Source organism: Streptomyces sp. NPDC001443, assembly GCF_053597355.1.
This window is the reverse complement of record NZ_JBSFIA010000030.1, coordinates 1-112,907: the sequence shown is the minus strand read 5'-3', so window position 1 is coordinate 112,907 and position 112,907 is coordinate 1. Positions and strand designations below refer to the sequence as shown.

General features: G+C 70.5%; 106 protein-coding genes and 3 pseudogenes (1 of these 109 running past the window's edge). 46 read left to right on the top strand and 63 right to left on the bottom strand.

Going from position 1 to position 112,907, the window contains the following annotated elements:
* On the bottom strand, positions 1-305 hold the start of the coding sequence (locus ACWC24_RS27920; RefSeq protein ID WP_450665638.1) for a GNAT family N-acetyltransferase. Its footprint begins 307 nt before the window's first position; the window shows 305 of its 612 coding nt (coding positions 1-305); its start codon is at positions 303-305; its stop codon lies beyond the left edge, outside the window.
* 306 nt (positions 306-611) lie between these two features.
* On the opposite strand from ACWC24_RS27920, the gene ACWC24_RS27915 reads away from it, so the two are divergent.
* The 6 genes from ACWC24_RS27915 to ACWC24_RS27890 all read left to right on the top strand — a co-directional run bounded on the left by ACWC24_RS27915 (position 612) and on the right by ACWC24_RS27890 (position 5,196).
* Complete coding sequence (locus tag ACWC24_RS27915) at positions 612-1,214, top strand: hypothetical protein (protein ID WP_450665637.1); 603 nt, start codon at positions 612-614, stop codon at positions 1,212-1,214.
* A 185-nt stretch (positions 1,215-1,399) separates the two neighbouring features.
* Positions 1,400-2,161: an Lsr2 family DNA-binding protein gene (locus tag ACWC24_RS27910; protein WP_450665636.1), complete on the top strand. Its 762-nt coding sequence runs from the start codon at positions 1,400-1,402 to the stop codon at positions 2,159-2,161.
* 83 nt (positions 2,162-2,244) lie between these two features.
* A complete protein-coding gene (locus ACWC24_RS27905) occupies positions 2,245-2,460 on the top strand; it encodes a hypothetical protein (RefSeq protein WP_450665635.1) in 216 nt (71 codons plus the stop codon).
* A 127-nt stretch (positions 2,461-2,587) separates the two neighbouring features.
* Positions 2,588-2,989 carry a YciI family protein gene (locus ACWC24_RS27900; RefSeq protein WP_450665634.1) on the top strand — a complete coding sequence of 134 codons (402 nt, stop codon included), beginning with the start codon at positions 2,588-2,590 and terminating at the stop codon, positions 2,987-2,989.
* Complete coding sequence (locus tag ACWC24_RS27895) at positions 2,986-4,236, top strand: RNA polymerase sigma factor (protein WP_450665633.1); 1,251 nt, start codon at positions 2,986-2,988, stop codon at positions 4,234-4,236. Before ACWC24_RS27900 ends, ACWC24_RS27895 begins: the two co-directional genes overlap by 4 nt.
* A 384-nt stretch (positions 4,237-4,620) precedes the next feature.
* Entirely contained in the window at positions 4,621-5,196 is a 576-nt protein-coding gene (locus ACWC24_RS27890) for a lamin tail domain-containing protein (protein WP_450665632.1), read from the top strand.
* 120 nt (positions 5,197-5,316) lie between these two features.
* Here ACWC24_RS27890 and ACWC24_RS27885 read toward each other — a convergent pair whose 3' ends face one another.
* From ACWC24_RS27885 to ACWC24_RS27875, 3 genes are all read right to left on the bottom strand, one after another.
* Positions 5,317-6,627 (bottom strand): MFS transporter, encoded by a 1,311-nt coding sequence (locus ACWC24_RS27885; RefSeq protein WP_450665631.1) that lies wholly within the window; start codon positions 6,625-6,627, stop codon positions 5,317-5,319.
* Between the two features lie 148 nt (positions 6,628-6,775).
* Positions 6,776-7,759 (bottom strand): GlxA family transcriptional regulator, encoded by a 984-nt coding sequence (locus tag ACWC24_RS27880; protein ID WP_450665630.1) that lies wholly within the window; start codon positions 7,757-7,759, stop codon positions 6,776-6,778.
* Positions 7,760-7,884: 125 nt separating this feature from the next.
* Entirely contained in the window at positions 7,885-8,139 is a 255-nt protein-coding gene (locus ACWC24_RS27875; protein ID WP_450665629.1) for a hypothetical protein, read from the bottom strand.
* 563 nt (positions 8,140-8,702) lie between these two features.
* On the opposite strand from ACWC24_RS27875, the gene ACWC24_RS27870 reads away from it, so the two are divergent.
* Positions 8,703-9,524, top strand: a complete 822-nt coding sequence (locus ACWC24_RS27870; RefSeq protein ID WP_450665628.1) for a phosphatase PAP2 family protein — start codon at positions 8,703-8,705, stop codon at positions 9,522-9,524.
* Between the two features lie 12 nt (positions 9,525-9,536).
* On the opposite strand, the gene ACWC24_RS27865 is transcribed toward ACWC24_RS27870, so the two are convergent.
* From ACWC24_RS27865 to ACWC24_RS27765, 21 genes are all read right to left on the bottom strand, one after another.
* Entirely contained in the window at positions 9,537-10,862 is a 1,326-nt protein-coding gene (locus tag ACWC24_RS27865) for a glutamate-1-semialdehyde 2,1-aminomutase (protein WP_450665627.1), read from the bottom strand.
* Between the two features lie 7 nt (positions 10,863-10,869).
* On the bottom strand, positions 10,870-11,421 hold the full coding sequence (rfbC, locus tag ACWC24_RS27860; RefSeq protein ID WP_450665626.1) for a dTDP-4-dehydrorhamnose 3,5-epimerase: 552 nt from the start codon (positions 11,419-11,421) through the stop codon (positions 10,870-10,872).
* Positions 11,418-12,650: a polysaccharide pyruvyl transferase family protein gene (locus tag ACWC24_RS27855; protein ID WP_450665625.1), complete on the bottom strand. Its 1,233-nt coding sequence runs from the start codon at positions 12,648-12,650 to the stop codon at positions 11,418-11,420. The genes rfbC and ACWC24_RS27855 overlap by 4 nt, the downstream gene beginning before the upstream one ends.
* On the bottom strand, positions 12,647-13,594 hold the full coding sequence (locus tag ACWC24_RS27850; RefSeq protein WP_450665624.1) for a glycosyltransferase family 2 protein: 948 nt from the start codon (positions 13,592-13,594) through the stop codon (positions 12,647-12,649). Before ACWC24_RS27850 ends, ACWC24_RS27855 begins: the two co-directional genes overlap by 4 nt.
* Complete coding sequence (locus ACWC24_RS27845) at positions 13,591-14,880, bottom strand: hypothetical protein (RefSeq protein WP_450665623.1); 1,290 nt, start codon at positions 14,878-14,880, stop codon at positions 13,591-13,593. The genes ACWC24_RS27850 and ACWC24_RS27845 overlap by 4 nt, the downstream gene beginning before the upstream one ends.
* Before the next feature lie 5 nt (positions 14,881-14,885).
* Positions 14,886-16,139: a DUF4910 domain-containing protein gene (locus ACWC24_RS27840; protein WP_450665655.1), complete on the bottom strand. Its 1,254-nt coding sequence runs from the start codon at positions 16,137-16,139 to the stop codon at positions 14,886-14,888.
* A 32-nt stretch (positions 16,140-16,171) separates the two neighbouring features.
* On the bottom strand, positions 16,172-17,197 hold the full coding sequence (locus ACWC24_RS27835; protein ID WP_450665622.1) for an NAD-dependent epimerase/dehydratase family protein: 1,026 nt from the start codon (positions 17,195-17,197) through the stop codon (positions 16,172-16,174).
* 3 nt (positions 17,198-17,200) lie between these two features.
* Complete coding sequence (locus tag ACWC24_RS27830) at positions 17,201-17,848, bottom strand: PIG-L deacetylase family protein (protein ID WP_450665621.1); 648 nt, start codon at positions 17,846-17,848, stop codon at positions 17,201-17,203.
* Positions 17,845-18,675, bottom strand: coding sequence for a glucose-1-phosphate cytidylyltransferase (locus tag ACWC24_RS27825; RefSeq protein WP_450665620.1), 831 nt, complete (start codon positions 18,673-18,675; stop codon positions 17,845-17,847). The genes ACWC24_RS27830 and ACWC24_RS27825 overlap by 4 nt, the downstream gene beginning before the upstream one ends.
* On the bottom strand, positions 18,672-19,907 hold the full coding sequence (locus tag ACWC24_RS27820) for a class I SAM-dependent methyltransferase (RefSeq protein WP_450665619.1): 1,236 nt from the start codon (positions 19,905-19,907) through the stop codon (positions 18,672-18,674). The genes ACWC24_RS27825 and ACWC24_RS27820 overlap by 4 nt, the downstream gene beginning before the upstream one ends.
* Entirely contained in the window at positions 19,907-21,175 is a 1,269-nt protein-coding gene (locus ACWC24_RS27815; RefSeq protein ID WP_450665618.1) for a glycosyltransferase, read from the bottom strand. The genes ACWC24_RS27820 and ACWC24_RS27815 overlap by 1 nt, the downstream gene beginning before the upstream one ends.
* Before the next feature lie 2 nt (positions 21,176-21,177).
* Positions 21,178-22,452 (bottom strand): O-antigen ligase domain-containing protein, encoded by a 1,275-nt coding sequence (locus tag ACWC24_RS27810; RefSeq protein WP_450665617.1) that lies wholly within the window; start codon positions 22,450-22,452, stop codon positions 21,178-21,180.
* A gap of 1 nt (position 22,453) precedes the next feature.
* A complete protein-coding gene (locus ACWC24_RS27805; protein WP_450665616.1) occupies positions 22,454-23,974 on the bottom strand; it encodes a right-handed parallel beta-helix repeat-containing protein in 1,521 nt (506 codons plus the stop codon).
* Between the two features lie 13 nt (positions 23,975-23,987).
* Entirely contained in the window at positions 23,988-25,967 is a 1,980-nt protein-coding gene (locus tag ACWC24_RS27800; RefSeq protein ID WP_450665615.1) for an alginate lyase family protein, read from the bottom strand.
* On the bottom strand, positions 25,964-28,162 hold the full coding sequence (locus ACWC24_RS27795) for a bi-domain-containing oxidoreductase (RefSeq protein WP_450665614.1): 2,199 nt from the start codon (positions 28,160-28,162) through the stop codon (positions 25,964-25,966). Before ACWC24_RS27795 ends, ACWC24_RS27800 begins: the two co-directional genes overlap by 4 nt.
* 25 nt (positions 28,163-28,187) lie before the next feature.
* Positions 28,188-30,122 (bottom strand): asparagine synthase (glutamine-hydrolyzing), encoded by a 1,935-nt coding sequence (gene asnB / locus ACWC24_RS27790; protein WP_450665613.1) that lies wholly within the window; start codon positions 30,120-30,122, stop codon positions 28,188-28,190.
* A gap of 3 nt (positions 30,123-30,125) precedes the next feature.
* Complete coding sequence (locus tag ACWC24_RS27785) at positions 30,126-31,679, bottom strand: Wzz/FepE/Etk N-terminal domain-containing protein (RefSeq protein ID WP_450665612.1); 1,554 nt, start codon at positions 31,677-31,679, stop codon at positions 30,126-30,128.
* Entirely contained in the window at positions 31,676-33,043 is a 1,368-nt protein-coding gene (locus ACWC24_RS27780) for a Wzz/FepE/Etk N-terminal domain-containing protein (protein WP_450665611.1), read from the bottom strand. Before ACWC24_RS27780 ends, ACWC24_RS27785 begins: the two co-directional genes overlap by 4 nt.
* Positions 33,033-34,301: a glycosyltransferase family 4 protein gene (locus ACWC24_RS27775; RefSeq protein WP_450665610.1), complete on the bottom strand. Its 1,269-nt coding sequence runs from the start codon at positions 34,299-34,301 to the stop codon at positions 33,033-33,035. Before ACWC24_RS27775 ends, ACWC24_RS27780 begins: the two co-directional genes overlap by 11 nt.
* Positions 34,291-35,610, bottom strand: a complete 1,320-nt coding sequence (locus ACWC24_RS27770; RefSeq protein WP_450665609.1) for a nucleotide sugar dehydrogenase — start codon at positions 35,608-35,610, stop codon at positions 34,291-34,293. Before ACWC24_RS27770 ends, ACWC24_RS27775 begins: the two co-directional genes overlap by 11 nt.
* A gap of 73 nt (positions 35,611-35,683) precedes the next feature.
* Positions 35,684-37,162 carry a sugar transferase gene (locus ACWC24_RS27765; RefSeq protein ID WP_450665608.1) on the bottom strand — a complete coding sequence of 493 codons (1,479 nt, stop codon included), beginning with the start codon at positions 37,160-37,162 and terminating at the stop codon, positions 35,684-35,686.
* A 1,530-nt stretch (positions 37,163-38,692) separates the two neighbouring features.
* Between ACWC24_RS27765 and ACWC24_RS27760 the strand changes: the two genes are divergently transcribed.
* On the top strand, positions 38,693-39,085 hold the full coding sequence (locus tag ACWC24_RS27760) for a helix-turn-helix domain-containing protein (RefSeq protein WP_450665607.1): 393 nt from the start codon (positions 38,693-38,695) through the stop codon (positions 39,083-39,085).
* Between the two features lie 142 nt (positions 39,086-39,227).
* On the opposite strand, the gene ACWC24_RS27755 is transcribed toward ACWC24_RS27760, so the two are convergent.
* The 9 genes from ACWC24_RS27755 to ACWC24_RS27715 form a co-directional block, all read right to left on the bottom strand.
* Complete coding sequence (locus ACWC24_RS27755) at positions 39,228-39,416, bottom strand: hypothetical protein (RefSeq protein WP_450665606.1); 189 nt, start codon at positions 39,414-39,416, stop codon at positions 39,228-39,230.
* A gap of 65 nt (positions 39,417-39,481) precedes the next feature.
* The gene (locus ACWC24_RS27750) at positions 39,482-40,327 is read right to left on the bottom strand and encodes an IS3 family transposase (RefSeq protein WP_450665605.1); all 846 of its coding nucleotides are present in this window, start codon (positions 40,325-40,327) and stop codon (positions 39,482-39,484) included.
* Complete coding sequence (locus tag ACWC24_RS27745; protein ID WP_450665604.1) at positions 40,327-40,626, bottom strand: helix-turn-helix domain-containing protein; 300 nt, start codon at positions 40,624-40,626, stop codon at positions 40,327-40,329. Before ACWC24_RS27745 ends, ACWC24_RS27750 begins: the two co-directional genes overlap by 1 nt.
* 137 nt (positions 40,627-40,763) lie before the next feature.
* Positions 40,764-41,450: a hypothetical protein gene (locus tag ACWC24_RS27740; protein ID WP_450665603.1), complete on the bottom strand. Its 687-nt coding sequence runs from the start codon at positions 41,448-41,450 to the stop codon at positions 40,764-40,766.
* Between the two features lie 52 nt (positions 41,451-41,502).
* Positions 41,503-43,167, bottom strand: a complete 1,665-nt coding sequence (locus ACWC24_RS27735; protein WP_450665602.1) for a hypothetical protein — start codon at positions 43,165-43,167, stop codon at positions 41,503-41,505.
* A gap of 654 nt (positions 43,168-43,821) precedes the next feature.
* A complete protein-coding gene (locus ACWC24_RS27730) occupies positions 43,822-44,034 on the bottom strand; it encodes a hypothetical protein (protein ID WP_450665601.1) in 213 nt (70 codons plus the stop codon).
* A gap of 353 nt (positions 44,035-44,387) precedes the next feature.
* A complete protein-coding gene (locus ACWC24_RS27725; protein WP_450665600.1) occupies positions 44,388-44,822 on the bottom strand; it encodes a hypothetical protein in 435 nt (144 codons plus the stop codon).
* A gap of 3,847 nt (positions 44,823-48,669) precedes the next feature.
* The gene (locus ACWC24_RS27720) at positions 48,670-49,602 is read right to left on the bottom strand and encodes a PhzF family phenazine biosynthesis protein (RefSeq protein WP_450665599.1); all 933 of its coding nucleotides are present in this window, start codon (positions 49,600-49,602) and stop codon (positions 48,670-48,672) included.
* Positions 49,603-49,678: 76 nt separating this feature from the next.
* A complete protein-coding gene (locus ACWC24_RS27715; RefSeq protein ID WP_450665598.1) occupies positions 49,679-50,344 on the bottom strand; it encodes a cutinase family protein in 666 nt (221 codons plus the stop codon).
* 231 nt (positions 50,345-50,575) lie between these two features.
* Here ACWC24_RS27715 and ACWC24_RS27710 point away from each other — a divergent pair, with 231 nt between their 5' ends.
* The gene (locus ACWC24_RS27710) at positions 50,576-52,165 is read left to right on the top strand and encodes a helix-turn-helix transcriptional regulator (protein WP_450665597.1); all 1,590 of its coding nucleotides are present in this window, start codon (positions 50,576-50,578) and stop codon (positions 52,163-52,165) included.
* 36 nt (positions 52,166-52,201) lie between these two features.
* Complete coding sequence (locus ACWC24_RS27705) at positions 52,202-52,663, top strand: GNAT family N-acetyltransferase (protein WP_450665596.1); 462 nt, start codon at positions 52,202-52,204, stop codon at positions 52,661-52,663.
* On the opposite strand, the gene ACWC24_RS27700 is transcribed toward ACWC24_RS27705, so the two are convergent.
* The 7 genes from ACWC24_RS27700 to ACWC24_RS27670 all read right to left on the bottom strand — a co-directional run bounded on the left by ACWC24_RS27700 (position 52,648) and on the right by ACWC24_RS27670 (position 59,764).
* Positions 52,648-53,673 (bottom strand): phosphotransferase, encoded by a 1,026-nt coding sequence (locus ACWC24_RS27700; protein WP_450665595.1) that lies wholly within the window; start codon positions 53,671-53,673, stop codon positions 52,648-52,650. The two genes, ACWC24_RS27705 and ACWC24_RS27700, sit on opposite strands and share 16 nt — an antisense overlap.
* 131 nt (positions 53,674-53,804) lie before the next feature.
* The gene (locus ACWC24_RS27695; RefSeq protein ID WP_450665594.1) at positions 53,805-55,394 is read right to left on the bottom strand and encodes a tannase/feruloyl esterase family alpha/beta hydrolase; all 1,590 of its coding nucleotides are present in this window, start codon (positions 55,392-55,394) and stop codon (positions 53,805-53,807) included.
* Between the two features lie 599 nt (positions 55,395-55,993).
* Positions 55,994-57,253 carry an esterase/lipase family protein gene (locus tag ACWC24_RS27690; protein WP_450665593.1) on the bottom strand — a complete coding sequence of 420 codons (1,260 nt, stop codon included), beginning with the start codon at positions 57,251-57,253 and terminating at the stop codon, positions 55,994-55,996.
* 203 nt (positions 57,254-57,456) lie between these two features.
* Positions 57,457-57,783, bottom strand: coding sequence for a DUF1048 domain-containing protein (locus tag ACWC24_RS27685; protein WP_450665592.1), 327 nt, complete (start codon positions 57,781-57,783; stop codon positions 57,457-57,459).
* 1 nt (position 57,784) lies between these two features.
* Complete coding sequence (locus ACWC24_RS27680; RefSeq protein WP_450665591.1) at positions 57,785-58,141, bottom strand: DUF1048 domain-containing protein; 357 nt, start codon at positions 58,139-58,141, stop codon at positions 57,785-57,787.
* The gene (locus ACWC24_RS27675) at positions 58,138-58,464 is read right to left on the bottom strand and encodes a PadR family transcriptional regulator (protein WP_450665590.1); all 327 of its coding nucleotides are present in this window, start codon (positions 58,462-58,464) and stop codon (positions 58,138-58,140) included. Before ACWC24_RS27675 ends, ACWC24_RS27680 begins: the two co-directional genes overlap by 4 nt.
* Before the next feature lie 295 nt (positions 58,465-58,759).
* A complete protein-coding gene (locus ACWC24_RS27670) occupies positions 58,760-59,764 on the bottom strand; it encodes a hypothetical protein (RefSeq protein WP_450665589.1) in 1,005 nt (334 codons plus the stop codon).
* A 31-nt stretch (positions 59,765-59,795) separates the two neighbouring features.
* On the opposite strand from ACWC24_RS27670, the gene ACWC24_RS27665 reads away from it, so the two are divergent.
* Positions 59,796-59,930: a hypothetical protein gene (locus ACWC24_RS27665; protein WP_450665588.1), complete on the top strand. Its 135-nt coding sequence runs from the start codon at positions 59,796-59,798 to the stop codon at positions 59,928-59,930.
* A 52-nt stretch (positions 59,931-59,982) separates the two neighbouring features.
* Here ACWC24_RS27665 and ACWC24_RS27660 read toward each other — a convergent pair whose 3' ends face one another.
* Together ACWC24_RS27660 and ACWC24_RS27655 are read right to left on the bottom strand one after the other, a co-directional pair.
* Positions 59,983-61,512, bottom strand: a complete 1,530-nt coding sequence (locus ACWC24_RS27660; RefSeq protein ID WP_450665587.1) for a methyltransferase domain-containing protein — start codon at positions 61,510-61,512, stop codon at positions 59,983-59,985.
* A 162-nt stretch (positions 61,513-61,674) separates the two neighbouring features.
* The gene (locus tag ACWC24_RS27655; RefSeq protein WP_450665586.1) at positions 61,675-61,995 is read right to left on the bottom strand and encodes a hypothetical protein; all 321 of its coding nucleotides are present in this window, start codon (positions 61,993-61,995) and stop codon (positions 61,675-61,677) included.
* A gap of 498 nt (positions 61,996-62,493) precedes the next feature.
* On the opposite strand from ACWC24_RS27655, the gene ACWC24_RS27650 reads away from it, so the two are divergent.
* The 3 genes from ACWC24_RS27650 (at position 62,494) to ACWC24_RS27640 (ending at position 65,805) form a co-directional block, all read left to right on the top strand.
* The gene (locus tag ACWC24_RS27650) at positions 62,494-63,717 is read left to right on the top strand and encodes an RNA-guided endonuclease InsQ/TnpB family protein (protein WP_450665585.1); all 1,224 of its coding nucleotides are present in this window, start codon (positions 62,494-62,496) and stop codon (positions 63,715-63,717) included.
* 139 nt (positions 63,718-63,856) lie between these two features.
* On the top strand, positions 63,857-65,221 hold the full coding sequence (locus tag ACWC24_RS27645; protein ID WP_450665584.1) for a tetratricopeptide repeat protein: 1,365 nt from the start codon (positions 63,857-63,859) through the stop codon (positions 65,219-65,221).
* A 41-nt stretch (positions 65,222-65,262) separates the two neighbouring features.
* Complete coding sequence (locus ACWC24_RS27640; RefSeq protein ID WP_450665583.1) at positions 65,263-65,805, top strand: hypothetical protein; 543 nt, start codon at positions 65,263-65,265, stop codon at positions 65,803-65,805.
* Here ACWC24_RS27640 and ACWC24_RS27635 read toward each other — a convergent pair.
* Positions 65,802-67,400 (bottom strand): TROVE domain-containing protein, encoded by a 1,599-nt coding sequence (locus ACWC24_RS27635; RefSeq protein ID WP_450665582.1) that lies wholly within the window; start codon positions 67,398-67,400, stop codon positions 65,802-65,804. The genes ACWC24_RS27640 and ACWC24_RS27635 overlap by 4 nt on opposite strands.
* A gap of 367 nt (positions 67,401-67,767) precedes the next feature.
* Between ACWC24_RS27635 and ACWC24_RS27630 the strand changes: the two genes are divergently transcribed.
* Positions 67,768-68,331: a dihydrofolate reductase family protein gene (locus ACWC24_RS27630; RefSeq protein ID WP_450665581.1), complete on the top strand. Its 564-nt coding sequence runs from the start codon at positions 67,768-67,770 to the stop codon at positions 68,329-68,331.
* Between the two features lie 224 nt (positions 68,332-68,555).
* Positions 68,556-69,779, top strand: coding sequence for an oxygenase MpaB family protein (locus ACWC24_RS27625; protein WP_450665580.1), 1,224 nt, complete (start codon positions 68,556-68,558; stop codon positions 69,777-69,779).
* 117 nt (positions 69,780-69,896) lie between these two features.
* Here ACWC24_RS27625 and ACWC24_RS27620 read toward each other — a convergent pair whose 3' ends face one another.
* On the bottom strand, positions 69,897-70,109 hold the full coding sequence (locus ACWC24_RS27620) for a hypothetical protein (RefSeq protein ID WP_450665656.1): 213 nt from the start codon (positions 70,107-70,109) through the stop codon (positions 69,897-69,899).
* A 184-nt stretch (positions 70,110-70,293) separates the two neighbouring features.
* Here ACWC24_RS27620 and ACWC24_RS27615 point away from each other — a divergent pair.
* Both ACWC24_RS27615 and ACWC24_RS27610 read left to right on the top strand, forming a co-directional pair.
* Positions 70,294-70,404, top strand: a pseudogene (locus ACWC24_RS27615) (histidine kinase); the annotation flags it as partial.
* 56 nt (positions 70,405-70,460) lie between these two features.
* Positions 70,461-70,550: pseudogene (locus tag ACWC24_RS27610) on the top strand (DNA-binding response regulator); the annotation flags it as partial.
* Positions 70,551-70,591: 41 nt separating this feature from the next.
* Here ACWC24_RS27610 and ACWC24_RS27605 read toward each other — a convergent pair.
* Entirely contained in the window at positions 70,592-71,632 is a 1,041-nt protein-coding gene (locus tag ACWC24_RS27605) for a porin PorA family protein (RefSeq protein ID WP_450665579.1), read from the bottom strand.
* Positions 71,633-71,968: 336 nt separating this feature from the next.
* Between ACWC24_RS27605 and ACWC24_RS27600 the strand changes: the two genes are divergently transcribed.
* The 4 genes from ACWC24_RS27600 (at position 71,969) to ACWC24_RS27585 (ending at position 75,529) form a co-directional block, all read left to right on the top strand.
* Positions 71,969-72,316 (top strand): DUF1330 domain-containing protein, encoded by a 348-nt coding sequence (locus ACWC24_RS27600; protein WP_450665578.1) that lies wholly within the window; start codon positions 71,969-71,971, stop codon positions 72,314-72,316.
* A 492-nt stretch (positions 72,317-72,808) separates the two neighbouring features.
* Positions 72,809-73,876: a DUF3500 domain-containing protein gene (locus tag ACWC24_RS27595; RefSeq protein ID WP_450665577.1), complete on the top strand. Its 1,068-nt coding sequence runs from the start codon at positions 72,809-72,811 to the stop codon at positions 73,874-73,876.
* 192 nt (positions 73,877-74,068) lie between these two features.
* A complete protein-coding gene (locus tag ACWC24_RS27590; protein ID WP_450665576.1) occupies positions 74,069-74,611 on the top strand; it encodes an SMI1/KNR4 family protein in 543 nt (180 codons plus the stop codon).
* A 222-nt stretch (positions 74,612-74,833) separates the two neighbouring features.
* Positions 74,834-75,529 (top strand): calcium-binding protein, encoded by a 696-nt coding sequence (locus tag ACWC24_RS27585; RefSeq protein WP_450665575.1) that lies wholly within the window; start codon positions 74,834-74,836, stop codon positions 75,527-75,529.
* A gap of 44 nt (positions 75,530-75,573) precedes the next feature.
* On the opposite strand, the gene ACWC24_RS27580 is transcribed toward ACWC24_RS27585, so the two are convergent.
* From ACWC24_RS27580 to ACWC24_RS27565, 4 genes are read right to left on the bottom strand one after another with little or no spacing between them, the layout of a single operon-like run.
* On the bottom strand, positions 75,574-76,047 hold the full coding sequence (locus ACWC24_RS27580; RefSeq protein WP_450665654.1) for an N-acetyltransferase family protein: 474 nt from the start codon (positions 76,045-76,047) through the stop codon (positions 75,574-75,576).
* Positions 76,048-76,076: 29 nt separating this feature from the next.
* The gene (locus ACWC24_RS27575; protein ID WP_450665574.1) at positions 76,077-76,499 is read right to left on the bottom strand and encodes an arsenate reductase ArsC; all 423 of its coding nucleotides are present in this window, start codon (positions 76,497-76,499) and stop codon (positions 76,077-76,079) included.
* Positions 76,500-76,528: 29 nt separating this feature from the next.
* Complete coding sequence (locus ACWC24_RS27570) at positions 76,529-77,314, bottom strand: aquaporin (protein ID WP_450665573.1); 786 nt, start codon at positions 77,312-77,314, stop codon at positions 76,529-76,531.
* On the bottom strand, positions 77,311-77,691 hold the full coding sequence (locus tag ACWC24_RS27565; RefSeq protein WP_450665572.1) for an ArsR/SmtB family transcription factor: 381 nt from the start codon (positions 77,689-77,691) through the stop codon (positions 77,311-77,313). The genes ACWC24_RS27570 and ACWC24_RS27565 overlap by 4 nt, the downstream gene beginning before the upstream one ends.
* 79 nt (positions 77,692-77,770) lie before the next feature.
* Between ACWC24_RS27565 and ACWC24_RS27560 the strand changes: the two genes are divergently transcribed.
* Entirely contained in the window at positions 77,771-78,196 is a 426-nt protein-coding gene (locus ACWC24_RS27560; protein WP_450665571.1) for an ArsI/CadI family heavy metal resistance metalloenzyme, read from the top strand.
* Here the strand turns inward: ACWC24_RS27560 and ACWC24_RS27555 are convergent.
* The 5 genes from ACWC24_RS27555 to ACWC24_RS27535 form a co-directional block, all read right to left on the bottom strand.
* On the bottom strand, positions 78,193-79,761 hold the full coding sequence (locus ACWC24_RS27555) for an FAD-binding oxidoreductase (RefSeq protein WP_450665570.1): 1,569 nt from the start codon (positions 79,759-79,761) through the stop codon (positions 78,193-78,195). The genes ACWC24_RS27560 and ACWC24_RS27555 overlap by 4 nt on opposite strands.
* Positions 79,762-79,806: 45 nt before the next feature.
* Complete coding sequence (locus ACWC24_RS27550; protein WP_450665569.1) at positions 79,807-80,040, bottom strand: hypothetical protein; 234 nt, start codon at positions 80,038-80,040, stop codon at positions 79,807-79,809.
* Complete coding sequence (amcB, locus tag ACWC24_RS27545) at positions 80,024-81,118, bottom strand: cyclophane-forming radical SAM peptide maturase AmcB (RefSeq protein WP_450665568.1); 1,095 nt, start codon at positions 81,116-81,118, stop codon at positions 80,024-80,026. The genes ACWC24_RS27550 and amcB overlap by 17 nt, the downstream gene beginning before the upstream one ends.
* Positions 81,111-83,555 (bottom strand): tetratricopeptide repeat protein, encoded by a 2,445-nt coding sequence (locus tag ACWC24_RS27540; protein WP_450665567.1) that lies wholly within the window; start codon positions 83,553-83,555, stop codon positions 81,111-81,113. The genes amcB and ACWC24_RS27540 overlap by 8 nt, the downstream gene beginning before the upstream one ends.
* Before the next feature lie 92 nt (positions 83,556-83,647).
* Positions 83,648-84,043, bottom strand: a complete 396-nt coding sequence (locus ACWC24_RS27535; RefSeq protein ID WP_450665566.1) for an NADPH-dependent FMN reductase — start codon at positions 84,041-84,043, stop codon at positions 83,648-83,650.
* Between ACWC24_RS27535 and ACWC24_RS27530 the strand changes: the two genes are divergently transcribed.
* On the top strand, positions 84,042-84,410 hold the full coding sequence (locus tag ACWC24_RS27530) for an MmyB family transcriptional regulator (protein ID WP_450665565.1): 369 nt from the start codon (positions 84,042-84,044) through the stop codon (positions 84,408-84,410). The genes ACWC24_RS27535 and ACWC24_RS27530 overlap by 2 nt on opposite strands.
* Before the next feature lie 79 nt (positions 84,411-84,489).
* Here the strand turns inward: ACWC24_RS27530 and ACWC24_RS27525 are convergent, their stop codons facing one another.
* The 4 genes from ACWC24_RS27525 to ACWC24_RS27510 form a co-directional block, all read right to left on the bottom strand.
* The gene (locus tag ACWC24_RS27525; protein ID WP_450665564.1) at positions 84,490-85,722 is read right to left on the bottom strand and encodes a S8 family peptidase; all 1,233 of its coding nucleotides are present in this window, start codon (positions 85,720-85,722) and stop codon (positions 84,490-84,492) included.
* Positions 85,723-86,034: 312 nt separating this feature from the next.
* Complete coding sequence (locus tag ACWC24_RS27520; protein ID WP_450665563.1) at positions 86,035-86,616, bottom strand: sugar O-acetyltransferase; 582 nt, start codon at positions 86,614-86,616, stop codon at positions 86,035-86,037.
* A 72-nt stretch (positions 86,617-86,688) separates the two neighbouring features.
* Positions 86,689-87,378, bottom strand: a complete 690-nt coding sequence (locus ACWC24_RS27515) for a hypothetical protein (protein WP_450665562.1) — start codon at positions 87,376-87,378, stop codon at positions 86,689-86,691.
* Positions 87,379-87,489: 111 nt separating this feature from the next.
* Entirely contained in the window at positions 87,490-88,404 is a 915-nt protein-coding gene (locus ACWC24_RS27510) for a LysR family transcriptional regulator (protein WP_450665653.1), read from the bottom strand.
* Positions 88,405-88,541: 137 nt separating this feature from the next.
* Between ACWC24_RS27510 and ACWC24_RS27505 the strand changes: the two genes are divergently transcribed.
* From ACWC24_RS27505 to ACWC24_RS27435, 15 genes are all read left to right on the top strand, one after another.
* Entirely contained in the window at positions 88,542-88,625 is an 84-nt protein-coding gene (locus ACWC24_RS27505) for a putative leader peptide (RefSeq protein ID WP_350760414.1), read from the top strand.
* Between the two features lie 152 nt (positions 88,626-88,777).
* Positions 88,778-89,893, top strand: a complete 1,116-nt coding sequence (gene sfnG, locus ACWC24_RS27500; protein WP_450665561.1) for a dimethylsulfone monooxygenase SfnG — start codon at positions 88,778-88,780, stop codon at positions 89,891-89,893.
* An 85-nt stretch (positions 89,894-89,978) separates the two neighbouring features.
* Entirely contained in the window at positions 89,979-90,533 is a 555-nt protein-coding gene (gene ssuE / locus ACWC24_RS27495; protein ID WP_450665560.1) for an NADPH-dependent FMN reductase, read from the top strand.
* 5 nt (positions 90,534-90,538) lie between these two features.
* A complete protein-coding gene (locus ACWC24_RS27490; RefSeq protein WP_450665559.1) occupies positions 90,539-91,723 on the top strand; it encodes an SfnB family sulfur acquisition oxidoreductase in 1,185 nt (394 codons plus the stop codon).
* Between the two features lie 27 nt (positions 91,724-91,750).
* The gene (locus ACWC24_RS27485; protein WP_450665558.1) at positions 91,751-92,890 is read left to right on the top strand and encodes an LLM class flavin-dependent oxidoreductase; all 1,140 of its coding nucleotides are present in this window, start codon (positions 91,751-91,753) and stop codon (positions 92,888-92,890) included.
* Between the two features lie 99 nt (positions 92,891-92,989).
* Positions 92,990-93,994: an amino acid ABC transporter permease gene (locus ACWC24_RS27480; protein ID WP_450665557.1), complete on the top strand. Its 1,005-nt coding sequence runs from the start codon at positions 92,990-92,992 to the stop codon at positions 93,992-93,994.
* Positions 93,991-94,806 (top strand): amino acid ABC transporter ATP-binding protein, encoded by an 816-nt coding sequence (locus ACWC24_RS27475; protein ID WP_450665556.1) that lies wholly within the window; start codon positions 93,991-93,993, stop codon positions 94,804-94,806. Before ACWC24_RS27480 ends, ACWC24_RS27475 begins: the two co-directional genes overlap by 4 nt.
* Positions 94,807-94,924: 118 nt before the next feature.
* Positions 94,925-95,731: a GNAT family N-acetyltransferase gene (locus tag ACWC24_RS27470; protein WP_450665555.1), complete on the top strand. Its 807-nt coding sequence runs from the start codon at positions 94,925-94,927 to the stop codon at positions 95,729-95,731.
* On the top strand, positions 95,728-95,817 hold the full coding sequence (locus tag ACWC24_RS27465; RefSeq protein WP_450665554.1) for a putative leader peptide: 90 nt from the start codon (positions 95,728-95,730) through the stop codon (positions 95,815-95,817). Before ACWC24_RS27470 ends, ACWC24_RS27465 begins: the two co-directional genes overlap by 4 nt.
* A 73-nt stretch (positions 95,818-95,890) precedes the next feature.
* Positions 95,891-97,102, top strand: coding sequence for an LLM class flavin-dependent oxidoreductase (locus tag ACWC24_RS27460; RefSeq protein WP_450665553.1), 1,212 nt, complete (start codon positions 95,891-95,893; stop codon positions 97,100-97,102).
* A gap of 19 nt (positions 97,103-97,121) precedes the next feature.
* Positions 97,122-98,495, top strand: coding sequence for an NtaA/DmoA family FMN-dependent monooxygenase (locus tag ACWC24_RS27455; protein ID WP_450665552.1), 1,374 nt, complete (start codon positions 97,122-97,124; stop codon positions 98,493-98,495).
* Positions 98,492-99,583, top strand: a complete 1,092-nt coding sequence (locus ACWC24_RS27450) for an LLM class flavin-dependent oxidoreductase (protein WP_450665551.1) — start codon at positions 98,492-98,494, stop codon at positions 99,581-99,583. The genes ACWC24_RS27455 and ACWC24_RS27450 overlap by 4 nt, the downstream gene beginning before the upstream one ends.
* 14 nt (positions 99,584-99,597) lie before the next feature.
* Positions 99,598-100,725 (top strand): LLM class flavin-dependent oxidoreductase, encoded by a 1,128-nt coding sequence (locus ACWC24_RS27445; protein WP_450665550.1) that lies wholly within the window; start codon positions 99,598-99,600, stop codon positions 100,723-100,725.
* 170 nt (positions 100,726-100,895) lie between these two features.
* The gene (locus ACWC24_RS27440; protein ID WP_450665549.1) at positions 100,896-102,080 is read left to right on the top strand and encodes an acyl-CoA dehydrogenase family protein; all 1,185 of its coding nucleotides are present in this window, start codon (positions 100,896-100,898) and stop codon (positions 102,078-102,080) included.
* A gap of 49 nt (positions 102,081-102,129) precedes the next feature.
* Positions 102,130-102,648, top strand: coding sequence for a GNAT family N-acetyltransferase (locus ACWC24_RS27435; protein WP_450665548.1), 519 nt, complete (start codon positions 102,130-102,132; stop codon positions 102,646-102,648).
* Between the two features lie 31 nt (positions 102,649-102,679).
* Here the strand turns inward: ACWC24_RS27435 and ACWC24_RS27430 are convergent, their stop codons facing one another.
* Positions 102,680-103,024, bottom strand: coding sequence for an NIPSNAP family protein (locus tag ACWC24_RS27430; protein WP_450665547.1), 345 nt, complete (start codon positions 103,022-103,024; stop codon positions 102,680-102,682).
* Positions 103,025-103,085: 61 nt separating this feature from the next.
* Entirely contained in the window at positions 103,086-104,000 is a 915-nt protein-coding gene (locus ACWC24_RS27425) for a LysR family transcriptional regulator (RefSeq protein WP_450665546.1), read from the bottom strand.
* 106 nt (positions 104,001-104,106) lie between these two features.
* Here ACWC24_RS27425 and ACWC24_RS27420 point away from each other — a divergent pair, with 106 nt between their 5' ends.
* Entirely contained in the window at positions 104,107-104,952 is an 846-nt protein-coding gene (locus tag ACWC24_RS27420) for an oxidoreductase (RefSeq protein WP_450665545.1), read from the top strand.
* 70 nt (positions 104,953-105,022) lie between these two features.
* Here ACWC24_RS27420 and ACWC24_RS27415 read toward each other — a convergent pair whose 3' ends face one another.
* Positions 105,023-105,961, bottom strand: coding sequence for an ADP-ribosylglycohydrolase family protein (locus ACWC24_RS27415; RefSeq protein WP_450665544.1), 939 nt, complete (start codon positions 105,959-105,961; stop codon positions 105,023-105,025).
* Positions 105,962-106,095: 134 nt separating this feature from the next.
* Between ACWC24_RS27415 and ACWC24_RS27410 the strand changes: the two genes are divergently transcribed.
* Both ACWC24_RS27410 and ACWC24_RS27405 read left to right on the top strand, forming a co-directional pair.
* Positions 106,096-107,226 carry an SGNH/GDSL hydrolase family protein gene (locus ACWC24_RS27410; protein ID WP_450665543.1) on the top strand — a complete coding sequence of 377 codons (1,131 nt, stop codon included), beginning with the start codon at positions 106,096-106,098 and terminating at the stop codon, positions 107,224-107,226.
* Between the two features lie 57 nt (positions 107,227-107,283).
* Positions 107,284-108,687 carry a hypothetical protein gene (locus tag ACWC24_RS27405; protein WP_450665542.1) on the top strand — a complete coding sequence of 468 codons (1,404 nt, stop codon included), beginning with the start codon at positions 107,284-107,286 and terminating at the stop codon, positions 108,685-108,687.
* Here ACWC24_RS27405 and ACWC24_RS27400 read toward each other — a convergent pair.
* Positions 108,684-109,112, bottom strand: a complete 429-nt coding sequence (locus ACWC24_RS27400; protein ID WP_450665541.1) for a VOC family protein — start codon at positions 109,110-109,112, stop codon at positions 108,684-108,686. The two genes, ACWC24_RS27405 and ACWC24_RS27400, sit on opposite strands and share 4 nt — an antisense overlap.
* Before the next feature lie 246 nt (positions 109,113-109,358).
* On the opposite strand from ACWC24_RS27400, the gene ACWC24_RS27395 reads away from it, so the two are divergent.
* The 4 genes and pseudogenes from ACWC24_RS27395 to ACWC24_RS27380 all read left to right on the top strand — a co-directional run.
* A complete protein-coding gene (locus tag ACWC24_RS27395) occupies positions 109,359-110,213 on the top strand; it encodes a carbon-nitrogen hydrolase family protein (RefSeq protein WP_450665540.1) in 855 nt (284 codons plus the stop codon).
* A gap of 118 nt (positions 110,214-110,331) precedes the next feature.
* Positions 110,332-110,991, top strand: coding sequence for an MSMEG_1061 family FMN-dependent PPOX-type flavoprotein (locus ACWC24_RS27390; RefSeq protein WP_450665539.1), 660 nt, complete (start codon positions 110,332-110,334; stop codon positions 110,989-110,991).
* A 252-nt stretch (positions 110,992-111,243) separates the two neighbouring features.
* Entirely contained in the window at positions 111,244-112,791 is a 1,548-nt protein-coding gene (locus ACWC24_RS27385; RefSeq protein ID WP_450665538.1) for a carboxylesterase/lipase family protein, read from the top strand.
* A 37-nt stretch (positions 112,792-112,828) separates the two neighbouring features.
* Positions 112,829-112,907 (top strand): annotated as a pseudogene (locus tag ACWC24_RS27380) (adenylosuccinate synthetase); the annotation flags it as partial.

The following is a 112,907-nucleotide window of genomic DNA, read 5'->3' as shown; positions in this document are numbered from 1 at the left end:
CCGATCTCCAGCCGTTCGTCGGCCACGTCGATGTCCATGTACGTGGTCCAGCCGACGGCCCGGCCGGTGGCGCGGTGGACGACCGCGAAGGGAACGTACGCGCCCTGTCCGGCGGCCTCGAGCAGCGTGGCGAGCTTCGCGCCCAGTTCCGCCTGCGTCCGGGGCGCGGGCCCACCCTGCCACCGCCACACCTCCTCGTCACCGCCGCCCGCTTCGAAGAGATCGCCGAGATGGTCCGTCGTGAGAGGTTCCAGGCGTACTCGGGGGCCGGTGAGGGTGCGGGGCAGCGGAGTCCGGGCAGGCATGGACCGGACGGTATCGGGGTGTCCCGCCCCGGACAACTCGGTCCTGGTTCTGTGCAATTGCGTCTGCACCGGGGCGATGCCGAACGGGCTGCCCGCGTCGAGCGGGAGTCCACGTGCGGAACTGGCCGGCAGCCACGCGCAAGCGCCCCACGATCACCGCCAACTGAACTGGCTCCCGGCTAAGTTGGCGACCCGTCCCCAGAATTCGCCGTTAAGCTCCGGTACCCACGACGGGGCAGGCGCGCCCGGCTGTTCGGCGTGCCCCACCGATTGCGAAGCCGAAATCCGAAATCCGGGAGGACATTCATGGCAGAGCAGGATCCGAGAGACCAAGCGGGACAGGCCGCGACATCTCACGCGCCGCAGTGGGCCGAGAGCGGTCCGACGACCTGGCAGCCGGCGCTCGAGACCGACCGCGTCCGCTCGGCCGCCGCAGGCCTCGGTGCGCTACGGCTGGCCCGGCGGGAGCCCGGCAGGGCGGGCGAGTCACTGCGGGGCTTCGGGCTCGCCGCCGGTTCGGCGGCCGGCCTGGTGGTGATGGGTCTGGTCCTGTCCCGGTTCGAGGACTCGGGCTGGACGGGGGCCTTCCGCGGGCTGGCCATCGCGCTGCTCGGAGGCGTGATCGTCGGCCTGATCCGGGGGGTGCGGGGGCTGCTGCGGGCCCGGATGGCGATCTACGTGTACGACCACGGTCTGGTCGGCACGGCCCGGAGCCGTACCAGGGCGATCCGTTGGGAGCAGGTGACCCAGGTCGTCGTCTTCTCCAGCGAGGGCGTGCACATAGCCGCGGGTGACTGGCCGATGATCATTCCGGCCGATGTGGTCGGCGGGGCAGCGGACCGGGCCGAGTTCCTGGACGCCGTCGTATCACCGCTGGAGCAGCGGGGCGTCGAGGTCCGACGCTTCTGACCGGCCCGTGGGCGCCGACGTCCCCACGGCGCCCACGGACCACGCCGCGGGCGAGAGGCCGGGCCTTGGCGGACGCGCGCCCGACGCTCGGGCATCGCGGTGGCCCCGGTGTCAGTGGTCGCCAGTACGGTCTGGCCGAGGGCCGGCAGTGGCCACCCACCGGACCATCGGGCTGGAGATCACGTATGAGCGAAGCGACCGCGCACGAGACGGATGCCGTACGTCAGGCCTGGGAGCGGATCACCGGATGGCTCGAACACCACGCACCCGAGGTGTTCGCCGCTCTGGGCGGTCCGGGGAGCCCGGCGGCCATCGGCGACGCCGAGGAACGCATGGGTCTGCAATTGCCCCGGGAGTTGCGGCAATTGCTCTTGATGAACGACGTCACTGCCGGTCGGCGGCCCCCCGCCGGGGCGACGCTGGTGACCCTGGGGTGCGAGGTGGACCTCCCCGGCGGCGGTCTCCTGCTGGGGCTCGTCGACATCGAGCGGGTCTACTTCGCGATGATGGACACGCAGATGGGCGTGTCCGGCCATCCGGACTGCCTTGTCTGGCGCCGGGAATGGGTGCCGATCACCGCGGAGACCGATGGTTTCCACGGGAATTACCTGGACACGGGGACCGGCTGCGTCGGGTCGTGGTGTGAGGGAGAGATCCCGACGGAGGAGGACTACCCCTCACTGGCCGCGTTTCTCCAAGTCGCCGCCGACGGACTGGAGGGCGTCACCTCGAGTGACTCCGGCAAGGTGCGCGGTCGTCGTGCGAGCGTGCCCGCTGCCACGGCTGCGAGTGAACCCACTCCCGACGACGAGGCGATACGGCTCTGGGCGCGGGCGAACGGCATGCGCGTCAACGACGGCGGGCGCATCCCGACCTCCATCCGTGAGGCGTACGAAAAGGCCACGGAAGGTGTCGTCGGCGCCGGGCCGACGCCCGGGAACGGCTGACCGAGAAGCCCTTTTGCGGCGCCCCTTCACGTTCTTGGCGAGGCGGTTACGATCTTCCGACATCGACAGGGAGGAAGATCGTCATGAGTATGGGGCTCGCAGGGCTGCCCGGCAGAGAGTGGATGGTCAAGGACGCGAAGGGCCGTAAGCACAGCTACGACTCCGCGGAAGAAGCGTTCGAGGAACTGCACGAGTACGGGGAGGGCGCCACGGTGTGGACCCGCGAGGTGTACCGGGCCATGTTCATCACCAAGTCGATCGAGGGCTGGAAGCAGGTCCCGCACCCCGGCGGCGACTGAACTCCATCGGGCGGGCGATGCGGCGCCAGGATTCCCTGGCGATGTAGAGAACCCGTCGACGGCTCCGTCAACAGGGTGACGGCGCCGGACCGGGCCGCATTGACGAGCAAGGATTCAAGGAGTTGACGTGCCGAAGTTCCTGCTGATGGTCGACCACGACGGTGGAGTGTTCGAGCAGCCGATGGACGAGTGGGATCCCGACGACATCGCGGCACACTTCGACTACTACGCGGCGCTGACCGAGGAGTTGGTCGAGAGCGGCGAGATGGTGCACTTCACCGGACTGGCCGACCCGCGGCTGGCCCGGATCGTGCGCTCGGACGGTGCTTCGGCCCCGGTGGTGACGGACGGCCCGTTCCCGGAGTCCAAGGAGGTCCTGGCCGGGTTCAACGTGGTCGACGTGGAGTCCGAGGCGCGTGCCGTGGAGATCGCCGCGAGGATCTCGGCGGTGCCCGGCCCGGGCGGGGTGCCGACGCGGCAGCCGGTCGAGGTGCGTCAGGTGTTGAACGACACCGCGTTCGATCTGTGACCGAACGGCCCTGCGTCGAGGACCTGTTGCGCTCGCTGGCACCACAGGTCCTCGCCCTGCTCGTGCGACGGCTGGGCGACTTCGACGCCTGCGAGGACGCGGTCCAGGAGGCCCTGATCGCCGCCGCCCGGCACTGGCCCGAGCACGGAGTGCCGGAAGGCCCACGCGGCTGGCTGCTGCGGACCGCCACGCACCGCTACACCGACCAGCTGCGCAGCGAGGCGGCACGCCGGCGGCGCGAGGAGCGTGTGGCCAGGGAACCGGCACCGGCCGGGATCTCGGCAGCCGACGACTGCCTGGCGCTGCTGTTCATGTGCTGCCATCCCGCGCTCACCCCCGCCTCGGCCATCGCCCTGACGCTCAGGGCCGTCGGCGGCCTGACGACCGCCCAGATCGCAGCCGCCTACCTGGTGCCCGAGGCGACGATGGCGCAGCGCATCAGCCGGGCCAAGCAGCGCCTGAAGGCGTCGTCGGCGCGGTTCGACGTGCCCGTGCCGGGTGCGCCGGACTGGCCGGGGCGGCTGGGGTCGGTGCTGCGCGTGCTGTATCTGCTGTTCAACGAGGGCTATACCGCCTCCGCGGGTGCGACGCTGCACCGGGCTGATCTCGCCGGTGAGGCCATCCGGCTGACCCGGCAGGTGCGCCGGCTCCTGCCGGCCGAGGGCGAGGTGGCCGGGCTGCTGGCCCTGATGCTGCTGACCGAGGCCCGCCGCCCGGCGCGTACCGGCCCGCACGGGGAACTGGTGCCGCTGGCCGAGCAGGACCGCACGCTGTGGGACCGGCGCCTGGTCCGGGAGGGCACCGCGCTGCTGATCGGCACGTTCGGCCACGGGCAACGGCCCGGCGAATACCGGTTGCAGGCCGCCGTCGCGGCCGTCCACGACCGTGCCGCCCACGCCCGGGACACCGACTGGCCGCAGATCCTCGGCCTGTACGAGGTGCTGGAGCGGATGACGGGCGGTCCGCTGGTCACGCTCAACCGTGCGGTCGCCCTCGCGATGGTCGACACACCGGCCGCCGCCCTGGCACTGCTGGACCGGCTCGACAGCGACGGCCGCGGCCCGCTGACCGGTCATCACCGCGTGCACGCGGTGCGGGCCCATCTGCTGGAGATGGCCGGAGAGCCGGAGACGGCCGTGCACCACTACCGCCTCGCGGCGTCCCTTACCGTCAGCACGCCCGAACAGCGCTACCTCACGGCCAGGGCCGCCGCGTTGCACCGGCGCGCACGGCCGACGGCCGACTGAACCGACCGGGCGCTGCGGTACCGGATCGGCGTGAACGGGCGATCGCGGAGCGGAGGGCCGTTACCCACTTTCGGGTGACGGCCTGCTGGGTCCCGGCCTGGCGCGGAGCGGCGATCGGTGGTGTTCCCCAACGCCCGCACGGGGTGGCGGCCTGTCGGGGCGTCGAACACGGATGCAGTCGACATGCATGGGCGATACATTTAAGAGTCACGGAAATATGGGCAACTTGTAACAGCAGCCGGTTTACAGCTCAAAGTCTCCGCATTGCGGACAGAGTGTGTGTGCGGCCGCAAAAGGGGGCCGTGACCTCGTACATCCGCGTAGGTGCCGCGGCGGCTCGCAAGGCCGCTTCCGTACCGACGCCCGCACCATCAGGGGGACTTCATGTCCGCTTCTGTCCTTGCCACCGCCCGCTCTCTCTCCGCTCGCCGTCTGGCCGCCGCCGCGCTGGCGGCCGGCGCCGTGGTGGGCGTGGCGGCGCTGCCGGCGTCCGCGGCGGGGGTGGCCCGGCCGCACCAGCCGCAGGTGAAGATCACGGCCGTGCAGGCCGATCCCCCCGGACGTGACGAGCGTTCCGACCGTTCGCTGAACAAGGAATGGGTCGAGCTGAGCAACACCACGCGCCAGGCCGTCAACCTCGACGGCTGGACCCTGCGCGACAACGTCGGCCGTACCTACACCTTCCACCACTACCGGCTGGGCGGCCGCGACACGGTCCGCATCCACACCGGTCAGGGCCGGGACACCCGCACCGACCTGTACCAGGACCGCCGCAACCACGTCTGGGACAACGACCGCGGCACCATCACCCTGCGCGACAACCGCGGCCGCTTCGTCGACGACGAGTCCTGGGGCCGCAACCGCGGTCACGGTGACGACCGCGGTCACGGTGACAACCGCGGTCACGGTGACAACCGCGGACACGGTGACGACCACCGTCCGGGCGGCAACCGTCACTGACCTCGCACACCGTCCCCGGGAGGCTGAACACGCCACCCGGACACGGTGACGACACGGCGGCGTGCCGGCCCCGCAAGGGTCCGGCACGCCGCCGCCGGTTTCACGGACCCGACGACCGCGTCACTCGATCGGGACTCCCGACGCGGGGCCGGATACGGCTTCGCGGAGGGGGGCGGCGGTGTCCCGCTCGCCGGCGATGCCGACCGTGCCGTCGGGGAAGCGCTGGACCGAACGCACGCCGGGCAGCAGGTTCAGCAGCAGGCACGGTGTGCCGATGAGGGCCGCGGCCGCCAGCAGGGTCGTACGCGTCCCGAGGAACTGGGCGACCGGGGCGGCGGCGGCGTAGCCGGCGGGCATGGCGATCAACGAGATCGTCCAGTCCAGCGAGCTGACCCGGGCCAGGATCTCCTCGGGGAAGAGCTGCTGCTGCGTGGTCGCCAGAACCTCGCCGACGAGCGAGGTCATCGCGAAGGCCACGGCCACGCCGAGGGCGACGACGAAGAGCGGGGCCGGGGGCGCGAGCAACGCCAACGGGAGGACGCCGAGGACCGCGGCCGCGTTCGAGGTGACCAGAGGGCGGCGCGGCCGGTAGCGCAGCGCGGCCAGTCCGCCGACGATGGAACCCACCGAACCGGTGAGCATGATGACGCTCCAGGCGGTGGCCCCGCCGTGGCCGTGCTCCATCACGACCGGGCCGAGGACGAAGAAGAACGCCACCGCGAAGTTCCACACGCCCCAGCAGAGCAGGTTGGCCAGGTACCAGCGACGCCGGGCCACCGCCAGCCAGCCGTCGCGCAGGTCCGCGAAGAAGTGCTGCTTCTCCGACCGCCGCGTCTGCCTGCGCAGGTGCATCCGGGAGACCAGTACGAAGCTCAGCAGGAAACTGACGGCATTGACGAGGATCGCGGTACCCGGACCGGAGACCGCCAGCAGCAGCCCGGCGAGGGCCGGGCCGAGCACCTTGGTGGTGCTGTCGGTCAGGCCGAGCAGGGCGTTCGCGGGTTGCAGCTGCTCGGGGTCGACGATCTCGGCCAGGACGGCCCTCGATGCCGGGGTGAAGAAGGCGAAGGCCAGGCCGGCGATCGTGTACGTGACGGCGAACTGCCACACCGTCGCCTGGTGCAGGAAGATCATCACGGCCAGCAGGCCGTAGCAGAGCGCCTGGACGGCGTCGGTCGCCAGCAGCACCAGCTTGCGCGGCAGCCGGTCCGCCCAGACACCGCCCACCGGCAGCATCACCACCTGACCGACCGCATGGCAGGTCAGCACCGTGCCGACGTCCAGGGCGCTGCCACCCGAGCGCAGAACGGCGAAGACCACGGTCACGGGTATCAGGGCATTGCCCATCGCGGAGACGCTGCGCGCGGTCCACAGGACTCGGTAGGGGCGCTCCCGCAGCGGGCGCAACGACTTGGGCATGGGTATGGGCATGGGCAGCCTTGCTTTCCGGGTGATGGGGTGTACGGAACGGCCACGGGCTCGCGGTCCTCGAGCCGGCTCCGGCCAGGCAAGGACGCCCTACGGCCCGCAAGGACTTCCTTACGGCCGCAGCCTTCGGGAACCGCTCGAGCGAAAGGCGTCAGGCGGTGGTGCGGAACCGCCGCCGGTAGGCCGCGGGCGTGGTGCCGGTCCGCTTGCGCAGCGCGCGGTGGAGCGTCTCCACCGATCCGAGCCCGCATGCGGCGGCGACCCGGTCCAGCGGCTGGTCGGTGCCTTCCAGGAGCCGACGGGCCGCCTCCACCCGTACGGCCTCGACGTAGGCGCCCGGTGTGGTCCCGGTCTCCTGGCGGAAGACCCGCGCGAAGTGACGCTCGCTCAGGCACATCCGGGCCGCGAGGGCGGCGGCGGACAGGTCGCCGTCCAGGTGGTCGACGATGAACATCCGCAGATCGTCGATGGCACGGCGGGTCGCGGGCGGCCGGCTCAGCGGGACCGAGAACTGGCTCTGACCGCCCTGGCGCTTGAGGTACATGACCAGTTGCCGCGCCACCGCCAGAGCGACCTCCTCGCCCAGGTCCTCGGCGACCAGCGCCAGGGCCAGGTCCATGCAGGAGCTGATACCGGCGCCGGTCCACACGCTGCCGCAGCGCACGAAGATCGGGTCGGGGTCGACGGCGACCTCGGGATGGTCCGCCGCCAACTGCGCCGCGGCCGACCAGTGGGTCGTCGCCGTCCTGCCGTCGAGCAGTCCGGCGGCGGCCAGCAGGTGCGCGCCCACGCACACCGACACCACCCGTCGGGCCAGCGGCGCGACCCGGGCGATCCACGCCACGACGTCGCCGTCCACGCGGGCGACCTGGCCGTCGGGGCCCGCATCGACCGCCCCGGGGACCAGCAGCGTGTCCAGTACGCCGTCCACCTCGTCGAAGGCCAGGTCCGCTACCAGCCGCAGTCCCGCCGACGTGACCACCTCGCCGCGGTCTCGCCCCGCGAGCTCGACCCGGTAGCCCGCGGCGCCCCCGGTCTCCCGGTTGGCCACGGCGAAGACCTCGGCCGGGCCGGTGACGTCGAGAAGGTCGACGCCGGGGAAGACCGCGACGACGACGCGGCGGGTGGTGGACATGGCTCCATCCTGACCCGCGTGACTCGGCGGCGGCAATGACGCTCTGCTGCCAGATACGGACATGACGGTCCGGCGGGGTACGGGCGTCTCCGTCGGACCGGGGCGAGGGGGCGGAGCCTCTGCGGTCACGTTCCGTCCAGTGGAAACGTTGCGGCCATCAAGGCAACTCCGGTTATTTGCCGAGCTTTCAGGGCCGGTTTACCTGAGATCCAATTCTTCGGGAACTGATTGACGGGGCGGTCGTGATCCATATACGTGTGCGACATGAACATGGCATATGCGAGGATCGGCTTTAAGGTGATCGCCTGTACCGCTGCTGCCGCCTGCATGGTGGTGATCGGCACATCGGCTCCCGCTCGGGCCGCGACCAGCATCAACATCTGTACCAGCCAAGTAATAACGGACGACTGTCTTGCCGGTAGGTCGGGAGACGACGTCACCATGGTGTATGAGTGCTGGGAAGACAATGCGAAATGGCATTGGGGTTCGGAGTCGAACACCTGGTCCGGACATACGATGCGCCGGTTGGTGAACAACGCCAGTGGTGACTGTCTGACCACAGACGCCCTGAACGTCCGGAACGCTGTCCTGGGACGGCAAGAGGGTCTGGTACTGGAACGAGACGTAGGTGAAAGCCTCGTGTTCGGGCCGCGTAGCTGTCCTCGGTCCGATCGAGGCGGGGTGAAGCAACCGGCTCCCGTACGGAGACTTGACTCGTGAGCTTCCCAACGGCGACACGTCGAAGCCGAGTTGTTGGTTAAGGTGGTCTATGGAGACCGTTTTGGTACCAGTTGACGGCCGAAGCGGGGTCGGCTCCTCTTCGAAGAGGGTCTGGAGCGGGGGAGACGGGCAGCCGTCGGCACAGGGCTGTCCGTCGGTCGGATGAAGGGTCGCGCCCAGTGAGGATCCGGAACGCCGTTCGCCGAACACGGCACAGGACCGCATGACGGCCGGACGCGCTGCGCGGGTGAGAGACCGGTCGGCGCCCGTGACGTCCCCGGCGCCGCGCGGGTGGCTCGGGCTCACCGCGGTCCTCGCCGCGCTCGGGGTCGTCGTGCTCGGGGTCCGGTACGCCGGCGAGAGCGAGCCCGGCGCGCTGGACGCGCGGATCGGGTCGGCGTTGTACGGGGTCGGCCCGCGGTGGCGGCACGTCGCGCTGGCCCTGGACTTTCTGGGCGAGCCCGGGGGATCGGTGATGCTGGTCGGGTCCCTCGTGACGGGCTGCCTGCTGCTTCGGCGTCCTCGCGCGGCGGTGCTCGTCGTCGCCGGAGCCGGGGTGTCCGTGGTGACGGCCACGCTGCTCAAGTCCGTGGTGGGACGCACCATCCACGGGGAGCACCTGTCCTTCCCGAGCGGCCACACCGCCTTCGCCACCGCGCTCGCGCTCGTCGTGGCGCTGACCGCGACCGGCCGACCCGGCCTCGGCAGGACGGCCGGCATGTCACTCGTGCTCGCCTCGGCGCTGGTCGCCGGCGCGGCCATGGGCTGGGCGCAGGTCACCCTGGGCGCGCACTATCCGACCGACGTCCTCGGCGGCTGGTGCACCGCGCTGGCGATGGTCCCGGCGACCGCGTGGCTCGTCGACCTGACGGCCGACCGGATGCCAGGCCGGATGCCAGGCCGGATGCCCGGCCGGATGTCCGGTCGCGGCGTGGACCGGCCGGCGGACCGGCCGTCCGATCGGACATCCGGTCAGTCAGCCGGTCAGTCGGTCGGTCGGTCGGTCGATCGGACGGCCGATGCCGGTCGCCGGGAACACCGTTGACGTCAATTCACGTCACGCGATGCGGCGGAACACGGGCTTCACCGGTCGCCCGGCCACCCAGGGGGTGGGGTCGGCGGCGTCCAGTGCCTTGCGGTAGACCGCGCAGGCCTGGGCCACCACCTCGACCGTGCGGTCGATGTCGGCGTCGTCCAGCGCGCTGCTCACCACGAACGACGGGGCCAGCACCCCGCCCGCGAGGAGCCGCCGCAGGAAAAGAGTGCGGTACTCCTGCGACGGCAGGCCGTTCTCGTCGAGGGTGGCGAAGACCAGGTTGCTGGCCCGCCCCCGCACGACGACGTGGTCGCCGACGCCCGCGTCGGCCGCCGCCGCGCGGACACCGGCGGCCAACCGCTCGCCGAGGGCGTGCAACCGCGCGGTGATGCCCTCCTCGGTGTAGGTGGCCAGCACGGCCATCGCGGCCACCAGGGAGTGGGTCTCCGCGCCGTGCGTGGTGGACAGCAGGAACACCCGCTCGCCGGAGTGACGCAGCCCGCCCCGCTCCATCAGCTCGCGGCGCCCGGCCAGCGCGGAGACGGCGAATCCGTTGCCCAGCGCCTTGCCGAACGTGGAGAGGTCGGGGACGACTCCGTACAGGCCCTGGGCGCCCGCCTCGGACCAGCGCAGACCGGTGATCATCTCGTCGAAGACCAGCACACAGCCGTGTCGGTCGGCCAGCGCGCGCAGGCCGGCGAGGTAGCCGGGCGGCGGCTCGCACTGGGCGGCCGGTTCGAGGATCAGACAGGCGACCTCGCCCTGGTACCGGGTGAGCAGCTCCTCCGTGGCGGTCAGGTCCCCGTAAGGGAACGTCACGGTCAGCTCGTTGGTCGCCGACGGAATGCCGGCGGACATCGGCGTGGTGCCGATGAACCAGTCGTCGACGGAGAAGAACGGATGGTCGGCGCAGATCGCCACCCGTGCACGCCCGGTGGCGGCGCGGGCGAGGCGCACCGCCGCGGTGGTGGCGTCGGAGCCGTTCTTGGCGAACTTCACCATCTCGGCGGTCGGCACCGTGGCCAGGAAACGTTCCGCGGCCTCGACCTCCACGATGGACGGCCGTACGAAGTTGCTGCCGCGGTCGAGTTCGCGCCGTACCGCCTCGTTCACGCGCGGATGGGCGTGGCCGAGGCTGACCGACCGCAGGCCGGAGCCGTACTCGATGTAGCGGTTGCCGTCGACGTCCCACACGTGGGCACCGCTGCCGTGGCTGATGACCGGCGCCAGATGCTCGGGGTACTGGTCGTCGCCCTTGGCGTAGGTGTGTGCGCCCCCGGGGATCAGGGCGTGCAGCCGCTCGTTGGCGGTCCGCGACAGGGGCAGATGGATCTCTTCGGTGTCCACGGGTACCTCAACTTTCTGTGTGCTTCAGGACCTCGGCGAGGCTCGGCGCCTCCCGGTCCCGTCGGGACATCGAGGTGGCCGGCAGCGGCCAGGCGATGGCGAGCTCCGGGTCGTCGAAGGCGATCGTCACGTCCTCGGCCGGATCGTGCGCGCGGTCGATCCGGTACGAGGTGTCGGCGGTGTCGGTCAGCGCCTGGAAGCCGTGCGCGCACCCCGCCGGGATGTACAGGGTCGTCTGCGTCTCGCCGGACAGCTCGAAGGTGGCCACGTCGCGGTACGTCGGCGAGTCCGGCCGCAGGTCCACGACGACGTCGAAGATCCTCCCGTACGAGCAACGCACCAACTTGGCCTCGCCCGCGCCGGAGCGCAGATGCAGCCCGCGCAGCACGCCCCGGACCGAACGGGACACGCTGTCCTGGACGAAGGCGTCGGGGTCGAGGCCCACCGAGCGGACCACGTCGGCGTCGAAGGTGCGGCAGAAGAAGCCGCGTTCGTCGGCGTACGGTGTCGGCTCGAAGAGGAACGCACCATTGATCGCCGGGACTTCGGTCGCTCTCATGAGGTCTCCCGCGGGGCGTGGGTGTCGTCGGCCGCAGGGAACAGGGCCGTGGTCAGGGCGGTGAACTGGCGGTCGAGGTGCCGGACGGCGTCCTCGTTGCGCTCGGCGAGGACCCGCCGTGTGTCCGCCGCGTTCTTCTCCAGCTCCCGGAACTGTTCGAGCAGCCGGTCGGCGTCGACCTCGCGGGCCGGGTGGCAGTAAGTGCCCAGCCCCATTTGGGCCATGAGCGCGTCGCTCTTCGCCGCGTAGCTGAGCGCGAGCGTCGGCGTTCCGGCCTTCAGCGCGCAGATCAGGTTGTGGTAACGCGTCGCCACCACAGCCTCGGCGCCGGCCATCTCCTTCATCACGTCGGCCAGCGAGGCCGGTTCGGCGACGGTGACCAGCGGCGAGTCCACCGCGTCGAGGATCGCGGCGACCACCGTCGCGTCGACGTCGTCGCCGGTGATCAGCCGGACCGGCCTGCCCTCCTCGACCAGGGTCCGGACGAACCGGGTGGTGCCGTCGAGATAGCGCCGGTGGATCTCCTCGGCCCGGGCGCGGTCGTCGTCGCTGCCGTGGAAGGCCATGACACCGACGCAGACCGGGCCCGGCGGGTCCGAGGGCGCGCCCGAGGGCGGCGCCGGCAGGGAGAACGCGAGGTCCGGGTGGACCTCGTCGCGCGCGGTGTCCACGCCCATCGCCCGCATCGCGTCACGGGACGGGGCGTCCCGGTACGACCGGTACGCCGCCAGCCGCGCCGACCAGCGCACCAGGGTCCGGGTCGCCCGGTTGCCGATCGGGGCGGCGCCGACGCCGACCAGCGCCACCCTGGTGCCGGACAGCCGGCCGGACGCGCAGAGCAGGAACAGCGCGTACGGGAAACCCCACGGCCGCAGCGGCAGCGTGGCCTCCAGGACCCCCATGCCCGGGACGATCACCACGTCGTGCCCGCGCACCCAGGCGGCGGTGCGGAACACGTCGACGAGCTTGCCGAGACCCTTGCCCGCGACCGCGCCGACCCGGGACGCGGTCCGGTACTCCCCGCGGTACCAGTGCAGCCGCGTCGCGGGGATCCCGTACCGGGCCGTGACGGCCTCGGGTCCGCCGCACAGCGCGTCCACGGCCGCCCCCGGGTGCCTGTCCCCGAGGTACCCGAGCACGGCTTCGAGGGACCCGTCGTTGCCGAGGTTGCCGGAGCCGAGCAGGCCGAACACCCCGACCCGCACCGGTCTTTCGTCCGCGGGCGTCATGACTGCCTTCCCTCCCGGCCGGCGACCAGGGCGTCGACGGAGACGGCGAGCCGTTCCGGGGCGACCGGGGCGCGGTCCTCGACCCGCTCGCCGGCACCCGGCCGGACCCGGCTGGTCATCCACGCGGCCAGGTGGCGGAAGCACGCGCGCCGGTCGGCCGCGGACAGCGGCGCCCGCCGGATCGCCGAGGCGAAGCCCCAGACGTACTCGGCGAGCAGCCGGGGCGTCGGGTGCAGCGCGCCCGCCCGGCGCGGGTCCAGGTTGACGCACCGCGAGCGCTTGCTGGGGTTGGCCCGCTCGGCGCGGGTGGGGTGGTCGCGGCGGAAGTACAGCACCTCCGGCACCTGGTGGAAGGGTCCGTGCAGAGTGATCTCGGCGACGTAGGTGCGGTCCGCGTGGTGGTAGCTGTCCATCGGTTTCACGCGACGCAGCATGTCGGTCCGCATCACCCCGTAGAAGTCGTCGCCGCCGGGTTCGAACAGCAGACTGCGGAAGCGCTCCGGGGCGTGCGGCGAGTCGGTGGCGAGACCGTACTCGTAGGGGACCTTCACGCGGGCGTCGCCGTCGATGACCGCCTGGCCGGTGTGCGCGAGGATCATCTCCGGCCGCTCGTCCAGTGCCTCCACGCAGACGCGCAGCAGGTCCCGGCCGTACAGGTCGTCGTGCGAGGCCCACTTGAACAGCTCGCCCCGGGACTCGGCGAGCACGAGGTTGTGGTTCGGCGTCGCGCCGATGTTGCGGGGCAGCCGCAGGTACCGGATGCGGGAGTCCTTCGCCGCGTACCGGCGGCAGATGTCCTCGGTCCCGTCGGTCGAGGCGTTGTCGGAGACGACCAGCTCGAAGTCCTCGTAGGTCTGGCCGAGCAGGGCGTCGAACGACTCGGCCAGGTACTCCTCGCCGTTGTACACGGGCAGGCCGATGCTCAGCCTGGGTTGCGCTGTCATGACGTCCTCACTTCGCGGATCGGTTCTTGAGCGTGCTCGCGCAGGGCGGAGCGCAGTTGCAGCCACCACACGGCCGAGCCGCTGACGGTCGCGGCGGCGGCGCCCCAGGCCGAGCCGACCGCGCCGGCGGCGGCCGCGCCGCCGAGCCCGCCGCCGACGTAGCAGACGGAGGCGAACAACTGGCAGCGCAGGCTGCGCCGGGCCGCGCCGAGCGCGCGCAGCCCGGCCGCCGCGCCGGTGCCCAGGCCCGCGCCGGCGACGCCGAGGCTGATCGGCACGATGAGCTGGGAGGCGGAGTGCCAGACGTCTCCGAGTGCCAGCTCGCCGAGCCGTCCGGGTACCAGCAGCAGCGCCGCGCCCCAGAGCAACGAGCCGGCGGCCTGCCCCCCGCCGAGGAGCAGGCAGAACCTGGCCAGCCGATGCGGGGCCTTGCGCAGTACCCGTGCCGCCTCCGGGACGGTGACCAGCGAAAGCCCCATCAGTACGGCGAGGAACGGGCCCATGAGGAGCTCGGCGCCCCGCACGGCCCCCACCGCGCTCACCCCGACGATCACGCCGACCCCGTACGCACGCAACTGGCTCGCGCCACTGAGACTCACGTTCTCGACCAGGTACCGGTAGCCGAGGTCACGCTGCTCGCGCAGCCATCCGCGTGCCTCCGCCACCCGGGGCCGGATGCCGGACTGGACGCAGCCGTAGCCCGCCGCCACCGTGGCGGACGCGCCCCAGGCGAGCACGAAGGCGGCCACACTGCCCACACGGGCAGCCACCACCATGGCCGGGATCAGGGCGACACCCCACACGACGTCGTTGAGGAACGCCTTGCGTCCGCTGCCCGCGGCGAAGAACGAGTACCTCCAGGCGTCCTGGAGCAGCAGTCCCGGCAGCATGACACCGAGGGCGGCGAACGCGGGCCCCACGCGGCCGCCGAGGCCGAGCCCGGCGGCCAGGGACACCGCGCCGAGGACGGCGCCGACGCCGAGCGCGGTACCCGTCGAGCGGCCCACGGCCCCGCGCCAGGCCGTGCCGGGCGGGCCGCTGAAGCGCACCGTCAGAGGATCGGTGGCCAGCCCGCGAGAGACGTTGAGCACCACGCCGTACGTCACCCAGGCGAGGCTGAACACGCCGAACGCGGTCACCCCGAGCGAGCGGGCCACGTAGAGGCCCACCGCGAAGTTGCTCACGCTGGAGGCCGCCTGGTCGGCCAGTCCCCAGGACAGCCGGCCGACGAGGGCACGCCTGGCGGACCCGGCTGGTGCCCTCGTCATCTCCCCCTCCGTGGTCATCGGTCTCACGCCTTGATCAGTTCGGCGCCGTGCAGCGCGTCGGCCGCCGCGGCGACGGTGTCGAACGGCAGCCCCGCGCGCTCGGCGACGTCCAGCAGCGTGTGCTCGCCGTCGGCGAGGCTGAGCACCCACAGCATCGCCAGCTGCGCCTGCTTCGCGTCGCTGCGACCGCCCAGCGAGTCGTACAGCCCGCGGCGCCCCAACTGCGGTTCGCCGTACGGGCTGAGGTTGACGTAGCGCCGGTTGCGGTCCAGGACGGCGAACGCCTCGCGGCAGACGGCGAGGGTGTCCGCCATCGCCTCCGGGCAGACGAAGTCCGGGTCGTCCGCCGAGGTGTGGTACTCGGGGTACCCGGCGTACGGAGTCCGGCTGAGCGAGCCCACACCGAGATCGAACCCGGGGGAGCAGTACTGCCGCTCGTCATAGCCGTACGGGGTGAACTCCCTTGTTTCGTGCGGGCGTCCGGAGTCGGTCAGCACGTGCCGCAGCACCCGGTCGATCTCCGCGTCGCCGCGCCTGCTCTGCTTGTACGTCAGGTCGCCCCGGTCCCCGGCGCAGGCCAGCACCAGCCCGTGCTTGACCCGGTCGATCCGCTCCACGTTGCGGGCCAGCCAGGTGATCGCCCCGACGGTGCCGGGCGCGAAGATGAACCGGTAGGTGTAGTAAGGCGATTGCTCCGCCAGCGCCCGCGCGAGATACGTCGCCACCGCGATGCCGGCCAGGTTGTCGTTGGCCAGCGACGGGTGGCAGACATGGCAGGAGACGATCACCTCGTCCGCCACCTGACCGGGGACCACATGCTCGGCGTAGGTGAGGTGGCCGTCGGCGAGCGTGGAGTCGATACGCACCTCGTACTCGCCGTCCGGCAGCGCGTCCAGGGTCTCCTGGGCCAGGCAGAACCCCCACTGCGGCTGGTAGTAACTCGTGCGGTACGGCACCCAGGACGGGTGCTCCGGCAGGGTGTGCAGGTGTGCGCGCAGCTCGGCCAGGGGCATGGTCGCCGACACCGGCACGCTGTAGCCGAGCACGTGCAGGCTGGACGCGGCGAAGTCGACGACCCGCTTACCGGTGCCGTCGGCGATGTACGCGTCCCGGATGTTCCACTCCTGGGGCACCGTCCAGTCGAGCACCTGCGTACCCGTGGGCACCTCGTGCACCGTGAGCGGGACGTACTCGCCGACGATGTCCAGGGTGGCGCGCACCCCGTCGCCGGTGATGCTCCGGCACAGCGGATACATCCGCCGCACCAGTTCGTGCATCTCCTCGCCGGCACCTCTTTTCACACGCGTGGTCACCGGCGCCACCGCAGGGTGTCGTCGACGGTGCCGGCGTCGGAGGCGGCGCGCAGCACGGCGAGCCGGGTGAAGCGCCGCTCGAAGGCCTCCCCGGTCAGCCCGTGCTCGCGGTAGGCGTCGGCGAGTTCGAGCGCGCCGCGCTTGACCGTCCACTCGCAGTCGAAGCCGGGGATCGCCGCGCGGAACCGGGAGAAGTCCACCCGGTAGGACCGCGGGTCGGCCCCGTTCTCCCCGGTGATCACCACCTTCGCGCCGGACACCGCCTCGGCGACCTGCTCGGCGATCTCGGCGACCGTGACGTTGTTGACCTCGCTGCCGATGTTGAACGCCCGGTCGTGCACCGCCTCGCGCGGCGCGGTCAGCGCGGCCGTGAAGGCCCGCGCGATGTCGGCGGCGTGCACCAGCGGGCGCCAGGGCGTGCCGTCGGACAGCACGAGCACCTCGCCGGACAACAGCGCGTGCCCCACCAGGTTGTTCAGCACGATGTCGGCGCGCAGCCGGGGCGAGAAGCCGAAGGCGGTGGCGTTGCGCATGTACACCGGGGTGAAGTCGTCGTCGGCCAGCTCGTGCAGGTCGTCCTCCACCCGAACCTTGGACTCCGCGTACGGCGTCACCGGCCGCAACGGAGCGTCCTCGGCGACCAGTTCGCCGCCGCCCGCGGCTCCGTAGACCGAGCAGGTCGACGCGTACAGGAAGCGCCGCACCCCGGCCTCGCGGGCCAGCCGGGCCAGCTTCACGGACGCGTGGTGGTTGATGTCGTAGGTGAGGTCGGGCGCCAGCGAGCCCAGCGGGTCGTTGGACAGCGCCGCCAGGTGGATCACGGCGTCCACCCCGGCCACGTGCTCGGCGGTGACATCGCGCAGGTCGACGCGGGTCCCCGGCGGATCGGCGGGCGTCGGGCCGAGCACGCAGTCGGCGAACAGGCCGGAGTCCAGTCCGACGACCTCGTGCCCGGCGGCCGTGAGGACCGGGGCCATGACGGTGCCCAGATAGCCCTGGTGCCCGGTCAGCAGTACGCGCAAGGTTCATTCCCCCAGGTCGAGAGTGAGTTTGGTGACCGCGAACGCCTCGGCGTAGCGCGCGTTGCATTCGATACCGCGGATCCGGGCCAGCCCCAGGAAGGCCTCCCGGTCGTACCAGGGCCGGTGCTGCTGCGAGGGATAGTGCTCCTGGAGCAGCCGCACCTTCTGTTCGGCGATCTCCGCCGACAGCGGCTGGTAAACCACCGGACGGCCGAGATCGCCGTCCCACTTGACGATCTCGTAGCCGAGCACGAGATGGTCGCGGAACGCCGTGGTCATGAGCTTGGCCAGGCCGCGGTGGTCCTGGTGCGCGTCCTCGGTGCGCGGGGCGAGCACCAGATCCGGCTCGGTCTGCCCGCGCAGTTCCTCCACCGCGCCCTTGGCCTCGTCCCAGTGCGCGGGCAGCCGCCCGTCCGGCAGCTTGTCCACGGTCAGCCGCAGATCGGCGCCCGGGCAGAAGGCGGCGAGCGCGGCCCGCTCCTCCTGCTCCCGCTCGCCGCCACCGCCGGACAGCACCAGCGCGTCGACGCGGATGCCCGGCCGCGCCAGGCACAGCGCCAGCAGCGTGCCGCCCGCGCCGATGGCGATGTCGTCGCAGTGCGCGCCCACCGCGACGACGCTGCCGAGGCGCTCGGCCCCGAGCCGGATCACGCGGTCCCCGCCTTGACTCCGGCCCGGCTCCCCGGCACGAACGCCTCCGCGCCGCCGTGTTCCCACACGGCCCACGGACGGTCGCCGCGGGCGTAGGCCTCGTCGAGCGCCGCCCGCTCCTTCACGGTGTCGGTCGGCTTCCAGAAGCCGCGGTGCTGGTGTGCCACCAGCCGCCCCTGCTTGGCGAGTTGGGCGCAGCCGTCGGCGACCAGGTCCCCGTTCTCCGGGATGTGGTCGAAGACCTCCTGGCGGAGCACGAAGTAACCGCCGTTCTCCCACAGCGGCATGTCGCTGACCGCGGTGATGCCCCCCACCAGACCGTCCTCGCCCAGGTCCACGCAGTGGAACGAGGACTGCGGCGGCACCACCATCATCGACGCCCCGGCGTCGCGCCGCGCGAAGTTGTCGATCATCTGCGGCAGCGGGGCGTCGGTGAGCACGTCGGCGTAGTTGGCGAGGAACATCTCGTCGCCGTCCAGGTGGTGGCGCACCCGGCGCAGCCGCTCGCCGATCGGCGACTCGATGCCGGTCTGCGCGAAGGTGATCGTCCAGTCGGCGATGTCGGTGGACAGCAGCTCGGTCCGCCCGCCGCGCAGCACGAAGTCGTTGGACGTCGTCTCCTCGTAGTTGAGGAAGAAGTCCTTGATGTGGTGGGCCCCGTAGCCGAGGCAGAGGATGAACTCCGTGTGCCCGAAGTGCGCGTAGTAGCGCATGACGTGCCAGATCAGCGGACGCGGCCCGACCATCGCCATCGGCTTGGGCACGTCGTCGGAGGTGCCGTTGCGCATCCGCATCCCGTAGCCGCCGCAGAACAGTACGACCTTCATGCCTCGACCTCGACAATGCTCAGTTCCGGTATGGGGAAGACCAGTCGGCCGCCCCACTCGTGCACGAAGGACAACTGCTCGGTCAGCTCGGCCCGCAGGTTCCACGGCAGGACGAGGACGTAGTCCGGCCGGTCGGCGGCGATCCGCTCGGGCGCCAGGATCGGGATGCGGGTGCCCGGGGTGAACCTGCCGTGCTTGTAGGGGTTGCGGTCGACCGTGTACGCGAGCAGGTCGGGCCGGACGCCGCAGTGGTTGAGCAGGGTGTTGCCCTTGCCGGGGGCGCCGTAGCCGACGACCGTCTCGCCGCGCTCGGCCGCGTCGATGAGGAACCGCAGCAGGTCCCGGCGCACCTTGGCCACCCGGGCGGAGAACTCGGTGTACCCGGACAGGTCCTGGAGCCCGGCGGCCTTCTCCCGGTCCAGGACCTCGGCCACCCGCGCGGACGGCTCGCCGGCCACCTCGGCCGGGCGGGCCCACAGCCGGATGGAGCCGCCGTGCGTGGGCAGCAACTCGACGTCCACGAGGGCGAGTCCGCCGCTCGCCAGGGCCCGGATCGCGGAGGCGACCGTGTAGTACTGGAAGTGCTCGTGGTAGATCGTGTCGTACTGGTTCTCCTCGATCAGGGTCAGCAGGTGCTGCACCTCGATCGAGACCCAGCCGTCGTCGGCGACCAGGGCGCGCAGCCCCTGGGTGAAGCCGACCACGTCGGGGATGTGCGCGTACACGTTGTTGGCCACGACCAGGTCCGCCGGGCCGTGCTCGGCGCGGACGGCCGAGCCGGTGTCGGGGGACAGGAACTCCGTGAGCGTGGGCACGCCCGCGTCCCGCGCGGCCGCGCCGACGTTCACCGAGGGCTCGACGCCCAGGCAGCGGATCCCGCGGTCCACCACGTGCTTCAGCAGATACCCGTCGTTGCTGGCGACCTCGACCACGAAGGCGTCGGTGTCCAGCCCCAGCCGCTCGACGGCGCCGTCGACGAACGTCCGCGCGTGCTCCACCCAGGAGGTCGAGAAGGAGGAGAAGTACGCGTACTCGCTGAAGGTGTCCTCCGGCGTGATCAGCGGCGGGATCTGCGCGAGCCAGCAGTCGGTGCACACGCGCAGGTGCAGCGGGTACGCCGGCTCCGGCCGGTCCAGTTGGTCCGCGGCGAGAAAGCTCTCGCACGGCGGGGTCGCCCCCAGATCGACGACGCTCGCGAGTGACCCCGCGCCGCAGAGTCGGCAACGTGACATCAACTTCCCCCATCCCGCTCGCCCGGGTGCACCCGCGGCGAGCCCGTTCTTTCCCCTACCGGCTGCGGGCCGTCCCCGCCGCCGGACCGTCCCGCGATCGCGGAGCGGTACCCCTCCAGCAGTCGCTCCAGCCCGACGGCCGGGCTGAAGTCCTTCTCGTAACGGCGCCGGGCCGCCTGCCCCATCTCCCGGTTGCGCTCCGGATCGGTCGTGATCCGGCGCAGACAGGACGCGAGCGAACCGGGATCGCCCGGCAGATGCCGCAGTCCCGTCACCCCGTCCTCGACGAGTTCCACGAAGGCGCCGTGCCCGGCGGCGACGGCCGGGACCCCCGCCGCCATCGCCTCCACGACCACCAGGCCGAACGCCTCCAGCCAGGTGGAGGGGGCCACCACGGCGACCGACCGCGCGATCGCCTGCCGGCACTGCTCCTGGTCGTACAGGCCGACGTAGCGCACGTCGTCCCGGCCCGCCACCCAGGCGCTCACCTCCCGCTCCAGCGGCCCCGTACCGGCGACCACCAGCGGCACGCCGACTCCGCCGGCGGCGGCGATCTCGTCCCAGGCGGCCATGAGCAGCCGTACGCCCTTGGCCTCCGCGAGCCGCCCGAGATACAGCACATGCTCACCGGCGCCGCCGCGCACGATGCCCGGTTCGGGCACGAAGTTGTGCTTCACCGCCAGGCGTTCGGCCGGCATCCCGGCTCCCGCCAGGACCTCGCGCTGCGCCTCGGAGATGCAGAAGAACCGCTCCACGCCGGTCCACCACCGCCGCCGGTTGACCGACAGGCTGACCGCGAGCGGCACGGTCGCCAGCCGGGAGTCCCGGTAGCAGCCGTGCCTGACCGCGGGCAGCGGCGTGGCTCCGACGCACTCGGTGCACGGCCGGCCGTCCCGCTGGAGTGTGCCCGGCGGGCAGACCTGGGTGTAGTTGTGCAGCGTGGCCACGGCGGGCACGCCCGCGTCGGCGCAGGCGGCCAGCACCGCAGGCGACAGCAGCGGGAAGACGTTGTGGACGTGCACCACGTCCGGACGCTCGGCGCGCAGCTTCGCGGCGAGCTCCCTGCGGACCGCCGGGTTCCATGGCACCAGCAGCGGCACTGCGGCCTTGGACGGCAGGGACCGGGCGGCGATGGTGTCGCTGCGCCGCTCGAACAGCTCGACCCGGTGGCCGCCTTCGCGCAGCAGCGCCACCTCCTGGTCGACGACCTTGTTCTCGCCGCTCGGCTGCGCCGAGGCGTAGCGGTTGTGCACCACGAGGACGTGCATGCTCAGCTCGCCTCCGATCTCTGGGCCCAGCGCGGGATGCGCCGGCGGGGGACTGCGGGCGTCGGGCGGGGATCGGCCGCGGCGGGCGTCGCCAGCAGCGAGGCGGCCACGGCCAGGTGCAGCAGATACGGCGAGGCGTCGCCCAGCCCGGCCTCGGTGTACGACGCGATCGCGCAGTAGCTGATCAGGAAGATCGCGCAGGCCCTGGCCAGCGACGGCGGCCGCAGCAGCGCGACGCCGCCCAGCACCAGCAGGACCGCCGCCACCAGGACGACGCCGATCAGTCCCTGCTCGTTGTAGACGGCCAGCCAGCTGTTGTCGATCGGCAGCCCGTCGAACGACTTGTCGCCCAGACCCGCGCCGAACAGGAACCGGGTGGTCGTGCGGGGCTCGATCAGCAGGGCGTGCCAGACCTTGGCCCGGCCGGTCAGGCTGGAGAAGTTCTCCTGGCTCTGTCCGCGCAGGAACCACGTCTGGAGCGCGGAGGCGAACCCCACCGCGGCGACCGTGCCGATCAGCACCGCCCGGGTGAAGAAGCGGCGGGCGGCGCCGCTGGTCAGGATGAGCGAGCCGATCGCCAGGGCGAGCCCGACGAGCAGGCCGAGCGTGGCCGTGCGGGTGTGCGTCAGGGCGAGCAGGACGAGCGACGGCACGATGACCACGGCCGCGCTGGTCCGGTCGGTCTGCCGGCCCAGCAGGAGCAGCACGGTGAGCCCGATGATCACCGCCGCGTACTGTCCGATCTGCGGCGGGGTGAGCGGCCACAGGGCGCCGACCAGCCGTCCGCCGTAGAGGTCGGGCAGGGCCGCGCCGGGCGACGCGACCAGGCCGGCGGCCACCGTCCCGAGCACCGCCAGATACATCCGGATGTGGTGCCGGACGAACGTCGTGCCGCCGTCCCACCAGCGGGTGAGCAGCCACAGCGTGCCGACGAAGAGAGTCAGCCGGAAGCAGCGGAACAGGGCGCCGAACCCCGACTCCAGGTTCGCGCTGGAGATCACGCTCAGCAGCAGCAACAGGGTGAGCAGGAACACGAAGGCGCTGGGCCGGATGCGCACCCGGGGGTTGATCACGAGGGCCAGCGCGAACGCGGTGACCAGCGCGCCCATGGTGACCATCTGGATGAGAGAGCGAGGCAGCGGGACGATGGTCTTCGCCCCGGCGGAGCCGAGCGTGTTGAGGATCAGCAGTCCCCAGACGGTTCCGACGATCTTCGGCGTGCGGCCCCCGGCCTTCGGCGGTTGGTCCGCGCTGTTCGGTATGTGCTCCGCACGCATCTCAACCACCGTCCTGGGCACGGAAGGTGCTGCCCGCGTCCTGCCGGTAGGGCGCGGCCTGCCACTGCCGGGAGTCGAGGATCCGGCTCGGGTCGTGGGCGATGAAACTCCACGGCCCGACGTAGACGTTGTCGTGCCAGCGGTTGTGCTGCGTGCGGGTGATCGCCTCGGCCACCCGCTCGCCCTGGTACGGCGACCAGTCCGGATACGTGCCGTAGTTGGCCAGCACCGCCATGCGGTCGCACTTGACCGTGCAGTCGACGACGGACTTGTCCAGCACGAAGCGGTTGTCGTGGATGTCCACCCGCTGGGTCTTCCACCGGCAGTCGGCGTACAGCGGCGCGGTGTCGATCGCCGGCTGTGCGCAGCGCTTCATGTCGTTCACCAGCAACGTGCAGTCGCCGGAGGAGGTGTTGGCCGGGCTGTTGCAGAACCGGTCGGCGTTCTCCCACAGGGTGATACCGGACCAGTTGTTCTCCAGCACGTTGCGATAGACGTCGATCTTGTCCGTACGGGCGTGGACGCGTGGTTCGCCGCCTGACTCGGACAGATAGACGGTCGCGAACGGGAAGGTGTCGCCGCGGTCGGCGTACTTGCGGCCCTCGACCCAGTTGTTGCGCCGGATCGTGTTCCCCCGGACGACCGCGTTGTAGCTGGTCTCGTAGATCAGCGCGGCACCGTCGTTGGCTTCGAGCACGTTGTCCTCGATGAGGAAGTCGTTGTTGTTGGTGTCCGCCCACAACCCGGTTCCGCGGTTGTCGTGCACCCAGTTGCCGCGTACGTCGGCGCCGTCGACGGCCCAGAACTTCACGCCCCCGGTGCAGCCGCAGCCCTCCTGCTTCCGCTCCCAGTCGTCGGTGTTGTTGCCCGTGATCTCGTTGCCCTCCAGCACCAGGCCGGTGATCCGGCCGCTGCCCTTGTACGCGTTCATGCCGTACTGGCCGTTGGCGCGCAGACAACTGGCGCGCACCTGCTGGCGGGCACCGGCCATCAGCCCGGCGCCGGAGTTGTGCTGGATCGTCGCGTGCTCGATCACCCATCCGTCGGCCGAGTCGTGGTTGACCACGCCCTCGTTCTGCGGGGCGACGAAACCCTGCACGGTCAGGTAGCGGATGGTGACGTCCGGGGCGGTGCCGGCGAACGCGTACTGATTGGTCCCGCGGCCGTCGAGGACCGCGCCCGGCGCACCGAGGTAGACGTCCCCCTTCTTGGGGACGACCTGGGCGAAGCGGTCCCGGTCGAGCCGGTGCCTGCCGGGCCGGAGCCAGAACGTGGTGTTCGGGGGGCTGCTCCTGGTCTTCGCGGCCAGGTCACCGGTCACCGAGGGGTCGACCGTCACCGCGCCCGCCGGCGCCGTCGCCGGTCCGGCCGCGGGCTTGGCGCACACCCGGGCCACGGGCGTGGCCGGCGCGGTGGTCGGCTTCGGCAGCGCGTCCGGCGTGCCCTTGCAGCCGGTCACCGTCGAAAGGGACAGCGCCAGCAGTGCGGCCGGCAGCGCACGGCGCCGCCAGTTGATCCCCAAGCGTCCTTCCCCCCTAGCCGTGGAACCTGAGTACGGTGGTGAACTCCCGCGTGCCGTCGGCGAAACCGGTGCCGAGCAGCGTGACGGAGGGCTCCTTGCGCCCGAAACCGGGGGAGTACCAGCCCAGCGGCGGTTCGCTCGCGCCGCGGTGCGCCTGCCAGCTCAGCTCCCCGGGCAGGTCGAGCTCAGCGGAGCGGTCCTCGCCGTCCCGGGTCCAGGTGAGCCGGGCCCGGTTTCCCACCAGGTCCGCGGCGATCGCGGGGCCGAGGTGGAACGCCAGGCGCACGGCGGACCGGCGATCGCCGCGCACCTCGTCGACCACCCTCAACTCCCGGCTCAAGGCCGTCAGTTCCACCTGTCGGCGATGCACTGAGTGCTGGTAGCCGTCGTGTTCGGCGCACCAGCGGGCCGTCCCTCCGTCGGCGGCACCGGACGGGTCCGCGGCCAGGACGCGGCTGCGGGCGTGCCGGGTCCACAGGAACGGGCCGCCGGAGACCGACTGGTCGGCGCCGTCCAGCTCCAGGGTGTTGTGGCCGAGGGTGGAGCGGAAGTACCGCCGCCACTCGGGCTGCCCGTGGTAGCAGTACGTCCCCGGGTCGGCGAGCACGTCGACCCCGTCGTGCCGGACCTCCACGGACAGCGCGTCCGCGTGCGCGTGCGCGGCGATCGACAGGAACCCGTGCGGGCCGCCGTCGCAGCGCGCCCAGATGTGCTCAGGACCGCGCAGGATGGTCATGCCCGCGTCGGAGAAATGAGCCGGCCGGCTCGTCGGACGGGTGACCGCCGGTGCGTCTGCGTCCTTCGCGTACGACCGTACGAGCGCCGCCAGCAGCGGGGTGCGCACATCGGTGCCGGTCACCTCCGGCCACCAGTCGAGCCGGCCGAACACGGCGTCCCCGGTGGCCAGCAGCGAGCCCCAGCGGTCGGTGCCCGCGCCGTCCACGACCAGCCCGTACCCGTCGTCCGCGTCGCCCTGGCGCGGCGGCCGCAGCCGGTTGTCCACGACGGCCGCGAGCGCGTCCGTCATCCGCAGCAGCACCAGCCGGACCGTCGCCGGGACCGGCACCCCCGCGGTGTCCGCCTCGGCCAGCGCGGCCAGCCCGAGCTCCAGCACCAGTCCGTGGTACTCGGTGGCCAGCTCCCGGTTGAGGCCGGAGCCGAAGGTGTTGGCGCGCAACTGCCGATCCAGGGACCGCAGCGCGTCGGCCCGCCAGCGCGCCGATTCGGGGAACCAGTCGAACGCGCAGGCCGCGGCGAACTGCCCGGCGGTCTCGGCGACGACGTGGTTGTTCGCAGACGATCCCCGGCTGGGGAAGGCGGCCAGCCAGCGCTGGTGGTGCCAGATCTGGCGCAGCGCCACCGGGTTGTCCTCGAACAGCGCGGCCACGCCCGGCCAGCCGTCGAGCAGCCGGCGGATCCACACCCAGGACAGCAGCCGGATGCCCAGCTCGATGCCGCTGGTCCAGTGCACCCCGCGCAGCGGCGCGTTGGCCGCCCACCACGACCGCAGATGCGCGGCCACCCGCTCGGCGTACCGCTCGTCCTCGGTGAGCGCGTAGGCGGCGGCGAGCACGGTGAGGTACTGGTGCCGGGACAGTTCCCAGATCTGCTTGATGTCGCCGACCGCGTCCTCGTCGCGGTACGGCACGTCGAAGGCGTAGCCCCATGGAGCCCGGCGCCCGGTCTTGGGGTCGTACCACCAGTTCGGGTCGGCGAGGTCGTCGCGGGCCACGCCGAAGTACTCGACGTGCCCGTCCAGCAGCCGGTCCGCCTCGGCGACCAGCCGCTTCGCGGCGTCCGGCGGCACCGCGGCGAGCGTCCCGGCGGGCAGCACCGCGGTGAACCGGGCGCCGGTCACGCTCGGGGCGACCGGCCGCGCCGACCGCCAGCGCCGTCTTCGCACCGTGTCGGCGGCCCGGCCGCCGACCTCCCGCGGTCCCATCCGGGACAGCCGCCGCAGGTACCAGCCCGCACTCCCCGAGTTCACAGTCATCGGGCACTCGCCAACGTCACCGCCGCGCCGCCGGCCAGACCGGCCTGCACGGCGAGGGTGGCCGCGGTGGTGGCGACCAGCGACTCCAGCGGCACCGGCATCGGGCCGCCGGTCCGCACGGCCCTGACGAACGCGGCGAGTTCGGCGGACTGGCCCTTGTCCCGGGCCTTCGGCAGCCGCGAACTGACCCACTTCTTACGGCCGGCCTTGCCGTCGAAGAACAGCGAGGCACGGACGAAGTCGTCGAGCCGCAGCACCTTGCCGTCCGCGACCAGGTCCAGCGTCTCCTTGGGGAAGCCGGGGGCGCCGGTGGTGACGTAGCCGATGGTGGCGGTGGAGCCGTCCGGGTAGCGCAGTACGACCTGGAGGTCGTCGTTGCCCGGTGCGGCGACCGTGTACACCGAGACCGGATCGGCGTCGAGCAGCCAGCTCGCCGTGTCGATGAAGTGTCCGCCCTCGCCGACGAACCGCGAGCCCTCGGTGCCCTGTTGGAGGTACCAGCTGCCGTGGTCCAGGCGGCCCGCGTTGACCAGGTAGCGCAGGTTCGCCGGACCGGTCCGGGCGCCGAACCGCTGCTTGGCCTCCTGGAGCAGCGGCGCGAACCGGCGGTTGAAGCCCACCTGGATGCGGTCGTTGCCGGACTCCTCCACCGCGGCGAGCACGCCCGCCAGTTCGTCCTCGGTGAGCGCCAACGGCTTCTCCACGAACACCGTCTTGCCGGCCAGCAGCGCCTTGCGGGTCAGGTCGGCGTGCGAGCTGTGCCGGGTGACCACGAACACCGCGTCGACGGACTTGTCGCCGAGCACGGCGTCGAGATCGGTGGTCGCCCCGGCGAAGCCGAACTTGCGCTGCGCGTTGGCCGCGGACAGCGCCGTCGTGGTGACGACCGTGGACAGCTCGACGCCGTCGCGCTGGGCCAGGTGCGGCAGCAGCATCGACGTGGCGTAGTTGCCGGCGCCGACGAACGCGAGGCGCACCGGCGACTTCACGGCCCGGGCCGCAGTGGGCACTTGGGTGCCGGTCCGCCTGACCTCGGGCACGGTCACCGCCGGGGCCTCGGCCTCCACCGCCTGCTCGGGGTAGCGGAACAGCACGGCCACGGCCTTGAGTTCGCCCTCCTTCAGACTCCGGTACGTCTCGACGGCGTCGTCGAACTCGGCGACGTGGGAGACCAGGGGCTCCACGGCCACCTTGCCGCGGGCGACGAGGTCGAGGAAGCACGCCAGGTTGCGGCGCTCGGTCCAGCGCACATAGCCGATCGGGTAGTCCCGGCCCTCCAGCTCGTACGCCGGGTCGTAGCGCCCGGGACCGTAGCTGCGGGAGAACCGTACGTCGAGCTCCTTCTCGTAGTACGCGTTCCACGGCAGATCCAGGCGGCACTTGCCGATGTCGACGACCCGGCCGCGGTCCCGGCAGAGCCGCGCCGCCAGCTCGACGGGCTGGTTGCTGCCGCCGCCGGCGGCCAGGTACACCTGGTCCACGCCATGACCGTCGGTGAGTTCGGCGACGGCCGCCTCGACGGCCGCGGAGGCGGGGTCTCCGCAGGCCGCCGCGCCCAGCCGTTCGGCGAGTTCGCAGCGCGCCGGGTCCGGGTCGACGCCCACGACGCGCACCCCCGAGGCGGTCAGCAGCTGCACCACCAACTGCCCGATCAGCCCGAGGCCGATGACCAGCGCCACCTCGCCGAGCCGCGACTCGCCCTGGCGGACGCCCTGCATCGCGATCGACCCGACGGTGCCGAAGGCCGCGTGCCGGGGCGCGAGACCGTCCGGCACCGGGGCGTAGAGGTTCTTCGGCACCCAGTTCAACTCGGCGTGCAACGCGTGCTCGTTGCCCGCGCAGGCCACCAGGTCACCGACCTTCACGTCGTCGATCCCGGCACCGACCTGCTCGACCACCCCGCACAGCGAGTAGCCGAGCGGGGTGTAGGAGTCCAGTTTGCCCATCACCTTGCGGTAGGTGGCGGGCACCCCGTTGGTGGCCACGCTCTGCACGACCTTGGCCACCTGGTCCGGCCGGGAGCGGGCCTTGCCCAGCATCGACATGCCGGCCTCGGACACCTTCATCAGCTCGGTGCCGGTGGAGATCAGCGAGAAGGCGGTCCGCACCAGCACACCGCCGGGCTTGCACCCGGGAACCGGCACCTCGAGCAGCGCGAGCTCGCCGCTCTTGTAGTTCTGTACGACCTGTTTCACCGAAGTCCTCTTGTCTCTACTGTCTCTACGCCGTCACGGGGGAGTCCTGGCCGGCCTTGGAGGTCGCGCCGCGATACCAGTACTCGAGGGTCAGCACATGCCACAGATGCTTGGAGAAGTCCCGCTGCCCGGCGGCGTCCTCGGCGACCATGCGCGCCAGCGCGTCGCGGCGCAGCAGCCCGGAGCGCACGAGCTCGCCGTCGTTGACGACCTCGCGCACCAGCGGTGCCAGGTCCCGGCTCATCCAGGCCCGCAGCGGGGCGCTGAACAGGCCCTTGGGCCGGTACACGATCTCCCGGGGCAGGACCGAGGTGGCCGCCTCCTTCAGGACGGCCTTGCTCTGCCGTCCGACGATCTTGCGGTCACCGGGCACGGCGAACGCCGCCCTGACCACCTCGACGTCCACGTACGGCACCCGCACCTCGGTCGACGCGGCCATGCTCGACCGGTCCGTGTAGGTGAGGTTCAGGCCCGGCAGGAACATCCGGGCGTCGCCCAGGCACATGCGGTTGACGAAGTCGTCGAGGTCGTTGTCCTCGTAGACGTCCGCGTGCTCGGTCAGCACGTCCTCGACCGTCCCGGCCAGATCCGGATCGATCAGGGCCAGCAGTTCGTCCCGGTCGTACATGGTGTAGCTGCGCCGGAACGCGGTCTCCTCGGGCAGATCGGCGAAGGACAGGAACCGCTTCGCGAAGCGCACCGACCGGTAGCCGCGGCGGGCCGAGGCTACCGGAAGCCGGTCCACGGCCGCGGACAGACCGCGCCGCAGGGGCCGCGGTACCCGCTGGTAGCGCAGCGCGATCAGGTTGGCCAGGTGCTTGCGGTAGCCGGCGAACAGCTCGTCGGCGCCCATGCCCGAGAGCAGCACCTTGACCCCGGCCTCCCGGGCGGCCGAGCAGATCAGGAACGTGTTGATCGCGGCAGGGTCGCCGATCGGCTCGTCCAGGTGGCGGGTCATCCGCGGCAGCAGGTCCAGCACGTCCGGGGCGATCTCGATCTCGTGCAGGTCCACGCCGAACTCCGCGGCGACCTGCCGGGCGTAGCGCAGGTCGTCCGGCATCGCCTCGAACCTGGCGTCCTCGGCGCGGAACCCGATCGTGTAGGCGGAGATCCCGGGCCGGTCGCGGGCCGCCAGCGCGGTCAGATAGCTGGAGTCGAGACCGCCGGAGAGGAAGGTCGCCACGGGGACGTCGGAGAGCAGGTGTCGCCGGGTCGACTCCTCCACGACCGCGGCGATGTCAGGCAGTTCGCCGCTGCGGGCCCGCTCCCGGCCCTCGGCGGCGACGTCCCGCAGGTTCCAGTACCGGCCGCGGTCCACCCGGCCGTCGGGCCGGAACCGCATCCAGGTCCCCGGCGGCAGCTTCTCCGCCTCGCGGAACGCGCACCGTGAGTCCGGCACCCAGTAGTAGAGCAGCGACGCCACCAGCGCGGCGTGGTCGACCTCCAGCGTTCCGCCGGTCACGGCGGCCAGCGCCTTGAGCTCGGAGGCGAACACCAGGCCCTGGCCGCGCCGCAGCAGGAACAGCGGCTTGATGCCCAACTGGTCCCGGGCAAGCACCAGTTCACCGGCGCGCTCGTCGAAGATACCGAACGCGAACATGCCGCGCAGCCGGGGCAGACAGTCCGTGCCCCAGCGCCGCCAGGCCTCCAGCAGCACCTCGGTGTCGGAGGTGCCGCGGAAGCACACCCCGGCGGCCTCCAACTCGGCCCGAAGCTCCGGTGCGTTGTAGAGCTCGCCGTTGTACGTCAGGACGAGGCCGCCCGAACTCATCGGCTGGGCCCCGGTCCCGGACAGGTCGATGATGGCCAGCCGGCGGTGCCCGAGGTGCACCTCGCCGTCACCGGCGGGGTGGCTGTAGCGGCCCGCCCCGTCCGGACCGCGGTGGGCGAGGGTCTCGGTGAGCCGGTCGGCCACCGCCTTCCCGTCCGGCCATCGGTAAGTGCCTGCGATGCCACACATGTACTACCGCGCCTCCTGGTCGCTGTCCGGGAACCGTGCCGCCCGCATCGGCAGTTGCTCGGCCCGCCGCCGGTCATCCCCCACTGCCTGAACGGCGTGGGAGGCACCCCCGCCGTTCTGCCGGGCCGACCGCTCGCTCCGGCCGCGTACCGCGGTGTGCGGCCCGTCCCACAGCGTGCCGTCGGTCCGGTCACGGGGATCGGGGTCGATCAGCACCACACCGATCACCGCGATGCGCTGGTCCGCGAGCTGTCTGGCCACGGTGTGCAGCCATGCGGTGCTGCCGTGCCCGGCGCGTACGACGAGCACGGTCCGGGTGCCGAGGTACTGGAGGTCGGTCCACGCCGTACCGGGCGCCACCGAGCCGACGCCGACCGTGCGGTCCTGGTGCGGCACGGCCGCCGCGCTCTCGCCGCCGACCACGGCCGGGTCTCCCGGCTTCCGGCGGCGCTTGGCGAGCTGTGATCCGGGCAGCCCGTCGACGACGACCACCGGCCCGTCCGCCGCCAGCGCCCTGGCGAGGTCCAGGGCGAGCGCGCTCGTGCTGCGCGCACAGCCCAGTTCGAGCAGCGACACCGGTTCCGCCGAGCCGCGCGCGGTGCGGGCCAGTGAGGTGATGAGCCGCTCGCGGGCCACCCGGACCCGTCGGCGCCGCCACGGCCGGACCGACCGGCGGGGCAGCTCCGCGACGACCGAGGCGCCGAGGTTCGACGCGATCTCCCGGCGCAGCACGGGACGGTCGGCCACCACCGAGCCGACCGCGGCCAGCGCGAGCCCGAGGACGAGCCCGAGGACCAGCCCGATCCCGGCGTCGGTGGCGGCGGTCTTCGGCAGGGAGTGCGCCAGCACACGCGGGTCGTCCACGATCTGGGTGCGGGCGACGAGCTGGGGCGTGCCGATGCTCGCCTCGGAGGCGCGCTGCCCGAAGTCGCTTATTCGGGAGGTGAGTTCGGCGCGGCGGGCGAAGAGCGACTCCAGGTCCGCGGACGCCTTCGGCCCGCTCTGCGGCGTTCCGTCCCCGATCGCCTTGTTGACCTGGGCCAGTTCGTCCTGGAGTCGGTCACGCTGGTCGAGCAGGGCCTTGGACTCGGCGTTCGCGGCTTCCCGGATCCGCCGCACATGGTCCGCGACGAAAGCGTCGGCCAGCGCCTTGGCGCGGGCCACCGCCTCCTTCTCGGTGGCACCGGTCACGGTGATCTGGAGCAGGTTGTTGGTCAGGCCGAGGCCGACGTAGTCCTGCATGAAGTCCTCAGGTTTCTCGGAGGACTTGAGGGTCCGCAGGGCCGTGTCGGCGATCCGCGTGGTCTGCAGCAGCGCGACGTCGGTGCGGATCAGCGTGCCGGGGTCGTTCGGCTGGTCCTCCTGATGCGCGACCAGCACCTTGGTCACCGCGGTCGGCGGCGGCGGCTTCAGCACCGCCAGCGACCCGCCCGCGAGCAGCCCCACCAGTCCCACGGAGCACCAGAAGCGGCGCCGCCTGCGCACCGCCACCACCAGCGCCTGCACATCCAGCAGCGGAGCGGCAGCCGACGACTCCGCAGTCGTACTCGTCGTCACGCTGAATCTCCCTTCCCGTCGTGACAGACCGCGAGCACCGGCTCGGCGGCATGCCGAGGACGGTCGGCAGTCCGCGTCGCGAGGGCCCGGACCGGGCCGGCGAGGACGATGCCGACGACCTCGTGCCCGGCGTCCGTGCATGCCTCGGCGAGGCCGCCGAGCTCCGCCGCCGTCCAACTGCCCGCGCTGAGCACGACCAGGACACCGGACTCGTCGTCACGGTCCGGCACCATCGGGTGGGACACCGGGACCTCCACCACCCGCAGCAGCGGATCGTCCCCGGCCTCGGCGGCGAGCTGCCCGGCGGCCCGCAGAGCGGTCTCGTCGCCGTCCGGGACGACGACCAACAGCCGCCGCGCGCCCGGCAGTCGGTCCCGGAGCCGGGCACAGACCCGCCGGTGGCGGACCTGTCTGCTGGCCTCGTCGCCGGACGCCTGCGGGGCCGGTACGTCCCAGCGGACATCGGTGCCCAGCAGCCGGCGGATCCGTGTCCGCGGGCCACGGCCCCGCGGCCGGTGCGCGGGTCGCTCGTTCGGTACGTCGACGGTGCCGAGCAGCGCCGAGCCCAGCGCCGCGGCGATCTCCGGCTGGGTGCGCAGCCGACGGCTCATCCGGGCCGCGGTGAGATGGCCGATGACCCCGAGCAGGAGGAACAGCAGCGCTCCGCCGACAATGAGCTGGATCTTCGTCGGCGGTGCCTCGCCGGTCGGCCGGGCCGCCGGGCCCATGACGACCATGTTGGCCTTGTTGGTGGCCGGGTCGGCCTGGTCCAGCTTGGTCATGGCCTCCTGGAGCGTGGTGCGCAGCTTCTCCAGCTCCGTGCGGGCCTGCACACTCTCGACCGTCCGCCCAGGATCGGCCGCGTCGGCCAGCTCGGTGATCCGGCGGCTGGTCTGCGTCACCGTCTGCTGGAGCGCCTCGCGCTGCGCCGCCGCCTCGGGGTCGTTGTTGTCGTCCACCACACGCGCGGCGAAGGTCACGAACTGCTGGGCCACCTGGTCGGAGAGCTGCTGCGCGCGCTCCGGGGTGTCCGCCGTGCCCGAGATCTTGATGATGTTCCCGTCGGCCGTCTTGGCGCTCACCCGATCCCGCAGCTCGGCCTTGCCGACCCCGCTCCAGTGAAGGTTGGCGGCAGCCTGGTCGACCACCGTCGAACTGGTCGCGATCTGCTCCTGGGTGAGCAGCTCGCGCTCCTCCCAGGCACCCGGCAGCAGTACCGACGCCGAGGTCGTGTAGCGCGGCGGAAAGAGCATGGAGGTGCCGTACCCGACGAGCGCGCCCACCACGGCGAGGAGGGTGAGGAGCCGCCAGCGCCGACGGATGATCCGCCCGATCGTCACCAGGCGTATCGTGTCATCGTTCAACGGTGCGGCCTCCGCCCTGTGCACGGTCCGTCTCGCCCGCCGCCGGGGCATCACCGCAGGCTGCGGCGTAGGCAGCGAGCAGCGACGCCTGTGAATTGCGCCAGGACAGCGGCCCGCTGATCCGCTCCTGGCCGATCTTGCCCATCAGGGCCCGCTTCTCCGGGTCGTCCAGCAGCAGCGCGATGAGCCGCGCGAACTCGGCCTCGTCATTGGCAGGCGCGTAGACGGCGGCGTCACCGGCGGAGACGCGCGCCTCCCGGAGCTCGAAGGAGACGAGCGGCCGGCCCATCACCATGTACTCCAGGACCTTGTTCATGGTCGACACGTCGTTGAGCGGATTGTGCGGGTCGGGGGAGAGGCACACGTCCGCGGTGGACAGGTAGCGCACCAGATCGGCGTCCGGGATGCGCCCGGTGAACTGCACCTGCTCCGCGAGCCCGAGCCGCCGGGACAGCTCCACCATCGCGTCGAAGGTGTCGCCGCCGCCGACGAACACCGCGTGCCAGTCGCTCCGTCCGACCTCGTCGCGCAGTTTCGCCAGCGCCCGCAAGGCGTAGTCGACCCCGTCCTGCGGGCCCATCACACCGAGGTAGCACAGCAGATGGGGCTTGCCGCGCTTCAGCTCCGGCTCCGGTGGTACGGGGTGGAAGCGGTCGATGTCGGGTGCGCTGCGCACCACGAAGACGTCCTCCGGCCGCCGCCCGCCACGGCTCACGGCGACGTCCTTGTAGCTCTCGTTCGTGGCGATGACGACGTCCGCGGCCCGGTACGTCATCCGCTCCAGCGCGCACACCCCGCGGTAGAGCAGGTCCTTGCCGCGGCCGAACCGGGAGAGGTACAGCTCGGGCACCAGGTCGTGCTGGTCGAACACGAACCGCGCGCCGCGCCGCTTCAGCCACCGCGCGGGCAGGAACAGCAGGTCGGGCGGGTTGCAGGCGTGCACCACGTCGACCGGACCGATCTTCCGGGCCAGCCGCAGCGTGTGCCACAGCGCCGATCCGTACTCCCGCAGGTAGCCGGCCGGTCCTCCGGTGGCCGCGCGCAACGGGTAGCGGTGGATCCGCACCCCGTCGATCTCCGCGTAGACCTCCGTGTCCCGCTTGCTCCCCTGCGGACAGATGACGTGCACCGTCCACCCCGCGTCGCGCAGCGTCGCGCACTCCTGCCACACCCGCCGGTCGAACGGCACCGACAGGTTCTCCACCAGAATCAGCGCACGCCGGTCCTGCCGGTCGCCGCTGGTCGTTCTACCAGGCAAGGCCCACGTATCCCGGTTCGGCCCGGCGCGCGTCGGCGTCGGGAAGGCGGATGAGGTCGACTATCAGCGGGCCGTCGCCCCCGTGGGGGAGTGCCGACAGCACGGCCGGGTCCTTCGTCCCGACCAGGCACACCTCGGCGTGGTCGAGGACCTCCTCGACGGAGTCCGCGAGCAGTTGCGCCAGGTGCGGCAGCCGGTGCTCGATGTACTCGCGGTTGGCGCCCAGCAGCCGGGACAGGCTCACGTTGGCGTCATGGATCCGCAGGTCGTAGCCCTTGCCGAAGAGCCGCTCCGCCAGCTCGACGAGCGGGCTCTCGCGCAGGTCGTCGGTGCCGGGCTTGAAGGACAGCCCGAACAGGCCCACCTTGCGCCTGCCGGTGCGTTCGACCAGCTCCACCGCGCGCTGGAGATGGTCGGCGTTGGAGGGCAGCACATGGGACAGGATCGGCACCGAGATGTCCGCCCGCTGCGCCGCGTGGACCAGACTGCGCAGGTCCTTGGGCAGGCAGGAGCCGCCGAAGGCGAAGCCGGGCCGCAGATAGGCGGGGCTGATGTTCAGCTTGCGGTCGGCCAGGAACACGTCCATGACCTGGTGCGAGTCCACGCCGAGTGCCTGGCACACCGCGCCCAGCTCGTTCGCGAAACCGATCTTGAGGCCGTGGAACGCGTTGTCCGCGTACTTGATCGCCTCGGCCGTCGGGATCGGCACCCGGAACACCTCGCCGGGCAGCCCCTCGTACAGCGCCGCCACCACGTCGCCGCTCGCGGTGTCGAGCTCGCCGATGACGGTCTTGGGCGGGTCGAAGAAGTCCCGCACGCTGGTGCCCTCGCGCAGGAACTCCGGGTTGACCGCGACCCCGACGTCCACCCCGGCCGTGCCGCCGACGGACTTCTCCAGGATCGGCACCAGCAGGTTCAGACAGGTGCCCGGGAGCATGGTGCTGCGGAACACCACGGTGTGCCGCCCGCCCCGCTCGGCCAGCGCGCTGCCGATCTGCTCGGTGACCCGCTCCAAGTACGTGGTGCACAGGCTGCCGTTGGGCTCCGAGGGCGTGCCCACGCAGATCAGCGACACCTCGCTGCCCGCGATCGCCTCGCGGACGTCGGTGGTGGCGCGTAATGCCCCGCTCCGTACGACGTCGGCGACGAGTTCACCGATCCCCTCCTCGACCACCGGGGCTTTTCCGTCGTTGACCAGGTCGACCTTGACCTGGTTGACGTCCACCCCGATGACCTCGTGGCCCTGGCCGGCCAGGCACGCGGCCGACACGCAGCCCACGTAGCCGAGCCCGAAAACGCTGATCCTCATGACCCGTTCCTCCCCCCGGGCAGGCCGCTCCGGCCTGCCGTCCGCGCCCCTGCCCGACGACGCTCCGCGCCCATCAGTAGGCCCCCTGCCCGTACAGCACCGCACGCAGCGTCTTCCACAAGATCACCGTGTCCAGGGCGAGCGACCAGTCCTCCACGTACCGCAGGTCCAGCCGTACCGCCTCCTCCCACGAGAGGTCGCTGCGTCCGCTGATCTGCCACAGGCCGGTGAGTCCGGGCTTGACCAGCAACCGCCGCCGGATGTCCGGGCCGTAGGCGGCGGACTCCTCCGGTAACGGCGGCCGCGGACCGACGAGCGACATCGATCCGGCGAGCACGTTGAACAACTGCGGGAGCTCGTCGATCGAGTACCGGCGCAGCACCGTCCCCACCCGGGTCACCCGGGGATCACGGCGGAGTTTGAACAGCAGGCCGGCGCCCTCGTTGCGGTCGGCCAGCTCGGCCCGTGCCGCGTCCGCCCCGACGACCATGGTGCGGAACTTGAGAATGGTGAACTCACGGCCGTTCTTGCCGACCCGACGCTGGCGGTAGAACGCCCCGCCCCGGCTGTCGGCCAGCACGAGCAGGGCGACGAACAGCATCAGCGGCGCGAACAGCAGGATCAGGATCGCCGCGCCCAGCCGGTCGACGATCATCTTGACCGTACGGCGGCCCCCGGTGAAGGTCGGCATGCTCACCCGCAACAGCGGGATCCCGAGCACCGCGTCGACGTGCAGCCGTGGGCCGGCCACCTCCATCAGCACGGGGGCCACGACCATCTCGGCGTCGCTGCCCTCGAGGTTCCAGGCCAGCCGCTGCAACCGGTCCGGCGACCAGTGCGGGTCCGGGGTGACCGCGACGACCCGGTAGCCGTCGCGGTGGACATGGCCCGCGACCTCGGTGAGCGGGCCGACGACCGGCACTCCGTCCAGCAGGTCACCGTCGGGTCCGAGACCGTCCGTCGTGCACACCGCCTCCACGCGCCAGCCGAGGTGCGGGAACTTGCGGGTCCGGGTGATCAGGTCGCGCACGGTGGCCAGGCTCCCGGCGGCGAGCACCGGTCTCAGGCACCTGCCTTCCTTGCGCTGCCTGTGCAGCCAGATACGCAGCAGATACCGCGTGATCATGGTGACGAACGCGATCGCGGGGATCGCGACGAAGATCCAGAGCTTGATGTTGCGCGAGGTCAGGGCGATCCCGCCGAGCGCCAGTACGACGGTCGCCGCGAACAACGAGCGTCCGAGCCGACGGAATTCCTCGGCCCCCTGCCCGAGTACCGCCGGAGCCCACGACCGGCTCACCGCGAGCGTCCCCAGCACCAGTAACTCGGTGCCGAAAGCGAGAATCCCCCACTTCTCATGCCAGTTGGCCGCGTCCCGGGCCCCGAAGAACTCGCCTATCGCCGCCACCACGAAGGCGGTGGCCACCATGTCGCTGGTGATCACGGTACGGCGGTACCGCTGTTCCCAATCGGTCGCCGGTTGGTCGATCGTCCCGGTCGTCAGACGCCCGTGTTCAGACGGAAACGGGCGTACCAGTCCCCCTTGCCGCACAGAACCCCCCAGGTTCCAGTGGGTCGACGTGTTCGCCTAGCACTGTTCCTCTCTGTGGGAGGCCCCCGCCTCCCGTGCCGCGCTGTTCCTCCCCGCGGAAGACCCCGCCCCCGCGCATGACATTTCGGCTACTGCAGAGCTATGTGAACAACCCACCCCGGCGACAGCGCACTTGCGCGTCCTGCCAGGCACTCGAGGCACATGGAAGCCCGCCGAAGACCTTGGTGCTCCCCACGACCAAGGCTCCCCCCGGACCCCAAGAACCGATCACCCCCATGTCTGGCGTCGGAGACGAAACCGCTCTCTATCCCGTAACGCCGGACCTATGGACCATTGTTGGTCGCCTCACCTTCGAACAGGTGAAGCACGGTCAATCTAGACCATCGGGGCCAGTCTGAAGAGAGGGATGTGTGGAATTTGTGCTCAAGATTTGGGGCCGGATCCGTCGATCGATGACCGTATACGGGTGCTTTGCGCCAACACGCGCTGCGGCGGCCGGTCCGGCGACCGGCCCAGGGGTCGGGCGCGGCGTCGGCGCGGCAGCGATCGGTGAGCCCGGGCAGGGCTTCTGCGGCGCCTGGTTCGGCGGGTCCCGCCGAATCCTGCCGCTGGGCGAGGTCGGTACGGGGCACCGACGGGGCGCCCCGCACCGTGATCGAGAACAAGCCGGACATGCCGACGGGCGGTCGGTCGGGACCGGGACGCTCGGATTGGCCGGATCGGCCCGCCCGGCAGGGCGTGCCGCGGGGCAGGCCCTGGGCGGTGTCTTCGACCGATCTCGGAGGGTGGGTCTGGCCGCCGTGGACGGCCTCGACATCGTCCCGGCGGCCGCCGGCCCCGGAGTCCTTCACGTTGCAGCGGGGGGAGTTGGCGTTGCGATATTGCGAACACTCGTTCGTGAGCGGCTGGTGCGTCGAAATCCTGCCTTCCTGCTCGCCCTGAGGGGAGCGGGAAGGCAGTTATGCAATTCTCTTCTATCATCGACCTGCAGCCAATCCGACCTGCCGTCACCCCACACCGCAGCCGGATCTGACGAACTGACGCCAACTGGTGAGAGAGGGGTTGACCGTGGCTTCAGCCGCACTTGTTCGGCCGCTGTCCGGTCGGCGCTGTGTTTCGCCTCGAACTCGCCGTCGTGATGACGCGGGAACCCTCGATTCGCCGAATCCCGGCCGAGTTAATTCTCGCAGTGGGCTTGGAGTCACGAGTACTGTCGATGACCAGGTGACGGCTCGCGGCGCCGACTGCGAACGTCGGCACACGGCAGTCCTCCTTGCGGGCTCGGAGGCCCGGACCGACGAAGGGCGTCGTGTCGAAGTCTGCGGTCGGCGTCGAGGGTCCCCTCGGGAGCGCCGGCGCCGGCCCGTCGGATCAACGGTCGTAAGTGACACCTGTCCGACGAGCCAACCGGTATGGCGGTTCAACCTGTTTTGACATGAAAGGGACAGGAAAGACGATCACTGATCCGATGCGTTTAGACTCGCTGGTGAACGAGGCGAGAAGCGACGTCCAAGCAGGAAGACACCAGCCGTGCCGAACCCACTGCAGGTACTGATCAAGCACCAACTTGAACAGCGCGGTTGGTCGTACAGCGACGTGGCGCGCCGCGGGGGTATTTCACGTTCCACCGTCCACCACCTGGCGACGTCGGAGCGGCTGGCCCAGATGCCGCAGCAAAGCACACTCGAGGGACTGGCCAAGGGGCTCGGCATCCCTGTGCCCCCGGTGCACCGGGCTGCTGCCGAGGCGTGCGGAGTCAACCTCTACCACGAGGACACGCTCGCGGCCGGAGATCCTGAAGTCGCGATCTTGATCGCCAGTGTTCAGAAGCTCAGCCCTGTGGACCGTAAGCACGTCTCCGCACTGGTGGAGTCCCTTCTGCGCACCGCTGCGGCGGAGGAGGAGGCCCATCCGCGCCACTAGGCGGTCGGGAGGTGGGCGTCCGCCGCGTCGGGCCGGTACCGATGAGGTCCGGCGGGTGGCTTCTCCGCTCTTGTTCGTTCGTCTCGGCTCGGGGGCGGCGTGCAGGATTCGCGGAGTCCTGGCCGTTACGGCGTCCGGCAGGTCAGAAACCTCGTGAACTCGCCGCCTTGATCCATGCGATCACCATGGCGACCGTGTGGTAGTCGAGCTCGGCGATCCGGGTTGTCGCCTCTGCTTCGCGCAGCGACGGGGGGACGCAGGCCGCGTCCATGGCGCAGTGGAGCAGGACTTCATGGGCTCTGGTGGCAGGGAGGTCTTCGCCCACTTCCATGTCACCTCGGAGGAGCGGTGCAATGGGCAAGGGGGGAGTCGCCTGTGTGTTCTGCATGTCTTCTTTCAGGATGGCGCAAACCGGACCACTGCGGGGATTTGCGGTGCCGACGGCTTCGGGTGGAAGGCAATTCGTGTGCGGGCGCCCGTGTTGCAGGAGCACGATTCGTCGAATCTGCATTTATGCGAGGTGAATGATGCGAGAAGGCGTTTCAGTTCTTCCTGTAGGTCCCCCGGGCTGTTCCAGTGCTGTCGGGGAGGGAGATGGCGGTCGACCTTCCGCCAGAAGTGGTCCACCGCGGTCTGGACGTGCTGGTCGGAAACGAGAGCGGATTTCGGCGACAGCGCGAGTGCCTGCACGCGCTCGGTGAATGCGTAGGTGGTCCACCGGGTGCGATGGGGCCGGATCGGCGGAAGCTGTGCGGCGTCCCCGGCGACGGCGGTGTTCAGCGCCCTGCGAACCAGTTCGGGGGTAGCTGCCCGTTCCGTGCTCCACCCCATGAGCCGGTGCCGGTCGATGTCGAGGACGACGGCGCAGTACAAGGTGCCCGTCGGTGTGGGCTGTGCTCTGGCGTCCGTGACCCACAGGCGCCGTGCCGCCCGGTCGTCGGGAGTCTGTGGTGCTGTCCATCGGGAGCGGCCGGCCTGCCCCCTGATGCCGGCTTGCCGCATGAGCAGTTCCACTGTCCCGCGGCTGACGCTGACGCCGTAGGACTGCTGTAGCTCATGATGAATGCGACGGGAGCCGTAGGCGGCCTTGGAGGACCGGTGGATGGAGAGGATGAGTTCGGTCAGCCAGGCGTGGCGTTGCAGTCGGCCTGACGCATCACGTCGGCGCCAGGCATAGTACCCGGATTCGGAGACGCGCAGGAGCGTAGTCGTCGACCGGACCGAATACCCTTCTGCCGCCATCACCTGGACGGCCTCGAACCGCCTTTTGGGGGCACCACATCGTTCAGCAGCTCTGTCAGACGCCGATGGGCGCTGAGTTCACTCTCCAGCTCCATGATGCGCGCCCGGGCAGCACTCAGCTCCGAGGGCGTTTGCCTGCTCCCGAACTGATGTGCAGTCAGGTGCGCGTAGGCGTGACGCCAGCGGTACACGGTGGGTCTGCTGAGGTGCAGTTCAGCCGCGACGTCTTTGACGGACCGTCCCTCGGCCAGCAGGTCCAGGGCTCGGTTGTGCAGTGAAGAGGGATGCTGTCTGGGCATGTTCCTTCTGATTTCAGGCCCGGGGAAATGCTGGCAGGCCCGGCTCGGGTGGACCGGGCCGACGACGTGTTCGGGGTGCGTGAGGCCGCCAGGCCGGAGTCGGTGACCGACCCCGATCTCCTGGCAGCCTCGTTCTCTCAACGGACGTGACGGTGCATGGTGACTGTGGGCTGGAAGCGGTCGAGCGGGTCCACGACGTTGCCGTGAGGGGCGCAAGCGGCTTCGCGGTCGAGGATGGACTTGACCTCGTTCGCCAACTCGTCGGCCCGCTTCTTGACGCTGGAGATCGGCAGACTCGATGTCCTCAGCGCGGCCACCTCTCGGTGGACACGCTCGAGTTGGCTGCGGGCCGATCGGCTGAGCGTCAACTCCTGAGGAGTGGCGACGACGAACTGGTACGCGCCGGAGAAGGTCTCGCATCCGGGGCAGTGGTCGTTGGCCGATCGGCTGATGTTGCTGGCGTTGATCAGCCGCGCATTGCGGCCGGCGGTGGTGACGATCTGGTAGGACAATGCGATGGACCGGCAGGGGGCGTAGACGGAGCAGCCTGCGGATTCGGCCATCGCCCGGTTGTTCGCCGTCACTGCGACGAGCGGACCGAACTGGTGGATCCTGAAGGACTCGTCGAACTGGTTGACGTGCATGCGGTCGGCATGGGTATTCGCCATGTCCACAGCGGTGGAGGAACTGAAGAGGTGCGATCCGCCGGAACTTGCACTGGCTGCCGACGTCGTCGCTGCGACGGCCATCCCGGTGGTTGCGATCACGCCCAGTCGTACAGCGGTCTTGGCGACCGTGCTGCTGCGGGGCTTGCGGTGTGTCATCGATTCCTCCTGAGGGGTGAGGGGCGAGATGAGACGGGTTGCTGGGCCTGCCTCACGGCGTTTCCGATGTGGAATCAGTTCCGGCAGGTGTCGGCGACGTGAGGGCAGCCGTGGCCGAGGCGGATTCCGACGGTGTGGGGGAGGCGGGGGACAGGTTTGCCGATGAGGCGTCGGCATGCGTGCTGCGTGCCGACGCCGGTGCGGTGGGGGCCGACTCCGTCGGCCTCGCCGGCCGACTGCTGCGGGAGTCGGAGCTCGGGGCTGCCGGGTCCGAGGACGTGGAGGCCCTGCTCGGCGTGGCGGAGGGAGAAGGGGCAGGTGCGGCAGGAAGCGTGTGCTGTGGGTGCGGGCGCGTGGGCGCGGCTGCCGGGACCGCGGTGACGTCGTGGGACGGAGTGGGCGTGCTGGGTGCGTGCCTCACCGTCGGTACACCGGGTTGGAGGACCGGAGCGACCGGCGACGCCGGAGGCAACGGCTTGGGGGTTGCACCGTGCCACCATGCGGTGAACAAGAGGGATACGCCCGCCAGAACCGCCACTCCCATGACCGCACGAAGCCGGGTGTTGCCTTCGGTGACGCGCACCGCGCCACGGGCCAGGCGGCCGGCAAGCCGTACGGTCAGGTAGGCCCCGCCGGCCATGGGGCAGATGAGCATGAGGCTTCCGATGACACCGACCAGCCCCGCGGCGATCTGCCCGGCGCCGAAGGCCGAGAAGGTCCCCGTGAGTTGTTCGGCGAGGGAACGCAGGCTGGTGGAGACCAGTCGGGGAAGGTTCCACAGAGCGTAGCCGGTCTCCGCCAGCAGCAGGGGGATCATGGTGGCGACCCACACGGAGACCACGATCCGGGCGGAGCGCCTGAGGTCTGCCACGTCCCGGTGCACCGGGCGCCCCGGCAGGATGCTCAGCAAGATCGGCTTCACCTTGCCGTACAGGTCCGGGATGCCGGCCAGGTCGCCCAGAATGTAGTAGCCGTCGAGGCGTACGACCGGCATCAGTTGTTCGAGAACCTCGAAGTGCGCCAGATAGATGGCCGCGAGGAAGTAGGGCTGGCCGGTCACCGCGTACACGGCCGCCAGGACCAGCATGAAGAGCACGTTGAAATAGACACCGCCCAGGCCCGTCCGCAGACGTCCGCCACGCCCCACCCGGTAGACGTCCGTGACGTCGGTGTACATGGAGGGCCAGATCAGGAAGATGCCGTAGCCGATCTTTCCCGGCTTCGCTCCGCTGTAGCGGCAGGCCGATGCATGCCCGAATTCGTGGAAGACCAGCGACGCGACGGTCAGTACGAAGACGATCAGCATCCAGATCGGTTGTTCCAGGACGCGCAGGACGGGCGTCATGGCGCCGTGGACGCCGAACAGCCAGATGTCCATGATCGCCGTGCACATCAGTGCCACGGCCACGATGAGCGGCCGGTGGAGCCACGCCAGTCCTGCGGCGATCCGCGCCACCTGGTCCTCGCGGAAGACGACCTTGTGGCCCTTGAGGACCAGCAGGAGGTCGGAGCGGGGTTCCGGAGTCCGGTCCGCCTCCGCTCCGTCGGCCGCAACGACGCCGAGGGGCGTGAGCTTCCTCTCCAGAAGGTAGACCACATTGTCCGCGGTGACCTCGGCGCCGTGGCGGCCGCTGACGAAGTGTGAGATGGCTTCCGCGTCGCGTACTCCGTCGACAGCGCTCACCACCAGATACAACAGCCGGGACAGTTGGATCACCTGGCCGTCACCTCGACGCACAAGGTACTTCGGCGTGGTGGATCCTGACCCCTTGTACTCACCCAACCGCTCCAGGCCCTGGCTCAGGCGTGGAACGGGAAAAGCCGGAAACAGCCGGGTGTCCGCCGCCTGCCGTTGCGCTGCGCTCCAACTCGGCCGGAGGGGAAGCGTGGTGTCGTTTCTGACACCGGTCGGACCGCCGCTGCCGATGGGCTGCGGGTCCGACAGGCCGACAGCGTCGGGGCTCTGATTTCCTGACACTGTCAACGTTCCTCCTCCGATGCGGGGAACCCCGCATTCAGCGCGATCACAAGCGGGTACGAGAGCTACTGACGGATGGCTGACGCGCTGCGCGAGCTGGGACTCGCGGACCCGGAGCGCGATGCCCCGTCGCCGACGGCCCCGTCGAGGCGAGGTAACCTGCGCCGCCGTGTCCGTGCCGGCGGAGTTGCCGGCGGGAGGGCCTGAGTTCGCGGGCCGACAACCATGTCGGCTCTCCGTCGGACCGTTCGATGTCCGAGAGGAGAACCCCTCCCGCCGGCCGAGCCGCCGGCTCGGCCGGCGCCTCGGCTCGCAAGAGCCGGGCCGGCTAAGCCGGCCCGGCCCGGTGGCATCAGCGCCAATGGCTGATGCCGGTCATGCGCAGTGCCGTGACTACTGGTGGAGGTTGATCGCCTGCGTGGCCTGCGACTGAGCGACCGCGAACGGCGAGAACGAGTTCGCCGCGAGCGACTCGTTGTGCGCGCCGACGGCGGCGGCCTTGTGCGAGATGTTGGTCGTCTTGGCGAAGTTGAACGAGAACTTCCCCAGCGCCTCACGGCCGGGCAGCAGCTCCGCGGACTCGGCTTCGAGCATGTCGTTGTTCATGATGAAAACCTCTCGGTGTGTGAAATGCATGTCGATTTCCTGCAGTTCCAGATCAGTTGTGAAAGCATGGGATGCGTCGGGATTATTCAGGTCTGACCCCTCGGCGACACCACCTGGCAGAAGCCCTCGCCTGCGACCGAACTCGTACGTCGGACCGCGGGCGAGCAGCTTCCGCCACAGCCAGGACCGGCAGTGAACCGGGTTCTGGCCGCTCAATGCACTGCTGCGACAAGGCCCTTGAGGATGCGGAGCCTCGGACAACAGCTTCTGTCCGGAGTCTCTGGACAACTTGTCCGGAGACCCTGGACAGTAGCGGACGGGGAGATGGCGCGCAAACCCCCCAGAGATAACCTTCATGCCCAAAACGCACGCCAGTTCGCCCTTGTTGCTTGGCGGTTGCGCCGGCCGGTGCGGACGTCCTGCCGGTCGGGGCACCGAAGGCGACCGCCGCGGAAGTGATCCTCGATGTCTGACGCATGCAGGTCTTGCGAGGGGTGATCCCCTACTTGCGGTGCCCGCGGGCTCGGCGGATGCGCAGCGGGCCCGATCCGTGTGGCCGGTCCCTCGGTGAGGAGGGTCCGGTACTCGCATTCGCGGTCGATCGGGTCCTTGGAGCCGCATGCACCGTGCGGCCGCCTGGTGCTGTGGAAGTCGGTGATCCAGGTGGCGGTCCCGATCCGGACCTCGGTGTGGATGCGGACGTTGCGCCGGTGGACGTATTCAACCTCGAACGCGCTGTCGAACGCCTCATTCGCGGTGTTGTCGAACGACAGGGCGAGTTGACGCATCGCCGGGATGATTCGTCCGTACGAAGAAGGGGCATTCCTTCGAGCGCGAGGCCGACTGCCGCGCCTGGGCGGCACCTTCATGACGCAGTGCGATCACAGACTCGCCGAAGGGGAGTGGGACCGGCCGGCGGGCGCCGCTGCGAGCGGCGGCGACGCTCCCCGTGAACAGCTGCATCAAGATCACGTAATCGGTGACCAGCGGTGACGGGGCAGTCTTTGATGAAACAGCACGCCGCCGGATGTCACCGATCGCAGTGTTCAGGGTCATCCAGGTTGTCTGTTCGAGCACATAACAGCGGCCCATGGGCTGCTTTCTCGGATCTCACCTGAGGTTCCACGTCGGACCGGTAAGTGCGGAAGAGGGGATTTTTGTCGCTATCCTCTTGTTCTATCCGGGCGGAACGGGTTTCCTGGTGAGTGTCGTCGGAGGGGTCCGAGTGTTTGTCGTCCAAGGATCATCCACCACGGCTGTTGTGCGCGGTACTACAGGGGAGCCAGTGATTCTGCTCTCCGGGGAGCTACCGGAGTGTCTGACGGCCGCGGCCTTGGATGATGTAATGAACATGGCTTTGGCGGTTCTCAGTGGAGACGAGATGAGACTATTCAGATCGTGCCTGACAGCCTTGTGCTGCGGTGAAAAACTGGAGGAGCGCCGGATTGAGGTGAGTGGAGCAGTCCTGACAATCTTCAGACGGTGACCGCATTCTCGTAAGGAAATCCGTCAGTCGGGACGAGGGGCTGTGCGGTTTAACGGGCTTCGCGAGCGGGGAGCGGGATGGAAGCGACAGCCCTTTGTTCATACCGGATGATGAGTCCATCGTGACCGCGCGGTGAGGGCCGTACTGCCCGATCGCGCGCCGTGTCGTCCCCACGGCTCGCCCCGGTGTACGGGCGGGTGGTGTGAGGCCCCGGACCACCTGGGGCCGGCCCGGGGCGAGCGCGCCCGGGCCGTGCGGTCTTGCCCGGTGCGAAGGTCGGACAGGATGCGGGGTAGCCGCCCTTCCTGCCGCCGGTCAATGACGGGCCTGCTCTGGTCCGGAAGCAGAGAAGTCACGCGGTTCGAAGGGTGTTCCGGGAATCGCGCCGCGACGACATCAGGGCACTGCCCGCCGCGAGATCTTGCCTGGCGGCGGGCAGTGCTGGAGTCATTGCCTTTGGCTACCGGAGCCAGCCGGGTACACAGACCCAGTGCATGCGGTGGTTCCTCCAGTCACGCTGGTAGCTCCAGTGACATTCGCGGCCGGGGTAGTAGTGCCCGTCCCAGTCCCACCCGCGGCCCCGGTCGTCCCAGCCGTGACCCCGGTCGTCCCAGCCGCGGCCTCGGTCGTCCCAGCCGTGACCTCGGTCGTCCCAGCCGTGACCTCGGTCGTCCCACCCGCGGCCCCGGTCGTCCCGGCCGCGGTCCCGGTCTCCACCGTGGTCCTGGTGCCTGTCGTGGTCACGAGGCTCCAGGAGAGAGCTCGCGTGGACAGGGGATGCCTTGAGATCGGGAGCCGGAGCGGCTGCCGCCGAACCTGCAAGCGGCAGAATGACGGCCCCGACCGTCAAAACGGTGGCAGCCAAGGCTCCAGTCATACGCTTCACTGATTGATCCTCCTTGAATTTCCGGGCAATCTCTGCCCGGAAACCGACAGTACCCGCAACTTTTGGACTGGTAATCCAGGCAAGCGGCGTCGTGTCCGGTAGGTCGGCGTCATCCCAAGGATCTAAACAGCAGGTCGGAGGGCGTGGGCGAGTGATCCGTGGTTTCCATTTCGTCAGGAAAGGGATCAGCAAGAACACTCGACCGGCGGACGAGCCGTGCGAGTCGAATGAAGAGGGCCATCGATGGATCGACAACGCACCTTTTCGAGATCTTGTTCCTTGATTTCGGATGTAAGGTGCCATGCCTTTCGAGGAGGCAGGCTGTCCGCTTCCATCGCGCCTGCCAGGACACATGTCGAGAAGATCCCGTCATGGTCCGATCGAAATGCCTCGATTTTCATGGAGAGGATTTTCGTGTCTTTCTCGTACCCCTCCCCGAGTCGCATCAAGGAGCTGTCCGACTTGACGCAGGCGCGCGGTTGGCGGGATCGCTACGCCTGACGACCCGTCGGCGAGGTGTACGGCCCGGCGGTGCCGTAGCCGCTTCATCGACCCGAGTCGAACGGCGCGCGGCGCGACTTCCGTCCGAAGGACGGTCGGCCCCGGCCTCGCGGCCGGCATCGCCGTCACCGTGGCCGCGGCCCACGGCCCCGGCCGTGAACTGCACCTCGTACACCCCACGCCGTGCCCCTCGGCGCTCTGTGCCTGTCGCATGGGGGCAAGAACCCCGACCCTGTGCTGCTCGTCCGGGCTGGTCTCGTCGAAACGGAACGCTTACCGTTTCCGAGGCGATAAAGAGGAATGGAAATCAGAAAATATGAACGAAGTTCGAGTCTTCTGGCCACTGCTGCATGAATTCTGTCGCGCGTGCAGCCGGCTCGTGGTCGAGTGGGATGTCGAAATCTGGAACGATCGGGTTCGTTCTGCCGGAACTGCAATCGTGTATCCGCGCGCCCCGCCCTCTATCGATCTGGACATTCACGATGCTACGGTCGGTTGGTTCGCAATGTGGATGGCGGTACGGTCGAGGAGGTATTGATGATCTCAACTGCCTCGGAATTTGCTGTATGGCTTGCGGAAATGTCGGGTGATCGGGAAAGAGTTTTCAATGACTGGCGTGCGAGTGGATGCGGAATGGCCGTACTCTCGGCCGGAGCATCCTGGGATGCGGTCAGATTTCCGGAGGCGAAAGGCTACCGGACATACGTCGACCTGCTCCATGCGACGGGCTCCATTGGTCCCATGCTGTGGGATTCCTGGCGCAGGCACGTATATTTTCTGACCTCTCCTGGGTGGTCGCATCTCCTGGGGTCTCTCGATGTGCGAGTGGTGTCCCGAGGCGGATGGCTGGCGGTGCCGGACCCGAGGCTGCGTGTGGGGAGGTTCGTATGGATCATGGGTAGTGCGAACAAGCGGCTGACCTGTCCCGGGCGGCTCTACCTCTCCGCCATGGAAGCCGGGGCGACCGCTCCGGACGATGCCGAGTACTGCCCCGGAACGGGCAGTCGAATCTCGCCGTGGGAATCCGTTGCAACTCGATGTTGGGCGAGTCGAATCCCTTGGTGCTCCCAGAGCGGGATGCGTCGACCTGATGACGGTTCGATGCCGGGGTGATCACTGCCTCAAACCTCGGACGGCACCCACGCATGGCTTCTGTTTGCTGTGGTGATGTGGACTTAACTGCCCGTTCTCGGTGTAGCGGTCCGTGACCGATGAATCCCGTTCGAGGTGGTATTTTTCTGTCGAGCAACGATGCGGGACATGAATTCCAAGGAACTCGCTGGTTGGTCGGTTGCCTACCGCATGCGCATCGATCTGGTCACGGACATGCTCGAATTCACTGCCTGGACCCGCAGGGCCAGTCTGGACGGGGCTATATTTCCCAGAGGCATTGGATTTCGCGCCCGCTGTGAGCACCCGACCCTGCGAGAGGGCCGCGTCCGCGCTCGGCCGGAAGTCTGCGAAGCCATTTACGCGAACAGCAGCCCCCGGGCCGGGGTGTGAATACGGGGCAGCGGCCCGGAGCATCGTCGGCATTCGGCCGTGGGCGGTGGAGTCCACGTGCGGCGCGTCGTCCGGCGCGAGGTCCGGCACGCCCTCCCCCGGAGGGGGGACCCCAGCGGCGTTGTCGTCGGTCGCCGACGTCCCCCGGCCTTCGGCCGGGAGGTACCCCCACCGCGTCGACTCCCTCCTGCGCCTTGCAGTCGGACGCTCCCCCGAACTCTCGGCTCCGCTCGAGCAGGGGGCACCCCCATGACCCCGCTCACCTGGGCCGGTAAGGCACCGCTGCTTTCCTGGGACTTGATCCGCCGGACAGGCCCTGGCCGATGCGTGTTCCCGCGCCGCTGACGCGGACCCGGGGATCACCCGCACGCAGCGTCACCGTGAGCTCGCCGGGGCGGCCCAGGTCCGCGCCCTGGTACAGGGTGAGGACGGCGTCCTCGGGGGCGAGGCCGAGCTCACGGACGTACGCACCGAACGCGGCCGCCGCGGCGCCCGTCGCCGGGTCCTCCACGACACCGCCGACGGGGAACGGGTCACGTACATGGAAGACGGTGGCCGACTCCCGCCACACCAACTGGACCGTGGTCAGGTCCAGACGGTGCATCAGGGCCTCGAGGCGCGCGAAGTCGTAGGCGAGATCGGCGAGTCGGGCGCGGGTCGCGGCCGCGAGTACGAGATGGCGGGCACCGGCGAACGCGATGCGGGGCGGGAAGGCCGGATCGAGATCGGCGGCCGGCCAGTCGAGCGCGGCGAGCGCCTCGTCGAGGTCGGCCCCGGCGATGTCCTCGATGTGCGGCTCGACGCTGGTGAGCGTGGCCCGGAGCGTGCCGCCCTCCCGGGTCACCTCCACCGGCACGGTTCCGGCCCGCGTCGCGAACACCAGCTCGCCGGGCCCGGTCTGCTCGGCGAGCGCGATGGCGGAGGCGACGGTGGCATGCCCGCAGAACGGCACCTCGGCCTTCGGGCTGAAGTAACGGATGTCGTACGCCCGCCCCTTCTGGCCGCCAGGGCCCGCTGCGGCCGGGGTGAGGAACGCCGACTCCGAGTATCCGAGGTCGGCGGCGATGGCCAGCATGTCGCCGTCGTCCAGGGCGGAGGCGTCCAGGACGACGCCCGCGGGGTTGCCGCCCTCGGGATCGCTGGAGAAGGCGGTGTAGCGCAGGACTTCGGGCCGCGGTGGAGTCGTCGTCATGATCTGGACACTACCGGGCATCCCGTCCGGACCGGGCACGCTCCGGTCGTCCCGCGGGGGCGGGCCGTCGAACGGCTCAGCCCCGGCCGATCCGCTCGACGGCGAACCGGGCGCCCTGCTCGACACTGCCGTTGACGTGGTAGGCCAGGTGCGCGGCGCCGTTGCGGCCGTTGCCGCACACCGGGTCGCCGGTGTTGCAGAACTCCTTGGCCTTGGGGCCGAACACGTCGCTGGCCGAGGCGATCGTGCGGCCCGACAGCCGCAGGGGATTGCCGAAGACGACGACCGCCTTGACGCGCCCGGCGAGCTTCGCGGGGATGGTGCGGCCGGTGCCCAGCCGGGTGGGGATCCCCAGGGCGATGTCGGTGACACTGCCGCCCTGGGAGTAACCGCCCAGCACGAAGGACGTGCTGGCGCAGTTTGCCGCGGTGGAGACGACGCGGTCGGTCATGTCGGTGGCACCGGGTCCGGCACTCGTCTGCGAGAAGTTCGCCGCATAGTCGACGGCGTACGACGACACGGTCCTGCCCGGCAGGGCACTCTTGATGTTCTTCACGAGCGGGGTCCCCGTGATGCCGAGGCCCGGGGCTTCCCCGGTGCCGCGGGCGAAGACGACCTCGACATCCGGGCACGGGGCCGCGGAGGCGAGGGAGGGCAGCAGGGACAGGCCGGCCGCGCTGAGCGCGCCGACGCCCGCGAGGGACACGAGAGTGAGACGACGCCGTGACGCATGACGGGACATGGGGGGTTCCTCTTTCTCGAGCGGTGGTACGAGCGCTCGGGACGGGATCCGTTCGCCGAGCGCAACAGCACCGTAGGAAGTGCCGCGCCCCGCACGTATCGGTGGAATCACCAGTCGGCCACCGGCGCACGTCTGTTAGATGGGCAGTCAGCAATGCCGTGGAACCGGGCCCGCGCCGGTCGGCCGCTCGCTAACATCGGCACAGAAAGACCACAGAGAACGGTGGTGCGCGTGGGGCATGAGGCAACCGGCACGGATCCCGACCAGCGGGACGCTCCCCCCGCGCGAGACGAACAACTGCCGCCTGCACACGAGGAGATGACGCTCGGCCTTCGGTTGTTGCGCGACGGTCCCGTCTCCGACGCCCACCACCTCCTGCTCCTCGCCGCCGGTGCCCTGCGGACGACCGACCCGGCCCGCTCGCGCGAGGCGTCCGTCCACGCCTGCCTGGCAGCCTGGTCGGCAGGCGACCGCGACGGCTACCTCACCGCGCTCGACGCGCTGTGCCCTCCGGCCGCTCCCACCGACGGCGGACCTGCCGCGGAAGACGACGCCGATCCGGTCGCCACCTTCTGGCGCGCCTACCGCGACGGCATGCACAGCGTCCTGCACGGCGACTTCGAACGCGCCAACGCACTGCTCGGCCCCATCCTGAACGTACTGAGGGCGCAGCAGCAGACCTCGAGGCTGCTGTCCGCGGGCACGATCGCGCTCATGCTGGGCGACCTCGCGGCGGCCCGACAGGTCCTCGGACTCGCGCTGGCCACCGCCCGCTGCGAGGCGACGCCCGCGTTCCTGCCCCGCGTCCTGGAACACCTCGCTTACGCCGAACTGCGCGAAGGCAGATACCACCAGGCGCGCGTCCACGCGCAGGCCGGTCTGGAAGCGGCAGGCGAACACCCGCAACGCAATGTGACCGCCGGTCTGTCCGCGGTCCTCGCCCTGGCCGCCTCCATCGCCGGTGACCCGGACGAGGTCGCCGCCCACGCGCAGTCGGCCCTGCACATCGCCCACGCCCATGGACTCGGCCAGACCAGAACGCTCGCCGAGTGGGCCCGCGCCCGCGCCGACCTGGGCCACGGCAACGCCGAACACGCCGCCGCGCGACTGGCCCCGCTCGTCCACGAGGGGCCGCGGCAGGGCCATTTCGGTCTGTGGATGATGGTGGTCCCCTGCTACGTCGAGGCCACGGTCCTGGCCGGCCACGACGCGGACGCGGGCGTGGACCACCTGATCGACCGATACGCTCAGTGGGCCTCGCGCGGCGCGGATCCACAGGCCCCGGCCGTCGTACTGCGCTGCCGGGCCCTGGTGGCGGACAGCGAACACAGCGAGGACCTCTTCACCGCCGCCCTGGCCCGGCACGAGAAGGTCGACAGCCCCTACGAGCACGCCCGCACCCATCTCGCGTACGGCATGTGGCTGCGGCGCCGACGCCGTTTCGTGGAAGCGCGCGTCCAACTGCGCCGTGCCGTCATGGGGTTCGACCAGTGCGGTGCCGACGTATGGACGAAGCAGGCCGACGCCGAGCTCAGAGCGGCCGGCGAGACCCCCACCGCCGTGCCCGCCCCCCGATCCGGGTCGGGACCGCTGGCACAGCTCACCCCGCAACAGCAGCGCATCGCCCACTCGGTGGCCCAGGGCGCCACCAACCGTGAAGTGGCGCGTCAGCTGTCGATCAGCACCCGTACCGTCGAGTACCACCTGCGCAACATCTTCACCCACCTCGGAGTGCGCTCCCGAGTGGCCCTCGCCCGCCGCCTCGAACCCGAGCCGCCCCCTGCCCGCGCCGGCGGACAGCACCGGGTGGGGCCGAATTGACGTGCGGCCGTGCGCCCGGCCCATAACCTCGCTCCCATGACCGACGACCGTGCCTTCGTACCCGACGACTTCGTCGTCCCCGCGACCCTGACCACTCCGCGGTTCCGGCTGGAGCCGCTGGGCCCCCGGCACAACGCCGCCGACCACGCGGCCTGGACCAGCAGCATCGAACACATCCGGGCGACCCCCGGCTTCCGGGACCGCGCATGGCCCCCGGCGGACGGGATGTCCCTGGAGGCGAACCTCGCCGACCTGGAAGGTCATGCGGACGATTTCGCCCGGCGCCGCGGATTCACCTACACCGTCATCGAGCCGGCCGACGGCGAGGTGATCGGCTGTGTTTATATCTACCCCTCCCGCGGCGACGACCACGACACCGACGTCCGCTCCTGGGTCCGCTCCGACAGGGCCGAGCTGGACGCTCCCCTGTACGCGGCCGTCACGGCCTGGCTGACCACGAACTGGCCCCTCGGAAACCTCAACTACCAGCCCCGCTGACCACCGTGTCGTAGGGATGGGGCTGCTGTCGCCAGGAGCGCCAGCGCCTCCTTCGCGTTGTGGTCCGCGATCCCCCGCATGAGTGCCCGGTCGGGGAAGTCTCCGTCGAGGAGTCGCAGGGGGCCGGCCACCAGCGACAGGCGCATCGCGAGCATGTAGAGGTCGAGCCGCCGCGGATCGAGACCGGGCCGGGCCGGCGCGGGGTACCGCTCGCCGAAGCGGAGTCGCAGGAAGACGTGCTCCCATTCGACGTCGAAGTACATCAGGCCCTCGATGTCGATCAGAACGGGGTGCCCGTCGGCGTCGACCAGGACGTGGTCGGGCCCCAGTTCGCCGTGGATCAGTCCGTATTCCGTACGCGGGCTCACCCGGTCGGCCAGTTCGTGCAGACGGTCGCGCAACGCGGCGTCGGCTGCCGCGATGCGGCCGTCGCGCCCCGCCTCCGCCAGGTCTCGCAGGGCGCGGTCGAGGACCCGCTGCTCGCAGGTGACCTCGGAGACGGAGCCGTCGCGCTCCAGCAAGTCCAGCCGGCCGTAGCGCGGGCTTTGGTGACGGTGCATCATGTCCAACATCCCGGCGAGGTCGCCCAGGGTTCGCGAGGCGCGCGCGGGATCGGTCGTGAAGAGTGCTTCGAGCGTGCCGCCGGAGACGTCCTCGACCACGGCGACGTCCGCCGGACGACGGCGCCGGCTGTCATCGGCCAGGAGTACGCGTGGAACCCGGACCCCGAGGCGCTCCAGGGTTCGCTGCGCGGTCAGGAAGGGGACCAGCCCGGAGGCCGGCGTGAACGGGTCCGCCGGGTCCGCCTCGTGTGCTCCCGGCCAGAAGTTCTCCGCCTCGGCCCAGCTGTAGACGATCACGCCGGCTGTGCGGGCTCCGTCGAGGTGGACCCGGTACACGCCCTTCTTGCTTCCCCCGCGCAACCGGTCCACCGCGACGACGCGACACCTCGCTCCCAGCGCGTCCCGCACGAGCTCCGACAGGTCTTCCACGTCCGCGAATTGCCGCATCCGCAGAACCTAATGAAGCCGGTGCCGAGCCTGCCACTGGATACCGCCGCAGCCCTCCTGGAACGGCAGCGGCAGCAGTTCTCTCACCCTGAGAGCCGCCGGGACGCCGAAGGCAACGCCCCGGAAACCGGTCAAGGGCGGTCCCTGACGGTGAGCGACTGCGTGACGAGGTCGGCGGGGACGCGTGTCTGAGTCCGGCACGAGGCGTCCGCACCTGGGGCGGTGGCAGCGTCGGGGTACGCGCAGATCGTGCGCTCGGTGCCGGTTCCCCGGTCCTTCTGGTCGAAGGACTCGGGAGCCCTGCCGTGCTCGGTCCATGCCAGCAACGCATCGAGCAGTTGCGACTGCGCCGAGGCAGCACCGGTGAGGGTCGGGTCGCCGTGTCCGACGCCGGGGAAGTAGAAGGTGCGGACGAAGGAGCGGGTGCCCTGGAGTCCATAGCGGTCGAACAGGCGCTGCTGGTAGTTGTAGGAGCCGAAGGGCACGATCAGCGGGTCGTTCGCACCCAGGTAGTAGATGATCTTCCCTTTGCCGCCCTGGACCTTGGAGAGGTTCGTGCTGTCGGTCGCGGCGGTCTGCTCGAACTTGCGGTACGAGGCTTCGAAAGCCTGAGGGAAGTTCTTGATCGTCAGGTTGGTACGCCAGTCGTAGTTCGCGTCCTGGGCGAGCCAGTAGCGGACATAGGTCTCGATCATGGGGCTCATGCTGTTGCCGTCGGGCAGCAAGGTGGAGAAGCTGGTGCCCCGGGTGACACCGCCCCACAGACGGTCACCACGGGCGTCCCGTGGTCCGTCCCAGATCAGGTCGACGGCCTCGGCTTCCTTCGCGGTGAGTGCCTTGACGTCGGTCGCGTCGAACGAGCAGCGGCGGGGTTCGGCGACGACTCCGTCGGTGACGCCGTCCTGGCTGTCGCACGCGGCGACGGCGGCAGCGTTCGCCGCATCGCTCTTGGCGGGTGACAGACCGTCGCGACCGAGGAGTTCGTTGACGACCACGGCGGGCCATGCCTCGCCGATGATGAACCGGTTCCAGTTCATCGCCGGATAGCCGAGGAGGAAGCCGTCGTACCGGTCACCGTACTTCTGGGCCATCTGCCAGCCCTGTCGGCCCCCGGTCGATCCGCCGACCCAGTAGTTCCGCTGCGCGGCCTTGCCGTAGTAGGTCTTGGCCAGCGCCAGGGCCCAGACCGTCTGCTCGTGGATGCTTCGGTCGATGAAGTCGTCGACCTGGGAAGTGTTGAGCTTGCCGGCGGGGCTCAGGACGAAGCCTCCACCAGCCGGTCCGCAGTCCGGCTGCGCGTTTGCCAGACCGGTCCTCGGGTCGGTCGCGTTGCACCAGTCGGCGTTGTGACCGGTGTCGGTGTTCGATCCGACCTCACCGCGTTGGATCGGCATGCGCAAGTCGCCCGCGTAGGAGCCGGCGTAGCCGGCCCCGCCCAGGTTCAGCACGCGGCCGTTCCAGGCCCCGGTGAAGGTTCCGCCGCTTCCGGCGTCAGCGGTGCTCAAGGGAAGCGCGACGCGGACGTTGATGGACCGGGTCGGCACAAGGTCGGCCTGACAGTAGGCCGGCGTGGCCCCCGAAGCGGGAACGATCGTGGAGGTGACGGTTTCGACGTGCGAGCCGGAGAGCACTTTTTGGGCGAGTCCGGCGCAGCCCAGGCTGTGTTGCTGTTCCCTGGGCAGGGCCATGGCCGGCTGCATCGCGAGTGCGGCGGCGGTCACAAGGGCCGTGGTTCCTACGACGAGGCGCAGGCGGTGGGGGCGAGAGCCGAACCGTCCGGGCCCCTGTGGTGCCCGCGTATCAGGTGTGTTCATCACAACCTTCCTGACGATGGAATGCTCCACGAGCGGTCATTCCAGTGCCATGGCCGGTTGCAGGGAAGTTCGTGTTCCGTTCTGCGGTACGAAAAGAGACGCGGGGTGACCAGACCTTGGCCACCAGGACCACGGCCGGCCTTGTTCTCGGCGCGCCGTTCCTGTGTGCGCAGGTGCCTCGGTCGGCGGATCTTCGGCAGGGCCCGCGTCGAGGCGAGGCACTGGCACCACGAGGACCGCCGGCGCGCCCGCGCACTCGACACCGACAAGCAGAAACGGATCGTCCCGGCCCGTCCACCTCATCTTCGCCGAGATCGGAGCAGACCGCGAGGGCGGGGGGAGAGACGCGGAGCCGTTCCTGGTGGATGCGGGAGACGAGGAAGACCTCGTTCCGGGTCCTCATCGCGGCCGCGGCCATCATGATGTCCGTCTTCGGGTCGGTGCGGCGGAGGGGTGGGCGGGCCTGTCGGCTGTGGAGCCCGCCCACCCCGGTGGTCACCCGGTGATCAGCCGCAGGCGGCGATCTCGTTCACGATCCATGCCCCGAGTTCCTCGGTCATGGAGGTGTGTCCTTCGTTGCGGCCGGCGCACAGCATGGCGTCGAGCGGGGTGTGTTCGGGTGTGATCGGGCGGTACAGCGCCTTCTGGTCGCCGATGTCACCGGCGTCGACGGCGCTGATGCTGGGGATGAAGCAGGACGTGCCGATGACGTCCGGGTCCAGGGAGTTGCCGAGCAGCGTCATGAGCGCCGCGGCCAGGCCGAAGCTGCCGGTGTCGCCCGCGGGGGACGGCACGGTGAACAGGCCGCCTGGAGCTCCGTCGATCTCGGGCAGCCCGCTGGTACGGACGGACGTCGTCGCGTCGTCCGTCATCTGCAGACGCGCGACGACCTGGTCACCCTGTGCCTGGGACTTGAGCCAGGTGTCGTGCAGCGTCTCACCGTCGCACCGCACCGCGGTCGCGGCGGGCTTGATGCCGTTGCCGGTACCGGTGTCCACGCCGTTGGCGACACCGATCTTGCGGACGCTGTGCGGCCATCCTCCGATCTCGTCGAGCTTCTTGAGGAACGCCGTGCGCTCCGGTGCCTGCGTCGGGGTGGCGCCGACCTTTTCGATGTGCCAGCGTGCCATCTGCCGTGCGGCCGGGCTGTTGAGCAGCCCGGAGAGCTGGCGCAGCAGGGGGCCCACGCCGGGGGAGTCGCCCCACTTGTCCGTCGCGTAGTGGGTGAAGGCCTGGAGGGCGACGGGGAACCAGGCGCCTTGGTGGGGTGTGTCGTACGAGAAGTACAGGGACGTCTCGTGGTCGGGCATGGAGGGGTCCTGCTCCATCTTGGCCAGCGCGTAGCGGGTGACCAGGCCGCCCATGCTGAAGCCGCCCACGGTCAGCTTCGCCCGGCCCACGCGCTCGGCGACGGCCCGGCGGATACATTCGATGGCGGTGTCGGCGTTGTGCAGGATCGACGCCGTGCGGTCGGTGTAGCCGAGGATGATCACGTCCCGGCCGGTCGCGTGGAGTTCGGAGATGAAGCGGTACCGGCCGTTCTCCTCAAGGCCGTGCCAGAGCTGGTCGAGGTCGCTCGACCCGCCGGAGAAGCCGTCGGAGAGGATGACGGGCCTGACGAGCTGCCTGCGGTTCAGTGGGCTGTAGTAGACCCAGGCGGTTCCGCCGGCGAGAGCCCACTCGTCGTGCGGCTCGGGTGCGGGGGGAAACGAGGAGCGGGCCATGGGGGAGACCTGGCCCCAGACGTCGACGACAGGGATCGACATGTTCGGTTGACTCCTTGCGTCTGTGGCGGACCGACCGGAATGCCCGGTCCCGTCCGCGTGGCGCCGCGAGATCGGCGCCACGCGCAGCATAGTCACGATGGGTATGCCAGTGACCACTCAAGGTAGCCGTACGGGTCGGTCGCGATCCCGGTGGCGACCGTCCCGCCGCGCACGGCCTCGAGCGATGCGCCTGCCGGTCCGCCTCACTTCCCGGCCGTGCCGGGCTTCCTGCCGAGGGACTCCTGGTAGATGTCCGCGTAGGTGCGCGAGTCCTTGATCAGGTCGTCGCAGAAGGCGGCGACGTCGCTCCCGATGAGTTCCAGCACTCCCTTGCCGTCCGCGACGCCCTCCTCGAAGAAATCGAGTGTCCCCGAGAGCAGGGTCCCGTCGGACAGCTCGACCGGCCCGACCTTGAAGAAATACTTCTGCATTTCGTTGTAGACGATGCGATAGTCCGGCGGGAGCGCTTTGATCCGCGCCATGTGCGCTCGCCAGTACTTCTTGCCTTCGATGATGTCCTGGATCCCCACGTCAGCCTCCCAGCCGGCCCAATTTCCTTGCGACGTTCCGGTTCAACTGCTCGCGCCATCGGTCGCGATAGGTCCGGGCCCCTTCGCCACCGGCCAGTGCCGCACAGAAGCCCCCGATGTCGTCGCCCAGTACCTCTTGGACGCGCTGCCCGTCCGCCGCCGCTTCTTCGAGCAGTCCCAGGGCGCCGTCGAGGATCGGCATCAGGTTGCGCCCCGTGAAGCTCCCGTAGGGGGAGAGGTGAACCTTGATCTGTTCCCATGCCGCCCGGTGGTCGGCCGGCAGTGCCTCGCTCCGGGCTTCGAGCGCCTTCCATCCCCTGGTGAGGTCGCTGCCGGTCACGGTCTCCCAGAAACTCATCTCCCGCCCTCCTTGAGCTTGTCGATTCGTGAGGAGAGGTACTCCCATTTCGCCCAGAACTTCCGGAGTTCGTCGCGGCCCGCGTCGTTGAGTGCGTAGAACTTGCGCGGCGGTCCCACCCCGGACGGGCGTTTTGTCGCCTGGACGAGTCCGTTCTTCTCCAGACGCACCAAGATCGTGTAGACGGTCCCCTCGACGATGTCGGTGAAGCCGAGCTCGTTCAGTCGGCGCGTGATGGCGTACCCGTACGTCTCCTCGCTGTCGATGATTTCGAGCACACAGCCCTCGAGTGTCCCCTTCAGCATCTCCGTCAGGTCGTCCACCGCCGGCCTCCTCTTCGACCCGGTCAGTACTTCGTAGTACCGAGTACTGCTACACGGTATCACGGAGTAGCTCGACCGGTGGCTCGACCGCCACCTCCCCCTCCGTGACCTCGGTGGTCGCCGGAACCGGGTCGGATCCCCGGTTGAGGCCGTCGGCGATCGGTTGGACAGTGAGATTCATGAATCGGCACCGGCGCCCGGCGCGAAAGGCCCCATGGATCGCGGGCGGCGCGACGCTGCTCGTCGTGGGCGGCTACGGGATCTGGGCACTGGTGTCGTCCGGCGGCGGAACCCCTCACCCGACGCCGTCGCGCTCCGGCATCCTGTCCCTGCCGTCGATGAGCCCCATACCCTCCCGGAAGCCCGAGCAGAAGCCCTCCAGCTCACCGGCACGTACGCCGACAGGCGCGACAACGCCCCGGTCGACGCCGACGCCGACGCCGACGCCGACGCCGACGCCGACGCCGACGCCGACGCCGACGCCGACGCACCGGCAACCGGTCCCGCCAGGCTTTCCTCCGGCACCGAGCACGACCGGACCTGTCCCGTTGGTCGTTCCATCGGCACCGACCGGGACCCCGACCAGGCCGGTCCCGTTGGTCGTTCCGCCGGCACCGACCGGGACCAGGCCGGTCCCGGTCCCGGTCTCGTCGGTTGTGTCACCGGTCGTGCCGTCGGCAGCGACCACCACCGGGGCCGTCCCGTTGGTCGTTCCACCGGCACCGACCGGGACCCCGACCAGGCCGGTCCCGTTGCTCGTTCCGCCGGCACCGACCGGGACCAGGCCGGTCCCGGTCCCGGTCCCGGTCCCGGTTCCGTCGGTTGTGTCACCGGTCGTGCCGTCGGCAGCGACCACCACCGGGGCCGTCCCGTTGGTCGTTCCACCGGCACCGACCGGGACCCCGACCAGGCCGGTCCCGTTGCTCGTTCCGCCGGCACCGACCACGACCGGACCCGTCCCCCTGGTCGTTCCACCGACACCGACCGTTGTCCGGCCGACTCCGCCGCGGATCCCCACCGCCCCGGCTGCCGGGCACACGCCGAGTGCGACGCCGTACCGGAGCGCGGCGCCCACCCCCGCCCCCACCACGGTGTCGGTGTCACCCAGGCCTTCGTCGACGACGCGACCCAGCCCGTTCACAGCCGTGCCGACTCCTTCCCGGACGCCCGCGCCCACCCCCACCCGAACGGTCGAACCAGCCCCCACCGCCACCCTCACCCGAACGGCCGCGCCGACGGCATCGGCAACACCGAAGCCGTCGGCCACGGCCGGAGTGACGGCGACGACGATTTGGGTCACGTCCCCGGCGGCGATGGCCGCCGCTCGACGGATGGCCGCTGCCGGAGCCGTCGGCGACCCGGTGTGCTCGCTGGCGGCCGTCGGACGGCCCAACCCGTGGCTGGTGCCGCACGGCGGTCGGATCGAGATCGGCCACTACGGCCGTTACTGGTGCCTGATCTGGTAGGCGCGGCTGTCAGCCGGTCGCGGTGTCTCCTTCGTGGGTGGTGCGATCCGGTTCAGGTGTGGATGACGAGGTAGGCAGGGCCTTCGCCGAGCCGGGCGCGTTCGACGGCGTCGAGGCGGGTGAACGCACTGGGCGCCATCAACTGCCGCCATGCCTCGAGTCCGTGGACGGCCCACATGTCGTGCTCCGCGGGATCGAGACGGATCCGGCGGAGCTGGTCGACGGTGAGGCGCCCTCCGTCGAAGATGAAGCCGACCTTGTTCAGGGGCAGCCGGGGCCCGGCGTGCAGGAAGTGCGTCAGGAGCAACTTCGGCGTCTCCAGCGCCAGTTCGAGCCCGGTCTCCTCGACGGTCTCACGCCGGGCGGTCTGGAACGGGTCCTCCGACCGGGCGTCGAGATTGCCGCCCGGGAACTGCCAGTGCCGGGATCCGTACACCGAGCGCAGCTGTACGGGCCGGTCCTGCTCGTCTCGTACGTACAGGCAGCCGTACACCGTGTGGTGGGGCACGGTCTGCACGTACTGCGCCGGTGACATCGGCATGGAGTGCCCGGGCCGCGCGGGCCGGTGGTCGAACTCGAAGGCCAGCGGGCCCAGCGCTTCCCGGTCCGGCGGGTAGATGCCGCGGAGGGTGACGAGCAGTTCCTCGCGCGGAGCGTCGGGATCGACGCGTGTCGGATCCTCCGTGCCGAGGAGAGCCTCGAACGAGTCGTACCGGGTGACCCGCCGCACGACGACATCGAGTTCCCGGTCGCTGTCCCGGTCGTGGAAGACGATCGTGTCCCCGGCTTCGACGGCGGCCTTCTCCGGTGTGGCGACGCGCACCTCGACGGTCTTTCGCCCCGACTCCACCTGCCGGTAGTAGCGCCCCAGCAGATGGAAGTGGTGCTGGCGCGGGGTGGGGGCCCCGGCGGCCCCGGTGGTCTCGACGCCCGGGGCGCCGGATGGCCCGCCCGGTAGTGCGAAGGACGGCCCGCCCGGTACCGCGACGGCCGGGGGGCCGTCCTGCGTGGGCGCGTTCTGGAGCGGGCCACGCAGGACCATGAAGACCAGCCCCTCGGTGTCGTGGCGCTCGGCGGTGGACCACCGATCACGCAGTGCCGCGAGTTCGTCCTCGCCGAGCGCGATGTCGTGCCGGCGGCCCGGGGCGACGGCGGCGAGCGGTGTGACGACCACGAGGCTGCCCCCGGGGCGCAGGTGACGGCCCAGCGCGTGCAGGGTGCGATCGCGGGAGTTGAGGAACGGAGCCACGAATCGCAGGGTGATCAGGTCGTAGCCGTCGGCGTGCAGGGGGCCCCGGTCGTCGTCGCCTTCGATGTCGAGGCGAAGCCAGCGAATTGCCTCTCCGTAGCGTGCGCCGGCTTCGGTGAGAGCGGTCGCGGACCAGTCGACGGCGTCCACGGAGTAGCCGAGGTCGGCCAGATGGGCCGCGAGCTCACCGACCCCGCAGCCGACGTCGAGGGCCCGTCCCTCGGCCGGGGGCGGTGCGTGAGCGGCCAGCAGTAGGCGCTCGTTGTCGCCGAGTCGGCGAAAGCGGAGACCGTCGGCGTAGCCGCGGTCCCATTCCTCCTGTGTGGTGAACATGTAGGGGCATGTCCCTTCCCGGTGGCGGCGGTCTGCGGACATGTCTTTCCCCGGGGGCGGCGGTCTCAAGAACGGGCCGTCGGCCCCACCACGCGCTCCGAGGGGGCCGGCGAGGTCGTGCAAGGCTTCGCCGTGCTCCGGATCCGACGGGTCGAGAACCGGTCAGTGGCCGCCGCTCGGGGGCTCGCAGTCGCTGCCGTCGGGGTAGCCGCCGAAGGCGTCCGCGTCGGTGGAGTCCCTGGCCATCGTGCCCTCCACACACCAGGGAGAGACGCCGATGTCGATGAGGAAGGCGACCCCGGTGGCCGACCCGCCCTGGTACACCTGCATCTTCTCGGCGGAGTAGCCGAGGCTGGTGAGTGCCTCGCGGACGCTGTCCGGGGCGAAGTCGCCACGCTCGCGCAGCGGTTCGAGCACATCCTTGACGCGTGCGACGGCGGCGAGCCCGTTGCAGCGGTTCTGGCCGTGGAGCGGGATGGGCACCCTGAAGCCGTGGTTCTCGGCGTAGTGGTCGACCGGCAGGTCGGTCGAGGGGGGAGTGGCGGCGAGCGTGGGCTCTGTCGGCCTGGGGCTGGGGCTCTCACCGGGACAGGTGAAGTCGACCGGTGTGCTGGGGGTGGTTCTGACGGTCGGAGTTCGGTGCGAACTCGGATACGCGTCGGCGCTATCCCCTGCCCGCTCGGTTCCACACCCTGTCGCCGACAGGACCATCACCGCTAACGGCAGCATCCCGAGCCGGGCTCTCGTCTTCCCTCGCGTCGTCATCCCCCGATCCTTTCCTGCGTGTCGCCGGGCGTCATGAGTATTGCTACCAGGATTCATTCGCAGTGCTCCGGCCTTCAGGCCGGGGGTGAAGCGAATCCTGTGGTGGCGACGCGGAGCGTCGCGGTGGCGTTCCGGCGGAGCCGGACTCTGCCCGGTGACGGATCGCTTGTGTGTTCCCGGTGACGTCGCGGGTTCGATATGCCTAGGGTGATCGCCATGCAGCTTCGGTACAGCTTTCGTCTGTACCCGGACACCGGTCAGCAGGCCGCGCTGGCCAGGGCGTTCGGGTGCGCGCGTGTCGTGTTCAACGACGCGGTCCGCGCCCGCGAGGATGCCCGTAGGGCCGGGCTGGCGTTCCCGACGGCCGGACAGCTGTCCCGGAAGCTGATCACCGAGGCGAAGCGGACGAAGGAACGGTGCTGGCTGGGCGAGGTCTCCTCCGTGGTGCTCCAGCAGTCCCTGCGCGACGCCGAGACCGCCTACCGCAACTTCTTCGCCTCCCTCAAAGGCACCCGCAAGGGCCCTCGAACCGGTGCGCCCCGGTTCAAGTCCCGCAAGGACACCCGGCAGTCGATCCGGTTCACCGCCAACGCCCGCTGGAACATCACCGGCAGCGGGCGGCTGAACCTGCCGAAGATCGGCGCGGTGAAGGTGAAGTGGTCCCGCACCCTGCCCGCCACCCCCACCTCCGTCACTGTCGTCAAGGACGCGGCGGGCAGATTCTTCGCCTCCTTCGTCATCGACACCGACCCCGCCGCAGACGCGGCACGGATGCCCGACACCGACCGCACCATCGGCATCGATCTCGGCCTCACGCACTTCGTGGTCCTGTCCGACGGCACGAAGATCGACTCCCCACGCTTCCTGCGGCGCGCGGAGAAAAAGCTGAAGAAGACGCAGAAGAAACTGTCCCGCAAACAGAAGGGATCCAGGAACCGGGAGAAAGCCCGCCTCAAGGTCGCCCGCGCCCATGCCAAGGTCGCTGATGCCCGCCGCGAGTTCCACCACCAGCTCTCCACGAAGCTGATCTCCGAGAACCAAGGAATCGCCGTGGAAGACCTGTCGGTGGCGGGACTGGCCCGCACCAGGCTGGCCAAGAGCGTGCACGACGCGGGCTGGGCATCCTTCATCAGCATGCTGGAATACAAGGCAGCACGGTACGGGCGGACCCTGGTCAGGATCGGCCGGTTCGAGCCGACCTCCCAGACCTGCTCCACCTGCGGCGCGGTCGACGGGCCCAAACCCCTGTCCGTGCGGGAATGGACCTGCACCGCCTGCGGCACCCTCCACGACCGCGACCACAACGCCGCACTCAACATCAAAACGGCCGCCGGACTGGCGGCAACAGCCTGCCGAGCGCCGGTAAGACCAGGAGCAATCCCGGCACAGCGCGAAGAAACAGGAAGCCACGGAATCTCCGCTGGTAGCTGCGCCGCGTAGCGGCACGGCAACCAGTCAGGGAAGGCCAGAATCCTCGCCCTTCAGGGCGAGGAGCATGTCAATCATGATCGCGTCGTGGTCGTCGGCACTGGACCGGGCATCGGCACGGTGTCGGACACAGGCACTACGGTACGTCGCTGTGGACGCTGCTGATCTTGACCACCGGACCCGCATGCAGACGGGCTGCATACCGTCGCATCTGGTCTCCCGCCTTCTCGAACTCGGCCATGCCGCGGCGGTGGGGTACTGGGCCGGCCGGGGGGAGTGGTTCTGCGCTTCGGAGTGGGCGCGGCTGCTCGGTGAACAGGGCTCGCAGGACGAGGCGTTGGAGATGCTCGCACCGTATCTCGCCACGGACCGGTGGACGGCCACCACGACCACGGCGGAACTGCTGGAGAGCTGGGGGCGGACCGACGAGGCGATCGCGCTGACCCGGTCCCGTGTGGAGCTCGGGCATCCGCAAGCCCTGGAGTTCTACACGGGACTGCTCGCCCGGCACGGCCGGAGCGACGAGGCGTTCACGCTGCTGCGGCCACACATCGATGACAGCTCCTTGGCCTCGGCCCTGGTCGACGTGGCTGCGGGCGCCCGCCGCGACGAGGAGGCCGCGGCCCTGCTCGCCGCCCGGATCCCTGACGAGCACCGCTGTGACACGCCGTGGTGCTGCCGCGGCCTCGATCCCGACACGGCGATCCGTCTGCTCGCCGTGATCCGCGAACGCCAGGGCCGTGTCGACGAAGCCATCGCCCTGCTCCGGACCCGGAGGGCCACCTCGGTCAGCGGCCGCGACCAACTGGCCGACCTGCTGGCCCGGCACGACCGGACCGCGGAACTGCGCGCCTACGCGGCGACCGACGCGCTGGGGTGCGCCACGCGGCGTCTGTCGGAGCTGCTGGAGGAACGCGGGGACGTGGAGGGCGCGATCGCCGTGTACCGGCAGTTCGCCGACTCGTCCGCGTATCGGGGCAGCGTGACGGTAGATCTCGCGCAGTTGCTGGCACGGCACGGTCGTGGGGGCGAGGCGATCGAGGTGATGCGGGCCTTGGCCGGTCGAGCGGGCCAGGGCGTCGACTGGATCCTCCACGTGCTCTGCACCCTCTGTACCGAAGAAGGTCGCCCCGAGGAAGGCCTGGCCCACCTCGACGCTCTCCTGGAACGCCCTGGCGAGGAGGAGTGGGACCTGTTCTGGATCAGGCTTCCGCTGCTGACCGCCTGCGGCCGCGTCGACGAAGCGGTCGAACGGGCTCGGGCTCACCCCGAGGGTGGCACGTGGTACGCGGCGCCGCACATTGCCGAACTGCTGGCCGGCGCCGGACGCACCGAGGAGGCCATAGCGGCGCTACGACCGCACACCCCCGCGAACAGTCACGAGCCGGCCGGATACCTCATCGACCTCGGCCGCGTCGAAGAGGCCGTGGAGGTCCTTCATCAGGTCAAGCCCTCGCCACCGCAGTCCTCGACCGTCGCCTGGAGCGAGGAGCCGCCGTTCCGAAGTAGTTGGTAACTTTGGTTGTCGTACCGTCATGCGGCAACTAAAGTTGTCGCATGACGGTCTTTGAGATCACCCCGGAAGAGCAGGCAGAACTCGACAAGGCCCTGTATGACGCCTTGAATCCACTGGCCTCGGCCATTCGCTCCCGGGAGACCGGACTGCCCGTGGACCGCATGTGGGAAGCGGATCCCGTCGAAGTGGCACTGTCCGTCATGGCTGCCTGGAAGGTGATGGATGTCGAGGTCAGGCGTCTGACGGCGCGGGCGGCGGCAACCGCGGGCTCCTACGGCGCGAGTTACGAGCGATTGGGGGCCGTCTGGGGCATCACCCGGCAGGGTGCCCGCAAGAAATGGCCCGACGCCGTCAGCCGCCCGGCGCCCGCGACAGCGGGCAGGGGCACGCTTGCCCTCTTCGGGGGAACTGCTGAGCTGATGCAGGCGACTGCCGGTGTCTGGAGTTGGACCGGCAGAGGTGCTGACGGCGCATCAGGCCCGATCGCCGACGGCACGCGCTACGCGACCGCGGAAGAAGCGGCAGCCCACGCAGGGGTGTTCCTCAAAGAACACGCCCTCGACGCCGGTGTCCGGAGTTCTTAGAGCTCCTCGGCGGTCCACGGCCAGGTGGCCTCGCGGCCGGCCTCGATCAGGCCGACCATCCGGAACGCGGCGTCCGTGAGGCCGCCGAAGGTGTGCCGGTGCGGGCCCGTCGGGCCGTGGGCGGGCCGGTATCCCGCGAGGTTCCAGGTGTAGACCGGGATGTCGGACGGGACCGATCCGGCCGGTCCGTCGTGGCAGCAGAAGGCGGCCTGCTCGTCGGTGACGATCAGGACCCGGTCGTGCCCCCGGTAATGGGCCCGCACCGCCTCCGTGGTGTTGGTGCCGCCCAGATCGTGGAACCGTTCCAGGACCCCGAGCACCGGCTCGCCCGCCTCGAACGGCACCCGCGCGCTGTTCGAGCCGAATTCCACCAGATCCGCGTGCTCGGCACGCATGGCCAGCGCGGTGCCGAACACGGCCGCCGCGTCCGCCCGGGTCAGCTTGGACCGCTCGGAGACCGTGTCCCAGAACATGGAGCCGGACCGGTCCACCAGGATCAGCGTCCGGCCGGGCAGGGGCGGTACGTTGGCCAGGGAGTGGCCCAGCGCCTGCTCCAGCGCGGCCGCCCAGCGCCGCGACGGCGCGTGTTGATGGGCGGCCAGGTAGCGGAAGGGGAACTGCCGGGACCGGGCCACCTCGGCGGCGTCCGAGAGCCGGGCGGCGACCCGGGCCGCGACATCGTCCGAGACCCCCGCCTCGTCGAAGTTCCGCAGGTTCCGCAGGAGCGCCATCGGCCCCATCGCCGGGATCACGGCCTCCCAGACCGCGGCGTCCAGGGGTCCCTGGAGCCAGCCCGCCAAGGCCTCCCACGTCATGCCCGCCGCGGTCAGCCGTTCGGAGCCGCCCGGCCCCGTCACCAGGGCGCGCCGCTCGTCCGCAGCCGCTTCCATCAGTGCCCGATGGGTGGTCAGCAGACGGTCGGAGGGAGGCGGAGCGGCCTGTTCCGGGTGATGGCGGCGGTCCAGGGCGTATCGGAAGAGCGCCCCCTGCCAGGGCTTGTCCGGGTCGGGGGAGGCGTGCACCAGGTTGAGCACGTCGCCGAAGCGCAGGCCCTTGGACGCGGTGTCGTATTTGAGCAGGGACCGCGACGTGTACAGACGACGTACGCCGTCGGCGATGCCCCGCTTCACCGGCTGCGGCACGCTACGCCCGTACGCCGTGATCCAGTGGGCCAGCAGTTCGCCGGGCTCGTCGGCGCGCTGGAGCACCGAGTCGATCACGGACCGGTTGGATGGGCCCCCGGACTCCCCGGCCTTGAGCCGCGCGTGCACGTACGCGGCGGCGCCCACCAGGGAGGCCGTACGCATGTTGCCCTCGCCGCGCAGCCAGCGCAGCAGGCCGGCCGTCCACTCGGGGTCCTGGAGAGCGAGTTCACCGACGAGACGGACGTACCGGTCGTCCCGCTCCGCACCGCTCTCGTAGAAGGTCCGCTGGGAGACGAAGTTGCCGACCGCGAGGAGGAAGAGCTCCTCGCGGGGCTCCCGGACGAAGGCCCGGCCGCCTTCGTAGGTGCAGACGGGCGGCCAGGACGCGTGACCGAGGCTTGGTGGACGCAAGGAGACGGCGGCCGCCGAGACGTGCGGGGCCACGAGCATCTCGGACCAGATCTTGGAGACACGTGGGGCGTAACGAGGCAGCGAATCCCCCCGGATTCAAAGGAATGGACGGCCCCGGCCGCAAGGTCCGACGGGGCGAAGGCGCCCGCGCCTGCCGAGATCAGAGGTGGCGGCGGCGTCACTTGGTTTTCGGAGAGAAGTAGCCGCAGCCGAGCGCATCGGAGGCGCGGTCGCGATGACAACGTACAAGCGCCATCGGATCGCGCACCAGCGATTTATGCGGCCGTGATCCTGTCCGGCGCTCGGACGTCAGGCGGGTAGTCGTTTCGGGTGTACCGCGAGCCGCGATGAGTCCCGCGGCTTCCGGCGGTCCTACTGTCGAATCCACGACCGAGGAGGACTTCCGATGCGCAGCGTGACCTATTCGATGAGCGTCTCACTCGACGGCTACATCGTCGGGCCGGACGGTGGCTTCAACTGGTCGGAGCCCGACGACGAGGTCTTCCGCTTCTGGATCGACGACATTCGTGACGTCGGCGTGCACCTGATGGGACGACGGCTGTACGAGACGATGCTGTACTGGGAGACCGCCGAGCAGGATCAGTCGCTGGACGAGGCCCAGCTCGAGTGGACCGCGCTCTGGAACCCGCTCCCGAAGGTGGTGTTCTCCACCACGCTGTCGGAGGTGCGGGGCACTGCCCGTCTGGCCTCCGGCAGCGTGGCGGAGGAGATCGAGCGGTTGCGGGCCGAGCCGGGGGAGGGTGAGATCGCGATCGGCGGCGCGACTCTCGCCGCCGAGGCGGCCGCGTCGGGTCTGATCGACGAGTACCGGACCGTGGTGTACCCGGTGCTGGTCGGCGGCGGCATTCCGTTCTTTCCCCGGAACGAGCGCCGGGTGGACCTCGACCTCGTCGAGACCCGCACCTTCGGTTCGAAGTTCGTCTACGTACGGTATCGCGTGGCGCGCTGAAGGCCCCGTCCCGTGACTGCCGGGACGGCCGAGTCCACAAGTGCCTCCCTGATTCGGTGAAGACTCTGGCGCTCCAGCGCGACCTGTGCTCCCCTGATGATACGAGGATCCTCAATCTGTTTCATCGTATCAAGTCGACCGTGGGGCCCAAGGGTTGCACGGCGCGCTCAGATCGGCGGAGCCCGGGGGCTCAAGCCACCGCACTCGAGGAGGAGTTCGGCGCAATGGACGCGATCAGCAGGCGCAAGATGTTGACGACAGGAGGGGCCCTGGGGGCCCTCGGGGCGCTGGGTCTGGCCACGCCCGCCAACGCCCGGTCCCTGTGGACCTGGGCGCCGGACACGTCGGTGGCCGGCGCCGGATCGGGGCTCGACCCGCAGTGGGTGTGGGACGAGGAGGCCGACCCGGTGCTCGCGGCCGTACTCGACCGCGGCAACGTGGCGGCGATCAACGAGCAGTTGGCCACCTGGACCCGCAACGACCAGGCGCCGCCCGCCGGACTCCCGTCGGACTTACGCGAGTTCATGGATTACGCCCGTCAACTGCCTTCTTGGGCGGACCCGGTCAAACTCGACCGCGCCTCCCGGATCAACTCGAAGAAGGGGATCTACATCGGCGCGCTCTACGGTCTCGGCAGCGGCCTGATGAGCACCGCCATTCCCCGGGAGGCGCGCGCCGTCTACTACTCCAAGGGCGGCGCCGACATGAAGGACCGCATCGCCAAGACGGCGAAACTCGGCTACGACATCGGGGCCACGGACGCCTATCTGCCGCAGGGCTCGATGATCGTGACCGCGGTGAAGACGCGGATGGTGCACGCGGCGGTACGGCACCTGCTGCCGCAGTCCCCGGCCTGGACCCAGACCAGCGGCGGCCAGACGATACCGATCAGCCAGGCCGACATCCTGGTCACCTGGCACAGTCTCGCCACGTTCGTCATGCGCAAGATGAAGGAGTGGGGTGTCCGGGTCAGTACCGACGACGCGGACGCGTATCTGCACGTGTGGCAGGTCAGCGCCCACATGCTCGGAGTGCGCGACGAGTACATCCCGGCCTCCTGGGACGCGGCCAACGCCCAGTCCAAGCAGATCCTCGACCCGGTGCTGGCCGCCAGCCCCGAGGGCAAGGCGCTGACCGAGGTCCTCCTGGGCATCGTGGCGCAACTCGACCTCGGTCTGACCCGTCCCCTGATCAGCGCGTTCTCCAGGTACACGCTCGGCGACCGGATCGGCAACATGATCGGTCTCTCCCAGGAACCCATCCTGGAACCCCTGATCGCGACCGCCTGGCCGCTCCTGGTGGCCTTCCGGGAGGGACTGATCCCCCTTCCCGCGATCCCGGCGATCGCATGGACCCTGGAGGAGGCGCTGCGCCAGTTCGTGCTGCTCTTCCTCAACGAGGCGCAGCCGATCGCCATCACGATCCCGGACATGAACCGTCCCTCCTGAACGACCCCGCGACAACTGCTCCTCTGCCTGCGCGCGTTGCGCTCCGTGGTCCTGTTCCAGGGAAGGCGCACCGCCGATGACGAGAACCATGGCCATGGCCTGGGCGGGGGGTGCTTCCTACCTCCTGGTGGTGGGCCTGCCGGTGGGGGCCGTGCCGCGGGCGTCGGGCACGGTCCACGGGGTCGGGGCGCTGCTTGCCCTGGCCCTGGCTCTCCTCGGTTCCACTGCCGTGGTGGTGGGCCCGCCGAACTCCGGCCGGGAGAGGCTGGCGACGTCGTACCAGGGCCAGTTCCTGTCGTATCTGGCGGTGGACCTCGTGCTGGGTCTCATCGTCGCCACCTGCCTACGACGCGCTTCGATCGCGGCCGTGTCCGTGGTGTTCGCCGTGCAACTCCTGGTGATCGGAGCCTTTTCGCACGGGGACGCTCTGGCCGTCAACGAGGTGATCCCCCTCCTGGCGCTCGCCGCGTCCTGCCTGGCCGGCCTGCTGAGTCGCGAGCGCCGCGAACACGCGATGGCGCTGCGGGCACAGGAGGTGGCTGAGGCGGTGATCGCCGAACGGTTGCGAATCGCAAGGGAGTTGCACGACATGGTTGCGCACAGCATTGGCATCGTCGCCATCCAGGCCGGAGTGGGCAGCCGGGTCATCCAGACCCAGCCAGCACAGGCGCGCGAGGCCCTTCCCGCCTGCTCACCAAACTGGGCGCCCGGGACCGGGTCCAACTCGTCATCACCGCCTATGAGACGGGGCTCGTCACCCTGCCTCGCTGATGCCGTCCCGTACGGTGCGCAGGAGGCTGCCGACGGTGGGGTCAGACGGTCGGCACCGGGGCACCCCCGGGCTCGTCCTCGGCCGGACTGCGGCCGGCGACCCGGCGGCGGGCGAACCGGATCGCGAGGGCCGTCAGCAGGGCGGCGACGGCGAGCAGACCCAGCGGGACACCGGTGCTCAGCCACCACCACACACGCTGCGCGGTCGCGGCGTCGTCAGCCTGCCTGTGCACCGAGGCGTCGCTGCCCTTGACGGCGACGTCGGTCACGGGGAACAGCATGACCGGGCCGCCCGCGCCCTCCGTCCGGGCGAGCACCGTCTGGTGGAGGGCGCCGTTCAGGGCCAGACCGGTGCTCGCGTCGACCCAGCCGGTGCGCACGGTGGTGGAGGTGTAGGTGAGGGGGACGGTCTCGGGCAGGGTGGCGAGCACCGCTTTGTCGGGCCGTTGGGCCGCGGGCAGCGCGGCGGAGAGGGACGTCACCGCGCTGCGGGGGAGGGCCTTGGGCAGAGCGTTGACGGTGGCGGGGTCGGCGAGGGGGCCCGTGGCCTTGACGTCGTACCGGTAGGCGTCGCGGCCGTTCACCGACTCCTGTCCCGTGTACCGGGCGGGCACCGTCCTTCGGATGCCGGTGTCCCAGAAGCGGTAGTCGCGCTTCTGGGGGTCCAGCGGCCAGGAGAACACCAACCCCGTGTGCTTCTCGGCGCCGGAGCCGGCGGGAGCCGGGCGATCCGCGAGAGTGCGCCGGTCCACCGCCCAGACGTGCTTGGCGGAGTTCAACGGCTTGCCGTCCGGACCCCGCAGCACCGCGTCGTCGAGGACCACGGCGGTGCTGCCGTCGGTGTCCTTGACGGCGATGCGCCAGTCCAGGGTCACCGGCAGGTCCGTGAGGAACGCATGGGTCTGATCACCGGCCGCCAGGGCGGGGGCGTCGAGCAGGGAGGCGGTGCCCTCGTAGCGGAACGTGGTGTCGGCGTCGGACGGTATCTGGTGCAGGTCGGGATAGACCCCGAACCGGGTGAGTGCCGACGCGGCCACCAGGACCGCGGCCGACCCGGTCAGAATCCAGCTGCTCTTGCGCATGGCGCTCTCCTCGGGACGGGATGCCGATGGGCTGCCACTCGACGTGCTTTGCTTTCATCTGTACTTAGCGAGCGCTAGGTAAATTATGAGCAACGCGGCGACGGGTCAACACCTTGCACGCACTCCAATGACCCTTATTCGAAGCGCTGCTTGGCGATTCATTCCGATCAAGTGCCGCCCTCTGAAGGGATCAACCATAGCGATCGATAGCTAAAATCAGTCGCACACCGGCGGTCACCACGAGGGTGGGACCCCTGCCCGACGGGCTGTCCACTCCAGGCGCTCGCGCATGCCATGATCGGTGACGTACGGAGCCCGACCGAAGGGAAGGACATCATGCCCGCCTATGCGATAGCGCACCTGCAAGAGGCCACCCCGGTCCCGGAGATCGCCGAGTACATCGAGCGCATCACCGCCACCCTCGCACCGCACGGCGGCCGATTCCTGGTGCACGCCACACAGCACGAAGTGAAGGAGGGCAGCTGGCCCGGGCATGTCGTGGTGATCGGTTTCCCCGGGATCGCCGAGGCGCGGGCCTGGTGGGACTCGCCTGCGTATCGGGAGATCGCGCCATTGCGCTCACGACACATCGAGGGCGACGTCATCCTGGTCGAGGGCGTCCCCGAGAACTACGACCCGGCGACGACCGCCAAGGCGATGCGGGAGAGCCTGCCGGCCGACTAGGGCGTGTTTCGAAAGGCCCGTCTGCCCGGCGACGCCTGGCACGCGCTCTCCCGGAGGGGCACCCCCAGCCGCGTTGTCGGGATCGCCCCGATACAGCCAGTATCGGGGTGACCCTCCGCCTTGCGATCGCACGCACCGGACGCCGCCGGGCCCGCCCTTCGGGCGGACGACGCTACTTTCGAAACACGCCCTAGCCACGGGTCCGGACCCGGACCCGGCGCCATGGCGTCGGGCCCGGGTCTCGGGATGCGGAACTGACGGAATCCGGACAGAGTTCTCCACTGCAAACAGCTGACAGGTGACTCCCAGCATCCGGCGACGTAATCCACAGGCTCGGCTGGTCGACTGCACCCCGCTCCGTCATTGTCTGGTGCATGACAATCGCGTCCAGGGGTGGCGGAGGAGGAAGTCCCCCACAATCCTACTTCCGAAGGGACTGGCACGGTGTCAGAAGACATCACCCAGCGCGGGTCATCAGGCAGGTGGAAGCGGATGAGCGTGGCCTGCGCCGCAGGAACCGCCCTCGCCCTCGGCGGGGTCTACGCGCATGCCTACGCCGAGAGCGCCCCGACGCGGTCCGTGTCCAGCGCGTCGGCCGCCGCGGCCGCCCCGACCGCAGCCGTCTCCGACGTGGTCACCGCGGCGAACACGTTCCTGGCCACGCTGAGCACGACCCAGAAGAGCAAGGTGCTCCTCGGATTCACGGAGGCCAACGCCACGGCCTGGTCGAACCTGCCCTGCGGTTCGTCCTGTCGGGTCGGCATCCAGTTCAGCACGCTCAGCACCACACAGTTGGCCGCCGCCAAGGCGGTCGTCCAGGCGGCCACCGGCACGGGCAGCGGCACCGGCTACGGCCAGGTCTCACAGATCCTCGCGGCCGACGACGTCCTCGGCAAGAGCGCGAGCGGCTACGGCAGCGGCAACTACTACCTGGCCTTCCTGGGCACGCCCAGCACCACCGGCACCTGGCAGCTGCACTTCGGCGGCCACCACCTCGCCGTCAACCTCACCTATGCCGACGGCCAAGTAGAAGGCACCACCCCGTACTTCGTCGGCGTGGAGCCGTCCAGCTGGACCGGGAGCGACGGCACCACGTATGCGCCGCTGAAGGGCATGCGCGACGGGATGCTCGCCATGCTGAGTAGCCTGAGCACCACCCAGCTGGCGCAGGCCAAGCTGTCCCAGTCGTTCGGCGACGTGCTGCTCGGCCCGGCGAAGGACGGCACCTTCCCGGCGACCAAGCAGGGCCTCCTGGTCAGCCAACTGTCCGACGCCCAGAAGCAATTGGTGCTCGCGGCGCTGACGCCGTGGGTGAAGGTGGCGGACGACACGACCGCAGCCTCACTGCTGGCGACGTACCAGTCGGAACTCGACGCGACCTACATCTCGTACTCCGGCAGCTCCGCCCTGAGTAGCCAGGGTGACTACGTACGCATCGACGGGCCCGGGGTCTGGGTCGAGTTCGTCTGCCAGAACGGCGTGATCTACCGCAACCAGGTCCACTACCACACCGTGTACCGCGACCACACCCGCGACTACGGCGGAGAGTTCTCGTTCTGATGGTCCGCCCGCGGCTCCGGCTGTCATCGGCACCGCGCATGACGGTCGGGGTCGCGGTGGCGGTCCGGGCGGCGCTGCTCCCGGCGGCGCCGCCGGCCGCCGCGCATCCCATGCCGTACTCGGTGCTCCTGCTCGACGCTGCCGATCAGGACGGAGACCGGACGCCGGCGGCCCGCTCGTATCATGCCGGGCATGGCGCGCTTCGAGGATCTCTGCCGCTCCCTGTGGGACATCGACGGCGAGGCCGTCGTCCAGCCACCGTTGACGGACGAGGCGATCGCGGAGGCCGAGCGGCTGCTGCGGGTCACGCTCCCCGCTTCCCTGCTCGACCTGCTGCGCCATCGCAACGGAGGCGTGGTCGCGGAGAGCCGGGACGCCTTCCCGACGAGCGAACCGACCTCGTGGAGCACCGACCACGTTCCGGTCGACTTCGTGATGGGCATCGGCGGCCGTGAGGGCACGCTCTCTCTGCTCGACAGCCCCTACCTGGTCGGGGAATGGGGTCTTCCGGCCGCGGTGGTCCTGGTGTCCGCTGCCGGCGCGGCATGCTTCATCGGACTCGACTACCGGGCCTGCGGCCGGCACGGCGAACCCTCGGTCGTCTGGTTCGACGCGGACCGCGACACAGAACTGACCCTCGCCCCGGACTTCCGCTCCTTCGTCGAAAGGCTCGTCCCGGTGGGCGACTTCGAGAACGAGGACGGGGACGGGGACGGGGAAGAGGTCCCCGGCTGAGCCCCGCAGGTGCCGGGGTCCGGGAAACCCCGCGTGAGGTCCGACCGTCCAGTGACCCGTGAGTCGAGCGGCGCGACTCTCCTCGCCCGTGCGCTCCAGCAGAGCCCGGACCGGGGAGCCGCGGGAGTGATTCTTTCTGTGTTGTGCCGGGGCCTGACCTGGAAAAGGCCGGGACGTGGCCTGCTGTACGGGAACCGATCTCCCGTTGAAGGGTGCACGACGATGGAACTGGATCTGTTGGTCCGCCGGAACAAGCGTCCCGATGGAGACACCGCCTCGGCCATGGCCCGGGACGCGCGCCCCGGAGCCCGCCGCCTGCTGCTGACTGCGCCGGCCTTGGCGACCGCGGGCCTCGTCACGGGCGCCGCACGTCCACCCGCCATGGTGACGGTCGCTGCCGTCCCGACCTGTGAAGGCGTGCCCGCGACGATCGTCGGCACGAACCGCGACGACAGCATCGTGGGCACCCCGGGCAACGACGTGATCGTCGCGCTGGGCGGGGACGACCGCGTCGACGGTCTGGGCGGCAACGACCGTATCTGCGGCGATTCCGGCAACGACAGCCTGTCCGGCGGAGGCGGCAGCGACGTCCTCTTCGGCGGCAGCGGCAACGACCAACTCGACGGCGGCAACGGCGACGACGTCCTCTCCGGCGGTGACGGCAGCGACACCCTGTCGGGGCAGGCCGACGACGACAGCCTCGACGGCGGCTCCGGCCCTGACACCCTCTCCGGAGGCGACGGTGACGACGGCCTCGACGGCGGCGACAACATCTCCGGCGACGACGGCAACGACATCGCCTTCGGAGCCGACGGCAACGACAGCCTCGACGGCGGTTCCGGCACCAACCGCAACGACGGCGGCCCCGGCCTCAACACCTGCACCAACCCCACCACCGGGCCCGGCTGTCCCGTCTGACGGCCGGAAGGGCCGGGCGAGGCGTCGAGACCGGCCTGCGACGCCTATGCGACAGCAGGGCTGCGACGCTCGATCAGCACGACGTCGCGCCACACCCCGTGGTGCCTGCCGATGCGTTCGCGCGTGCCGATGACACGGAAGCCGGCCCTCCGGTGGAGGGCCAGGCTGCCGGTGTTCTCGGGGAAGATGCCCGACTGAATGGTCCAGACGCCCGCCGCCTCGGTCGACGCGATCAGGGCGCTCAGCAGCGCCGAGCCGATGCCGCGGCCGCGGGCGTCGGGGTGGACGTACACCGAGTGCTCGACCACCCCCGCGTACACGCACCGGTCCGACACCGTCACCGCGGCGACCCAGCCGAGTACCCGGCCCGAGTCGTCGACGGCGACGTGTCGGTGGCCGGGCAGCTTGGTGGCGTCGAAGTGCTCCCAGGTGGGTGCCGCCGTCTCGAAAGTGGCGTCTCCCTCGTCGATGCCGAGTTGATGGATCGCCAGGACCTCGGCGGCGTGTCCGGGGTCCATGGCCGTGATGCGCAGGCCGGGCGGAACGCTCACGCTCGGCCCACCGGGGCGATCTCGTCGATCAGTTCGCGGATGCGCTTTTCGATCTCGTCGCGGATGGGCCGCACGGCGGCGACGCCCTGCCCGGCCGGATCCGGGAGCTCCCAGTCGAGGTAGCGCTTGCCGGGGAAGACCGGGCAGGTGTCGCCGCAGCCCATCGTGATGACGACGTCCGAGGCGTGCACGGCTTCGACCGTGAGCGTCTTCGGCACCTCGGCCGAGACGTCGATGCCGACCTCGGCCATGGCCTCGACGACGGCCGGGTTGACCGTGGTGGCGGGGGCGGACCCGGCGGAGCGTACGTGGACGCGTTCGCCCGCGAGGTGGGTGAGGAACGCGGCTGCCATCTGGGAGCGCCCGGCGTTGTGCACGCAGACGAAGAGGACGGACGGCTGTTCGGCGGAGGTGTTCATGGCGGGTGCGCTTTCTGGCGGCGGGCAGGTCAGGGGAGTGCGGGGGCGGCGGGCTCGGGTTCGCGCTGGACGTCGGCGGGTTCGCCCTGGAGGCCGCCGGGTTCGCCCTGAGGGTCCGCGGGTTCGGCCGGTGCGGGTGCCGGGTGTCCGAAGACCGCGAGCAGCAGCCCCATCCCCAGTACAGCGCCCAGCAGTTGGGCCGCGATGAACGGACCGAGGGAGCCGGGCGAGATTCCGGCGAAGGTGTCGGTGAAGGCCCGCCCGATGCTGACCGCGGGGTTCGCGAACGAGGTCGACGACGTGAACCAGTACGCCGCGCCGATGTAGGCGGCCACGGCCACGGGTGCGTGGCGGGCCTGACCGGTGCGGCCCAGGCCGAGGATCAGCAGGACGAGCCCGGCGGTCGCGACCACTTCGCCCAGCCACAGATGACCGGCGAAACGGTCGTGGGTGGACCACCGCACGAGCGGCCTGCCGAACATCGCGTCCGCCAGGACCGCACCCGCGACAGCTCCCGCGACCTGGGCCGGCAGGTACGCGGCAACGTCGCGCGCGGTCGGTCCGTCCCCGGTGCGGCGGCCGGTGACCCAGGCGGCGAGCGTGACGACGGGGTTGAAGTGCGCGCCGGAGACCGGCCCCAGGAGCGCGATCAGCACGCCGAGCCCGAAGACCGTCGCCAGCGAGTTCGCGAGCAGTTGCACGCCCACGTCATGGGTCAGCTCGGTGGCCTGGATGCCGGAGCCGACGACCACCGCGACCAGGGCGGCGGAGCCGACCGCCTCGGCGGCGACCCGGCGGCCCAGCGGGACGCTCACGCGTCAGTCCCGGCCGTGCTCGATGTCCGCAGGAAGTCGGCGAGCCGGTCGAGAGTGGCAGGCAGCGCCCAGTAGTAGACCCAGGTGCCGCGTCGCTCGCAGTCGATCAGACCGGCCTGCCGCAGCAGCTTGAGGTGGTGCGAGATCGTCGGCTGGGACAGCTCGAAGGCCGGGGTCAGATCACAGACACATACCTCACCGCCCGCCCGCGACGCGATCATCGACAGCAGCCGCAGCCGCACCGGATCGCCCAGGGCCTTGAACAGCCTGGCCAGCTCGGCAGCCTGGCCGTCGTCCAGCGGGGCGGTCACCAGGCCGGGGCAACATGTGCCGTTCTCGTCGTCCTGGCCGAGGACCACAAGCTCTTGCTTTGACATACGTCTATGTTGACATCCTTCGATCCAGGGCGCAAGGTTGCATCGATAAACATCAATGCAAGCCGATGGGAGTTCTGAAATGTCCCGTGCTCAGCTCGCCCTGCGGGTCAGTGACCTGGAAGCGTCGATCACCTTCTACGCGAAGCTCTTCGGCACCGAACCGGCCAAGCGGCGCGAGGGCTACGCCAACTTCGCCCTCACCGAGCCCCCGCTCAAGCTCGTCCTGATCGAGGGCGCCCCCGGCGAGGAGACCCGGCTCGACCACCTCGGCGTCGAGGTCGAGTCCACCGACCAGGTCCACGCCGCCGGCGACCGCCTCAAGGGCGCCGGCCTGGCCACCTTCGAGGAGAACGACACCTCCTGCTGCTACGCCCTCCAGGACAAGGTGTGGGTGCACGGACCCGGCCGGGAACCGTGGGAGGTCTACGTCGTGAAGGCCGACGCGGACACCCTCGGCAAGAGCGCCGCCCCCGACGCCACCTGCGACGGCTGCTGCGCCGGCTAAGCCGCCGCGCCAAGCCGAGACATGGCGGAGCCCCCCTCGCCGCTTGGGAGGGGGGCTCCGCCGGCGCTCGGTCGGCAGACCGCGGGCGGGATGCTCTGGTCGTACTGGAAGACGTTCTGCGGGTCGTACTTCGCCTTGATCTTGCGCAGGCGGGCGAAGTTGTTCCGCCGGTAGGCGGTCTCCCAGTCCTGCGTACCGATGTTCGGCACGTTGACGTAGGCGCCGTTCACGTACGGGCGCAGCTTCTGGCTGAACTCGGCGATCCAGGCCTGCGCCTCCGGGGTGAGCGGGTCGCAGATGCCCGGCTGGTCACTGCGCTTGCCCCAGCCGACACCGGGCTCGGCGTAGAAGAGCGCGTCGCGGTGCGGGAACGAGGTGCCGTCGCGCGGGGGCCTCCTGACGTTCCCGCCGAAGGCCTGGACGAAGTAGTTGCTGTCGTCCGTGGGGGCGCTCCTGACGTACGACGTGACGATGTCGATCGCCTCGGTCGGGAACGGCTTCCTGGCGAACTGCGAGAAGAGCTTCCAGTTGGCCGGCTCGAGCTCGATCGGGACCTGGAATCCCGAGCAGACGTCGCCCCAGTTGCCCGCCTGCGCCGTGACCTGGGGGCTGTCGATCGACAGGAGCGGGGCCGGCAGCCTCTTCGCCTCCGCGGGGGTTCCCTCCGGGAGGACCCCGAACAGCAGGATCTGGTTCCGGTGGGCTTCGAGCTGGGTGCCGAGGCGGTTGTCGGTGAACGGCGCGATGCGCTGGTAGGTCTCGAAGATCCCGCGCAGGTTGCTGGTCCCGTCCCACGTGGCCGTCAGATACGTGACGCTCCTCAGCGGGGCGGGCTTGTAGGTGAGGGAGGTGACGATCCCGAAGTTGCCGTTGCCCGCGCCGCGCAGCGCCCACAGCAGATCCGAGTGGTGGTCCAGGTCGACCTTGAGCGCCCTGGCGCACTCGTCGCCGTCCGCGACGACGATCTCGGCGCCGATGAGGCTGTCGCAGGCCGTGCCGATCCAGCGGGTCAGGAAGCCGAAGCCGCCTCCGAGCGTGGCGCCGGACAGACCCACGCTTGCTTCGGACCCCGTCGTCACCGCGAAGTTCCGCTTCGCGAGCGCGGTCACCGCTTCGCTCTGGTTGAGCCCGGAGCCGACGGTCGCGACGCGGGCGTGGGCGTCGATGTGGACCGACTTCGGTTCGCTGACGTCGATCACGAGGCCGGCGTCGACGTTCGACCAGCCCTCAAGGCTGTGGCGGCCGCTGCGGACCCGCACCGCGGTATCGTGCTGCCGTGCCCACGTCAGGGCGTTGACCACGTCCTGGGTGTTCTGGGCGAAGACGATGATCAGCGGACAGTGGGAGAAGAGCTGGTCCCGGCCCAGGCGTGCGTCCGTGTACCCGGGGTCGTGGGGCCGGACGATCCGGCCGGTCGGCTTCGCCGGCGGCCACGCGCCGTGAGGTCGAGCAGCTCCGTGGTCACCAGGGCGGCAACGCGACCAAGTGGCGGTCGGCGACGACCGCCTTGGCCACGTGACCGCCCTGCGGGACGTAGCCGAGGACTCGTCGGCCGGCCGCGGCATCGAAGCAATGTGCGGGGGGCTTTTCCGGGAAGGGCAGTTCGGGCCCTAGTCGGTCCCGTCCTTCTTCTCCTCTTCCTTCTTCTCCTCCCTCTCCTCCCTGCGGCCGTCGTGCCAGGGGTTTGCGTCACCGGAGAGCAGCACGTCCGCCCGCGGTGGCATCCCCTCGGCTGCGGCAGGCGAGGCCGTGACTCCGCTCTGAGCCAGCAGGGATGCCAGGGCGGCCCGCTGTGCTTCGATGCGTTGTGAGAGGTTCTCGCTGATTTCAGGTGTGTCCGACACTGCGGAGCAGCCCTTCCATGAGTCGTTTCTTGCTGTTGCGGCAGTACGCGGTCTCTGTGGCGTCGAATCGGCCGGTCTCGAAGTACTTGTTCGCCGGCCGGCCGCCGAGGCAGTAGCTGAAGTGGCCGCAGGTGGCCCGACAGGCCGCGAAGCCTCGCACGATCTCGGCCACCCAGGAAGCCTGCGGCGCCCGCCGTACCAGGTCCACGAGCTCGGCGTCCTTCACATTGCCCACGGTGAAGGGGCCGTGGCGCCGGGAGGAGAACCCCGCCAGATCCGGACCCAGCACCGTGACTTCGCCGTCCCAGCCGATCATGGGCATGGGATCGTGCGGGGCCAGAGCGCGTCGATCGGCCGTGCCGGCCAGCGTCGCCGAGACATGGCGCAGCGCGTGGTCGAACTCCCTTACCCGCAGGCGCTGGTCGGATCGCCAGTGAGTGGCGAGGGCGGCCCAGAAGGCGGTCACTCCTTCGCCGTCCACCTGGCTGCCGGCGTGGACACCCTTGCGTTCCACGATGTTGACGCCGAGCGAGTGACACCCCAGCGCCACGAACCAGTCGTACAGCTCCGCGGCGACAGCGGGGTCGGGGTCCTCGACCACCGCGATGGCCCCGAAGGGAATGCCGTGTCCGCGCAGTGCGGCGATGCCGCGAAGAGCGAGTTCGAAGCTCTCCCGGCCGGCCCGGGTGGTCCGGGCACCGTTGGCGCGTCTCGGGCCGTCCAGGCTGACGTTCACGCTGATCCGGTGGCGGTTGAACACCTCGCACCAGGCGTCGTCGATCAGGGTGGCGTTGGTCTGTACGGCGTGAGTGACCCGGCCGCCGGCGCTGCCGAACCGTCCGATCAGTTCGGTGAAACCCGGCGTGCCGAGGGCGAGCGGCTCCCCGCCGTGCCAGACGACGCGTACCGGATGCAGGAGCGACCAGGCTGCCACGCCGCGCGCCACGGCGTCGGCCACCGCCACCGACATGCGCCGGTGGGCGGCACGGTCCGGGAGATAGCAGTACGAGCAGTCGAGGTTGCACAGCGTGGTGGGCTGCAGGAAGACGACCGACGCGGTCCGGGCCAGTTCAGTCATCGCCCGCCTCCGCCCGGAGGGCTCCCGTGCGCACACCCAGGGCCGTGACCCGTCGCATCGCCGCTCGCGCGGCGTCCGCGGAGCCGCTGCGCCGGTACAGCGCGGCCGCGTCCTGCCAGGTCCGCGACGCCCGCTCGACGTCACCCGCGGCGAATACCGCGGCGGCGCAGAGATCGAGCGAACGGGCTTGGCCGTACGTGTCGAAGAAGACGTCACGGAACAGCGCCAAGGCCCGTTCGTGGCAGTCGACGGCGCTCCGGTGCTGCCCCGCCGACCGTAAGGTGCTGCCGAGATCGTTGAGGACCATGGCCTCGCGGTACTGCTCCTTCTGCTGTCTGACGACATCGAGGGCCTTCGTATGCTGCTCGATCGCCTCCGGGAATCTGCCCATCGCGTGGAGAGTGAGGGCGAGATCATTGCGCGCACTCGCCGCGCGCTCCGTGTGGCCCAGTCCCTGGAAGAACGTCACGCATCGCGTGTGGTCCTCGAGGGAGGCGTCGAGCTGCCCCAGATTCCGCAGGACGCGCGCCCGGTTGTTCGTGGAGATGGCCTCCATGATCGTGTCCCCGAGCGAGCGGTACGCGGCCCTCGCGGCGTCGAGATGCGTCAGCGCCTCGTCGAAGTGCTCCATCCTGAACCGCAGGACACCCAGCCCGTTCTGGGTCATGGCCGCGGTACGGACGGCGCCCGACGCGCGCAGCAGCGTGTCCGCTTCCTGGAACGCGTCCAGGGCCTGTTCGAAGTGGCGTCCCTCCAGCAGGGCGTTGCCCAGGTTGTACCGAGCGGTGCCCTCCTCCCGGACCGCGCCGATCACGTGGAAGAGGTCCAGGGCGCGCCGGTGGGCGGCGATCGCCTCGTCTCCCCGCCGCAGATAGCGAAGGGCCATGCCGAGGTTGTCCTGGGCCATTCCCTCGAAGAGCCGGTCACCCAGCAGGCGGGCTCCCTTGATCGCGTGCTGGTACACCTCGGCGGCGTCGTCGAAGTGGTGCCGCCAGGACAGGTAGTGGCACAGGCTGAGCGCGAAGCGCACTCCGGTCGCGGCATGGTCCGGATCGACGGCCCACTGGGAGGCCGCGACCAGCCCTTCACGTTCCGTGTCCAGCCAGCGCAGGGCCTCCTCGCGGTCGGTGAATCCACCACTGCGCGGCTGTTCGGACAGTGTCTGGAGGTAGGCGTGGCTGTCGGTGACACGTTGGTGGTACCGGCTGAGCAAGCGGGCTCGCGCGGCGTGCGCGTCCGCGGACAGGGCGGCGTTCTCCCGGGTCCTGAAGACACCGTAGGCACGCACCAGGTCGTGCGTCCGCCAGCGACCGCGGCTGCTGCCGGTCTCGATCAGATGGGCCCGGACGAGGACGTCGAGCGACCGTGGATCCGGTGGTGCCCCGCCGAGCGCGGCGAGTGCCTCCGGGCCGGCCTCGGGCCCCGGCGCGAGGGCGATCAGGCCGAACAGCCGTGCCGGGTCCGGTGCCAGCCGTCGGTACGACATGTCGAAGGCCGCCCTCATCGCTCGCTCACCGTCGTCGAGGTGGTCGATGCGTGTGGTCATGTCGGCCAGTTCGTCCCCGAGTTCCGCGATCGGCTTGGCGGGGTCGTTGACGAGGAGCGCTGCGGCGATGTGCAGGGCCAGGGGCAGGTGTCCGCACAGCCCGGCCAGTCGGCGTGCCTGGCCGGGCTCCTGCGTGATGCGCGCATCGGTCGGGTCGGCCGACCGAAGTGCCGTTCCCAGCGCCTCCACGGACAGTTCCGGGGAGAGCACCCCCAACCGCATCAACCGCGCGCCCAATGGGGCCAGGACGTCACGCGAGGTGAGCAGCACGCGGTGACACGGGTGGCCCGGCAGAAGCGGTCTCACCTGGGAGGAGTGGGAGGCGTTGTCCACGACCACCAGGAGCGCACCCCGCTTCTCGGCGACGTCCGCCAGCATCGAGCGGTACAGCCCGGCACGCGCGTCGGCACTCGCCGGCATGTGGTCCTGAGGGACACCGAGTGCCAACAGCAGCTGTTCCAGCGCCTGTTCCGGGGTCACGGGGACGTTGTCGTAGCCGTGCAGGTCGAGGAAGACCACCCCGGCGGGGAAGAAGCCGCGGCGCTGCGCGGCATGAGCGGCTTGCAGGGCGAGCGCGGTCTTGCCGATGCCGCCGAGTCCGGTGACCGAGGACACGAGGACGGCACCGCGGGCCGGTTCGGCGGGGTCCAGGGCGGTCAGCAGTGCCCGCAACTCGGCGTCACGTCCGACGAAACCCGGTACCGGGCCGGGGAGCGACTGCATGGCCAAGGCGCCCGGGACGTGATGGAAGTGGTGTTCCACCTTCTTGCCCACGACATCTCCGTGGAACTGCCCGGAACGGAAGTCGAGCAGGTCCGATCCGACGGTGGCGCGGGCGACCTCTTCGTCGCTTCCGTCCCCGTCCGGGCTGCGGCCGGTGCCCGTTCCCATGCGTCCATGATGCCGTGCGGAACACCGTGGGCGCACTGCCCCGACGGCCGCGGAACGGACGTTGGAGGTTCCCGCACGCGCCCCGAAAAGTCCTACCGGTTCGCGATCTGCGGGCGGTCGCGGCGGGCGTCGCGCAGGACCGAGCCCCACCGGAGCAACTGGTCGAGCATGGCCCTGGCGGCGTTCTCGGGGCCCTGCGGGTCCCGGAGCGTGCCGTCGGGGGAGAAGAGGAGGCAGCAGCTGGGGAAGGAGACGTAGTCGCGCACGGTGTGGGCGTGCAACTCGCTGAAGACCTGACGCAGTTGCTCGATCGCCAGCAGACCGCCGCTGAGGCCGCTGTAGCCGACGAAGCCGATCGGCTTGGCCTTCCACCGGGTGTAGTGCCAGTCGACGGCGGCCTTGGGGGAGGCCGGGAAGCTGCGGTTGTGGTCGGGCGTCACGATGACGACCGCGTCGGCGGCGTCGGGCCGCCGGGTCAGTTCGGCCATGCCCTCGGGACGCGGCGGGTCGGGCTGCCCGGACTGGGACACGGTCGCCGACGAGCAGGCCGTGGCCCTCAAACAGGGGCCGGGGCGCACCGACACCCAAGTCGGCACACTCATGGACGAGTTGACGGTGTCCTGCGGGAAGCCGTTCGCCGATCGGCTGCGGACGCTGCCCGGGCTGCCGCGGGCGAACGGGGTGGTGCGCATGGTCCACCCGCAGGTGGGGGAGGTACGGCTGGCGTACGAAGCCCTCGGCCTGCCCGCCGACGACGACCAGCACATCGTCGTCCACCTGGCGGCCGACGGGGCGAGCGCCGCCGCCCTCGACCGTCTCACCGGCCGCCGCCCCGGGGCCTTGCGGGCGGTCTGAGCGGTACCGCCGCCGTCCGCGAGGCGCCCGGCCGGAAGTTCCGGCCGGGCGCCTGAGCGAGCCGCTGGTCATACGACGCCTATGGCGTCGGCGACACGGTCTGCTCCGTGAGCTTCAGGAGCTTGTTGGGCGAGCCCGAGCCCACACCGCTGAGGACTCCGCTGGTGGCGCCGTCGACCAGCGCGCTGCCGACGGTCGCCGGGGAGGCGCCCGGGTGGGCGGTCAGGTAGAGGGCGGCCGCCCCGGTGACGTGCGGGGCGGCGAAGGACGTGCCGTTGCCCGTGTACGTGGCCGAGTCGGAGGTGTTCCAGGCCGCCGTGATGCCGGAGCCGGGGGCGAAGAGGTCCACCCCGGAACCGTAGTTGGAGTAGCTCGCCCGCGCGTCGCTGCTCGTCGTCGCGCCGACGGTCAGCGCCTGGGTGACCCGGGCGGGGGAGTAGTTCGACGCCAGGGCACCCGAGTTGCCCGCCGCTATGGAGTACGTGACCCCGGAGGCGATGGAGTTCTTCACCGCGGTGTCCAGCGAGGTGCTGGCACCGCCGCCGAGGGAGACGTTGGCGACGGAGTCGGCGACGTGGTTGGCGGTGATCCAGTCCACGCCCGCGATGACCCCGGCGGTCGTGCCGGAGCCGTCGTTGCCGAGGACCCGGACGGCGACGATCTTCGCCTTCTTGGCCACGCCGTAGGTGGTGCCGGCGGCGACGGTCGCGACGAAGGTCCCGTGGCCGTAGCCGTCCTGCGCGGTGGCGTCGTTGTCGACGAAGTCCCATCCGTAGGAGGCTCTGCCCGCGATGTCCTGGTGGGTGATGCGCACACCGGTGTCCAGGACGTACACGGTTGCACCGCTGCCCCCGTCATCGGGGTAGGTGTAGGTGCCGCTCAGTGGAAGGCTGCTCTGGTCGACCCGGTCCAGACCCCAGGGGGCGTTGCTCTGGGTGCCGAGTGCGTGGACGACCTGGTCCTGCTCGACCGAGGCGACATCGGGGTCGGCCGCCAGCCTTCTGGCCTGGGCGCCGGTGAGGCTGACGGCGTAACCGTTGAGCGCGGAGGTGAACGTTCGCTTGACGCTGCCGCCGTACTCGGCCGCCAGGTTCCTGCCGCGCGCGGTGGTGGCCTTGAAGCCGACGTCCTTCTTGAGCGTGACGATGTAGCTGCCGGGTACGGCGTTCGCGGAGTCCGCCCCCAGCACGGTGCCCTCGGCCGGTGCGGCCTGGGCGGGGAGCGCGGAGAGGGCGCCTAAGGCGGTCGCCACCGCGGCCGTGATGGCGACCGCCGCGGTGACGCGCCGCTTCTTGGTGCGCACTGCTGCCATGTGAAGTGGTCCTTTGCGATCAGGCACGGAATCCTGGTGGGGGTCCGCGCCGAGCGGTGTGAGGCACCCGGTCGGTGCCACAGAGCGACCATGTGCTCGCGGCCGACGACGAGGACAGGGATTACATGTACATGTCGCACACCTGTCATGCGATGCCATCGTGTGCAGTGCTGCGGACACGGGATGTCATGTCCGTGTAGCCGACGGACCGTCAAATAAGCTTGTGTGAGGGCGAGTTCAGGGTCAGCGTCGAAGGCATGGGCGGCACCGGCCGGGCGTCGCACCTCACCTCGCGCGTCGCCCTCCTCCGACTCACAGACTCCGCACCACGCGGGCGGGATTGCCGACGGCGACGACGTTCGCGGGTACGTCCTTGGTGACGACGGCGCCGGCGCCGATGACGGAGTTGTCCCCGATGGCGACTCCGGGCAGGACGATGGCGCCGCCGCCGATCCACACGTTGTCGCCGATGACGATCGGGCGGGCCGCTTCGAGCTTGTCGCGCCGTGGCCGCGGCTCCAGCGGATGGGTCGGGGTCAGCAACTGGACGCCGGGGCCGATCTGGCAGTCCTCGCCGATGGTGATGGCCGCGACGTCCAGCGCAGTGAGGTTGTAGTTGACGAAGGTGCGCGCCCCGACGGTGATGTTGCTGCCGTAGTCGACATACAGCGGCGGACGCAGATGGGCCTCGTCACCGAAGGATCCGAGCAGTTCGCGCAGCAGCGGCTGGGCGGCGTCGGCGTCCTCGACATAGGCGGACCGGAAGCGAGCGGTCAGGCGGACGGCGCGCTGCTGGCGGCGGCTGATCTCGGGATCGTCCGCGATGTACAGGTCTCCTGCCCGCATGCGCTGGAGGTTCGAACGTGGGTCCTGGGCGAAGTGGTCCGTCTGCATGCGCCAGTCCTTCCCTGGGCGCGCACGGACGTACCCGCGTGCATCCGTCCGGCCCCTTCCGTCGCTGGACGGTCAGTCGAGCCACCATGTGCGGATCCGGCGTCTCACCGCCCACACGGCGAGGCCGATGAGGGTGAAGAGGATCCAGGCGCCGACGAAGTCGAGCGGGTCGCTCTCGTGTGCGTCGACCGTGACGAGGCCGGTGACGACGGTGACCACGCAGGCTCCGACGATCATCTTGCCGGTGAGGGGGAACTCGTCGAAGACGCTGAACCCGTCCGACTCGTGCATGCCACGGCGCAGAAGGCCGGCGCAGTACAGCGCGAGCACCCCGCCGCCGAAAAGGGTCAGGCCGCTGCCCAGGTAGAGCGCCGGATACTTCGTCGGTGAGTCTTCCGTCTGCTGAACCCGCCCGCCGAAGGTGATGTCGGTGCGGTGGCCGTGCCAGACGACCACCCCGATGCGGTCGCCCTTGTGCAGCCTCGACAGCACGGGTCCGGAGTCGTCGAGGTCGATCCGGCCGGACACGGAAGGGGGGCCCGTGACCTCGACCCAGTACTCGGCGCCACGACCGGAGTGGTTCTCCAACTTCCTGACCACGGCAGGGATGCCCCGGGTCTGCGACGCCGCTTCGTAGGACCGCACGGTGGCGAGGCTGTGCCGGTACGGCATCGCGAGCACGGCGGCCCCGCCGAGGAAGGCGAGCAACGCCAAGGCCGCCAGCCCCCAGGCTCGTTGCGCGGCTTCCCAGGTCCTGCCCATCTGCGCCTCCCTGCCCGGGAGTTCGACTCGCAGCGGACGGGGAAGGTTGCGCCGCCACCGCTGTGACCGCCTGCGATGTCCATACCCGGGCGGCCGCAGTGACACGACCCGCTACTGACGCACGGCGCCCATGAGTTCCCGGGCCCGGCGCACGAACGTCTCGTGCAGCTCCCGGGCCGCTCGTGGCACCGACTCCGCCCGTCGGCGTTGCAGCATCAGCAGCACCCGGGCGGAGTCCCCGGCCAGCGGGCGGCACACGATCGCGCCGCTGCGCTCCAGCGGGTCGCCGAGCACGCTGAAGTCGGGCAGCACGGTCACCCCGAGCCCCTCCGCGACCATCAGCTTGCCCATCTCCGCGCCGTCGGTCGAGTAGGAGATCGCCGGGGAGCGCCCCGTCAGCAGTCGGTGTACATAGCGGTGCATCACATAACCGGTGCGCATCGCGATCAGCGGCTCGGTGAGCAACTCGTCCACCGACACCTCCGCCAGGGCCGCCAGCGGCCTGTCCGACCGGACGCACACCACCGGCCGTCCGCGCAGCAGTTCGGTGGTCTCGAAGCCGGCGGGCAGGTCGTCGCCGTCGAGATGGTTGACCAGGCCCAGGTCGAAACCGCCTTCGGTGAGGCCTCGTTGGATCTCGGTCTGCCGTGCGCCCACCACCTCGACCTGGGTGAGCGGATGTGTTGCCCGGAACGTCCGAAGCACCGGGATGAGCAGAGGCACGGTCGCGGCGTTCACCGTGCCGACGCGCACCAACCGGCTCAGGCGGTGCTGCTCGCCCGCCGCGGACCGCAGCCGGTCCACCGCCTCCAGCACGCTCACGATGTGCGGCATCAGCTCCTGCCCCGCCGCGCTCATCGTCGCCCCGGTGCGTTTGCGCTCCAGCAGATCGACGCCCAGTTCCCGCTCCAGATTTCGCACCGTTTCGCTCAACGCGGGCTGGGACAGGCTGAGTTCGTCGGCCGCCCTGCGCAGTGAGCCGAGCCGGGTCACGGCCGTGATGTATTCCAGCTGTTCGGTCCGCATCCCGGCAGAATGCGTCGGCATACGGGCCATGTTCAAGGGTTGCCCTGTCACACCTTCGTGAAATGCAATGGTCCGCGATACGAGAACGGTCGGGTTTTCCTTGACGATGTTCGGCACCGGCTGCCACCATCGACGGCATGAAGATGCGACTGGACCTCACGCGGCGACGCCACGTCGACCTCGCACGTGTCTCCAGCGCCTCCTGTTGCGCCGCGGCCTGACCACTTCGCCGCATCCCTCCCTTCACCGCCTGAATCAGGTATCCCGGTAGGCCCGTCGTGGCGCCGGTGCATCCGTTCATGGCCTTTGTGTTCCCGGGTGCGCCCGTCGATTTCGGCGTGCCCGAAAACAATTCCGCACCAGGAGTCACGCAATGTCCGCAGCGCCCGTGAAATTCGCCTACTGGGTCCCCAACGTCAGCGGCGGGCTCGTCACCAGCACGATCGAGCAACGCACCGACTGGGGATACGAGTACAACCGCGAACTGGCTGTCCTCGCAGAGAACAACGGCTTTGAATACGCGCTCAGCCAGGTCCGCTACATGGCCAGCTACGGCGCCGAGTACCAGCACGAGTCGACCAGCTTCAGCCTCGCCCTGCTGCTCGCCACCCAGCGTCTGAAGGTCATCGCCGCCGTCCACCCCGGCCTCTGGCACCCCGGAGTGCTCGCCAAGCTCGGTGCCACCGCCGACCACCTCTCCAACGGCCGCTTCGCCGTGAACGTCGTGTCCGGTTGGTTCAAGGACGAGTTCACCGCCCTCGGCGAGCCCTGGCTGGAGCACGACGAACGCTACCGCCGCTCCGAGGAGTTCATCCGCGCCCTGCGTCAGATCTGGACCGAGGACCACGCCGAACTCGCCGGGGACTTCTACCGGTTGCGGGACTTCTCCCTCAAGCCCAAGCCGCTCAACACCCCTGAGCGCCCGCATCCGGAGATCTTCCAGGGCGGCAACTCCACCGCCGCCCGCGCGATGGCGGGCCGGGTCTCCGACTGGTACTTCTCCAACGGCAAGGACTTCGACGGAGTCGCCGAGCAGATCGAGGACGTACGTGTGTCGGCTGCTCAAGCCGGGCGCCAGGCACCGAAGTTCGGCCTCAACGGCTTCCTGATCGCCCGCGACACCGAGGCCGAGGCCCGCGACACCCTGCGCGAGATCGTCGCCAAGGCCGACACCGAGGCGGTCGAGGGATTCGGAGCCGCGGTGAAGCAGGCCGGCCGGTCCACCGCCGACGGCAAGGGCATGTGGCAGGACTCCGGCTTCGAGGACCTCGTCCAGTACAACGACGGCTTCCGGACCGGACTGATCGGCACTCCCGAGCAGATCGCGCAGCGCATCGTCGCCTACAAGAGGCTCGGCGTCGACCTCCTCCTGCTCGGCTTCCTGCACTACCACGAGGAGGTCGCGTACTTCGGCCGGCGCGTGCTTCCCCTCGTCCGTGAGCTGGAAGCCCAACTCCCTGACACAGAACTCGAGTCCGCTCTCGTCTGACCGAATGCCGCGACAGAGCGACCCACTTCCCTTCCCTCCGGGCGCCCGTCCCGTAGCGCCCCGGCTTCCAGAAAGAAGCAGCCTCATGGCCACCGTCCTTTCCCTCTCCGGCAGCCCCTCGGCCTCCTCCCGCACCGGTCGCCTCCTGCGCCACCTGGACCAGCGCCTGATCGACCAGGGCCACGAAGTCGTCCCGCTCGACGTCCGCGCCATCCCCGCCCAGGCGCTGCTGGGCGCGGACCCGCGCCACCCCGCGATCGTCGAGGCCGCCGAGCTGTTCGCCCGTGCCGACGGACTCGTCGTCGGCACCCCGGTCTACAAGGCCTCGTACTCCGGTGTCCTCAAGGCGCTGCTGGACCTGCTCCCGCAGTACGCGCTCGCCGGCAAGACCGTGCTGCCGCTGGCCACCGGCGGTTCCGTCGCCCACGTCCTCGCCATCGACTACGCCCTGCGCCCGGTCCTGACCTCGATGGGTGCCGCCCACATCGTCCAGGGCTGGTTCACCCTCGACAAGGACATCACCGTCCACGCGGACGGCACACTGGCCCTGGCGCCGGCGGTCGTCGACGCCCTGTCCCCGATCGTCGACCAGTTCTCGGCCGCGCTCGCACACCGGCCCGCCCTGACCGCGGCGGCCTGACCCCGATGACCGCCCACGTCATCGCCGACGACGCCGAAGCGCTCGCCGTCGCCGCGGCCCTGGCCGACGAGTTCCGTGCCGGGGCCGCCGACCGCGACCGCGAACGCAGACTCCCTACGGCCGAGTTGGCGCGGCTGTCGGCCTCCGGCCTGCTCGCCGTGACCGTACCCGCGGAACACGGCGGCGCCGACGTCAGCGCCCTGACGCTCGCGGAGATCTTCCGGCTGCTCGGCTCGGCCGACGGCAGCCTCGCCCAGATCCCGCAGAATCACTTCGTGTACGCCAACGTCATCCACCGGCAGGGCAGCGAGGAGCAGCAGAAGTTCTTCTTCGCCGAACTGCTCGCCGGGCGGCGGTTCGGCAACGCCCAGTCCGAGGCGGGCACCCGGCACGTCCAGGACCTGCGCACCCGCCTCAGGCCCCGGCCCGACGGCTCCTACCTGCTCACCGGGGTCAAGCACTACTGCACCGGTGCTCTCTTCGCCGACTGGATTCCCGTTCTCGCCCTGGCCGAGGACGACCGTCCGCATGTCGCCTACGTCCCCCGGGACGCCGACGGGCTCACGGTGATCGACGACTGGGACGGCATGGGGCAGCGGACGACCGCGAGCGGGACGGTCCGCCTGGACGGCGTCGCGGTGCCGGCCGACCGGGTGCTGCCGCATCACCTGACCTTCCAGGGACCTCAACTGCACGGAGCGACAGCACAGTTGCTGCACGCCGCCATCGACGTGGGGATCGCCCGGGGCGCCCTGGCCGAGGCGGTGGAGTTCGTGCGGACGAAGAGTCGGCCCTGGTTCGAGAGCGGGCTCGACACCGCCGCCGAGGACCCGCTGCTGATCCAGCGGTTCGGTGAACTCGCCCTGCTGGAAAGGGCCGCGCAGGCGCTCCTGCGCGAAGCGGCCCGCGCGGTCGACACCGCCCGCGGACACCTCACCGACGAGTCGGCCGCCGAGGCGTCCGTCGCCGTCGCTGCCGCCAAGGTGAGCGCGGCCGAGGCCGCGGTGACCGTCGCCGACGCGCTCTTCGAGGTGTCCGGCACCCGATCGGCCCTCAACGAACTGAACCTGCACCGGCATTGGCGGGACGCCCGCACCCACACCCTGCACGACCCGACCCGCTGGAAGATCCAGCACATCGGCCGGTACGTGCTCAACGGCACCCTGCCGCCCCGTCACGGCCTGCTCTGACGGACCCACGCGATCGGAGTACCCCTCGTGTCCCTCACCTTCCACTGGTTCCTGCCCACCAACGGAGACAGCCGCCACGTCGTCGGCGGTGGCCACGGCACCCCGGCCACCGCCTCGGGCCGGGACCGGCCGCCCACGGTCGCCTATCTGAGCCAGATCGCCCGGGCGGCCGAACACCTCGGCTTCGTGGGGGCGCTCACCCCCACCGGCGCCTGGTGCGAGGACGCCTGGCTGACCACCGCGATGGTCAGCCAGAACACCGAGCGGCTGAAATTCCTGGTGGCCTTCCGGCCCGGCTTCGTCTCGCCCACGCTCGCCGCGCAGATGGCGACCACGTTCCAGCGGCAGACCGGCGGACGGCTCCTGCTGAACGTGGTGACCGGCGGCGAGAGCCACGAGCAGCGCGCCTACGGGGACTTCCTCGACAAGGACGCCCGCTATCGCCGTACCGGTGAATTCCTCCAGGTCGTAAGGGCGTTGTGGGCGGGAGAGACGGTCGATCTGCGAGGTGAGCACATCCAGGTCGAGGCCGCGAGGCTGGCGCGGGTACCGGATCCCGTTCCCGAGGTGTACTTCGGGGGATCCTCACCGGTCGCCGGTGAGGTCGCGGCCCGGCACGTCGACGCGTATCTCACCTGGGGCGAGCCGCCGGCCCAGGTCGCGCAGAAGATCGCGTGGATCCGGGGCCTGGCGGCGAGGGCCGGGAGGACCCTGCGGTTCGGGATCCGGCTGCATGTGATCACCCGGGACACCTCCGAGGAGGCATGGGCCGAGGCACGGCGGCTGCTCGAGGGGTTCGACCCGCACACGGTGCGGTCTGTGCAGGAGGGGCTCGCGCGGAGCGAGTCCGAGGGGCAGCGACGCATGCTGGCCCTGCACGCGGGCCGGCGCGACGCGCTGGAGATCCACCCCAACCTGTGGGCGGGGATCGGGCTGGTGCGGGGCGGCGCGGGCACGGCCCTGGTCGGCTCACACGAGGAGGTCGCCGAGCGGATCAAGGAGTATGCGGCGCTGGGAATCGAGGAGTTCGTGCTGTCCGGGTACCCGCACCTGGAGGAGGCGTACTGGTTCGGGGAAGGGGTGCTGCCCCGGCTGGCGGGGGAGGGGCTGTGGCGCCATCCCGCCGCCGCACCGACTGTCCAGGACGCGCTGGTGCCGTTCGCATGACGAGCGCGGGACGTTCCAGGCCGTTCCCCGACGCAGGACGCGCTCTCGCCTGCTGGTCAGTCGCATCGACATTCTTGTCCGAATCCGCTGGAGCCCACCATGAGTGAATCTCCGGGTATCGCTGTGTCCGCCGGAACAGCACCGCCCGCCGAGGCGATCCCTCGCCCCGCCGTCCCTGTCGAACCGAAGCCCCTCGCGGCGCAGCGGGTCCTTCCGCTCAGGCGTCCCGGCCGCTGGATCACCACGGCCGTCCTGCTCGTGCTGGCCGCCCAGATCACCCACGGGCTGGTGACCAACCCGTTCTACCAGTGGGACCGCTTCCGCTACTGGTTCCTGCGCCCGACCGTCCTCGACGGGCTCGTCATCACCCTCGAAGTGACCGCCCTCAGCGCGGCGTTGGGGCTGCTCGGCGGGATCCTGATCGCGCTCGGGCGTCTCTCCGGCAACCCGGTGCTGCGCGCCGCGACCTGGCTCTACACCTGGCTGTTCCGGTCCGTACCGCTGATCGTCCTGCTGGTCTTCCTCTACAACTTCAGCGCCCTGTACAAGACGCTGAGCCTCGGGGTGCCCTTCGGGCCCGCCTTCTTCACCTTCGACGAGTCGAAGCTCGCCACCGACATGGCCGTCGCGGTCGTCGGACTCAGCCTCAACGAGGCGGCGTACGCGTCCGAAGTCGTACGCGGCGGCATCCTCTCCGTCGACCAGGGGCAGCACGAGGCGGCCGCCGCGCTCGGTCTGCCCAAGGGCTACCAGTTCACCCGGATCGTCTTCCCGCAGGCCCTGAGGTCCATCATCCCGAACTACGTCAACCAGCTGATCGGCCTGATCAAGGCCACCTCGCTGGTGTTCTACGTGTCGCTGCTCGACCTGTTCGGCTCGGTGCAGATGATGGGCAGCACCTACCCCGGCGACATCGTGCCGCTGCTGCTGGTCGCCACCGTCTGGTACCTGATCCTCACCAGTGCCGTGTCCGTCGCCCAGTTCTACGTCGAGCGGTACTTCGCCCGGGGCGCCACCCGCACCCTGCCGCCGACCCCGTTGCAGAAACTCCGCGCCGGCCTCGGAGAGTTGCGGGCCCGTGCGCGCAGGGAGGCCGCCGTATGAGCAACCGGACCGTGCGGACCGCCGAGTTCGCCGAGATCCCGACGACCGGGGCGCCCGCCGCCGTCGAGGTGCACGACGTGCACAAGTGGTACGGCGCCCACCGGGTGCTGGACGGCGTCGACCTGACCGTACGGCCCGGCGAGGTCACCGTCATCCTCGGCCCGTCCGGCTCCGGCAAGTCCACGCTGCTGCGGGTCATCAACCACCTGGAGAAGCCCGAGATCGGCTACGTCAGCATCAACGGCGAGCTGATCGGCGTGAAGCGGCAGGGGGAGAGGCTGAAGGAGCTGAGCGAGCGGGCGATCCTGGCGCAACGCAGCCGTATCGGCTTCGTCTTCCAGAACTTCAACCTCTTCCCGCACCTCACCGCGCTGGACAACGTGGCCGCCGCCCCGGTCGCGACCGGGCAGCTCGGCAAACCCGAGGCTCAGGAGCTGGCCCGGGAACTGCTCGGCCGGGTGGGCCTGGCCGACAGAGCCGAGGCTCATCCACGGCAGTTGTCCGGCGGACAGCAGCAGCGGGTGGCCATCGCGCGCGCCCTGGCCCTGCGGCCCGGCGTGATCCTCTTCGACGAACCCACCTCCGCCCTCGACCCCGAGCTCGTCGGCGAAGTCCTCTCCGTGATCAAGGACTTGGCGACCAGCGGCACCACCCTCGTCATCGTCACGCACGAGATCGGCTTCGCCCGCGAGGTCGCCGACCGGGTCGTGTTCATCGACGACGGCCGGATCCTCGAGCAGGGCCCGCCGTCCGAGGTCCTCGACCACCCGAAGCACGAGCGGACCAGGGACTTCCTCAGCAGAGTCCTCTGACCTCCGCCCCTCGCTCGACAACTCCTCACCACCGGCTGCCCGTCGGGCCGCGCCGTGCCACGGCCCGGTCCCGACCGCGCCTCCGTAGCGCTCCAGACAAGGGAGACCCCGCACCGCCATGTCCACCAGCGTCCACCACGCCCCGACCCCGCCATCGTCCCCGAGCCCGAAGCAACCGCACGTCCTGGACAACGCCGCCTGGGCCGCGCTGACCGGTCCGCACGCCCATCTCGCCGAGCGCGTCGGCCGGGCCGCCCGCTATCCCACGGACGTCTCCCCGTTCACCGCCCTGGAGGACCCCGCCGACCCCCGGGCCTGGGACGACCTGGCCGCGCTGGTGGGTCCCGGCGCCGTCACCGCGGTCACCGCGGTCCGAACCGTGCCCGAGGGATGGGCGATCGAGGACAGCGGTGCGGGCGTCCAACTGGTCGACACCGCTCTCTCGGCCGAACCCGCACCCGAAGCGGTACGGCTCGGGCCCGCCGACGTGCCCGAGATCCTCGGCCTGATCGCCCTCACCCAGCCGGGCCCCTTCCTGACCCGCACCGTCGAACTGGGCACCTACCTCGGCATCCGGGACCGCGGACGGCTCATCGCCCTGGCCGGCGAACGCCTCCGCCCGCCGGGCTGGACCGAGATCAGCGCCGTGTGCACCCACCCGGACCACCGGGGCCGGGGCCTGGCCACCCGGCTGGTCCGCGCGGTCGCGGCGGGGATCAGGGAACGCGGCGACACCCCCTTCCTGCACGCCGCGGCGAGCAACACCCGAGCGATCCGGCTCTACGAGTCCATCGGCTTCACCCTGCGCCGCCGTACCCGGTTCACGCTGGTCCGCACACCGGACGCACAGCCGGAAAGGGAGGGCCGGGACGGTCCGCGGGGCCGGGACGAACGCGCGGCCGGACACCAGGAAGAGAAGGCATGAATCCCGCCCCGCCCCGCCGCCTGCACCTGTACTCCCGGCCGCACATCGACCTGCTGCGCACGGCCGGCGCGCTCTGTCGCTCCTGACCGTTGTCCTCGCGGCCGCCCCCACCCACCGGGCCGGCTCCCTCGTACAGCTGATCAGGAAGGCACCGATCCCGTGTCCTCGTCACCCTCCCCGCTGCACCTCGCCGTCGCCCTCGACGGCGCCGGCTGGCACCCGGCCGCCTGGCGCGAGCCCGTCGCCCGGCCCCACGAACTGCTCACCGCCGCCTACTGGACCGACCTCGTCACCGAGGCCGAGCGCGGACTGCTCGACCTCGTGACCATCGAGGACGCGCTCGGCCTCCAGTCCTCGTCCGCCACCGAACCCGACGACCGCACCGACCAGGTCCGCGGACGCCTGGACGCCGTCCTCATCGCCGCGCGGGTCGCCCCGCTGACCCGCCACATCGGTGTGGTGCCGACGGTGGTGGCCACCCACACGGAGCCGTTCCACATCTCCAAGGCGATCGCCACCCTCGACTACGTGAGCGGCGGCCGTGCCGGTCTGCGCGTCCAGGTCACGGCGCGCCGCAACGAGGCCGCGCACTTCGGACGCCGTACGTTCCCGCCGTTCCGGATCGAGGACTACGGCACACCCGCCGTGCAGGACGTCGTGGCGGAAGTCTTCGACGAGGCGGCCGACCACGTCGACGTCATACGCAGACTGTGGGACAGCTGGGAGGACGACGCGGAGATCCGGGACGCCGCCACCGGCCGCTTCGTCGACCGGGACAAGCTGCACCACATCGACTTCGAGGGCCGCTTCTTCAGCGTCAAGGGCCCCTCGATCACACCCCGCCCGCCCCAGGGCCAGCCGATCGTCAGCGCCCTGGCCCACGCGACCGTCCCCTACCGGCTGGTGGCCAGGGCCGCCGACATCGGCTACGTCACCCCGCACGACACGGACCAGGCCCGCGCCGTCGTCGAGGAGATCCGCGCCGAGCAGACGGCGGCCGGCCGCGCCGACGACACACTGCACGTCTTCGGCGACCTGGTGGTCTTCCTCGACGACGACCCCGCCACGGCCGCGGCCCGCCGGGAGCGCCTGGACGCCCTCGCCGGACACCCGTACACCAGCGACGCCCGCATCTTCACCGGCACCCCCGCCCAACTCGCCGATCTGCTTCTGGACTTGCAGTCGGCCGGGCTGAGCGGCTTCCGGCTGCGGCCCGCCGTCGCCGGCCACGACCTCCCGGCGATCACCCGGGGCCTGGTTCCCGAACTACAGCGCCGGGACGCCTTCCGCCGCGCCTACGAGGCCGACACCCTGCGCGGGCTGCTGGGGCTCGCCCGCCCCGCCAACCGCTATGCCGCCGCGAACGCCTGAGCCGGAGGGACCGTACGACATGAGCAAGCCCCTGAAGCAGATCCACCTGGCCGCCCACTTCCCCGGCGTCAACAACACCACGGTGTGGAGCGACCCCGAGGCCGGCAGCCACATCGAGTTCAGCTCCTTCGCGCACTTCGCGCGGACCGCCGAGCGCGCCAAGTTCGACTTCCTGTTCCTCGCGGAGGGACTGAGGCTGCGCGAACAGGGCGGGAAGATCTACGACTTGGACGTGGTCGGCCGTCCCGACACCTTCACGGTCCTCGCCGCGCTCGCCGCCGTCACCGAGCACCTCGGGCTGACCGGCACCATCAACTCCACCTTCAACGAGCCCTACGAGGTGGCCCGCCAGTTCGCCAGCCTCGACCACCTCTCCGGCGGCCGGGCCGCCTGGAACGTGGTCACCTCCTGGGACGCCTTCACCGGCGAGAACTTCCGGCGCGGCGGCTTCCTGCCGCAGCAGGAGCGCTACTCCCGGGCCAAGGAGTTCCTGGCCACGGCGAACGAGTTGTTCGACTCCTGGCGCGGTGACGAGATCGTCGCCGACCGGGCCACCGGAGACTTCCTGCGTGACGCCAAGGCCGGAGCCTTCGAGCACCGGGGCCACCACTTCGACATCCACGGCCAGTTCAATGTGCCGCGCTCTCCGCAGGGGCGCCCGGTGATCTTCCAGGCCGGCGACTCCGAAGAGGGACGGGAGTTCGCCGCCGCCGGTGCCGACGCCATCTTCAGCCGGTACAGCACCCTCGACGCGGGCCGAGACTTCTACACCGACGTCAAGTCCCGCCTGGCCAAGTACGGCCGCAGGACCGATCAGTTGCTGATCCTCCCGGCAGCGACCTTCGTGCTGGGCGACAGCGACGCCGAGGCCGAGGAGCTGGCCAAGGAGGTACGCCGCAGTCAGGTCAGCGGTGCCACGGCCATCAAGCACCTCGAGTTCGTGTGGAACCGGGACCTGTCCTCGTACGACCCGGACGGGCCGCTGCCCGACATCGATCCGGACGTCGGCGACCACCACATCTCCCAGGGACGCGCCCAGGTCCGCATGTACCGCGACCCGCTGGCCACCGCCCGCGAGTGGCGCGAACTCGCCGCGGCCAACCGGTGGTCCATCCGCGACCTGGTCATCGAGACCGGCAACCGACAGGCCTTCATCGGCTCACCGGCCACCGTCGCGAAGACCATCAACGACTTCGTCCAGGCCGACGCCAGTGACGGCTTCATCCTCGTCCCGCACCTCACTCCGGGCGGTCTCGACCCCTTCGCCGACAAGGTGGTCCCGCTCCTGCAGGAACAGGGCGTCTTCCGCGCCGAGTACGAGGGCCCGACCCTGCGCGACCACCTCGGCCTGGACCACCCCGACGAGGTGCGTGACGAGCGGGTGGCATCGTGAAGTTCCTCGCCGTCACCCTGATCGTGCACGCCCCGCACCCGGTGACGGGAGTGCGCAGGTCCACCCAGGACCGCTTCCGCGAGGTGCTCGACAACGCGCTGCTCGCCGAGGAACTCGGCTTCGACGGCTTCGGCGTGGGGGAGCGGCACGAGCGGCCCTTCATCTCCTCCTCGCCGCCGGTCGTCCTCAGCCACATCGCCGCCCTCACCTCCCGGATCCGGCTGTTCACGGCCGTCACCACGCTCAGTCTCCTCGACCCGGTGCGGGCGTACGAGGACTACGCGACCCTGGACCATCTCTCCGGCGGACGCCTGGAGCTGATCATCGGCAAGGGCAACGGGAGCGCCCAGCGGGACCTGTTCCAGGTCACCCCCGAGGACCAGTGGGATCGCAACGCCGAGGGCTACGAGGTGTTCCGCAAGCTCTGGCGCCAGGACAAGGTGACCGCCGGGACCCGCTTCCGTCCGCAACTCGAGGACGCGGAGGTGTGGCCCCGGCCCCTGCAACAGCCGATCCGGGTCTGGCACGGCAGCGCGACCAGCAAGGAATCGGTCGATCTGGCCGCCCGCTACGGCGACCCGCTGTTCTCCGCCAACGTCACCAACCCCATAGAGCCCTACGCAGAGTTGATCCGTCACTACCGGGAGCGCTGGGACCACTACGGCCACGACCCGGCCGCCATCGCGGTGGGCGCGGGGACCGCGGGCCTCTACGCGGCCCGCACCTCCCAGGAAGCGATCGCCGCCTACCGGCCCGTGTTCGAGGGAAACCTGGCGTTCCAGAAACGGCTGGGTCTCGAACCGGTCTTCGCGACCCTGGAGGACTTCGTGGAGCACAGCTCCGCGTTGATCGGCAGCCCCCAGCAGATCGCCGAGAAGGTGCACCGCTACCACGAGCGGTTCGGGCACACCGTACTGCATCTGCAAGCAGACGCAGGAGGACTGACGGACCGTCAACACCGGGACTCCCTGGCCCTCTTCCAGTCGGACATCGCGCCGGTGCTGCGCCGCGAGATCCCCGATCCACCGTTCCCCTGGGGCCCGGTCCTCGCGCCACCCGCACCCGGTCCCGTACCCGCCGACCACTGAGGAGCCCTCCGCACATGTCCGACATCCCCCTCGGCGTCCTGGACCTGATCCCGATCTCGACCGGCTCCAGTGCCGGCGAAGCGCTGCACAACTCCATCGACCTGGCCCGGCAGGCCGAGCGCCTCGGCTACACCCGGTACTGGGTCGCCGAACACCACCTCAACCCGGGCGTGGCCGGCACCTCGCCCGCCGTCGTGCTCGCGCTGACCGCCTCCGCGACCTCGACCATCCGGCTCGGCTCCGGCGCCGCCCAACTGGGCCACCGCACCGCCCTGTCCACGGTGGAGGAGTTCGGCCTGATCGACGCCCTGCACCCCGGGCGCCTCGACCTGGGCCTCGGCCGCTCCGGCGGACGCCCGCCCGGCGGAACCGCCACCCCGCCGCCGACCGCCACCGGGGTCGTCGACGGGTACGCCCCCAACGGCCTGCGCATACCGCCCCGCTTCTCGTTCGAGCACCTGCTCGGCTCACCGCGCGTGGCACTCCAGCGCAAGCTGCTCCACCTGCCGAACGCCGAGTCGCAGGACTACGGCGAGCAGATCGACGACATCCTGGCGCTGCTGGCGGGCACGTACCGCTCCGCCGAAGGGGTGGAGGCCCATGTCGTGCCGGGGGAGGGCGCCGACGTCGAGATCTGGATCCTGGGCAGCAGCGGAGGCGAGAGCGCCGCGGTCGCGGGCCGCAACGGTCTGCGGTTCGCGGCGAACTACCACGTCAGTCCGGCCACGGTGCTCGAGGCGACGGAGGGCTACCGCGCCGCGTTCGAGCCCTCCGACGTCCTGGACAAGCCGTACGTCAGTGTGTCCGCGGACGTCGTGGTCGCCGAGGACGACGAGACCGCGCGCGAACTCGCCACGGGGTACGGCCTGTGGGTGCGCAGCATCCGTACGGCCGAAGGCGCGATCCGGTTCCCCACACCGGACGAGGCCCGTGCCCACACGTGGTCCGACGCGGACCGGGCACTGGTGCAGGACCGCCTCGACACCCAGTTCGTCGGCTCCCCGGGCCGGGTCGCCGACCAACTGGCCCAGCTCCAGGAGGCCACCGGCGCGGACGAACTGCTGATCACCACGATCACCCACGGCCACGCGGACCGGGTGCGGTCCTACGAACTCCTGGCCGAGGAGTGGCGCAAGCGGTGAGGGGCGGAAGGCGAGGCACTGGGACGAAGTCGGCCGGGCCAGGGTGTTGCGGCCGGGTCGGCTTCCTTCCACGGATGCATCAACCGCACTGTACCGAGGCGGCGTTGACAGCCGTCGGGATCGGCGCGACGGTGAGGGGTCTGCCGTGACCCGAGACCGGAGGTCGCCCCGTGGCCGGTTCGTCAGCACCTCGCTCGGACACCGACCTCGTCGCACGCGTACGCGACCTCCAGCCGCTCATCCGCTCGCACGCCCTGCGTGCGGAGCAGCGACGCCGGGTGACGGCCGAGGTCGTCGAGGCGCTCACCGGTGCGGGGATGTTCCGCATGAACGTCCCCCGCCACCACGGCGGTTACCAGTCCTCACTGCGCACTCAGGTCGACGCGCTGAGCGAGGTCTCCGCCGCGTGCGGGTCGGCCGGGTTCATGGCGTTGATCCAGGCCGGGTGTGCCTTCATCGCGGCCCTGTTCCCCGACGAGGCACAGGACGAGATCTTCACCGTCCCCGACGTGCGGGTCGGTGGCACGCTCATCCCGAGCTCGAAAGCCGTTGCCGTGGACGGCGGTTACGTGGTCAGCGGGAACTCCCCCTTCGCGACCGGATGCCAGGACGCCGACTGGCATCTGCTGACCGCGCTGGCCGACACCGGACAGGGTCCGCCGGAGATGCTGTGGCTGGCGATCCCCATGACCGACCTGAAGGTGCTGGACGACTGGAACGTCTCGGGTCTGGCCGGGAGCGGCAGCAACACCGTCGTCGCCCAGGACGTCCACGTACCCGCCCATCGGGTGCTGCCGGTGGGGCCGTTGCTGGCGGGCGAGTTCGCGTCCCGGCGCAACAGCGCCGACTCCTTCTACCGGATGCCGGTGCTGCTGCTGTTCTGCGCCTGGTCGGCCGCGAACGCCCTCGGCCTGGCCCGGGCGGCTCTGACGGAGTTCGGCGAGCGCATCCACCAGCGGGGCATCACGTACACCGTCTACGAGCGCCAGCACGACGCCCCGCTGACGCATCTCCAGTTCGCCGAGGCCGCGATGAAGATCTCGGCCGCGGAACTGCTCACCGCCGACTTCGTGGGGCTGGTCGACTCCAGGGTGGCCGACCCGGCGCCGTACACGACGCAGGAGCGGGCCCGGATCAGGGCGCAGTGCGGGTATCTGGTGCGGTTGTGCAAGGAGGCCGCCGACCTGATCGGGTCCGCCTCCGGCGCCTCGTCCCTCCACCGCGAGATACCGATCCAGCGGATCGTGCGGGACCTGAACGCCCTGAGCCTGCACTCGTTCGTCAACCCGGCCGCCAACCTGGAGCTTTATGGCAGGGTGCTGTCGGGGCTCGACGCCGGGACGCCGTTCCTCTGAAGCGCGTCGTCCTCGCCCGTCCCAGGTGGAACGTAAGGACTCGACCACAGTGATCACCACAGAACGTCTCCGGCTGCGCCCGCTCACCGAAGCCGACACCGACTGGTGGGTGCAGCTCCACGCCGACGACGACGTGAACCGCTTCGTCGGCAGCTACACCCGGGAGCAGGCCGCGGCACGCCTGCACGACATACAGCAGCAGTGGGCTCGGCGCGGTCATGGACTGGCCGCCGTCGAACTGCGCAGTACCGGTGAAGTGATCGGGCGCAGTGGCCTCAACTGGTGGGAGCAGTTCGGCGAGACCGAGATCGGCTGGACCTTCGCCCGCGCCCACTGGGGCCGGGGCTATGCCACGGAAGCAGCCCAGGCGGTTCTTGGCTGGGGCTTCGGGCCGCTGGGGCTCAAGCAGATCACCGCCATGATCCATCCCGGCAACACGGCCTCTTCCGCCGTCGCCGGGCGCCTCGGATTCACCCCCCTGCGCGAGGACACGGTCCTCGGCCGCCCCTGCATCGTCCATGCCCTGACCCAGGAGGACTTCTCGTCCACGGCGAACTCGGTCCGGTAGCAGTCGAGCGGTGCCTGGTCGACGCAGACGGTCAGTGGGACAGCCGACCAGGCCCGACCGTGTCCTGGGACTCGACGTCGAGCGGTCGCAGGAAGCGGCGCTCGTACCGCTTGATGCAGCGGGTGCTCCGAGCCAGTTCGAATGCGTCCTGGCACTCCGGGTCGGTCATGCTGTCCTGGCGGTACTGCTCGTACGCGGCGAAACTGGGAAAGGAGAAGAGGGCGTAGGCGATGTCACTGTCGCCCTCACTCGGCAGGAAGTAGCCGTGGTGGGTCCCGCCGAACCGGTTGACGAGCCCGACCCAGCGGCGGCCGTACTCCTCGAAGTCCTCGAGCTTGTCGGCATCGATCTCGTACTTCAGGTGAATGGTGATCACACCCACATCATGCTGCATGCCGATCAGGGCTCGAAGGCGGCCGCCGCAGCCCGAACGCTGATCACGCGTTGCCGGCTCCCACCTTCTGCGCTGCGGCCAGGTAGGCCAGCACGGCGGGCCGCCCGTCGTCCCTGCGCGCGGCAACCGCCAGCCGGGAAGGGGAAATGCCGCGGACCGGTACGGCGATCACCTCGTCCCGGACGACCAACGAGGCGTTGCCGGCCGCCAGGAGTGCGATCCCCTGGCCGTTGGCGACCGCCTCGTGGGTCTCCTCGGCGCTGGCCACCACCCCGCCTATCCGTGGCGCGCGACCACCACGGGAGTCCAGGGCCAACCAGTAGTCCCGTAGCGGACCGGCCTCCGGGGGGAGAGCCAGGAACGGCTCGTCGAGGAGATCGGCGAAGTCCACCGCACCCTCGTGATCGGCTGCGGCCCGTGCCGCCAGGGGGTGCCCGTGCGGCAGCGCCACCACGCGTGGTTCCTGGACCACGACCGCGTACCGGTAGCGTTCGCCGTCCGGGAGCGGCAGCCAGACGAACGCCACATCGCTGGACCCGTCCGCCAGTCCGGCACTGGGGTCGGCCCAGTTGACCTGCCGCAGGACGGGCCGTACGTCCGGATGCAGGGAGACCAGCCGGGTGCGCAGGGCGGGCAGCAACCCGCGGCCCGGGCTGGTGGACATGCCGATGACCAAGGTGTGCCGTTCGGCGGCCTTGGCGTCCTCCACCGCCGCCTGGGCGGCCTGCCAGGCGGCCAGTAACTCGCGGGCGTGCGGTAGCAGGGCTTCCCCCGTAGCCGTCAGCCGCACCGCCCTGCGGTCCCGTTGGAACAGACCCGCGCCGAGCTGTTTCTCCAGCATCCGGATCTGCTTGCTGAGCGCGGGCTGGGAGACGAACAGCCGCTCGGCGGCCCGCGTGAAGTTCAGTTCCTCGGCGACCGTGACGAAGTAGCGCAGATCGCGTCCGTGGACGTCCATAACGCATGGCTATCACAGCAGATCTTGGACGTGGTCCCGGATTCCGGCGAAGGATGGGGGCTGTCGGCGGGGCGGTCCCGTACGGCAGTGATGGGGGAGACGAGAGATGACCGAGAACGGCAAGGTATGGCTGGTCACCGGCGCGAGCAGTGGGTTCGGGCGGGCCATCGCCGAAGCCGCGGTGGCGGCCGGTGATACGGTGATCGGTACCGCCCGGCGGCCGGAGGGCCTGGCGGACCTGGTCGCCGCGTACCCCGACCGGGTGGAGGCGATCGGTCTCGACGTCACGGACGGCGCGCGGATCGACGAGGCGGCCGCCGACGTCCTGGCTCGCTACGGCCGGGTCGACGTGCTGGTGAACAACGCCGGGCGCACGCAGGTCGGGGCATTCGAGGAGACCACCGACCAAGAGCTGCGCGACCTGTTCGAGGTGCACGTGTTCGGGCCGGCCCGGCTGACCCGGGCGCTGCTGCCGCAGATGCGGGAGCGAGGCAGCGGATCGATCGTCAACATCAGCAGTTTCGGAGGGCAGTTGTCCTTCGCCGGGTTCTCCGCGTACAGCGCGACCAAGGCGGCGCTGGAGCAACTGTCCGAGGGCCTGGCCGACGAGGTGGCGCCGTTCGGCGTCAAGGTGCTGATCGTGGAGCCCGGTGCATTCCGCACCAACCTGTTCGGCAAGGGCGCGGCCCACTTCTCCGAGGAGCACCCGGCGTACGCGGAGAAGGTCGGCGCGACCCGGAAGCTGGTGCAGGACGGCGACGGCGCGCAGCCCGGGGACCCGGCAAAGGCCGCCGCGGCGATCCTGCTGGCCCTGGACGCCGATAACACCCCGCTGCGGCTCGCCCTCGGCGGCGACGCGGTGGACTTCCTCGTCGGCCACCTGGATTCGGTACGAGCCGAACTCGCCGCGTGGGAGACGGTCTCCCGGGGGACCGGGTTCGACACGCAGTGACGCGCTCGCGCGGTGCGAAGCAGAGGCATGAACCGGAGTGCGGTGGTGCCGCTGTGGAGCAGGACCCGGTTCAGCCTCCGAGGCGGTGCGCGAGGTGGAGCAGATCCGCCAGGCGCAGCACCCGTCCGTCGAAGCCCGGGAGGGGGACATGGAGCGGCCGGGTCCAGCGGGCGGGGATGGCGTCCAGCCCGTAGTACGCCCCTGCGAGACCGCCGGTCACCGCGGCGACGGTGTCCGTGTCCCCGCCGAGGTCGATCGCCGCGCGCAGGGCGTCCTCGAAGCTGTCGGTGGTGCGCAGCGCCCAGACGGCGGAGCCCAGACAGGGCCAGACGGCACCGTTGAACTCGGTGGCCCGGTCGGGATGCCAGTCGGGTGCGAGGACGACGGCGTACCGGTCGCGGTGGTCGGGGTGGACGAGGGTCAGGACGCCCGGGATCGCGGCGAGGGGATCGGCGCCGGCGAGGGTGAGACGGACGAGTTCGTGGAAGATCGCGGTGCCTTCCCAGGCCGCGCGGTCACCATGGGTCAGGGCGGCGATGCTGCGGGCCGCGTCCATGGTGGCTTCCCGTCCGGCCGCGGCGAAGTGGACCGCGGAGGTCGACGCCCGCATCAACGAGCCGTTTCCCGCCGCTCGTTGGTTGACCTGGAAGTGGATCGCGGCGGCGCGGTCCCAGGGCATCCCGTTGGTCAGCACGTCCTCGGTCTGCAGGCCGATGTCCTTCGGCTCCGACGCTGCCCACCGCTGGAAGCGGGCGAAGATGTCCGGCAGATCCAGCCCGTCCCGTTCCAGCAGCGACTCTGCGACCAGGACGGCCATCTGTGTGTCGTCAGTGACCTCGCCGGGGTCCCAGCCGCCGCCTCCGCACATCTCGCCACCGGCACCAGGAGCGGGAAACCGCGCGGAGAACACTCCCTCCGGGCCGAACTCGAAGGGGCCGCCCAAGGCGTCTCCCACCGCTGAGCCGACTACCGCGCCGACGACCCGTTGCATCCGCTGCACCCGCTCCATTCGCGCAGGCTATCCGTGCCGCGCCGACGGCAGCGCGGACCCGTTGCGCCCCACGCACACGACGCATCACCGAGGGTGGCTAATTGGATACTTTGTGCAGTATTCCTTTCATTGGATCTCGCGAGGAGTGGTGCATGGTCAAGACCAGGACAGCCAGGTCGGCGGCCCGCGGGCGAGGGTCGGTCGTGCGGGCGTTGTCGGGCATCGCTGCGGGTGCGCTGGCCGTGCTGCCGGTCGCGACCGGTGTTCCGGCCCACGCGTCGGCGGCACCGGCTCCGGCTCCGGTGCAGTGGGCCGTGCTCGGTGACTCGTACACGGCAGGCGTTTTCGTCGGTGATCCCAGCCCGCCGCTGGGCGACGCGGGCCGCGACGGCTGCGACCGCACGACGGGCTCGTATCCGAACCTCGTCGAGCGGGGGCTCGCCGCCAGTCCACCGGCGGGCCGGAAGGTGCGGCGCACCGACGTCAGCTGCGGCAACGCCACCGTTCTGGAGGTCGCCTCGGCGCGGCAGACTCCCGTCAGCCCGGTGCGGCCTCCCGAGGACGGCTGGCCAGGCCTGGCCCCGCAGGCGGACCGCGCCGCGCTGAGCGCGAGCACCGACGTGGTCACGATCGGCGTCGGAGGCAACAGCCTGCCCATCGGCAAGCTGTTCACCTCCTGCCTGCTCGCGGGGATCGGCAGGCCGGACGAGGCCACGCCCTGCCGGGACGCCTACGAGGCCGACGGCCTGTTCCTCGACCGCGAATCGATCTACGACAAGTACGACCGGCTCACCCGGGAGTACGCCACCATGCTGCGGAACGTGCACCGGAAGGCACCCGACGCAAAGATCATCACGGTCGGTTACCCCACGATCTTTCCCGAAGACCCCAGCGGCTGTGACCGCGAGGACACCACGGAACTGGCCGTCCGCCTCAAGGACGTGGGACTGCTCTCGGTCACCCGGGGGGACGTCGCCTGGCTGCACGAAGTGACCACCCACCTCAACGCCGTCATCCGGGCCGTCACCGAGCTGAGCGGCGACGAGTACGTCGACACCGCCACCTCCAGCAAGGGCCACGACGTGTGCCGGCCGCAGGGGGAGAAGTGGGTGGAAGGCATCTGCGGACAGGCGGGCTCGTACTGGCCCGACCACCTGGACTTCGGCCCGCTCTCGCTGGAGTGCTCCGACGGGAAGAAGGCCACGTTCGTGCACCCCGACGCAGCCGGGCATGCCGCCATCGCCGCACAGGTCGAAGCCGCCGTCCGCAGGACGCTGAGCTGACCATGGCCGACGGCGTGGTCGCCAGGCATGTCAGTGGCTGCTTCTACGCTTCCGGCCGTGAATACAGATGATCTTTCGTGGCAGGCCGGCAACTACGGCGGTATCCCTCCCCGGAAAGTGGAACTCCTGCTGGAGCACGGTCACCTGGACCTGGTGATCCGGGCGGCGCAGGAGCGCGGCGAGTGGTTCTGCGCGGAGCGCGCGGCGCAGGAGCTGTGCCGGTCGGGCGAGTTCGCACGGGCGCTGGAGGTGATGGAGCCGTTCGTCGCGACCGGATGGCGGAAAGCCCTGTGGGCGAAGGCGGACGTCCTGCTGCGGGCGGACCGCACGGATGAGGCCGTGGATCTGCTCGGCCCGGACGAGGAGGGCCGCGCCTCACCGCACGTGTGCGCCGACACGGCCAGGCTGCTCGCCGGGGCAGGGTGCGTGGACGAGGCCGTCGACCTGCTCGTGCCGCACATCGGTGAGGTGTGGATCCGGTCGGTCCTGGTGGAGATCACCGAAGGCCGGGGTCGTGACGAGCGGGTGCTGGAACTGATCGCCCCACACGTCGAAGCCGCGCGGCGGGCCCGCGAGGAGGGCCGATGGGATCACACCTGCTCCGACATGCCGGAGCTCCGGGCCCGGGTGCTGGAGCGCGGGGGGCGCGTCGACGAGGCGATGCGGATCCTCGGCGAGGACACAGCCGGGTACCGCTGCCGCGACCAGGGCACTCTCATCGCCTACGCCGAACTGCTGGCACGCCACGGCCGGCTCGACGAGCTGCGCGAGCTGGCCACCGGGCGGGACGCGCACACCGTCCTGCCCAAGTACGCGAGCAGCCTCCGAGACCACGGCCGGGCCCAGGAAGCCGAGAAGGTGATGCGTGAGGCCCTCGCCGCCGACGACCGGCTGGGGTACCGGGCCTGGCTCGCCTCGGTCTTGCTGCGGGACGGTCGGCTGGACGACGCGATCGCCGTCGCCGAGCCCGGCTTCAGCCGGTACGACTGTTCCAACCTCCTGGCCCCCCTGGCCACCGAGCTTCTCGACCGGCCCGAGGAACTGCTCCACCTCCTGGATCATCCGCTCACCGTGCCCCACCACGGCCACGAAGAGTTCCAGCACTGGTGGCGGGCCTTCGCTCTCGCCGGTCTCGGCCGCGTCGAGGAAGCGATCGCCGTGGTCGAGGCCCACCCGGATCCGTGGACCGACCCCCGCATCGTCAGGGCCGGCCTCCTCGGCGTCGCCGGCCGCCTCGCTGCCGCCGCCGCTGAATTGCGGGACCACGGCACGGTCGAGGCACGTGAGGAATTGTTCGACGTTCTGGTCCGGCAGGGGCAGGCGGCCGAAGCCATGGCCGTCCACCCCACAGTGGCCGAGCAGCGGGCCGCCCGACAGCGAGCCGCAGAACAGCGAGCGGCCGAAGCCGAGACCGGACCCCGGACCGGGCCGGCTCTCGAGCACGGTCCGGGCGCGCCCTAGGGACGGACGTAAGGTCGGGTCATGACCTCCATGTTGTGGCCGTCGGGGTCGGCGAAGTAGGCGCCGCGGCCACCGAACAGGCGGTTGATCTGCCCGGGTCCGGTGTGGTTGGGATGGGCGTAGTAGGTCACCCCGACCGCCTCCAGGCGGGCGATCACGGCGTCGAACCGCTCGTCCGGTACGAGAAAGGCGTAGTGCTGCGACTGGATCGGCTCGTCCCGCTTCTCGTAGTAGTCGAGCGTCACGCCGTTGCCGAGGTCGACGGGCAGGAACGGACCGAACGGGGCGCCGACCTCCAGGCCCAGCATCACGGCGATGAACTCGGCGGACAGGTGCCGGTCGCTCGCGTAGACGGCAGTGTGGTTCAGCTGGACGCCGGTCGTCGTCGGTGCGGGTTCCTGCGGGTACGACTGGTCATGGGACATCAGTGGTGGGTCTCCGGTCCTGGGACTCGTCTGAAGGGGGCGCCGTACGCGGGCGCCGGGAGCAAAGACGCGGAGAAGGGTGGCGGGGCTCTTGCCCGCCTCGTGCTCACGCCGAGGCCGGGAACCTCACTCGTGCGTGGCCCATGGCCGACCCGGCAGTCACCCGGCCAAATCTAGTGACCGTCGCAGGCCCGAGGCAACACCGGTGTGAGGCCCGCCCGGCGCGCCCGGGTAGTTTGGTGCGCCATGGACGATCTTCATGCCCTGCCCGTCGCCCCGCTCACCGTCGCGGCCGGTCAGGCGGCCTGTGCCGCGCTGGACGTGGCCGCCAACGTCGCCGCTGCCGCGGACCTGGTCCGGCGCGCCGCCGACCGGGGCGCCGAGCTGCTCGTCCTGCCGGAGCTCTTCCTCACCGGCTACGAACTGCCGGGCATCGTGGCCGACCCCGCGACCTGCACGCTGAGCCCTGCGGACGCCCGGCTGGACCCGTTGGCCATCGCCTGCGCCGAGACCCGCACCGCCGTGGTGGCCGGGGCACCCACCCACGACTCCGGGACCGGCGAACTGCGCATCTCCGCCGTGGTCCTGGGCCGTGACGGCCGCTTCGCCGCTCAGTACGACAAGCAGCACGTCACCCCGAGCGAGCGCGCCGCAGGCTTCGGGGCGGGCACTCGTGGTTGCACCGTCACCCTGGACGGCTGGCAGCTCGGACTCGGCATCTGCTGGGACTCCGGCTATCCCGAGCACGCCCGGGCCGCCGCCCTCGACGGCTGTCACGCGTACCTGGTCGGAGCGATGTTCGGCCGGGGAGGCGGTGAGCGCCAGCGCGCGACGGTGTTCCCCGCACGGGCCCTGGACAACACCAGCTATGTGCTGCTCGCCAATCACAGCGGGCCCAGCGGCCCTTACCCCGGTTGCGGCGGCAGCGCGATATGGAACCCGGACGGCACACTGCTCGCCGACGCCGGCACCGCCGAACCCGGTCTGGCCACCGCCGGTCTGCGACCTGACGTCCTGGCGCGGGCCCGGGCGGAGGAGCCCGTACTGGTCGACCCCTCGCTCACGGCCCCGGCTTGCCCCCGCGGTGGCGCCGCCGTATGAGACAGGCACGGTGACCCGACATCAGGTGGGTGCGTCTTACGCCTCGTGATCGCTCGGGGCGACTGCCCCTGCCCACCGGCCGAGTTCAATCGAGGGGTCGGCGCATTAGGGTCGGGGTATGACGTCACCTCTTGTAGACAGTGCCTTTGACTCGCTCCGCCTCGACGCCGTCTCCGACCAGGACGCCCTGCGCCGGGTCTACGAGCTTCCCGGCGACGCGGCCGTGCGCAAGCAGATGACTGAACTCACCGCACAGACCCGTCGGTTGATCGAGTGCTCGTCGCTGGTCCTGGTCGCCAGCGCGGACGCCGAGGGCAACTGTGACGTCTCCCCGCGCGGCGGGCCGGCCGGCTTCGTCGCCGTCCTCGACCCGCGGACGCTGGCGATACCGGACGCGACCGGCAACAAGCGTCTGGACACCCTCCAGAACGTCATCGCCACCGGGCGGGCCGGGCTGCTGTTCCTCATCCCCGGGCGCACCACGACGCTCAGGGTGAACGGCCGGGCCTGCGTCTCCACCCGCCCGGAACTGCTGTCGCAGCTGACCGCCGTGGGCAAGCCGCCGGCCAGTGCCTTGGTGCTGGGGATCGAGGAGGTCTACCCGCACTGTCCCAAGTCGCTCCTGCGCAGTGGTGCCTGGAAGCCGGAGCAGTGGCTGCCGGCGCACGCCCAGCCGACCTCGGCCGAGGTGACGCTGGCCCAGCTGCGCAGACCGGAGCTCACGATCGCCGACATCGAACAGGCGGAGGCGGATTCGCTGAAGTACCGGTACGAGTGACGGGGCGACCGGGACGATCGCCGAGTCCTCGGACCGGCACCTCCGGGTCCGTGCCGCCGGTCGGATACCGGGAAGCCCGTGGACCTGCCCGCAGTAGCCCGATGGGAGGCTGACGGCCGCTCCGCATGGTTACGCTGCGTACGTGAATGAATCCGTGAGGTAATCATGGTCGTGCTCGGTCGTTCTGGCCCGGGCCGCCACGGGACGGGCCGGCGTGCCCGTCTGCGTGCCGTTCTCCGGCCTGGGAGTCGCGTGTCCGAGCAGAACACCGTCGAAGTCGAGACCGCCCACGGCAAGATCTCAGGCCTGGAGCAGGGCGGCATCGCCCGTTTCCTGGGTATCCCCTACGCGGCGGCGCCCCTCGGCGACCTGCTGTTCGACGCCCCGCAGCCACCCGAGCCCTGGGCCGGGGTGCGCACCGCTCACACCTACGGCCCCACCGCTCCCAAGCCGCCGCTCGCCGGCCGGCTCGGTGAGATCGTCGCCGACCCGGACCACGAGGGCGACGAGTGGCTGAACCTCAACGTGTGGACCCCCGACCCCCAGGCCTCGGGACTGCCGGTGCTGGTGTGGATCCACGGTGGCGGCTTCACCACCGGATCGTCGGCCGTGCCGACCTACGACGGCGAGACCTTCGCCCGTGACGGTCTGGTGTGCGTGAGCTTCAACTACCGGCTCGGCGTGTACGGCTTCGGCTACCTGCCGGACGCGCCGGCGCCTGCCAACCGCGGCCTGCTCGACCAGGTCGCGGCGCTGCGATGGGTGCGCGAGAACATCGCGCGCTTCGGCGGCGACCCGGACAACGTCACCGTCGCCGGAGAGTCCGCCGGCGCGATGAGCGTGCTCGCGCTCCTCTTCCGTGACGACGGACTGTTCCACCGGGGCATCGTCCAGAGCGGCAACGGTCACATCGGTCAGACACCCGCCGACGCGACCAAGGTCCTCACGGCCGTCGCCGACGAACTCGGCATCGCCCCCACCCTGGAGGCCCTCACCGACGTCGACACCGAGGAGCTGATCAAGGCGCAGGCCACGGTCAGTTCCGACATCAGCCAGAAGCCGGACACCGCGAAGTACGGCGCGAGCACGATGGCCTCCTGCGGGCTGTCCTTCATGCCCGTCGTGGACGGCACCACACTGCCCAAGCGCCCCGTCGACGCGATCGCCGACGGTGTGGGCGACGGCATCCCGCTGCTGATGGGCACCACGACCGAAGAGTTCCGCCTCTTCATCGTCTCCACCGTCCTGGTCGCCTGGAACCTTCCCGCCCTGTACAACGGTCACCTGACTGCCTACAGCGTCCCCACGGGCTCCTGGGACGAGTACAAGAAGGGCGACACGGACACCTACCCCCGCGACGGATCCTCGGGCGTGGCCAGCGCGCTGTTCACCGACCGGATGTTCCGCATCCCGACCTACCGTGTCGCCGAGACACGCAGTGTGCGGTCCGCCGCCACCCACCTCTACGAGCTCGGCTGGCGCTCCCCGGTGACGCCCAACAACATCGGGATCAAGCTGGGCGCCTGCCACAGCGTGGACCTGCCGTACGGCTGGGACACCACGGAACTGGCGGAGAGCAAGAAGTTCACCGGCCCCGACCCGTCGAAGCCGCTGGCCCAGGTCCTGCACAAGGCGTGGGCGGACTTCGCCAAGACCGGCGCGGTCTCCTGGGCGGCCTACGACACCGACAAGCGCCCCGTGATGATGTACGCCCACAACAACACCGCGACCCACCAGGTCGTGGAGGATCCGCGCAAGAGCGAGCGCGTCTGGTGGGACGGCCACCCCGCCACCGGCTGACCTGTTCCTGTCGGTACGCGTACGCCGCCCCGCCGGGACCAAGCTCGACGTCCTCACCGGCTGGGAGGAGATCCCGGTCTGCGTCGCGTACGAGATCGACGGCAAGCGCGTCGAGG

What these genes read in the sequence shown, in the direction of transcription:
- ACWC24_RS27915 (WP_450665637.1), top strand. Translation starts at nt 612, where the DNA reads ATGGCAGAGCAGGATCCGAGAGACCAAGCGGGACAGGCCGCGACATCT.
- ACWC24_RS27910 (WP_450665636.1), top strand. Translation starts at nt 1,400, where the DNA reads ATGAGCGAAGCGACCGCGCACGAGACGGATGCCGTACGTCAGGCCTGG.
- ACWC24_RS27905 (WP_450665635.1), top strand. Translation starts at nt 2,245, where the DNA reads ATGAGTATGGGGCTCGCAGGGCTGCCCGGCAGAGAGTGGATGGTCAAG.
- ACWC24_RS27890 (WP_450665632.1), top strand. Translation starts at nt 4,621, where the DNA reads ATGTCCGCTTCTGTCCTTGCCACCGCCCGCTCTCTCTCCGCTCGCCGT.
- ACWC24_RS27885 (WP_450665631.1), bottom strand. Translation starts at nt 6,627, where the DNA reads ATGCCCATACCCATGCCCAAGTCGTTGCGCCCGCTGCGGGAGCGCCCC.
- ACWC24_RS27880 (WP_450665630.1), bottom strand. Translation starts at nt 7,759, where the DNA reads ATGTCCACCACCCGCCGCGTCGTCGTCGCGGTCTTCCCCGGCGTCGAC.
- ACWC24_RS27875 (WP_450665629.1), bottom strand. Translation starts at nt 8,139, where the DNA reads ATGTTGATGCTGGTCGCGGCCCGAGCGGGAGCCGATGTGCCGATCACC.
- ACWC24_RS27870 (WP_450665628.1), top strand. Translation starts at nt 8,703, where the DNA reads ATGACGGCCGGACGCGCTGCGCGGGTGAGAGACCGGTCGGCGCCCGTG.
- rfbC (WP_450665626.1), bottom strand. Translation starts at nt 11,421, where the DNA reads ATGAGAGCGACCGAAGTCCCGGCGATCAATGGTGCGTTCCTCTTCGAG.
- ACWC24_RS27855 (WP_450665625.1), bottom strand. Translation starts at nt 12,650, where the DNA reads ATGACGCCCGCGGACGAAAGACCGGTGCGGGTCGGGGTGTTCGGCCTG.
- ACWC24_RS27850 (WP_450665624.1), bottom strand. Translation starts at nt 13,594, where the DNA reads ATGACAGCGCAACCCAGGCTGAGCATCGGCCTGCCCGTGTACAACGGC.
- ACWC24_RS27845 (WP_450665623.1), bottom strand. Translation starts at nt 14,880, where the DNA reads ATGACCACGGAGGGGGAGATGACGAGGGCACCAGCCGGGTCCGCCAGG.
- ACWC24_RS27840 (WP_450665655.1), bottom strand. Translation starts at nt 16,139, where the DNA reads ATGCACGAACTGGTGCGGCGGATGTATCCGCTGTGCCGGAGCATCACC.
- ACWC24_RS27825 (WP_450665620.1), bottom strand. Translation starts at nt 18,675, where the DNA reads ATGAAGGTCGTACTGTTCTGCGGCGGCTACGGGATGCGGATGCGCAAC.
- ACWC24_RS27820 (WP_450665619.1), bottom strand. Translation starts at nt 19,907, where the DNA reads ATGTCACGTTGCCGACTCTGCGGCGCGGGGTCACTCGCGAGCGTCGTC.
- ACWC24_RS27815 (WP_450665618.1), bottom strand. Translation starts at nt 21,175, where the DNA reads ATGCACGTCCTCGTGGTGCACAACCGCTACGCCTCGGCGCAGCCGAGC.
- ACWC24_RS27810 (WP_450665617.1), bottom strand. Translation starts at nt 22,452, where the DNA reads ATGCGTGCGGAGCACATACCGAACAGCGCGGACCAACCGCCGAAGGCC.
- ACWC24_RS27800 (WP_450665615.1), bottom strand. Translation starts at nt 25,967, where the DNA reads ATGACTGTGAACTCGGGGAGTGCGGGCTGGTACCTGCGGCGGCTGTCC.
- asnB (WP_450665613.1), bottom strand. Translation starts at nt 30,122, where the DNA reads ATGTGTGGCATCGCAGGCACTTACCGATGGCCGGACGGGAAGGCGGTG.
- ACWC24_RS27770 (WP_450665609.1), bottom strand. Translation starts at nt 35,610, where the DNA reads ATGAGGATCAGCGTTTTCGGGCTCGGCTACGTGGGCTGCGTGTCGGCC.
- ACWC24_RS27755 (WP_450665606.1), bottom strand. Translation starts at nt 39,416, where the DNA reads ATGGAAGTGGGCGAAGACCTCCCTGCCACCAGAGCCCATGAAGTCCTG.
- ACWC24_RS27750 (WP_450665605.1), bottom strand. Translation starts at nt 40,327, where the DNA reads ATGGCGGCAGAAGGGTATTCGGTCCGGTCGACGACTACGCTCCTGCGC.
- ACWC24_RS27745 (WP_450665604.1), bottom strand. Translation starts at nt 40,626, where the DNA reads ATGCCCAGACAGCATCCCTCTTCACTGCACAACCGAGCCCTGGACCTG.
- ACWC24_RS27740 (WP_450665603.1), bottom strand. Translation starts at nt 41,450, where the DNA reads ATGACACACCGCAAGCCCCGCAGCAGCACGGTCGCCAAGACCGCTGTA.
- ACWC24_RS27730 (WP_450665601.1), bottom strand. Translation starts at nt 44,034, where the DNA reads ATGAACAACGACATGCTCGAAGCCGAGTCCGCGGAGCTGCTGCCCGGC.
- ACWC24_RS27725 (WP_450665600.1), bottom strand. Translation starts at nt 44,822, where the DNA reads ATGCGTCAACTCGCCCTGTCGTTCGACAACACCGCGAATGAGGCGTTC.
- ACWC24_RS27720 (WP_450665599.1), bottom strand. Translation starts at nt 49,602, where the DNA reads ATGACGACGACTCCACCGCGGCCCGAAGTCCTGCGCTACACCGCCTTC.
- ACWC24_RS27715 (WP_450665598.1), bottom strand. Translation starts at nt 50,344, where the DNA reads ATGTCCCGTCATGCGTCACGGCGTCGTCTCACTCTCGTGTCCCTCGCG.
- ACWC24_RS27705 (WP_450665596.1), top strand. Translation starts at nt 52,202, where the DNA reads ATGACCGACGACCGTGCCTTCGTACCCGACGACTTCGTCGTCCCCGCG.
- ACWC24_RS27700 (WP_450665595.1), bottom strand. Translation starts at nt 53,673, where the DNA reads ATGCGGCAATTCGCGGACGTGGAAGACCTGTCGGAGCTCGTGCGGGAC.
- ACWC24_RS27690 (WP_450665593.1), bottom strand. Translation starts at nt 57,253, where the DNA reads ATGTCGATCCCTGTCGTCGACGTCTGGGGCCAGGTCTCCCCCATGGCC.
- ACWC24_RS27680 (WP_450665591.1), bottom strand. Translation starts at nt 58,141, where the DNA reads ATGAGTTTCTGGGAGACCGTGACCGGCAGCGACCTCACCAGGGGATGG.
- ACWC24_RS27665 (WP_450665588.1), top strand. Translation starts at nt 59,796, where the DNA reads ATGGCCGCTGCCGGAGCCGTCGGCGACCCGGTGTGCTCGCTGGCGGCC.
- ACWC24_RS27660 (WP_450665587.1), bottom strand. Translation starts at nt 61,512, where the DNA reads ATGTTCACCACACAGGAGGAATGGGACCGCGGCTACGCCGACGGTCTC.
- ACWC24_RS27650 (WP_450665585.1), top strand. Translation starts at nt 62,494, where the DNA reads ATGCAGCTTCGGTACAGCTTTCGTCTGTACCCGGACACCGGTCAGCAG.
- ACWC24_RS27640 (WP_450665583.1), top strand. Translation starts at nt 65,263, where the DNA reads ATGACGGTCTTTGAGATCACCCCGGAAGAGCAGGCAGAACTCGACAAG.
- ACWC24_RS27635 (WP_450665582.1), bottom strand. Translation starts at nt 67,400, where the DNA reads ATGCTCGTGGCCCCGCACGTCTCGGCGGCCGCCGTCTCCTTGCGTCCA.
- ACWC24_RS27630 (WP_450665581.1), top strand. Translation starts at nt 67,768, where the DNA reads ATGCGCAGCGTGACCTATTCGATGAGCGTCTCACTCGACGGCTACATC.
- ACWC24_RS27625 (WP_450665580.1), top strand. Translation starts at nt 68,556, where the DNA reads ATGGACGCGATCAGCAGGCGCAAGATGTTGACGACAGGAGGGGCCCTG.
- ACWC24_RS27620 (WP_450665656.1), bottom strand. Translation starts at nt 70,109, where the DNA reads ATGAGACCCAGCACGAGGTCCACCGCCAGATACGACAGGAACTGGCCC.
- ACWC24_RS27605 (WP_450665579.1), bottom strand. Translation starts at nt 71,632, where the DNA reads ATGCGCAAGAGCAGCTGGATTCTGACCGGGTCGGCCGCGGTCCTGGTG.
- ACWC24_RS27600 (WP_450665578.1), top strand. Translation starts at nt 71,969, where the DNA reads ATGCCCGCCTATGCGATAGCGCACCTGCAAGAGGCCACCCCGGTCCCG.
- ACWC24_RS27595 (WP_450665577.1), top strand. Translation starts at nt 72,809, where the DNA reads ATGAGCGTGGCCTGCGCCGCAGGAACCGCCCTCGCCCTCGGCGGGGTC.
- ACWC24_RS27590 (WP_450665576.1), top strand. Translation starts at nt 74,069, where the DNA reads ATGGCGCGCTTCGAGGATCTCTGCCGCTCCCTGTGGGACATCGACGGC.
- ACWC24_RS27585 (WP_450665575.1), top strand. Translation starts at nt 74,834, where the DNA reads ATGGAACTGGATCTGTTGGTCCGCCGGAACAAGCGTCCCGATGGAGAC.
- ACWC24_RS27580 (WP_450665654.1), bottom strand. Translation starts at nt 76,047, where the DNA reads ATGGACCCCGGACACGCCGCCGAGGTCCTGGCGATCCATCAACTCGGC.
- ACWC24_RS27575 (WP_450665574.1), bottom strand. Translation starts at nt 76,499, where the DNA reads ATGAACACCTCCGCCGAACAGCCGTCCGTCCTCTTCGTCTGCGTGCAC.
- ACWC24_RS27565 (WP_450665572.1), bottom strand. Translation starts at nt 77,691, where the DNA reads ATGTCAAAGCAAGAGCTTGTGGTCCTCGGCCAGGACGACGAGAACGGC.
- ACWC24_RS27560 (WP_450665571.1), top strand. Translation starts at nt 77,771, where the DNA reads ATGTCCCGTGCTCAGCTCGCCCTGCGGGTCAGTGACCTGGAAGCGTCG.
- ACWC24_RS27555 (WP_450665570.1), bottom strand. Translation starts at nt 79,761, where the DNA reads ATGCCGCGGCCGGCCGACGAGTCCTCGGCTACGTCCCGCAGGGCGGTC.
- amcB (WP_450665568.1), bottom strand. Translation starts at nt 81,118, where the DNA reads ATGACTGAACTGGCCCGGACCGCGTCGGTCGTCTTCCTGCAGCCCACC.
- ACWC24_RS27540 (WP_450665567.1), bottom strand. Translation starts at nt 83,555, where the DNA reads ATGGGAACGGGCACCGGCCGCAGCCCGGACGGGGACGGAAGCGACGAA.
- ACWC24_RS27530 (WP_450665565.1), top strand. Translation starts at nt 84,042, where the DNA reads ATGCCCTCGGGACGCGGCGGGTCGGGCTGCCCGGACTGGGACACGGTC.
- ACWC24_RS27535 (WP_450665566.1), bottom strand. Translation starts at nt 84,043, where the DNA reads ATGGCCGAACTGACCCGGCGGCCCGACGCCGCCGACGCGGTCGTCATC.
- ACWC24_RS27525 (WP_450665564.1), bottom strand. Translation starts at nt 85,722, where the DNA reads ATGGCAGCAGTGCGCACCAAGAAGCGGCGCGTCACCGCGGCGGTCGCC.
- ACWC24_RS27520 (WP_450665563.1), bottom strand. Translation starts at nt 86,616, where the DNA reads ATGCAGACGGACCACTTCGCCCAGGACCCACGTTCGAACCTCCAGCGC.
- ACWC24_RS27515 (WP_450665562.1), bottom strand. Translation starts at nt 87,378, where the DNA reads ATGGGCAGGACCTGGGAAGCCGCGCAACGAGCCTGGGGGCTGGCGGCC.
- ACWC24_RS27510 (WP_450665653.1), bottom strand. Translation starts at nt 88,404, where the DNA reads ATGCGGACCGAACAGCTGGAATACATCACGGCCGTGACCCGGCTCGGC.
- ACWC24_RS27505 (WP_350760414.1), top strand. Translation starts at nt 88,542, where the DNA reads ATGAAGATGCGACTGGACCTCACGCGGCGACGCCACGTCGACCTCGCA.
- sfnG (WP_450665561.1), top strand. Translation starts at nt 88,778, where the DNA reads ATGTCCGCAGCGCCCGTGAAATTCGCCTACTGGGTCCCCAACGTCAGC.
- ssuE (WP_450665560.1), top strand. Translation starts at nt 89,979, where the DNA reads ATGGCCACCGTCCTTTCCCTCTCCGGCAGCCCCTCGGCCTCCTCCCGC.
- ACWC24_RS27490 (WP_450665559.1), top strand. Translation starts at nt 90,539, where the DNA reads ATGACCGCCCACGTCATCGCCGACGACGCCGAAGCGCTCGCCGTCGCC.
- ACWC24_RS27480 (WP_450665557.1), top strand. Translation starts at nt 92,990, where the DNA reads ATGAGTGAATCTCCGGGTATCGCTGTGTCCGCCGGAACAGCACCGCCC.
- ACWC24_RS27475 (WP_450665556.1), top strand. Translation starts at nt 93,991, where the DNA reads ATGAGCAACCGGACCGTGCGGACCGCCGAGTTCGCCGAGATCCCGACG.
- ACWC24_RS27470 (WP_450665555.1), top strand. Translation starts at nt 94,925, where the DNA reads ATGTCCACCAGCGTCCACCACGCCCCGACCCCGCCATCGTCCCCGAGC.
- ACWC24_RS27465 (WP_450665554.1), top strand. Translation starts at nt 95,728, where the DNA reads ATGAATCCCGCCCCGCCCCGCCGCCTGCACCTGTACTCCCGGCCGCAC.
- ACWC24_RS27455 (WP_450665552.1), top strand. Translation starts at nt 97,122, where the DNA reads ATGAGCAAGCCCCTGAAGCAGATCCACCTGGCCGCCCACTTCCCCGGC.
- ACWC24_RS27445 (WP_450665550.1), top strand. Translation starts at nt 99,598, where the DNA reads ATGTCCGACATCCCCCTCGGCGTCCTGGACCTGATCCCGATCTCGACC.
- ACWC24_RS27425 (WP_450665546.1), bottom strand. Translation starts at nt 104,000, where the DNA reads ATGGACGTCCACGGACGCGATCTGCGCTACTTCGTCACGGTCGCCGAG.
- ACWC24_RS27420 (WP_450665545.1), top strand. Translation starts at nt 104,107, where the DNA reads ATGACCGAGAACGGCAAGGTATGGCTGGTCACCGGCGCGAGCAGTGGG.
- ACWC24_RS27415 (WP_450665544.1), bottom strand. Translation starts at nt 105,961, where the DNA reads ATGGAGCGGGTGCAGCGGATGCAACGGGTCGTCGGCGCGGTAGTCGGC.
- ACWC24_RS27410 (WP_450665543.1), top strand. Translation starts at nt 106,096, where the DNA reads ATGGTCAAGACCAGGACAGCCAGGTCGGCGGCCCGCGGGCGAGGGTCG.
- ACWC24_RS27400 (WP_450665541.1), bottom strand. Translation starts at nt 109,112, where the DNA reads ATGTCCCATGACCAGTCGTACCCGCAGGAACCCGCACCGACGACGACC.
- ACWC24_RS27395 (WP_450665540.1), top strand. Translation starts at nt 109,359, where the DNA reads ATGGACGATCTTCATGCCCTGCCCGTCGCCCCGCTCACCGTCGCGGCC.
- ACWC24_RS27390 (WP_450665539.1), top strand. Translation starts at nt 110,332, where the DNA reads ATGACGTCACCTCTTGTAGACAGTGCCTTTGACTCGCTCCGCCTCGAC.